The 115041-nt window shown below is 53.1% G+C and carries 108 protein-coding genes and 1 pseudogene (2 of these 109 cut by a window edge); 41 read left to right on the plus strand and 68 right to left on the minus strand.

The window, feature by feature from the left end:
* Positions 1 to 349: the 3' portion of a GNAT family N-acetyltransferase gene (locus LRM19_RS07435; protein WP_115875262.1), read on the plus strand. 170 nt of this gene lie to the left of the window's left edge; 349 of the gene's 519 nt are visible here — the last part of the coding sequence; the start codon falls outside the window, past its left edge; its stop codon occupies positions 347 to 349.
* Complete coding sequence (locus LRM19_RS07440) at positions 346 to 795, plus strand: DMT family transporter (protein WP_032656841.1); 450 nt, start codon at positions 346 to 348, stop codon at positions 793 to 795. Before LRM19_RS07435 ends, LRM19_RS07440 begins: the two co-directional genes overlap by 4 nt.
* Before the next feature lie 3 nt (positions 796 to 798).
* On the opposite strand, the gene LRM19_RS07445 is transcribed toward LRM19_RS07440, so the two are convergent.
* Positions 799 to 1032: a YdcY family protein gene (locus tag LRM19_RS07445; protein WP_271367995.1), complete on the minus strand. Its 234-nt coding sequence runs from the start codon at positions 1030 to 1032 to the stop codon at positions 799 to 801.
* Positions 1033 to 1082: 50 nt separating this feature from the next.
* A complete protein-coding gene (locus LRM19_RS07450) occupies positions 1083 to 2681 on the minus strand; it encodes an ABC transporter substrate-binding protein (RefSeq protein WP_249575973.1) in 1599 nt (532 codons plus the stop codon).
* A gap of 283 nt (positions 2682 to 2964) precedes the next feature.
* Here LRM19_RS07450 and LRM19_RS07455 point away from each other — a divergent pair, with 283 nt between their 5' ends.
* The 3 genes from LRM19_RS07455 to LRM19_RS07465 are packed head-to-tail and all read left to right on the plus strand — an operon-like array spanning position 2965 to position 9471.
* Entirely contained in the window at positions 2965 to 4311 is a 1347-nt protein-coding gene (locus LRM19_RS07455) for an SrfA family protein (RefSeq protein WP_271367996.1), read from the plus strand.
* Positions 4312 to 4315: 4 nt separating this feature from the next.
* A complete protein-coding gene (locus tag LRM19_RS07460; RefSeq protein WP_271367997.1) occupies positions 4316 to 7297 on the plus strand; it encodes a virulence factor SrfB in 2982 nt (993 codons plus the stop codon).
* Positions 7294 to 9471 carry a virulence factor SrfC family protein gene (locus LRM19_RS07465; protein WP_271367998.1) on the plus strand — a complete coding sequence of 726 codons (2178 nt, stop codon included), beginning with the start codon at positions 7294 to 7296 and terminating at the stop codon, positions 9469 to 9471. Before LRM19_RS07460 ends, LRM19_RS07465 begins: the two co-directional genes overlap by 4 nt.
* A gap of 71 nt (positions 9472 to 9542) precedes the next feature.
* Here the strand turns inward: LRM19_RS07465 and LRM19_RS07470 are convergent, their stop codons facing one another.
* The 9 genes from LRM19_RS07470 to ymcF all read right to left on the minus strand — a co-directional run bounded on the left by LRM19_RS07470 (position 9543) and on the right by ymcF (position 18061).
* Positions 9543 to 10298 carry an alpha/beta fold hydrolase gene (locus LRM19_RS07470; protein ID WP_271367999.1) on the minus strand — a complete coding sequence of 252 codons (756 nt, stop codon included), beginning with the start codon at positions 10296 to 10298 and terminating at the stop codon, positions 9543 to 9545.
* An 87-nt stretch (positions 10299 to 10385) separates the two neighbouring features.
* Positions 10386 to 10559 carry a GhoT/OrtT family toxin gene (locus LRM19_RS07475; RefSeq protein ID WP_013096478.1) on the minus strand — a complete coding sequence of 58 codons (174 nt, stop codon included), beginning with the start codon at positions 10557 to 10559 and terminating at the stop codon, positions 10386 to 10388.
* A 182-nt stretch (positions 10560 to 10741) separates the two neighbouring features.
* Positions 10742 to 12166 (minus strand): aminobutyraldehyde dehydrogenase, encoded by a 1425-nt coding sequence (gene patD / locus LRM19_RS07480; RefSeq protein ID WP_271368002.1) that lies wholly within the window; start codon positions 12164 to 12166, stop codon positions 10742 to 10744.
* A gap of 24 nt (positions 12167 to 12190) precedes the next feature.
* On the minus strand, positions 12191 to 12997 hold the full coding sequence (locus LRM19_RS07485) for an ABC transporter permease (RefSeq protein ID WP_271368004.1): 807 nt from the start codon (positions 12995 to 12997) through the stop codon (positions 12191 to 12193).
* Entirely contained in the window at positions 12987 to 13925 is a 939-nt protein-coding gene (locus LRM19_RS07490) for an ABC transporter permease (protein ID WP_442876249.1), read from the minus strand. The genes LRM19_RS07485 and LRM19_RS07490 overlap by 11 nt, the downstream gene beginning before the upstream one ends.
* Before the next feature lie 7 nt (positions 13926 to 13932).
* Positions 13933 to 14946 carry an ABC transporter ATP-binding protein gene (locus LRM19_RS07495; RefSeq protein ID WP_271368006.1) on the minus strand — a complete coding sequence of 338 codons (1014 nt, stop codon included), beginning with the start codon at positions 14944 to 14946 and terminating at the stop codon, positions 13933 to 13935.
* 17 nt (positions 14947 to 14963) lie between these two features.
* Positions 14964 to 16109, minus strand: a complete 1146-nt coding sequence (gene ydcS / locus LRM19_RS07500; protein WP_271368007.1) for a putative ABC transporter substrate-binding protein YdcS — start codon at positions 16107 to 16109, stop codon at positions 14964 to 14966.
* Positions 16110 to 16380: 271 nt separating this feature from the next.
* A complete protein-coding gene (locus LRM19_RS07505) occupies positions 16381 to 17790 on the minus strand; it encodes an aminotransferase-like domain-containing protein (RefSeq protein ID WP_271368008.1) in 1410 nt (469 codons plus the stop codon).
* Positions 17791 to 17872: 82 nt separating this feature from the next.
* The gene (gene ymcF / locus LRM19_RS07510; RefSeq protein WP_028013309.1) at positions 17873 to 18061 is read right to left on the minus strand and encodes a cold shock small protein YmcF; all 189 of its coding nucleotides are present in this window, start codon (positions 18059 to 18061) and stop codon (positions 17873 to 17875) included.
* A gap of 392 nt (positions 18062 to 18453) precedes the next feature.
* Here ymcF and LRM19_RS07515 point away from each other — a divergent pair, with 392 nt between their 5' ends.
* From LRM19_RS07515 to hslJ, 4 genes are all read left to right on the plus strand, one after another.
* Positions 18454 to 19854: a cytochrome ubiquinol oxidase subunit I gene (locus LRM19_RS07515; protein WP_115875297.1), complete on the plus strand. Its 1401-nt coding sequence runs from the start codon at positions 18454 to 18456 to the stop codon at positions 19852 to 19854.
* Positions 19854 to 20864 (plus strand): cytochrome d ubiquinol oxidase subunit II, encoded by a 1011-nt coding sequence (gene cydB, locus LRM19_RS07520; RefSeq protein WP_115875298.1) that lies wholly within the window; start codon positions 19854 to 19856, stop codon positions 20862 to 20864. Before LRM19_RS07515 ends, cydB begins: the two co-directional genes overlap by 1 nt.
* Positions 20864 to 20992 carry a DUF2474 domain-containing protein gene (locus LRM19_RS07525; protein ID WP_008501283.1) on the plus strand — a complete coding sequence of 43 codons (129 nt, stop codon included), beginning with the start codon at positions 20864 to 20866 and terminating at the stop codon, positions 20990 to 20992. The genes cydB and LRM19_RS07525 overlap by 1 nt, the downstream gene beginning before the upstream one ends.
* 124 nt (positions 20993 to 21116) lie before the next feature.
* Complete coding sequence (gene hslJ, locus LRM19_RS07530; RefSeq protein ID WP_115875300.1) at positions 21117 to 21554, plus strand: heat shock protein HslJ; 438 nt, start codon at positions 21117 to 21119, stop codon at positions 21552 to 21554.
* Here hslJ and LRM19_RS07535 read toward each other — a convergent pair whose 3' ends face one another.
* Complete coding sequence (locus LRM19_RS07535) at positions 21555 to 21821, minus strand: putative hemolysin (RefSeq protein ID WP_115876072.1); 267 nt, start codon at positions 21819 to 21821, stop codon at positions 21555 to 21557.
* A gap of 271 nt (positions 21822 to 22092) precedes the next feature.
* Between LRM19_RS07535 and nifJ the strand changes: the two genes are divergently transcribed.
* Both nifJ and ompC read left to right on the plus strand, forming a co-directional pair.
* Entirely contained in the window at positions 22093 to 25617 is a 3525-nt protein-coding gene (nifJ, locus tag LRM19_RS07540) for a pyruvate:ferredoxin (flavodoxin) oxidoreductase (RefSeq protein WP_271368014.1), read from the plus strand.
* A 388-nt stretch (positions 25618 to 26005) separates the two neighbouring features.
* Entirely contained in the window at positions 26006 to 27115 is a 1110-nt protein-coding gene (ompC, locus tag LRM19_RS07545; protein WP_271368016.1) for a porin OmpC, read from the plus strand.
* 335 nt (positions 27116 to 27450) lie between these two features.
* On the opposite strand, the gene LRM19_RS07550 is transcribed toward ompC, so the two are convergent.
* From LRM19_RS07550 to LRM19_RS07580, 7 genes are all read right to left on the minus strand, one after another.
* Complete coding sequence (locus tag LRM19_RS07550) at positions 27451 to 27528, minus strand: hypothetical protein (RefSeq protein WP_223232805.1); 78 nt, start codon at positions 27526 to 27528, stop codon at positions 27451 to 27453.
* Between the two features lie 67 nt (positions 27529 to 27595).
* Entirely contained in the window at positions 27596 to 28018 is a 423-nt protein-coding gene (locus tag LRM19_RS07555) for a GFA family protein (RefSeq protein WP_111963684.1), read from the minus strand.
* 3 nt (positions 28019 to 28021) lie between these two features.
* On the minus strand, positions 28022 to 28219 hold the full coding sequence (locus LRM19_RS07560; RefSeq protein WP_023312007.1) for a hypothetical protein: 198 nt from the start codon (positions 28217 to 28219) through the stop codon (positions 28022 to 28024).
* A 90-nt stretch (positions 28220 to 28309) separates the two neighbouring features.
* Complete coding sequence (locus LRM19_RS07565) at positions 28310 to 29341, minus strand: methyltransferase (RefSeq protein WP_271368018.1); 1032 nt, start codon at positions 29339 to 29341, stop codon at positions 28310 to 28312.
* A 258-nt stretch (positions 29342 to 29599) separates the two neighbouring features.
* Positions 29600 to 30049 (minus strand): hypothetical protein, encoded by a 450-nt coding sequence (locus tag LRM19_RS07570; protein WP_271368020.1) that lies wholly within the window; start codon positions 30047 to 30049, stop codon positions 29600 to 29602.
* 100 nt (positions 30050 to 30149) lie between these two features.
* Positions 30150 to 30497, minus strand: coding sequence for a DUF1294 domain-containing protein (locus tag LRM19_RS07575; protein ID WP_271368021.1), 348 nt, complete (start codon positions 30495 to 30497; stop codon positions 30150 to 30152).
* Between the two features lie 476 nt (positions 30498 to 30973).
* Positions 30974 to 32497 carry an EAL domain-containing protein gene (locus tag LRM19_RS07580; RefSeq protein ID WP_271368022.1) on the minus strand — a complete coding sequence of 508 codons (1524 nt, stop codon included), beginning with the start codon at positions 32495 to 32497 and terminating at the stop codon, positions 30974 to 30976.
* 679 nt (positions 32498 to 33176) lie between these two features.
* On the opposite strand from LRM19_RS07580, the gene LRM19_RS07585 reads away from it, so the two are divergent.
* From LRM19_RS07585 to ttcA, 3 genes and pseudogenes are all read left to right on the plus strand, one after another.
* Positions 33177 to 33587: an ASCH domain-containing protein gene (locus LRM19_RS07585; RefSeq protein ID WP_271368024.1), complete on the plus strand. Its 411-nt coding sequence runs from the start codon at positions 33177 to 33179 to the stop codon at positions 33585 to 33587.
* A gap of 87 nt (positions 33588 to 33674) precedes the next feature.
* Positions 33675 to 33825, plus strand: a pseudogene (locus LRM19_RS21195) (site-specific integrase); the annotation flags it as partial.
* A 35-nt stretch (positions 33826 to 33860) separates the two neighbouring features.
* On the plus strand, positions 33861 to 34796 hold the full coding sequence (gene ttcA / locus LRM19_RS07590) for a tRNA 2-thiocytidine(32) synthetase TtcA (protein WP_127731200.1): 936 nt from the start codon (positions 33861 to 33863) through the stop codon (positions 34794 to 34796).
* 42 nt (positions 34797 to 34838) lie between these two features.
* Here the strand turns inward: ttcA and dbpA are convergent, their stop codons facing one another.
* From dbpA to LRM19_RS07610, 4 genes are all read right to left on the minus strand, one after another.
* Positions 34839 to 36212: an ATP-dependent RNA helicase DbpA gene (gene dbpA, locus LRM19_RS07595; protein ID WP_271368025.1), complete on the minus strand. Its 1374-nt coding sequence runs from the start codon at positions 36210 to 36212 to the stop codon at positions 34839 to 34841.
* Positions 36213 to 36239: 27 nt separating this feature from the next.
* Entirely contained in the window at positions 36240 to 36422 is a 183-nt protein-coding gene (gene ynaL, locus LRM19_RS07600; RefSeq protein WP_115875320.1) for a proline-rich small protein YnaL, read from the minus strand.
* Positions 36423 to 36695: 273 nt separating this feature from the next.
* The gene (gene zntB / locus LRM19_RS07605; RefSeq protein WP_111965070.1) at positions 36696 to 37679 is read right to left on the minus strand and encodes a zinc transporter ZntB; all 984 of its coding nucleotides are present in this window, start codon (positions 37677 to 37679) and stop codon (positions 36696 to 36698) included.
* A gap of 155 nt (positions 37680 to 37834) precedes the next feature.
* On the minus strand, positions 37835 to 38977 hold the full coding sequence (locus LRM19_RS07610) for a methyl-accepting chemotaxis protein (protein WP_127731206.1): 1143 nt from the start codon (positions 38975 to 38977) through the stop codon (positions 37835 to 37837).
* 457 nt (positions 38978 to 39434) lie between these two features.
* On the opposite strand from LRM19_RS07610, the gene LRM19_RS07615 reads away from it, so the two are divergent.
* The 4 genes from LRM19_RS07615 (at position 39435) to LRM19_RS07630 (ending at position 43885) form a co-directional block, all read left to right on the plus strand.
* Positions 39435 to 41564, plus strand: a complete 2130-nt coding sequence (locus LRM19_RS07615; protein ID WP_271368026.1) for a putative bifunctional diguanylate cyclase/phosphodiesterase — start codon at positions 39435 to 39437, stop codon at positions 41562 to 41564.
* 92 nt (positions 41565 to 41656) lie between these two features.
* Positions 41657 to 42889, plus strand: coding sequence for a sensor domain-containing diguanylate cyclase (locus tag LRM19_RS07620; RefSeq protein ID WP_136194955.1), 1233 nt, complete (start codon positions 41657 to 41659; stop codon positions 42887 to 42889).
* A gap of 74 nt (positions 42890 to 42963) precedes the next feature.
* On the plus strand, positions 42964 to 43104 hold the full coding sequence (locus LRM19_RS07625) for an Ecr family regulatory small membrane protein (RefSeq protein WP_143345725.1): 141 nt from the start codon (positions 42964 to 42966) through the stop codon (positions 43102 to 43104).
* A 217-nt stretch (positions 43105 to 43321) separates the two neighbouring features.
* Complete coding sequence (locus LRM19_RS07630; protein ID WP_127732791.1) at positions 43322 to 43885, plus strand: DJ-1/PfpI family protein; 564 nt, start codon at positions 43322 to 43324, stop codon at positions 43883 to 43885.
* A gap of 98 nt (positions 43886 to 43983) precedes the next feature.
* Here LRM19_RS07630 and LRM19_RS07635 read toward each other — a convergent pair whose 3' ends face one another.
* On the minus strand, positions 43984 to 44739 hold the full coding sequence (locus tag LRM19_RS07635; RefSeq protein WP_271368028.1) for a hypothetical protein: 756 nt from the start codon (positions 44737 to 44739) through the stop codon (positions 43984 to 43986).
* Between the two features lie 120 nt (positions 44740 to 44859).
* On the minus strand, positions 44860 to 46476 hold the full coding sequence (locus LRM19_RS07640; RefSeq protein WP_271368030.1) for a peptide ABC transporter substrate-binding protein: 1617 nt from the start codon (positions 46474 to 46476) through the stop codon (positions 44860 to 44862).
* 185 nt (positions 46477 to 46661) lie between these two features.
* Between LRM19_RS07640 and mpaA the strand changes: the two genes are divergently transcribed.
* Complete coding sequence (gene mpaA, locus LRM19_RS07645) at positions 46662 to 47375, plus strand: murein tripeptide amidase MpaA (protein WP_111965078.1); 714 nt, start codon at positions 46662 to 46664, stop codon at positions 47373 to 47375.
* Here the strand turns inward: mpaA and ycjG are convergent.
* On the minus strand, positions 47366 to 48331 hold the full coding sequence (gene ycjG, locus LRM19_RS07650; RefSeq protein WP_271368032.1) for an L-Ala-D/L-Glu epimerase: 966 nt from the start codon (positions 48329 to 48331) through the stop codon (positions 47366 to 47368). The genes mpaA and ycjG overlap by 10 nt on opposite strands.
* A 107-nt stretch (positions 48332 to 48438) precedes the next feature.
* Between ycjG and tpx the strand changes: the two genes are divergently transcribed.
* Together tpx and LRM19_RS07660 are read left to right on the plus strand one after the other, a co-directional pair.
* Positions 48439 to 48945, plus strand: coding sequence for a thiol peroxidase (tpx, locus tag LRM19_RS07655; RefSeq protein ID WP_023335907.1), 507 nt, complete (start codon positions 48439 to 48441; stop codon positions 48943 to 48945).
* A gap of 276 nt (positions 48946 to 49221) precedes the next feature.
* Positions 49222 to 50430 carry an aldose 1-epimerase family protein gene (locus tag LRM19_RS07660; protein ID WP_271368033.1) on the plus strand — a complete coding sequence of 403 codons (1209 nt, stop codon included), beginning with the start codon at positions 49222 to 49224 and terminating at the stop codon, positions 50428 to 50430.
* A gap of 36 nt (positions 50431 to 50466) precedes the next feature.
* Here the strand turns inward: LRM19_RS07660 and tyrR are convergent, their stop codons facing one another.
* From tyrR to LRM19_RS07675, 3 genes are all read right to left on the minus strand, one after another.
* Positions 50467 to 52008, minus strand: coding sequence for a transcriptional regulator TyrR (gene tyrR / locus LRM19_RS07665; protein ID WP_023312028.1), 1542 nt, complete (start codon positions 52006 to 52008; stop codon positions 50467 to 50469).
* A 112-nt stretch (positions 52009 to 52120) separates the two neighbouring features.
* Positions 52121 to 53173 (minus strand): YcjF family protein, encoded by a 1053-nt coding sequence (locus LRM19_RS07670; protein ID WP_271368034.1) that lies wholly within the window; start codon positions 53171 to 53173, stop codon positions 52121 to 52123.
* Positions 53170 to 54567 (minus strand): YcjX family protein, encoded by a 1398-nt coding sequence (locus LRM19_RS07675; RefSeq protein ID WP_271368035.1) that lies wholly within the window; start codon positions 54565 to 54567, stop codon positions 53170 to 53172. The genes LRM19_RS07670 and LRM19_RS07675 overlap by 4 nt, the downstream gene beginning before the upstream one ends.
* Positions 54568 to 54722: 155 nt before the next feature.
* Between LRM19_RS07675 and LRM19_RS07680 the strand changes: the two genes are divergently transcribed.
* Positions 54723 to 55733: a LacI family DNA-binding transcriptional regulator gene (locus LRM19_RS07680; protein WP_271368037.1), complete on the plus strand. Its 1011-nt coding sequence runs from the start codon at positions 54723 to 54725 to the stop codon at positions 55731 to 55733.
* Positions 55734 to 55767: 34 nt separating this feature from the next.
* On the opposite strand, the gene LRM19_RS07685 is transcribed toward LRM19_RS07680, so the two are convergent.
* The 15 genes from LRM19_RS07685 to pspA all read right to left on the minus strand — a co-directional run bounded on the left by LRM19_RS07685 (position 55768) and on the right by pspA (position 70202).
* Positions 55768 to 56682, minus strand: a complete 915-nt coding sequence (locus LRM19_RS07685) for an OmpG family monomeric porin (protein ID WP_143345197.1) — start codon at positions 56680 to 56682, stop codon at positions 55768 to 55770.
* Positions 56683 to 56748: 66 nt separating this feature from the next.
* On the minus strand, positions 56749 to 57831 hold the full coding sequence (locus tag LRM19_RS07690) for an ABC transporter ATP-binding protein (RefSeq protein ID WP_115875346.1): 1083 nt from the start codon (positions 57829 to 57831) through the stop codon (positions 56749 to 56751).
* A gap of 13 nt (positions 57832 to 57844) precedes the next feature.
* Positions 57845 to 58510 (minus strand): beta-phosphoglucomutase, encoded by a 666-nt coding sequence (pgmB, locus tag LRM19_RS07695; protein WP_127731228.1) that lies wholly within the window; start codon positions 58508 to 58510, stop codon positions 57845 to 57847.
* Complete coding sequence (locus tag LRM19_RS07700; protein WP_271368040.1) at positions 58500 to 60779, minus strand: glycoside hydrolase family 65 protein; 2280 nt, start codon at positions 60777 to 60779, stop codon at positions 58500 to 58502. Before LRM19_RS07700 ends, pgmB begins: the two co-directional genes overlap by 11 nt.
* A complete protein-coding gene (locus LRM19_RS07705; RefSeq protein WP_271368041.1) occupies positions 60773 to 61831 on the minus strand; it encodes a Gfo/Idh/MocA family protein in 1059 nt (352 codons plus the stop codon). The genes LRM19_RS07700 and LRM19_RS07705 overlap by 7 nt, the downstream gene beginning before the upstream one ends.
* An 11-nt stretch (positions 61832 to 61842) precedes the next feature.
* On the minus strand, positions 61843 to 62631 hold the full coding sequence (locus tag LRM19_RS07710) for a sugar phosphate isomerase/epimerase family protein (protein WP_271368043.1): 789 nt from the start codon (positions 62629 to 62631) through the stop codon (positions 61843 to 61845).
* Between the two features lie 17 nt (positions 62632 to 62648).
* Positions 62649 to 63701, minus strand: a complete 1053-nt coding sequence (locus LRM19_RS07715) for a zinc-dependent alcohol dehydrogenase (RefSeq protein ID WP_271368045.1) — start codon at positions 63699 to 63701, stop codon at positions 62649 to 62651.
* A 28-nt stretch (positions 63702 to 63729) separates the two neighbouring features.
* On the minus strand, positions 63730 to 64572 hold the full coding sequence (locus LRM19_RS07720; protein WP_271368047.1) for a carbohydrate ABC transporter permease: 843 nt from the start codon (positions 64570 to 64572) through the stop codon (positions 63730 to 63732).
* Positions 64559 to 65440 carry a carbohydrate ABC transporter permease gene (locus tag LRM19_RS07725; protein ID WP_271368048.1) on the minus strand — a complete coding sequence of 294 codons (882 nt, stop codon included), beginning with the start codon at positions 65438 to 65440 and terminating at the stop codon, positions 64559 to 64561. Before LRM19_RS07725 ends, LRM19_RS07720 begins: the two co-directional genes overlap by 14 nt.
* A gap of 22 nt (positions 65441 to 65462) precedes the next feature.
* Positions 65463 to 66755 carry an ABC transporter substrate-binding protein gene (locus tag LRM19_RS07730; RefSeq protein ID WP_133294559.1) on the minus strand — a complete coding sequence of 431 codons (1293 nt, stop codon included), beginning with the start codon at positions 66753 to 66755 and terminating at the stop codon, positions 65463 to 65465.
* 14 nt (positions 66756 to 66769) lie between these two features.
* Positions 66770 to 68467 carry a sugar phosphorylase gene (locus tag LRM19_RS07735; protein WP_271368049.1) on the minus strand — a complete coding sequence of 566 codons (1698 nt, stop codon included), beginning with the start codon at positions 68465 to 68467 and terminating at the stop codon, positions 66770 to 66772.
* A gap of 196 nt (positions 68468 to 68663) precedes the next feature.
* On the minus strand, positions 68664 to 68888 hold the full coding sequence (gene pspD / locus LRM19_RS07740) for a phage shock protein PspD (RefSeq protein ID WP_111965095.1): 225 nt from the start codon (positions 68886 to 68888) through the stop codon (positions 68664 to 68666).
* A gap of 12 nt (positions 68889 to 68900) precedes the next feature.
* Complete coding sequence (gene pspC / locus LRM19_RS07745) at positions 68901 to 69260, minus strand: envelope stress response membrane protein PspC (protein ID WP_008501237.1); 360 nt, start codon at positions 69258 to 69260, stop codon at positions 68901 to 68903.
* Positions 69260 to 69484, minus strand: a complete 225-nt coding sequence (pspB, locus tag LRM19_RS07750) for an envelope stress response membrane protein PspB (protein WP_023312045.1) — start codon at positions 69482 to 69484, stop codon at positions 69260 to 69262. Before pspB ends, pspC begins: the two co-directional genes overlap by 1 nt.
* 49 nt (positions 69485 to 69533) lie before the next feature.
* Positions 69534 to 70202 carry a phage shock protein PspA gene (gene pspA, locus LRM19_RS07755; RefSeq protein ID WP_023617933.1) on the minus strand — a complete coding sequence of 223 codons (669 nt, stop codon included), beginning with the start codon at positions 70200 to 70202 and terminating at the stop codon, positions 69534 to 69536.
* Positions 70203 to 70368: 166 nt separating this feature from the next.
* Here pspA and pspF point away from each other — a divergent pair, with 166 nt between their 5' ends.
* The 7 genes from pspF (at position 70369) to LRM19_RS07790 (ending at position 77816) form a co-directional block, all read left to right on the plus strand.
* Positions 70369 to 71346 carry a phage shock protein operon transcriptional activator gene (pspF, locus tag LRM19_RS07760; protein ID WP_271368056.1) on the plus strand — a complete coding sequence of 326 codons (978 nt, stop codon included), beginning with the start codon at positions 70369 to 70371 and terminating at the stop codon, positions 71344 to 71346.
* 87 nt (positions 71347 to 71433) lie between these two features.
* Positions 71434 to 73074: an ABC transporter substrate-binding protein SapA gene (sapA, locus tag LRM19_RS07765; protein WP_115875366.1), complete on the plus strand. Its 1641-nt coding sequence runs from the start codon at positions 71434 to 71436 to the stop codon at positions 73072 to 73074.
* Positions 73071 to 74036, plus strand: a complete 966-nt coding sequence (gene sapB, locus LRM19_RS07770; protein WP_069719064.1) for a putrescine export ABC transporter permease SapB — start codon at positions 73071 to 73073, stop codon at positions 74034 to 74036. Before sapA ends, sapB begins: the two co-directional genes overlap by 4 nt.
* Positions 74023 to 74913: a putrescine export ABC transporter permease SapC gene (sapC, locus tag LRM19_RS07775; RefSeq protein WP_025913072.1), complete on the plus strand. Its 891-nt coding sequence runs from the start codon at positions 74023 to 74025 to the stop codon at positions 74911 to 74913. The genes sapB and sapC overlap by 14 nt, the downstream gene beginning before the upstream one ends.
* Positions 74913 to 75905 (plus strand): putrescine export ABC transporter ATP-binding protein SapD, encoded by a 993-nt coding sequence (gene sapD / locus LRM19_RS07780; protein ID WP_248174393.1) that lies wholly within the window; start codon positions 74913 to 74915, stop codon positions 75903 to 75905. The genes sapC and sapD overlap by 1 nt, the downstream gene beginning before the upstream one ends.
* Before the next feature lies 1 nt (position 75906).
* Positions 75907 to 76713: a putrescine export ABC transporter ATP-binding protein SapF gene (gene sapF, locus LRM19_RS07785; RefSeq protein WP_115875370.1), complete on the plus strand. Its 807-nt coding sequence runs from the start codon at positions 75907 to 75909 to the stop codon at positions 76711 to 76713.
* 161 nt (positions 76714 to 76874) lie between these two features.
* On the plus strand, positions 76875 to 77816 hold the full coding sequence (locus tag LRM19_RS07790) for an ATP-grasp fold amidoligase family protein (RefSeq protein ID WP_271368061.1): 942 nt from the start codon (positions 76875 to 76877) through the stop codon (positions 77814 to 77816).
* Here LRM19_RS07790 and LRM19_RS07795 read toward each other — a convergent pair.
* Together LRM19_RS07795 and LRM19_RS07800 are read right to left on the minus strand one after the other, a co-directional pair.
* The gene (locus LRM19_RS07795; protein WP_271368063.1) at positions 77797 to 78861 is read right to left on the minus strand and encodes an ATP-binding protein; all 1065 of its coding nucleotides are present in this window, start codon (positions 78859 to 78861) and stop codon (positions 77797 to 77799) included. The genes LRM19_RS07790 and LRM19_RS07795 overlap by 20 nt on opposite strands.
* A complete protein-coding gene (locus LRM19_RS07800; RefSeq protein WP_111965101.1) occupies positions 78858 to 79562 on the minus strand; it encodes a response regulator in 705 nt (234 codons plus the stop codon). Before LRM19_RS07800 ends, LRM19_RS07795 begins: the two co-directional genes overlap by 4 nt.
* Positions 79563 to 79833: 271 nt before the next feature.
* On the opposite strand from LRM19_RS07800, the gene crrC reads away from it, so the two are divergent.
* The 3 genes from crrC (at position 79834) to LRM19_RS07815 (ending at position 84357) form a co-directional block, all read left to right on the plus strand.
* Positions 79834 to 80220 (plus strand): colistin resistant protein CrrC, encoded by a 387-nt coding sequence (gene crrC / locus LRM19_RS07805; RefSeq protein WP_164850628.1) that lies wholly within the window; start codon positions 79834 to 79836, stop codon positions 80218 to 80220.
* A gap of 125 nt (positions 80221 to 80345) precedes the next feature.
* Positions 80346 to 81257, plus strand: coding sequence for an ABC transporter six-transmembrane domain-containing protein (locus tag LRM19_RS07810; RefSeq protein WP_271368065.1), 912 nt, complete (start codon positions 80346 to 80348; stop codon positions 81255 to 81257).
* Between the two features lie 4 nt (positions 81258 to 81261).
* Positions 81262 to 84357 (plus strand): multidrug efflux RND transporter permease subunit, encoded by a 3096-nt coding sequence (locus tag LRM19_RS07815; protein ID WP_271368066.1) that lies wholly within the window; start codon positions 81262 to 81264, stop codon positions 84355 to 84357.
* A 31-nt stretch (positions 84358 to 84388) separates the two neighbouring features.
* Here the strand turns inward: LRM19_RS07815 and LRM19_RS07820 are convergent, their stop codons facing one another.
* The 10 genes from LRM19_RS07820 to LRM19_RS07865 form a co-directional block, all read right to left on the minus strand.
* Positions 84389 to 85300 carry a fimbrial protein gene (locus LRM19_RS07820; protein WP_271368067.1) on the minus strand — a complete coding sequence of 304 codons (912 nt, stop codon included), beginning with the start codon at positions 85298 to 85300 and terminating at the stop codon, positions 84389 to 84391.
* 111 nt (positions 85301 to 85411) lie between these two features.
* Positions 85412 to 86335, minus strand: a complete 924-nt coding sequence (locus LRM19_RS07825; RefSeq protein WP_271368068.1) for a fimbrial protein — start codon at positions 86333 to 86335, stop codon at positions 85412 to 85414.
* An 11-nt stretch (positions 86336 to 86346) separates the two neighbouring features.
* Positions 86347 to 86763, minus strand: a complete 417-nt coding sequence (locus LRM19_RS07830; RefSeq protein ID WP_271368070.1) for a fimbrial protein — start codon at positions 86761 to 86763, stop codon at positions 86347 to 86349.
* A gap of 89 nt (positions 86764 to 86852) precedes the next feature.
* Positions 86853 to 87395 (minus strand): fimbrial protein, encoded by a 543-nt coding sequence (locus LRM19_RS07835; RefSeq protein WP_271368072.1) that lies wholly within the window; start codon positions 87393 to 87395, stop codon positions 86853 to 86855.
* A gap of 11 nt (positions 87396 to 87406) precedes the next feature.
* A complete protein-coding gene (locus LRM19_RS07840) occupies positions 87407 to 87931 on the minus strand; it encodes a fimbrial protein (protein ID WP_271368073.1) in 525 nt (174 codons plus the stop codon).
* Positions 87931 to 88500: a fimbrial protein gene (locus LRM19_RS07845; protein WP_271368075.1), complete on the minus strand. Its 570-nt coding sequence runs from the start codon at positions 88498 to 88500 to the stop codon at positions 87931 to 87933. The genes LRM19_RS07840 and LRM19_RS07845 overlap by 1 nt, the downstream gene beginning before the upstream one ends.
* A gap of 4 nt (positions 88501 to 88504) precedes the next feature.
* Positions 88505 to 89257 (minus strand): fimbria/pilus periplasmic chaperone, encoded by a 753-nt coding sequence (locus LRM19_RS07850; RefSeq protein WP_271368232.1) that lies wholly within the window; start codon positions 89255 to 89257, stop codon positions 88505 to 88507.
* Positions 89258 to 89283: 26 nt separating this feature from the next.
* Positions 89284 to 91809 carry an outer membrane usher protein gene (locus LRM19_RS07855; protein WP_442876247.1) on the minus strand — a complete coding sequence of 842 codons (2526 nt, stop codon included), beginning with the start codon at positions 91807 to 91809 and terminating at the stop codon, positions 89284 to 89286.
* Between the two features lie 13 nt (positions 91810 to 91822).
* Positions 91823 to 92341 (minus strand): fimbrial protein, encoded by a 519-nt coding sequence (locus tag LRM19_RS07860; RefSeq protein ID WP_271368077.1) that lies wholly within the window; start codon positions 92339 to 92341, stop codon positions 91823 to 91825.
* 55 nt (positions 92342 to 92396) lie between these two features.
* On the minus strand, positions 92397 to 92933 hold the full coding sequence (locus LRM19_RS07865) for a fimbrial protein (RefSeq protein WP_271368078.1): 537 nt from the start codon (positions 92931 to 92933) through the stop codon (positions 92397 to 92399).
* A 411-nt stretch (positions 92934 to 93344) separates the two neighbouring features.
* On the opposite strand from LRM19_RS07865, the gene LRM19_RS07870 reads away from it, so the two are divergent.
* Entirely contained in the window at positions 93345 to 94082 is a 738-nt protein-coding gene (locus tag LRM19_RS07870) for a helix-turn-helix domain-containing protein (protein WP_271368079.1), read from the plus strand.
* 32 nt (positions 94083 to 94114) lie between these two features.
* On the opposite strand, the gene LRM19_RS07875 is transcribed toward LRM19_RS07870, so the two are convergent.
* Both LRM19_RS07875 and LRM19_RS07880 read right to left on the minus strand, forming a co-directional pair.
* Complete coding sequence (locus LRM19_RS07875) at positions 94115 to 95773, minus strand: PglL family O-oligosaccharyltransferase (protein WP_271368080.1); 1659 nt, start codon at positions 95771 to 95773, stop codon at positions 94115 to 94117.
* Positions 95774 to 96032: 259 nt separating this feature from the next.
* Positions 96033 to 96563, minus strand: coding sequence for a helix-turn-helix transcriptional regulator (locus LRM19_RS07880; protein ID WP_271368081.1), 531 nt, complete (start codon positions 96561 to 96563; stop codon positions 96033 to 96035).
* Between the two features lie 886 nt (positions 96564 to 97449).
* Here LRM19_RS07880 and fabI point away from each other — a divergent pair.
* The 4 genes from fabI to pdeR all read left to right on the plus strand — a co-directional run bounded on the left by fabI (position 97450) and on the right by pdeR (position 103715).
* Positions 97450 to 98238, plus strand: a complete 789-nt coding sequence (gene fabI, locus LRM19_RS07885) for an enoyl-ACP reductase FabI (protein ID WP_003856831.1) — start codon at positions 97450 to 97452, stop codon at positions 98236 to 98238.
* Between the two features lie 153 nt (positions 98239 to 98391).
* A complete protein-coding gene (locus LRM19_RS07890) occupies positions 98392 to 99378 on the plus strand; it encodes a CMD domain-containing protein (protein ID WP_271368131.1) in 987 nt (328 codons plus the stop codon).
* Positions 99379 to 99466: 88 nt separating this feature from the next.
* Complete coding sequence (locus LRM19_RS07895) at positions 99467 to 101401, plus strand: exoribonuclease II (RefSeq protein WP_136194975.1); 1935 nt, start codon at positions 99467 to 99469, stop codon at positions 101399 to 101401.
* A 322-nt stretch (positions 101402 to 101723) separates the two neighbouring features.
* Complete coding sequence (gene pdeR, locus LRM19_RS07900; RefSeq protein WP_115875422.1) at positions 101724 to 103715, plus strand: cyclic di-GMP phosphodiesterase; 1992 nt, start codon at positions 101724 to 101726, stop codon at positions 103713 to 103715.
* On the opposite strand, the gene LRM19_RS07905 is transcribed toward pdeR, so the two are convergent.
* Complete coding sequence (locus tag LRM19_RS07905) at positions 103712 to 104581, minus strand: crotonase/enoyl-CoA hydratase family protein (RefSeq protein WP_115875424.1); 870 nt, start codon at positions 104579 to 104581, stop codon at positions 103712 to 103714. The genes pdeR and LRM19_RS07905 overlap by 4 nt on opposite strands.
* Positions 104582 to 104774: 193 nt before the next feature.
* Here LRM19_RS07905 and LRM19_RS07910 point away from each other — a divergent pair, with 193 nt between their 5' ends.
* The 3 genes from LRM19_RS07910 (at position 104775) to osmB (ending at position 106235) form a co-directional block, all read left to right on the plus strand.
* Complete coding sequence (locus LRM19_RS07910; RefSeq protein ID WP_111965955.1) at positions 104775 to 104957, plus strand: YciZ family protein; 183 nt, start codon at positions 104775 to 104777, stop codon at positions 104955 to 104957.
* A gap of 43 nt (positions 104958 to 105000) precedes the next feature.
* Positions 105001 to 105753, plus strand: a complete 753-nt coding sequence (yciT, locus tag LRM19_RS07915; RefSeq protein ID WP_115875425.1) for a DNA-binding transcriptional regulator YciT — start codon at positions 105001 to 105003, stop codon at positions 105751 to 105753.
* 263 nt (positions 105754 to 106016) lie between these two features.
* Positions 106017 to 106235: an osmotically-inducible lipoprotein OsmB gene (gene osmB / locus LRM19_RS07920; protein WP_008501216.1), complete on the plus strand. Its 219-nt coding sequence runs from the start codon at positions 106017 to 106019 to the stop codon at positions 106233 to 106235.
* A gap of 105 nt (positions 106236 to 106340) precedes the next feature.
* Here osmB and yciH read toward each other — a convergent pair whose 3' ends face one another.
* The 5 genes from yciH to pgpB form a co-directional block, all read right to left on the minus strand.
* On the minus strand, positions 106341 to 106667 hold the full coding sequence (yciH, locus tag LRM19_RS07925) for a stress response translation initiation inhibitor YciH (RefSeq protein WP_115875427.1): 327 nt from the start codon (positions 106665 to 106667) through the stop codon (positions 106341 to 106343).
* Positions 106667 to 107404 carry an orotidine-5'-phosphate decarboxylase gene (gene pyrF / locus LRM19_RS07930; RefSeq protein WP_115876075.1) on the minus strand — a complete coding sequence of 246 codons (738 nt, stop codon included), beginning with the start codon at positions 107402 to 107404 and terminating at the stop codon, positions 106667 to 106669. Before pyrF ends, yciH begins: the two co-directional genes overlap by 1 nt.
* A 186-nt stretch (positions 107405 to 107590) precedes the next feature.
* The gene (gene lapB, locus LRM19_RS07935; RefSeq protein ID WP_111965952.1) at positions 107591 to 108760 is read right to left on the minus strand and encodes a lipopolysaccharide assembly protein LapB; all 1170 of its coding nucleotides are present in this window, start codon (positions 108758 to 108760) and stop codon (positions 107591 to 107593) included.
* 6 nt (positions 108761 to 108766) lie between these two features.
* Positions 108767 to 109075, minus strand: coding sequence for a LapA family protein (locus LRM19_RS07940; protein WP_023312067.1), 309 nt, complete (start codon positions 109073 to 109075; stop codon positions 108767 to 108769).
* A 148-nt stretch (positions 109076 to 109223) separates the two neighbouring features.
* Positions 109224 to 109991, minus strand: a complete 768-nt coding sequence (pgpB, locus tag LRM19_RS07945) for a phosphatidylglycerophosphatase B (protein WP_115876076.1) — start codon at positions 109989 to 109991, stop codon at positions 109224 to 109226.
* 197 nt (positions 109992 to 110188) lie between these two features.
* Between pgpB and ribA the strand changes: the two genes are divergently transcribed.
* On the plus strand, positions 110189 to 110779 hold the full coding sequence (gene ribA, locus LRM19_RS07950; RefSeq protein WP_008501210.1) for a GTP cyclohydrolase II: 591 nt from the start codon (positions 110189 to 110191) through the stop codon (positions 110777 to 110779).
* A 37-nt stretch (positions 110780 to 110816) separates the two neighbouring features.
* Here the strand turns inward: ribA and acnA are convergent, their stop codons facing one another.
* From acnA to cysB, 4 genes are all read right to left on the minus strand, one after another.
* Positions 110817 to 113492, minus strand: a complete 2676-nt coding sequence (gene acnA, locus LRM19_RS07955) for an aconitate hydratase AcnA (protein WP_271368134.1) — start codon at positions 113490 to 113492, stop codon at positions 110817 to 110819.
* A gap of 161 nt (positions 113493 to 113653) precedes the next feature.
* A complete protein-coding gene (gene ymiC, locus LRM19_RS07960; protein ID WP_032623144.1) occupies positions 113654 to 113752 on the minus strand; it encodes a small membrane protein YmiC in 99 nt (32 codons plus the stop codon).
* Positions 113753 to 114063: 311 nt separating this feature from the next.
* Positions 114064 to 114204, minus strand: a complete 141-nt coding sequence (locus LRM19_RS07970; RefSeq protein ID WP_213327741.1) for a YmiA family putative membrane protein — start codon at positions 114202 to 114204, stop codon at positions 114064 to 114066.
* 338 nt (positions 114205 to 114542) lie between these two features.
* Positions 114543 to 115041: the 3' portion of an HTH-type transcriptional regulator CysB gene (gene cysB, locus LRM19_RS07975; RefSeq protein WP_008502814.1), read on the minus strand. It continues 476 nt past the right edge of the window; only the last 499 of its 975 coding nucleotides appear in the window; its start codon lies off the right edge, out of view; its stop codon occupies positions 114543 to 114545.

Here is a 115041-nt window from a genome sequence, read left to right on the forward strand (position 1 = left end):
AGAAGACGGCGTGATTACCGGCTACGCCTCTTTCGGCGACTGGCGCGCCTTCGACGGTTTTCGTCATACGGTTGAGCACTCGGTCTACGTCCACCCGGAACATCAGGGAAAAGGCATTGGCCGCACGCTGATGATCGCGCTGATAAACGAGGCCCGCGCCATCGGTAAACACGTGATGGTGGCCGGGATTGAAGCGCAAAACCATGCCTCGATTCACCTCCACGAAACGCTCGGCTTTGTCATCACGGGGCAGATGCCGCAGGTGGGAACCAAGTTTGGCCGCTGGCTGGACTTAACCTTTATGCAGCTGCAGCTGGACGAGCGCAGCGAACCGGACGCAATCCCATGAATCAGTCGCTGACGCTGGCGTTTCTGGTGGCGGCGGGAATTGGTCTGGTGGTGCAAAACACCTTGATGGTGCGTATCACCCAGTCCTCCTCCACCATTCTCATCGCGATGCTGCTGAACTCCCTGGTCGGCATTGTGCTGTTTGTCAGCATTCTGCTGCTGAAACAGGGCGTCGCCGGGTTCAGCGAGCTGGCCGCAACGGTTCGCTGGTGGACGCTTATACCGGGGCTGCTGGGGTCGTTTTTCGTGTTTGCCAGCATCAGCGGATATCAGAACGTTGGCGCGGCGACGACCATCGCCGTGCTGGTGGCAAGCCAGCTGATTGGCGGGCTGGTGATGGACGTGCTAAGGAGCAATGGCATTCCGCTGCGCGCCCTGATTGGCCCGGTGTGCGGTGCGGTGATGCTGGTGGTCGGAGCCTGGCTGGTGGCGCGACGCCAGTTTTAAACGTTACAGTATGGTGCCGCCTTTCGTCAGCTGTTCCTCACGCGCGTTCATCTCCTCTTTATGCTGCTTACCGTGGTGCGAAATCGCGGTGCGCAGACGCTGCTGCTGGGTATAGCGATCTTCACGACTGAGCTCAGCATCATCGCTTAATTCGATCAGCAGCTCGTTCATGTGGGTAATCACGCTCTCTTCGATGGCGGCATCGACGCGGGCGATAACTTCATTTAAATGTGACATTGTCACTCCTTGTTATGTGCCCGGTAAGCGCAGCGCCACCGGGCAAACAATCAGTTCAGCTTTGCCTTAGAGAAATCGCTGCCCATCAGGCTCACGCTGTATCCGGTCACGTTGCTGCGGGTCGCGTAGAACGTTTTCCCGTTGGCCAGCGCGATCCACGGCGCCTGCTGGTAGAAAATCTCCTGCGCCTGGCCGTAAAGTTTCGCGCGCTCGGCCGGGTTACTGGTCAGCTTCGCTTTTTGCACCAGCGCATCATACCCCTTATCGCACCAGCGCGCGGCGTTTGAGCCGGTTTTAATGCTGTTGCAGCCCAGCAGCACATCGGCGAAGTTGTCCGGGTCGCCGTTATCGGACATCCAGCCAAACAGCGCGGAGTCATGTTCGCCTTTACGCATTCCGGAGAGATATTCACCCCACTCGTAAGAGACAATTTTGGCTTTAACGCCGACTTTAGCCCAGTCGCTCTGGATCATCTCTGCGATACGACGCGAGTTCGGATTATAAGGACGCTGAACCGGCATTGACCACAGCGTGACTTCCGCGCCCTTCTCCAGACCCGCCTGCTTCAGCAGGGCTTTCGCTTTTTCAGGATCGTAGCTGTAGTCCTTCAGGTCTTTATTGAAGCCCAACATATTTGGCGGGATCGGCGATTTTGCCACCGTGCCCGATCCCATAAAGACCGCATTAACGATGGCCTTCTTGTCGGTCGCGTAGTTAAGCGCCTGGCGCACCAGCACGTTATCAAACGGTTTTTTCTCGGTGTTAAACGCCAGATAGCCGACGTTCAGCGCATCGACCGAGTGCAGCGTCAGGTCTTTGTTGTTCTTAATGGCGTCAAACTGAACCGGGGATGGCGCAGGAATAATCTGGCACTCGTTGGTCTGCAGCTTCGCCAGGCGGGTTTCCACGTTTGGCGTAATGGAGAAGATGAGATGCTTCGTCGGCACTTCGCCTTCCCAGTAGTTCGGGTTTGCGACGTAGCGGATCAGCGAATCCACTTTGTACTGCTGCAGCACGTAAGGCCCGGTACCAATCGGCCAGGTGTCCACGTTCTCAGGCGTGCCTTTTTTCAGCATCGCGTCGGCGTATTCGGCGGAGAGAATGGAGGCGAAATCCATCCCCCAGTCGGCCAGAAACGCGGCGTTGGGTTCGCTGAGGGTGAACTGAACGTGATAATCGTCGACCTTTTTAACGTCCTGGATCAGCTTATCGAGACCCACATCGTTAAAGTATTCGTAGTTGCCCTGCGACACGTTGTGGTACGGGTGTTTAGGGTCTTTCTGACGCATGACCGAGAAAATAACGTCATCGGCGTTAAAGTCGCGCGTCGGTTTGAAGTATTTATTGCTGTTGAACTTCACCCCTTTGCGCAGGGCAAAGGTATAAGTCTTGCCGTCCGGCGAGATCGTCCAGGACTCTGCCAGCGACGGCACCGGGGTGTTTTTCACCGGGTCGAAATTGATCAGGCGGTTGTACAGTACCTGAGAACTCGCCACAAAAGACGGGCCAGAGCTGGCGATTTGCGGGTTGAAGGACTCGGGGGACGCTTCAGAACAGTAAATAAGGGTGTCGTTGTTTGCCGCCCATGCGGCACCGGCTGGTAACAGCGCGCTCAGCGCAAGGGCGAGCAGTGTTTTCCCTGTAGACATGGTTATAACCCTGACAGTTTTATTATATAGGACAGTAATAACAGCACAGGCGTTTTGACCTGGCAAATAACGAAACACTATCAGGTTATTCTAAAGCCGCGTTTTTTGCTGTTTTAACCGCCAGCGCCCAAAAAGATGATTTGCCTTAAGTGCCATTATTCGTCAAGCACAACCGTCACTTTCTATGCCGCAAGAAATCGGCCCTTTTAGCGTCTCTTCCCCCGTTTGGTTGCTTCCTCGTTTCGTTAAAGTAACGGTGTGAAGAAGTATATGGGATCAAATCGTGGCAAAAACTCTTTTACGCAGCGGTAACCTGGATGACTTTCAGGCCGTTGGCGGCGGCGGACAAGCCGTTTTTGAATCAGCGTTACAAATCCGGGAAGCGCTCCGGTTGCGCAAACAACAGGCCATCGTCGACTGTCTGGCGATTCCTCAGGTCAACGACAGCGGTGACCGCGTGGACTGGTATTCCCCCGTTGAAGGGAGCGTAACAAGCTGGAAAGCGGCAGATGAAGATGACCGCTATCGCGCCCTGCGCTATCTGGAAAACACGCTCGCCAGCGTTGAGTCGTTAAGCAAGAAATGCCTCCAGTCCCCCAAAACCGCGCAGCAGCTTTTTGGCTCTCTGCTGTCAAAGGCGTTTCAGTTCCCGGGTGAAAACTTCCTCTTCCTGGTGGACGGAAAGCCTGTCATCAGCTTCTGGGGCTTTGTAAACCTGAACGAAAATGCGCGCGACGATGTTCTCGACTGCCTGCGTGAATCGCTGGTCCCTGAGCCTGCCCCCGTTGTGATTGAAGATCCTGAGCCCGAGCCTGAGCCAGAACCGGTTGTAGCCTTTGAACACGCCGACGAGCCGCTGATCGCCCCTTCCACGGTGGTGCGCATCACGCCGGAAGATCTGTATGAGCCAAAGCCTGCCCCGGCGGTTACGCAACCCGCTCAGGAACCTGCTCTGCCGATCGTCGCGAAAAAACGTCGTGTTCCCCTGTGGACGCTGCCGGTTGCCGTCGCGATCGTTGCCGCCATTGCCGCACCGCTGCTGTGGCCAAAACAGTCGCCTTCCGCTGAGCCCGCACCGGCGCCCGCACCAGAACCCGTCGAGATTGCGCCAAAGCCGATCAAAGCGGTTGAGCCGCTGGCGATGAAACTGCCGCTGCATCAGGCAGAGGTCCTGGCAAACAAAGAAAAAGAGCCTGCTCCGGCGCCTGCGCCACAGCCTGCCCCGGTGGTGATTGTCGCCATCCCGAAAGATGCCATGGTGATGGAAGCGAATCAGGTGAAAGCGGGATCGACGCGTTTCCTGAACGGTACCTGGCGTGCGGTTCTCGACGTGAAAGATCCGGTCACCGGCAAACCGCCGTCAATGCGCTATCAGATCCAGAACAATAAAGGCTTCGCCCGGGTTGTCCATGGCGACAACGTCGTCTGCCGCGCGGAGGTCTTCTCCGGGCTGCACAGCAACGGCGAGCTGATGATTAAAAGTCGCGGTACTGCCCGCTGCACCGACGGTTCCCGCTACCCGATGCCGGAAGTTGCCTGTAAAGCAGGCGCCAGCGATATCGCAGAATGTCGCGCCCGTTATGATGCCAATACCGTCGTTCCACTGACGTTCAAGAAAGCAGGTGCCTGATCCTATGCTGGTAAATCTTTGCGACTATAAACAAAGCGTCACGCTTATTGCCAACAGCGGCGTGCAGTTCCTTGATTTCGGTCTGACGCCGCAGGACACCGCCAGCAACGGGCGCTTCGTACGTAAAACCGCGAACGGCCCGCTTTTGCGACTCGATTTCGACCTGGTTAACGGGCGCTATACCCTGCCGGGAACGAACGGCGGGCAGCCTGAAGTGGTTAAGCCGGAAACCACCATCCCGCTGCATCAGTCCCTGGCGGTGCTGGACGGCGTCTGGCTTCCGGTTCCGTTCCTGCGCTTCAACCCGCCGCGAACCTTCGTTGAGGGGCCGGATAACTGGGCGCGCGTTCAGGTGCGCAGGCTGGATTCACCCGACACGGCAGGCAATACGCACCGCGTCACTCTCGCCCTTGACAGCCAGATTGCTGAACACGCCACCTCCGCCCTTTCCCCGGTTGAAAACGATATTCTGAACGGGACCCGTTTCGCGCTGGCCTGGCGAGACAATGAGGTTGAAAGCTTCCTCGACCAGACGTGGATTGACGGCTGGCTGCGCGAGGCGTTTACCCAATATGCCGACGGTGTCGAAAACCGCTCAGAACGCGATCTCCAGCAGGCGATGCGCGGTTTTGAATATCAGGCCCACTGGCTCAACCTGATGACCATGCTCGGTGAACAACTCACCGTGCCGGAAGTGAAATTTGTTACCCATACGCTCAGCACGCCTGCCATTCCGGTCGATCTGATCCTCGACGTGGGCAATACCCACACCTGTGGCGTCATTATTGAAGACCACGGCGATGCCAACGATGGCCTGCGCCAGACCGCCGAGCTGCAGGTTCGCTCGCTAAGCGAGCCGCAGTTCCTGAATGCGCCGCTGTTCACCAGCCGTCTCGAGTTTTCGGAAGCGCGTTTTGGCAAGCAGCACTTCTCGGTCGAAAGCGGTCGCGAAGATGCCTTTGTCTGGCCGTCCATTGTTCGCGTTGGTGATGAAGCCCGCAAGCTGGCGATGCAGCGTCTGGGGACCGAAGGCAACAGCGGCATCTCGAGCCCGCGTCGCTACCTGTGGGATGAAACCCCGGTCGTGCAGGACTGGCGCTTTAGCCAGATGAACAGCAAGACCCAGCGTGAGCCGCTTGCCACCGCGTTTCCGCTGATGAACCTGATGAACGATGACGGCGAGCCGCTCTTCACGCTGCCGCAGGACGAACGGCTGCCGGTCTTTTCTCCGCAGTACAGCCGCAGCACCCTGATGACCCACATGCTATGCGAGCTACTGGCGCAGGCGCTGGGGCAGATCAACAGCGTCGCCACGCGCTTACGTCTGGGATTCCCGGCGTCGCCGCGCCAGCTGCGCACGCTGATCCTGACGCTGCCCTCCGCCATGCCAAAGCAGGAGCGCGAGATCTTCCGTCGCCGCATGTTTGAAGCCATCGCCATCGTCTGGAAAGCGATGGGATGGCACCCGCAGGATGAGGATTTTGTCACCCGCAAACAGCAGGAAAAAAGCGTGGTGCCGGTACCAGAAATCCAGATGGAGTGGGATGAAGCCAGCTGCGGTCAGCTGGTCTGGCTGTATAACGAAGCCATCTCCCGCTTTGGCGGCCAGACCGAAGCCTTCTTCGCCTCTCTGGCCCGTCCGGACCGCGAACCTGAGCCGGGTAGCCAGCCGGGCCGCGCGCTGCGCGTCGCGTCCATCGACATCGGCGGCGGCACAACGGATATGGCGATCACCCATTATCAGCTGGACGACGGTTCTGGCAATAACGTCAAAATCACCCCTCAGCTGCTGTTCCGTGAAGGATTTAAGGTCGCGGGCGACGATACGCTTCTGGACGTGATGCAGCGCTACGTGTTGCCCGCGCTGCAAACGCAGCTGCAGAAATCCGGTATTGCTGATGCCTCGCTGCTGATGGCCTCGCTGTTCGGCGACTCCGGGCGTATTGATACCCAGGCCGTACTCCGCCAGCAGACGGCGCTGCAGCTCTTTATGCCGATTGGCCATGCCATTCTTGCCGCGTGGGAATCGAGCGACGTTGACGATCCGCTGGCCGGTCTGCATGCCACCTTTGGCGATCTCCTGCCGCAGAAGCCGACGCGCAACGTGATGAACTACCTGCAGCAGGCGATCGATCATGCCCTGCCTGCGGGCTCTGACGCTTTCGACCTGTTCGCCGTGCCGCTGCACGTCAGCTTCCGCGAAATGCAGGATGCGATGCTGGCCGGGCAGTTTACGCTGGCCTCCCCGCTGCACGCGGTGTGTGAGGCGATTTCACATTACAGCTGCGATATTCTGCTGATCACCGGACGCCCCGGCTGCCTGCCCGGTGTGCAGGCGCTCATTCGACATCTGCAGCCGGTGCCGGTCAACCGCATCGTCTGGCTGGATAAATACCAGGTACATGAGTGGTATCCGTTCAGCCAGCAGGGGCGCATTGGCAACCCGAAATCGACAGCTGCAGTCGGGGCCATGCTCTGCAGCCTGGCGCTTGACCTGCGCCTGCCGCGCTTTAACTTTAAAGCTGCGGACATTGGCGCGTATTCCACCGTGCGCTATCTGGGCGTGCTGGATAACACCGTCAATACCCTGCGCGAGGAAAACGTCTGGTACCAGGATATCGACCTGGATAAACCCGGCGCGAAGCTTGACGCGCGTCTGCACTTCCCGCTGCGCGGTAACGTGACTCTCGGCTTCCGCCAGTTGGCGAACGCGCGCTGGCCCGCCACGCCGCTCTACACGCTCAGCATCAACTCGGCTGAACTGGCGAAAGCCATTGCCGGTGACGGCGTGCTGAACGTGCGGCTCAGGCTCTGCGGCGGCAGCAAGCAGGAGGGGCCGGAGGCCTTCGAGCTGAGCGATGCCTGGCTGCAGGACGGCACGCCTGTTGCGCCTGACGCATTAACCTTCAAACTGAACACTTTGGCCGATCGCCGACACAGCGGTAGCCACTACTGGATCGACAGCGGGAGCGTATACCTGAAATGACAGAGACGACGACCACCACTCAGGCCTTAATTGGGTGGATTAATGAGACGCGCCTGAACGCCCCTGTGCTGGATAACGATGCCGACGCCCTGCTTGCCCGCATCAACGCGGCGCAGGCGCGGGAACAGGCTATTGAACGCGCCATGACCCGCCAGAGCAGCGTTGGGCTTTACGGCCATTCGCAGAGCGCGAAAGCGCACCTGCTGTTGTCTCTTTGCGGCAGCGGTAATGGACGCCTGAACGTGACGCCGGGCCAGCGCACCTTTGACTATTTTTCGCATATCAATCCGGGACATGCCCTGACCAACATGGCCGTCCGCTTTACCCGTGAAAACACGGAGGTGGCGGATGAGGCGTTCCCGCTGCGTCTGAGTCTTGTCACCGAGGCCGAGCTGGTACAGCTGTTTATTGCCCGTACGACCCTCCATCCACAGATGCGCGCGGTGGATAAAGCGGTCATTGAGACACGTCTGGAGAAGTGGCGCGGGCTGCGCCAGCCGCAGAGCGTGCCCGGCATCACGGCTCAGGAAGTGGGGACGATTGCCCGCTTCTGGCAAAGCACGGTTCCCGCCGCTAAGCAGCAAATTGATGATGCCCTGTGGCATGAGTTTGCCCAACTGGTACCTTCTCTCGATCTCAGCACGCGAGCCAGCGTCTGGTCGCTGCTCTGGGGCGAGCAGCAGGAGTTGACCCAGCAGTGGTTAAAACTGGCCCATGTGCTGCACCAGACTAGCCATGCCAGCGATCTTGCTGCCCCGCTTAGCCTGCTGGTGGACAGCTTTGGACTGCCGGGTGAAGGGTTCCTGACGCACGACGGCGCGTTAGACCTTCAGGACGCGCAGGAGACGCTGCTTCATCCGCTGAATAGCGGTGAAATGCTTAACGCCATCAGCATCCCGGTCGACGTGCTGGCATTCCTGACCCGCGAGCTGGTGCTGCCGGTTGAGAACGGGGCTCTGGATAACGTCGATATTATTGATATTCCGGTTTTTGAAGATAACCGTGCCGATCCGCTACGCCAGGCAAAATCCCAGTGGCTTCTTGAACATTACCGTCAACAGCTTCAGCCGGATGTGCTGGTGATTTGCAACGCGACGGCACAGCACGAACAGACGGCCAAAAAAGCAAAAGTGTTAATGAACTGGGTGAAGGAGACGCAGCCTGCTGAAGAATCTGCCCTGCCGGGCCTGGTGTGGGCGATCACCCCGCATGACGCCCGCTTTACTACCCGGCAGAATCTCGATGAAGCCGTACAGCATCTGCTCGGAAAGCCGGGTTTACGCTGGGGCACGCTGCAGGCGCTGGACAGCCACAGCATGCAGCGCGTCATCGAATGGCTGTCTCAGGCCACGTTGCCCGCGCAGCGACAGAAACGTCTCGGCACGCTGAAAAACGCGCTGCGTCAGGAGCTGTCGGCCCTGATGCAAAGCTATCTGGCACCGCTGGTTGAAGAACCGGGGACAAGACGCGCTCAGGCGGAAAACATGGTGCGCATGCTGCAAAGCAGCGCCGCCCGCCACGGCGAACTGCTTGAAGGCTTGCTGCCGCCTCTGAAAGCCTTTGAAACGCTGCTCGCCGTTCAGCAGCCTCGCGAGGAGCAGGTGAACGGGCTGTTTACGGACACCATTGACCTGTTTGCCGAGAACGCGCAGGAAAGCACTGGCCTGTTCCAGACAAAAGACAAAGCGCGTCTCGCGCACCGAGTCTGGATAAATCATCTGCGCCAGTGGAGCCGCAACGAGGCGACCGCCGCCCGTCTTGGGCTGGATCCTGAGGTGTTACAGCAAATCGCGGATGTGCTGGTCGTCACCAGCTACCGGCTGAATTTGCCTCAACAGCTTCAGCGCATTGTCGAAGCGGATAAAAGTAGCGCGGCACAGCTGCATGCCGTGATGGGCAATTTCGTTGGCTGGCTGGGTTACGACCAGACGCCCGTGGCAACGCGTCCGGCAAGCCGCATCCGCAAGGGCCAGGCCATCTTCGTCACGCCGGTGGTCAGCAGCGCCGAGCCTCGTTTGACGCGCCTGGGAGAACAGCCTGTACATGCGGCCACCGCGTACGTGTACGACTGGCTGGTCGCACTCTATAGCCGCGCGATAGAGAACATTGATTACCAGCACCCGCATGATGTTCAGCCTGACGCACGTCAGGCACTGCGGGCTTTAATAAAGTAGCCGCCCTTCTTGCCGGGTGGCGCTGCGCTTACCCGGCCTACATTTCGCAACGATGATAAATCGCACAATAATCACATCGTCATACATTCGGCTAAGGCCCGCGCCAGCGCAGAGGGGTTTTCCCACGACATCGAGTGCCCCGCCGCAGGGATAATTTTTACCTCAACGCCCTTTTGCTTTAGATTATCCACATCGTCATCCGGCAGAGAGAGCTCGCCAAAAATCAACGTTACCGGGCAAGGGAGTGACAGGAAATGCGCTTCCCACTCGGGCTCAACGCCCGCCACCAGGCTCGATGCGCCCCGCCAGACGGCATACGGCGCATTACTCTGCAGGCACCCGGCCCACGCCGTTTTTTCTGCGCTAAGCATGGCGTCATAACCCTGCTCCAGAAACTGTTGCTCGGTTTGCGCTGCAATAGACCGGCTGAACATGCCCCCACCCGCGTGGAAATTGGGCTCTGACACCATCAGTCCCTTCACGCGCGACCCCAGCAGCCCCGCCGTTTCGATAGCGATACTACCGCCCATGCTGTGGCCGTATAACCAGAAGGAATCCAGCTCAAGATGGTCAATCAGTTCCGCGACAACGTGCGCCTGGTCAGTGGTTTTATAGCTGTAGTGCTCAGGCTTATCGCTGTAGCCGCTGCCGGGCAAGTCGATGAGAATCGCTCTGCGCGCGCCAAACAGCGGGTCATGTACGACGCGGGGATATTCGTAGGAAGAGGCGCAGCCCAGCCCGTGAATAAACACCACGGGATCGCCGGTGCCGGGCAGGTCATGCCAGCGCACGGTGCAACCGGCCTGCTGCGAGTAAAAACTGTTCATAAGCACTCCTTTTTATGATGCACTGTGTATTTATACAGTCACCACATCAGGAATGCTATGTTCATCTTTTAAAACTGGAAGCGTGCTTCAGAAAAGCGAGACCAGCAGCGCAACGGGAAAGCTCATTGGCCAGGTTGACCCCACCAGAAAAGCGCTGAGCAGGCGGATACGTTTGCGGTCTTTAGAGAGGAACCAGGTAATTAATGCGCAGATGGAAGCCATGATTGCGTAAAAAACCAACATCTTTTGATACAACGTCATTCTGTATACCAGAGCCGAAAAAATAACCGCACGCAATATGCGTCATATGTTGACACAGATCAAGTTTTTTCGTTACAGAATAACCACTTAAAGATTATGGCTAATAACAATTGAGTATCTTTGGTAACACGTGTGGCGGGCAAGGAGAACGCCTGGCCGCGCATGCGGCCAGGCTGGGAGGATTAGTGTTTGATCATGACATGCCGCACGACCGTATAATCCTCAAGTCCGTAGACCGACATATCCTTCCCGTAGCCCGATAGTTTCATGCCGCCGTGCGGCATTTCGCTCACCAGCATAAAATGGGTATTCACCCAGGTGCAGCCATACTGCAGGCGCGCGCTCAGGCGATGGGCGCGGCCGACGTCTTTGGTCCAGACCGAAGACGCCAGGCCATATTGCGAATCGTTCGCCCAGGCCAACACCTGCGCCTCATCATCAAATTCGGTGACGCTCACCACCGGGCCAAACACCTCGCGCTGCACAATGGCATCTTCCTGTTTGGCCCCCGCCAGCAGGGTTGGCTGGAAGTAGTAGCCCGCCCCCTCTTTTTTGCTGCCCCCGGTCACAACGCTGACGTGGCTCAGGGCTTTGGCCTCATCCACCGCTTTGCACACGCGGGATAAATGCGCCGCCGAACTCAGCGGCCCCAGCTCGGTTGATTCGTCCTCGGGTGCGCCCATTTTCAGGCTCGCAACCGCGGCACCCAGTTTTTCCACCAGCGCGGCGTAAATGCCCTTTTGCGCGTAGATACGACAGGCGGCGGTACAGTCCTGCCCGGCGTTGTAGAAGCCAAACGTCCTCACTCCTTCGACGACCGCATCCAGGTCGGCATCATCAAACACGATCACCGGCGCTTTACCGCCCAGCTCCATATGGGTGCGTTTAATGGAGGACGCCGTATGGCCGATGATATGTTCCCCGGTAGCAATTGAACCGGTCAGCGAGACCATACGGACTTTTTCATGTCCGGTAAGCGGATCGCCGACCGTTTTGCCCCGACCAAACAGCACGTTAAGAACGCCCGCCGGGAAGATATCTTTTGCCAGCTCTGCCAGCTTAAGCGCGGTCAGGGGCGTAATCTCAGAGGGCTTAATCACCACGCAGTTCCCTGCCGCCAGCGCGGGTGCCAGTTTCCAGGCTGCCATCATCAGCGGGTAGTTCCACGGTGCAATAGAGGCAACCACGCCCACCGGGTCGCGGCGGATCATCGACGTATGGCCGTCAAGGTACTCTCCGGCGGCCAGCCCGTTAAGGCAGCGGGCGGCCCCGGCAAAGAAACGGAAAACGTCAACCACCGCCGGAATTTCATCACCCAGAGCGCAGTGCAGTGGCTTGCCGCAGTTGAGGGATTCGAGCCGGGCAAACTCCTCGCCGTGGGCTTCAATCGTATCCGCCAGCTTCAGCAGGCTCTCGGCGCGGGTTTTCGGCGTCGTTTGTCCCCACGCCACAAAAGCACGGTCGGCCGCCTGAACCGCCGCGTCGACCTGGGCCGCTGACGCCTCAGCAATCTCCAGCAGCACCTCTCCGGTGGCCGGGTTATAAACCGGCTGTTTCTCACCCTCTCCGGCAACCAGTTCACCGTTTATCAGCAGATGTTTTTGCATAGCATTTTCCTGTTGAATTCACTGTTATTTCCCGCTGCCGGCAATGTTTTCGCCGTCGCGGGTTAGCCACCAGGCTCCCAGAATGGGGATAGTTGTCACCAGCATCACCAGCAGAGCCACGACGTTGGTGACCGGCACGTCGCGCGGACGCCCGAGCTGGTTGAGCAACCACAGCGGTAACGTGCGCTCGTGTCCCGCCGTAAATGTTGTGACGATTATCTCGTCAAACGACAGGGCAAACGCCAGCACACCCCCGGCCAGCAGCGCTGAACCCAGATTGGGCAGCACCACATAGCGGAAGGTTTGCCATCCGTCGGCCCCGAGATCCATCGACGCTTCGACCAGACTCCAGGAGGTGCGCCTGAACCGTGCAATTACGTTGTTAAACACCACCACCACGCAAAAGGTGGCGTGTCCCACCACGATGGTGAAAAAGCCCGGCTCAAGGTCGATCGTTTTGAAGGCCGTCAGCAGCGCCAGGCCGGTGATGATCCCCGGTAACGCAATCGGTAACAGCAGCAGCAGAGAGATCGCATTCTTGCCAAAAAACTCGCTTCGCCACAGCGCCGCTGCAGCAAGCGTGCCAAGCACAAGGGCAATGGCGGTGGAAAGCGCGGCAATTTGAAGTGACAACGTCACGGATTCGATAATATCGCCGCGCCCCGCCGCCACGCTAAACCACTTCAGCGTTAGCCCCTGAGGCGGAAAGCTGAAAGCGGCGTCTTCGGTGTTGAAGGCGTAGGTCGCGATAATCAGCAGCGGGAAGTGCAGGAAGATGACGCCTCCCCACGCTGCCACTTTGAGGAACAGCGGTGCGCGTTCAGAGTGCATCGAATGCTCCCAGACGTTTCACGAACGCCAGATAAAGAGAAATCAGCACGATGGGAACCAGCGTGAACGCGGCAGCCATCGGCATATTGCCAATTGCGCCCTGCTGGGAGTAGACCATGTTACCGATGAAGTAGCCCGGCGGCCCCACCAGCTGCGGAACGATAAAATCCCCCAGCGTCAGGGAGAACGTGAAAATTGATCCCGCCGCAATGCCCGGAATGGCCAGCGGCAGAACGACGTAGCGAAAGGTCTGGCGCGGGCGCGCGCCGAGGTCGGCCGAGGCCTGCAGCAGCGAGGCCGGCAGGCGTTCCAGCGCCGCCTGGACGGGCAGGATCATAAACGGCAGCCAGATGTACACGAAGACCAGAAACCGTCCCAGCCCGGAAGTGGACAAGGTGTTGCCGCCAATCGCCGGGAGCGTAAGGAGTGAAGTCAGGATCGGTTCCAGCCCAAGATGGCTGAGAAACCACTGGGCCACGCCGTCCTTCGCCAGCAGCAGCGTCCAGGCGTAGGCTTTGACGATATAGCTCGCCCACATTGGCAGCATCACGGCGATATAGAAGAAAGCCTTCCACTTGCCGCGGGTGTATCGCGCCATGTACCAGGCCATCGGGAATGCGAGAATGGCGCTGGCAATCGTCACCGCAATCGCCATCGTTAAGGTTCGCAGGATGATGTCGTAGTTAGCCGGGTTGAAGAGCGCCTGAATATTCGCCAGGGTCAGGTCCGGCGTGACCTCCATGGTGAAATCGTCAAAGGTGTAAAACCCTTGCCACAGCAGGGTCAGAAGCGATCCTAAATAGACGATGCCAAACCACATGAGCGGCGCGAGCAGAAGCAGGAACAGGCCGAGCGACGGTTTTCGCCAGAACAGCGCCGTCATGCGGCTGAAGCGGCCGTGCAGGGCGGGAGGATGCGCGACACTCATAGACATTTCACCTCTCCTCGTGCAGGCGAATCATCGCCTCGCGTGACCATGACGCCATCACCGCCTGCCCCGGCGCAATGCCGCTCAGCGGCGAGGTTTCACTGAGATTGGCCTGGCTCACCAGCAGTTTGGCGCCATCGGCAAGCTTCAGCTCCAGCCGCGTGGCCGCCCCCTGATACTGAACGGCCTGCACGATGCCCTGAACCTGAACGTCTCCGCCCTCGTTAAGACGAATATGTTCCGGACGCAGGGAATAGCTGCCTTCCATACCGCAAATTTTCTGCGCTAGTCCGGCATCAAAGACGTTGGAAGTGCCCACAAAACTCGCGACAAACGGCGTGCGCGGACGCATGTAGAGATCGCGCGGGGTGTCCACCTGCTCGATCCGCCCGTTATTAAACACCGCCACCCGGTCTGACATTGAAAGGGCTTCACCCTGATCGTGGGTGACGAAAATGAAGGTGATGCCGAGTTCCTGCTGAAGCTTCTTCAGCTCGAACTGCATCTGTTCACGCAGTTTGAGATCGAGCGCACCTAAGGGCTCATCCAGCAGCAGGACGCGCGGCTCATTGACCAGCGCCCGGGCGATGGCGACACGCTGCCGCTGGCCGCCGGAAAGTTGCGAAGGTTTGCGGGCAATGGCAAAGCTCAGGCCCACTTTTTCGAGGGCATCACGGGCCTGCGCATGGCGTTTTTTCTTGTCGATGCCTTTGACCATCAGCCCGTAGGCAACGTTGTCGAGGATCGACATATGCGGGAACAGCGCGTAATCCTGAAAGACGGTGTTCACATCCCGCTCCCAGGGAGGCAGTTCGCTCGCCTCTATGCCGAAGATAGAGATCGTCCCGCCTGACAGCTGTTCAAAACCGGCAATCAGGCGCAGGCAGGTGGTTTTGCCGGAGCCCGAAGGCCCCAGCATGGAGAAAAACTCTCCGTCACGAATCGCAATGGTGACCCCATCCACCGCCCGTACGTCGCCGTACAGACGGGAAACATTGTTAAACTCTACCGCGTACGTCATGTTCTGCTCCCGGGCAATTAACGACCGCCCATGATGGCGATGTAATCCTGCGTCCAGCGGCTGTAAGGCACAAATTTGCCGCCTTCGGCGATGGGGGTTTTCCAGAACATGATTTTGTCGAACTCGTTATAACCGTTTGTTTCACAGCCTTTATCGCCCAGCAGCGTGCTGGCTTTACACCCTTCCGGCACCACGGGCAGGGAGCCAAACCATGCTGCCAGATCGCCCTGCACTTTCGGCGTCAGCGACCAGTTCATCCACTTGTAGGCGCACATCGGGTGTTTTGCCTGCGCGTGCAGCATGGTGGTATCCGCCCAGCCGGTCACCCCCTCTTTCGGGAAGACGGTTGCAATAGGCTGGTTCTCGGCCTTCAGGGCATTCGCCTGATACGGCCAGGCGCTGGAGGCCACGACGCCCTCGTTTTTGAAATCGCTCATCTGGACGGTAGTGTCGTGCCAGTAGCGGTGAATCAGAGCATGCTGGTCGCGAAGCACCTTAAGCACGGCGGCATACTGTGCTTCGGTGAGCTGGTACGGGTCTTTAATACCCAGCTGCGGCTGCGTGGCTTTGACGAACAGCGCGGCATCCGCGATGTAAATCGGGCCGTCATACGCCTGCACGCGTCCCTGATTGGTTTTCCCGTCCGGCAGATCCTGTTTGGTAAAGACCACGCTCCAGCTGTCCGGCGGCGTCGGGAAGGTTTTGGTGTTGTACATCAGCAGGTTTGGCCCCCACTGGTACGGCGTGCCGTAGACTTTCCCGCCGACGTTAAACCATTCCCCTTTCACAATCCGTTCGTCGAGGGTTTTCCAGTTGGGGATAAGATCGGGGTTAATCGGCTGGACGCGTTTGCCCATGATCAGGCGCAGGGAAGCGTCACCTGAGGCGGTGACCAGGTCATATCCCCCTTTCGCCATCAGGCTGACCATTTCATCCGACGTGGCCGCCGTTTTGACGTTCACCGCACACCCGGTCTCTTTTTCAAACTGGGTGACCCAGTCGTAGTTTTTATCCGTCTGTCCGCGTTCGACGTATCCCGGCCAGGCGATAATATCCAGTCGACCTTCCCCGTCGCCGATGGCCTTTGGTGGTTCTGCGGCTTGCGCTGTCATGATAGTCATGCCGAGCGCGCACAGGCTGCTGCGGGCAAATTTTTTGCTCATAAGGGTTACTCCTGTCGCAATGAAATTTAGCGGCAGCCGTGCCGTAAAAATATCTCCCTTATTAAACGTAGACCGCGCGAATGCGCCGCACCGTTCGGCTTAAGGAAATTTCATCAAGGTGTGACCGAGGGCGCATTCCCCGTTAACTGGATTATAGACAAGGAGTTAGCCGCGAGAGACGGTATGCAGATTTCCTATGACAGGGCACCGCGAAATATTCACAGTGCCGTCATCAGGATAAGAAATGAATATTTAAAAAACGAAAAAAGGATTATTCCAGCATCGTGCTAATTAATTTGCCTAACTGAATGACCGCCTGCTCTTCTCGCTCTCCCCAGGCCCACGACGTATTAAAACGGAAGAACGGCGTCCATGCGTCAGAAGTGGAAAACATCTTTCCGGGGGCAATGCTGATGTGGTGCGTTAAGGCTTTTTCGCTCAGCAGCCCCGCGTCCAGATGCGCCGGAAGCTCCAGCCATAAAAAGTAGCCGCTGTCGTTATGATGGATTTTGACGCCGGCAGGCATATGGCGCAAAAGGGACTGCCAGGCCTGCTGCTTTCGCTCGGCGAGCGTACGCCGCAGGCGGCGCAGATGGGCGTCGTAGCGTTTCGTCGCCAGGTAATCAACCAGCGCCAGCTGCACAGGTGAGCTTGTGGAGAGCGTGCTCATCAGCTGCAGCTGCTGAATACGTCGCGCGTGTTTTCCTGCCGCAACCCAGCCGATGCGAAAACCGGCCACCAGACATTTTGAAAAGGACGAGCAGTGCAGCGTCATATCCTGACGATCCCATGCTTTCGCCGGAAGCGGTTTTTCGCGCCCAAAATAGAGCTCGCTGTAGACGTCGTCTTCAATCAGAGGAACGTTGTGCTGCGTTAACAGGGCGACAAGCTGCGCTTTTTTTTCCGCGCTCAGCGTGAAGCCAAGCGGGTTTTGACTGTTGGTCATTATCCAGCAGGCTTTAACTGGATACTCCTTCAGCGCCTGCTCAAGGGCATTCAGGTCAATCCCTTCACGGACGTCCGTCGCAATCGACAACGCTTTAAGCTTCAGGCGTTCGAGCGCCTGCAGCGCGCCGTAGAAACAGGGGTTTTCGACAATCACCCAGTCGCCCGGCTCGGTCACCGCCTGCAGGCTGAGATTGAGCGCTTCAAGGGCGCCTGCGGTGATCACAATCTCTTCCGGGGAGATGTTCATCCCCTGCTGCGCGTAGCGGCGGGCAATGGCGTGGCGGAGATCGACGTTACCCGGCGGCAGGTTCTCAATCACGCTCATCGCCGTCGCGGTTTTGCTGACGTTCGCCAGCGAGCGGTTGAGCTGCTGCAGCGGGAAAAGCCGTGGGTCGGGAAAGGCGGAGGCAAAAGGGACAACGGACGGGTCGCGGCTGGCCTGTAAGACGTCGAAGATGTAGGTGTTAATATCCACGACTTCGTCACGAATCACCTGGGCAGGTGGAGCAGGCTGATGTGCGGTCGGGCGCGAGGCAACGTAATAGCCCGACTGCGGTCTGGCGACAATGCGCCCCTGACTTTCCAGCATCTGATACGCGTGGCCAACGGTCATAAAACTCATGCCGCTGCTCGCCACCTGCTCTCGCAGAGAAGGCAGCTTATCGCCCGGCAGCCATACGCCGAGCTCTATCTGCGAGATAATTTGTTGCGCCAGACGCTGGTATTTTTTCATCAGATTCTCCTTGTGGCTGACAGTGTATATCAGCAGGAGAAAAAGAGAAGATTTAGCTAACTGTTATAGTTCGGGAAACGAATTACTTGCGGTACTCGGTAACGTGGCTTTGCGCCTGACGCGCAGCGGCCAGGTGATCGAGCGTTATCATCGACGATTTGCAAAAGATGCATTTCGCGCCGAGTGGGTTTTTCTCAGACACATCAAAGACTGAGGTACGGTACTGCGAGCCATGACAGCATGGGCAGCGGAAATGAATATAAGAAGTCATAGGATTCTCCTGTAAACGTAAAAACGTAAATTACTAATGGGCCGATTGGGCATAATGGTTTTAAACAAAACGAATCGGAATGTAGATAAAGACCCAAGAGAGGCTGCGGAGAGGCACAACGTGATGAGAACTGCTTTATAAAACTACGTCAGATATTTATTTGGACTCAAAACCAGAAGACCATTAACGCACGGCGTTGACGACAAAGCAAGCTGTTTTATGCGTAAAATTCATAAAAACAGTGTTTTTATCCCTCATCCGAGAAGTATATCAGATGGCTAAAGCATGAGAATTATGCCAACTGTTATGGTTAAAAATCACTTTTCTGAGTCTGATAGTCAGATCTTCGCCTCTATACCATAACAGCACACCGTTTGACATTGAGGCTGTGCATGTTTGGTTTAGATGCGTTTCACCTTGCACGGATACAGTTTGCCTTTACCGTATCCTTTCACATTATTTTCCCGGCCATTACCATCGGTCTTGCAAGCTATCTTGCCGTGCTCGAAGGGCTGTGGCTGAAAACAAAAAATCCGGTCTGGCGCTCGCTGTACCATTTCTGGTCGAAGATATTTGCCGTCAACTTTGGCATGGGCGTGGTGTCCGGGCTGGTGATGGCCTACCAGTTTGGCACCAACTGGAGCGGCTTTTCGCAGTTTGCGGGCAGTATTACCGGCCCGCTTCTGACCTATGAAGTGCTTACCGCCTTCTTCCTCGAAGCCGGGTTCCTCGGCGTAATGCTGTTCGGCTGGAACAAGGTCGGACCGGGTCTGCACTTCTTCTCCACCTGCATGGTGGCGCTGGGGACCATTATCTCTACCTTCTGGATCCTCTCTTCAAACAGCTGGATGCAGACCCCGCAGGGCTATGAGATCGTCAACGGTCAGGTGGTGCCGGTGGACTGGTTCGCGGTGGTGTTTAACCCCTCCTTCCCTTACCGCCTGCTGCATATGTCGATAGCCGCGTTCCTGAGCAGCGCCCTGTTTGTGGGCGCATCCGCGGCATGGCATCTGCTGCGCGGGAATAATACCCCCGCCATCCGGGCGATGTTTTCGATGGCGCTGTGGATGACGCTGATTGTCGCCCCCATCCAGGCCATGGTTGGCGATATGCACGGGTTGAACACCTTAAAGCACCAGCCCGCCAAGATAGCCGCGATTGAAGGACACTGGGAAAATCCGCCGGGTGAGCCTACCCCGCTGCTGCTGTTTGGCTGGCCGGATATGGAGCAGGAGCGCACCCGCTTTGGGCTGGAGATCCCGGCGCTGGGGAGTCTCATCCTGACGCACAGCCTGGATAAACAGGTTCCGGCGCTGAAAGAGTTTCCAAAGGAAGACCGCCCGAATTCCACCATCGTCTTCTGGTCGTTCCGCATTATGGCGGGTCTGGGCATGCTGATGCTGCTTCTTGGGGTAACGGCACTCTGGCTGCGATATAAAAAGCGCGTTTATTCGTCGCGCCCCTTCCTGTGGTTTGCGCTGTTGATGGGGCCATCGGGGCTGATTGCCATTCTGGCCGGGTGGATCACCACCGAAGTGGGCCGCCAGCCTTGGGTGGTCTATGGGCTCCAGCGAACGAAGGATGCGGTTTCTGCCCATGGTGATTTGCACATGAGCGTGAGCCTGCTGGCCTTCTTCGTCGTCTATACCTCGGTATTCGGCGTGGGTTACAGCTATATGGTGCGCCTCATCCGAAAAGGCCCGCAGCCGCATGAATCTTTCGCCACCGAGTCCGACGGACGTCCGGCGCGCCCGCTTTCTGCCGTCACAACTGAACATAAGGAGCAGCCATAATGGGTATCGATCTTTCCATTATCTGGTTTGTGATCATCGTTTTCGCCACGCTGATGTATATCGTCATGGACGGTTTTGATCTGGGGATTGGCATTCTGTTCCCGGCAACGCAGAACGCCGACGATCGCGACGTAATGGTCAACAGCGTCGCGCCGGTCTGGGACGGAAATGAAACCTGGCTGGTGCTTGGCGGCGCTGCGCTGTTTGGCGCATTCCCACTTGCCTACGCGGTGATCGTGGATGCCCTCACCATTCCACTGACGTTAATGCTGATCGGACTTATTTTCCGCGGGGTGGCATTTGAATTTCGTTTTAAGGCCACCCCGGCGCACCGTCCTTTCTGGGATAAGGCGTTCATAGGTGGTTCCATTCTGGCGACGTTTACCCAGGGCGTGACGGTAGGCGCCGTCATTAACGGCTTTACCGTCACCGGCCGGGCCTATACCGGCGGCCCCTTTGACTGGTTTACCGCGTTTAACCTGTTTTGCGGCGCCGGGCTGGTGGTGGCCTATGCGCTGTTAGGCTCGACCTGGCTGGTGATGAAAAGCGAAAACGCGCTGCAGCAGCGGATGCGCGAGGTATCGAAAACGCTGTTAATCGTGCTGCTGGCGTTTATTGCCGCCATTAGCCTCTGGACGCCGCTGGCACAACCGGCCATCGCCGCGCGCTGGTTTACGCTGCCGAATCTGTTTTATCTGCTGCCGGTTCCTGCTCTGGTGGTGATTTTTAGCCTGTACCAGTGGCGCTGCCTGAATAATCCCGCCAGCCATAGCCGTCCGTTTATTCTGACACTGGGGCTGGTATTCCTCGGCTTTAGCGGGCTTGGGATCAGCATCTGGCCGCATATTATTCCACCGTCGATCACCCTTTGGCAGGCCGCCGCACCGACGCAAAGCCAGGGCTTTATGCTGGTCGGCGCGCTGTTGATCATTCCCGTTATTCTGGTCTACACCTTCTGGAGTTACTACGTATTTCGCGGCAAAGTTCAGCATGGGGAGGGTTATCACTGATGCAACAACCGGTCTGGAAAAGATTACTGTGGCTGGCCATTATCTGGGGCGGCAGCGTACTGGCACTGGCTGCTGTCAGCATGCTCTTCCGTATGCTAATGACGGCTGCAGGGTTTAAATCGCATTAACATCATTCCGGGCAACCGCTGCGTTGCCCTGTTCCCCCGCACTTTCAGATAAACCCCATTAACGCATGGCAGCGTATCGTTACACTGGAAAAAGATTCACAGTGTTTATAGTTTGAGAAGAAAAATGAAAAAGCTCATCGCGTTAAGTGTTATCAGTCTTGTTCTTACCGGCTGCGTTAATCCGGGTAAAGCCTCCGTTCAGCCGGAGCAACTTCAGAATCACCGCTTCGTGCTGGAAAACGTGAACGGTAAGGCCGTGAAGACCGCGACAACGCCACCTGAGCTCAGTTTTAGCGCGCTGCCTGATATCAGCCTGGTGAATAACATCAGCGTTTCCGGCCAGATGTGTAACCGCTTCAACGGACAGGGGAAATTGTCCGAAGGCGAGCTTAAGGTTAAAACGCTGGCCATGACGCGCAAGCTCTGTACTGAACCGCAGCTGAATGAGCTGGATCAGGCCATCGGCGACATGCTGCGCAAAGGGGCGCAGGTCGACCTGACTGAGGACCAGTTAACGCTGGCGACAGCCGATAAAACGCTGATGTTTAAGCGTGTAGAATAATCAGTAGTTACCGCAGCTTCCAACGGCAAGCGACTGTTCGCTACAGCGTTTGCCGTTTGGCAAGGCGCACATCCCAATAGCAGAACCATCAAGCTGGCGAGCGACAGACAGCGAACCGCCAATCATTGCGCAGTTAGCCTGACCAGCGCTGGACATCGCCGCTTTCATTCCCGGCGCCACGTGGGCTGCCGTTGCCTGCTGAACGGGTTCACTGCTACATGCCGACAACAATAATGCGGCACACCCTACCAAAAACGCTGAGCGCATGCTTTCTCCCCCATAAATGATGCGAAACCTATGCATAATAGGCATCACAGCCCGTGTCGTCGAGAGCGAAAGTGCGTATTTATGCGCTCCGGAAACAATTTTTCGCAATTTTTTCGCCAAAAGTTTGATCTACTCATTGATGGCGAGAATACCAAGGACACAAAAGCGAAAATCGTAAAATCACCCGTTTGCTAGAATACACAGATAATATTCAGGGTTTGTTGCCGTAATACAGACCCCTATTTTTTGCGCAATGTAAGGGTGTTGTCCTATGCAAACTATTGACGGTAATGGTGCAGTTGCCTCAGTCGCGTTTCGCACCAGTGAAGTTATCGCCATCTACCCGATTACGCCAAGTTCTACCATGGCCGAGCAGGCGGATGCCTGGGCGGGTAACGGGTTAAAAAACGTCTGGGGCGATGTCCCGAGAGTGGTTGAGATGCAGTCTGAAGCCGGTGCGATTGCCACGGTGCACGGCGCGCTTCAGACCGGCGCGCTTTCCACGTCGTTCACATCTTCTCAGGGATTGTTGTTAATGATCCCGACGCTGTACAAACTCGCCGGGCAACTGACCCCCTTCGTTCTGCACGTTGCTGCGCGGACCGTTGCCACCCACGCGCTCTCTATCTTTGGCGATCACTCAGACGTGATGGCCGTACGCCAGACCGGCTGCGCGATGCTGTGCGCCAGCAGCGTTCAGGAAGCCCAGGACTTTGCCTTAATTTCGCATATCGCCACGCTCAAAAGCCGGGTGCCGTTTATTCATTTCTTTGATGGTTTCCGCACCTCTCACGAAATTAACAAAATCGTCCCGCTGGCTGACGAGACAATCCTGAATCTCCTCCCGCAGGCGGATATCGACGCGCACCGTGCCCGGGCCCTAAATCCGGAACACCCGGTGATTCGCGGCACGTCGGCGAACCCGGATACCTATTTCCAGTCCCGCGAGGCCACGAACCCTTGGTACAACGCGGTTTACGACCATGTTGAACAGGCGATGAATGACTTTGCCGCCGCGACCGGTCGGGAATATAAACCCTTTGAGTACTACGGCCATCCGCAGGCGGAACGGGTCATTGTGCTGATGGGGTCGGCCATTGGCACCTGCGAGGAAGTTGTTGATGAACTGCTGACGCGCGGCGAAAAAGTTGGCGTGCTGAAAGTGCGTCTCTATCGGCCGTTCTCGGCGAAACATCTGCTCTCTGCGCTGCCGGAAAGCGCGCGTACCGTTGCGGTGCTCGATCGCACTAAAGAGCCGGGCGCGCAGGCGGAACCGCTGTATCTGGATGTGATGACGGCCCTGGCAGAAGCCTTTAATCAGGGCGAACGTGAAACGCTGCCGCGCGTGATCGGAGGTCGCTATGGGTTATCGTCCAAGGAATTTGGGCCGGACTGCGTGCTGGCGGTATTCAACGAGCTCAGCGAAGCGAAGCCCAAGCCGCGCTTTACCGTCGGTATTTATGATGATGTGACGAATCTGTCCCTGTCGCTGCCGGAAAACACCCTGCCCTCGACCGCCAAACTTGAGGCGCTGTTCTATGGTCTGGGCAGCGACGGCAGCGTCTCCGCGACCAAAAACAACATCAAAATCATCGGTAACTCCACGCCGTGGTATGCCCAGGGGTACTTCGTTTACGACTCCAAAAAGGCAGGCGGCTTGACCGTTTCCCACCTGCGGGTGAGCGAACAGCCCATCCGCTCTGCGTATCTTATTTCTCAGGCTGATTTTGTTGGCTGTCACCAGCTGCAGTTTATCGATAAATACCAGATGGCCGAGCGCCTGAAGCCTGGCGGTATTTTCCTCCTGAATACGCCATACAGCGCGGATGAAGTCTGGTCTCGCCTGCCGCAGGAAGTGCAGGCGGTGCTGAACCAGAAAAAAGCCCGTTTATTTGTGGTGAATGCGGCGAAAATTGCCCGCGAATGTGGCCTGGCCGCGCGCATCAATACCGTTATGCAGATGGCCTTCTTCCATCTGACCAATATCCTGCCGGGCGACAGCGCGCTGGCGGAACTGCAGGGCGCGATTGCCAAAAGCTACAGCAGCAAAGGACAGGAATTAGTCGAGCGTAACTGGCAGGCGCTAGCGCTGGCGCGCGAGTCGCTGTATGAGGTACCGCTGCAGCCGGTCAATGCCGCAAGCCCGAACCGCCCTCCGGTGGTGTCCGATGCGGCGCCTGATTTCGTTAAGACCGTGACGGCGGCGATGCTGGCCGGTCTGGGTGATGCCCTGCCCGTCTCTGCGCTGCCGCCGGATGGCACCTGGCCGATGGGCACCACGCGCTGGGAAAAACGTAACATCGCCGAAGCGATCCCTATCTGGAAAGAAGAACTGTGTACCCAGTGCAACCACTGCGTAGCGGCCTGCCCGCACTCAGCCATTCGTGCCAAAGTGGTTTCACCGGAAGAGATGGAATCTGCGCCTGCGAGCCTGCATTCACTGGATGTGAAATCCCGCGATATGCGCGGGCAGAAATACGTTCTGCAGGTCGCGCCGGAAGATTGCACCGGCTGTAACCTGTGCGTCGAGGTCTGTCCGGCGAAAGACAGGCAGAATCCGGAGATCAAAGCCATCAATATGATGTCGCGTCTGGAGCATGTTGAAGAGGAGAAGGTCAATTATGACTTCTTCCTGAACCTGCCGGAAATCGACCGCAGCAAACTGGAACGCATTGATATTCGCACTTCGCAGCTGATCACGCCGCTGTTTGAATACTCCGGCGCCTGCTCGGGCTGCGGTGAAACGCCGTATATCAAGCTGCTTACCCAGCTGTACGGTGACCGGATGTTGATTGCCAACGCAACCGGCTGTTCGTCTATTTATGGCGGTAACCTGCCCTCCACGCCGTACACCACCGATGCCAACGGTCGCGGTCCGGCGTGGGCAAACTCGCTATTCGAAGACAACGCCGAATTTGGTCTGGGCTTCCGCCTGACCGTTGACCAGCACCGCGCACGCGTGATGCGCCTGCTGGAGCAGTTTGCCGGGCAGATCCCTGCCGGGCTCAATGACGCGCTTCATGCGGATGCAACGCCAGAAGAACGTCGTGAGCAGGTTGCCGAGCTGCGTCAGGCGCTTCAGGGCGTGGCGGGCGCAGAACAGCTGCTGACCGACGCGGACGCGCTGGTCGAAAAATCGATCTGGCTGATTGGCGGTGACGGCTGGGCTTACGACATCGGCTTTGGCGGGCTGGATCACGTGCTGAGCCTGACCGAAAACGTCAATATCCTGGTTCTGGATACGCAGTGTTATTCCAACACCGGTGGTCAGGCGTCGAAAGCGACGCCGCTTGGCGCAGTGACGAAATTCGGCGAACACGGTAAACGCAAGGCGCGCAAAGATCTCGGTGTAAGCATGATGATGTACGGTCACGTTTACGTCGCGCAAATTTCGCTGGGTGCCCAGCTTAACCAGACGGTGAAAGCAATTCAGGAGGCGGAAGCGTATCCTGGCCCATCGCTGATCGTTGCATACAGCCCTTGCGAAGAGCATGGCTACGATCTGGCGCTCAGCCACGACCAGATGCGCCAGCTGACCGCGACGGGCTTCTGGCCGCTGTACCGGTTCGACCCGCGTCGTGCTGATGAGGGTAAATTACCGCTGGCGCTGGACTCTCGTCCACCGTCAGATGCCCTAGCCGAGACGTTAATGCAGGAACAGCGCTTCCGCCGCCTTAACGCGCAGCAGCCGGAAGTGGCGGAACAGCTCTGGAAAGACGCCGCGGCCGATCTGCAAAAACGTTATGACTTCCTGGCGCAAATGGCGGGTAAAGCCGAAAAACCGACCAGCGACTAGTACCTCTGCCCGGCTTGTCCGGGCATTTTTTTGCCATAAAAAAAGCCCGGCGTATTCACACCGGGCGAATCCAGATAATCATTGAATATCTATTTTGTTTACTTAATAGTATTCATGTTAATTATGAATGAATGATCTTAAAGGCATATAACGCATCAAGGTTACCTTAATTAACGCCCGATTAATAATTTCAATTTAATATGCTTAACTTTAAATCATTCATCAAGTCAATGACCGTTTCAGTTGATTTATTCGGTTTAGATTTTACTTAGTTCGTAACAATTATATTTTATTACTCTCGCAGCGGAGTGATTTAGCATGGGACAACTTTCTCATTCTGAAAGTTCAACAGGTAATTAAATAAAAACAACCACAATGGAATATCAAAATGCAAAGAAAAGTACTGGCCCTGATGATTCCGGCTCTGTTAATGGCTGGCGCAACTCATGCAGCAGAGATTTATAATAAAGACGGCAACAAATTAGATCTGTACGGAAAAGTAGATGGTCTGCACTATTTCTCCGACGATAAAGACGCTGACGGGGATCAAACCTACATGCGTCTGGGCTTCAAAGGCGAAACCCAGATCAACGACATGATGACCGGCTACGCGCAGTGGGAATACAACATTCAGGCAAATAACACCGAAGGGTCTGATAATCAGTCCTGGACGCGTCTGGCCTTCGCGGGCGTCAAAGTGGGTGACTACGGCTCCTTCGATTACGGTCGTAACTACGGCGTGCTGTACGATGTGGAAGGCTGGACCGATATGCTGCCTGAGTTCGGCGGCGACTCCTACTCAAAAGCCGACAACTTTATGACCAGCCGCGCCAACGGTGTGGCAACCTACCGTAACACCGACTTCTATGGTCTGGTGCAGGGCCTGAACTTTGCGCTGCAGTATCAGGGCAAGAATGAAGACGCCAGCAACAACCAGGAAGGCACCAACAACGGTCGCGACACGCGTCACGAGAACGGTGACGGCTTCGGTATCTCTACCACCTATGACTTCGGTATGGGCATTACTGCAGGTGCGGCGTACACCTCTTCAGACCGCACCAACGAACAGGTCATGAATACCACAGCGGGCGGTGATAAAGCGGATGCGTGGACTGCGGGTCTGAAATATGACGCCAATAACATCTATCTGGCGGCAATGTACTCTGAAACCCGCAATATGACCCCGTATGGTGATAAAACCGATTCCGTTGCGAATAAAACCCAGAACTTTGAAGTGACCGCCCAGTACCAGTTCGACTTTGGCCTGCGTCCGTCCCTTTCCTACCTGCAGTCGAAAGGTAAGGACCTGGGCAACGGTCAGGGCGATCGGGATCTGGTTAAATACGCTGACGTAGGCGCGACCTATTACTTCAATAAAAACATGTCCACCTACGTTGATTACAAAATTAACCTGCTGGATGAAGATGACAGCTTCTACAAAAACAACGGCATCGGCACGGATGACGTCGTAGCGTTAGGTCTGGTTTACCAGTTCTGATTGTCAGAGCCCGCACCATGGTGCGGGCTCGCTTGTTTTTGAAGTAAGTCACAAGAGATAGTGTCAGAAAGGGATTGGTTGAGGGAAAGTTGAAAGAAAGCTGGTTAGACTACGGAGATAGCCCTTTTGTCATTAAGGATAACAGCGTTGTTTGGTCGTGTATCTCTTGCCGTCCTTACCCTTTTAGCATTGGTGTGGATGGCGTTAATTTTTGATTTTGGTGATATTGTCGGGCATCTCGGCGCGCTGTTAAACCACCTGGATGGCAGTTGACCGTTTCCCTGGAAACAAAAAGCCACCAGCAGTGCCGGTGGCGGATATACGCATAGGTCGCGTTATTTTTTCACAGGTTGAGGCTTTTTATCGCCTGATTCAGGGGCCTCACGCGGATCGTCTTTTTCAACACTAAGCATAGTTTCTCCTGTATCAGATAACCATTCTCCACTATAGCCAGCTGATTAAAGAGTGGCCAGGCGGCAATCATGCCTGCTGTTCACCTTTCTCGCGAAAAGTGAGATAGCCAAATACGCCACTTTCTCCATCCATGGGATGGTTAACCCCGTCCATCACCTTCACTTCAGGAAAATCAAATGGTGAAACGTTTTCAAAACAGGCGACATTCACGCCATATTCGTTTGGGTTAGAACGCCGCTGATGGAACGTGTAAATCCCGCACACCGAGCAGAAGAAATGCCGTGCCGTTCCCGTGTTAAAGCGGTACTCGGTGAGCTTATCCTCACCTTTGGTCACCGTAATCCCCGACAGCGGCGCAGAAACGACGACAGCGCCTCGCATTCGACAAAAGGAACAGCTGCAGCGCCGCGCGGTGTTGAGGCCATCAGTAAGTTCAACGGTGAATGCCACCGCGCCGCAGTGGCACTTCGCATTTCGTCTTTCAGCCATGGGCTATACCCCTTTTCTCACGAGCTCGGCCGCTTTAACGAAAACCTCGTCTTCTACACCATCGCCTTTTTGCCTGCCGAGTCTGACCAGTTCATCCACTATACTGTTGCGATGGATCGGTTTTTGCGCTGAAACCAGCCCAATAACGGCGGCCCCAATCGCCAGCCCCACTAATCCGGTTTGTTCATCTTTGTTTTTCATATTCATGCTCCTGGTACAACAAACAAGGGTAGCAGGAATATGGTAAAACGGAATGCCAGACACATGATCTGTGAATAATATTTAAACAGTTCAAACAGGTACGACTTCTAAAATCGACAGATACGAACGGGTGTCTATTATTTTGTTTAGCTTCAGACGAGTCTTTTCAAACAAGGTCTGATACTCAGACTCTGTTCTTGCACGTCCTCCATCAAAGCTTGTTAACAAAAGAAGATCAATTTCAAATCGTCCCTGTTCATTATTTTCTTTTTTAATAAGTGGCTCAAAAATTAATAGCCTGGAGTTTTCTTTCATAGCATTTCTGCAGCATTGAAGTATCTGAATGGCCTTTTCATCAGGCCAGTCCATTAAAATGTATTTAAGTAGATAAATGTCTGCTACAGGACAGGCTTCAAAAAAACTGCCCTCTACGGTCTCCCATCGGCGATGATCATTCAACAGATACAGTCGATTCCGCTCAAGCACGTCTGTTTGATCAAAAAGGATCCCCGTCAGGGTCGGGTTTCGACGTAAAACGGCCAGTAATAAATTACCCAGCCCACCGGCGATATCGGCAACGACAGCGCTTTGAGGGAACGAATAGCTATCTGCGATGACTTCATTCTCTACGGATGACATAGAGGCCATACCGGCATGAAAAATGTTGCTATCAGCCCCACTATCGTCATGCTGCCAGTATTCGTAAAAAGGCTTGCCAAACAATTCATTAAAGACAGGTTTGCCTTGCAATATCTCATCCATTTTTGCCGCTGGCTGCCAGAATGTCTGGTCTGTCAGCATGAGCACTGCTGCACGCAAGGAAAATTCATGCTCAGAACAGAGGAATTGTGCTGATTGGCTAAGGCTGTATTCGGCGTCAGATAATTCGTTGAAAACCCCACGAGAGGACAATAAGCGCATGACTCGATGAAGATAGTCAACGTCGACATTCAACTCCTTCGCCAGTTGATTCACGGATTTTTTTCCATCAACCAGACGATCTGCGACCCCTAATACCGCGACAGCCCGAAGTGCTGCCTGCCAGACAAAACCCATGCTTTGCTCTAACAAACACATTCCTTCTTTACGGCTTAGTAAATCCAGACTATTACGTTGTGACATTTTCTGCTCCTTACCAATAAAGATGTGTTGAACAACTAAAAAGTTGCTAACAAGCGTAAGTCTGGCAGTGAGCTTTATCCATAATTTCAGCAAGGTTTACTTATGCTGCTTCGTATTGGTTTGCATACAGTACATATAAACACGTAAAAAAACAGGGCCACTTACTCTTCATTTTGATTAGTAATGCGCAGAAACTATTACTTTATAAATGATTGTCTTACATCCAAAAAATCCTGTGACAACGCAGCCATTCTCTATTTAGAATCTCGGCGTCAGCCCATACTTTGGCGTTTTGATATTTGCAGCCCAAACCTTGATATTGTTTTGCAACAGAATAGTGAAATCTGATTTTAAATGCGTCACCATTCCATTGACGCTGTCCGCATCAACCACAGAAAAATGTTCAATTCTATTTTGCCCTACCTCAACACAATAATATTTTGCGGGCAGCTCCTTACCATTAACATTTAGCGACTGGTTGTTTTCACTACAACGGCCTTCAGTAATAAATGACACCAGCAAGTTAGCGGATTTCCTCCCTGGCTGAGAAACACTCACCATGACCGGGAAACCTTCCGAGGTCTGAGTCATATCATAAAGGACGGCATTTTTCATATACCAGGTATTATATTCCCGCTCCTGAAAAGCAGACCAGGAAGGCGCAGAAAAGACCACCAGCACTGCCAGTATAAGAGATTCTATTTTCATGGGATGTTGTCGTCCGTGTTGTTGCACGTATTATTCAGATTGTGCAAAAAACAGCAACCCCTTAAGAAAAGCCCTACTACTATTGGCAGTAACAGAGGGATTAATACAAAGAAGAATAAGAAGATAAATGGTAAACCACCGCCATCATGGCGATGCTGACCATGACGCTGATGAAAAAGTACGTTTTGAAAGGCTGCTTTTGGGTTTTATGGCGAAAGAGCCGTTGCCCCACAATGGCGCCAGGCCAGCCACCTGTTACGCCAAATACCAGCAAAGTAGCTTCCGGCACCCTGCGCATCCCCTTCCGCGCCGCCATTTTATCGGCGTCGTACATGACTATTGTCAGCAGATTGATCAGCAGAAACCAGATTACCAACGGATTCGGAGCCAACAGGCTAGCAATAGCAGCGAAAATCAGTAGTACATAGCAAAAGCGATTGAGAGTCATTGTTCTGGTCACAGGCTGTTAAACGGTTTTCGACGGCATATGATACCCAAAACAGGTAAAGTTTACTTCTTTAAAACAGGGTGAATGCCTGGCGCTTTACTGATTAACATTTAAACGGCATTAATCAGTCAAGCATCCTTTCATTATAATCGTGCAGTTTACATATTTTTCTTAAAAAAATATTCTGAAACGGCTCACTGCAAAAACACATTGTGCGTGCATCCCTTTAACAAAATAAAAACGAATGCAGTGGCTGTTTAAACAGACGGGTAAGAAATATTGATGGAGATCAATTTATAAAACAAGCAGATAATTTTTAGGCGCGTCGTGTCATGCCCAACGTTTAAAACTATTGTTGCACACAATTAATTTGACCAGATGGTCAATGAATAACAAAATATCACCGTAGTTAAAAAAATTATGTCTGCATTCCTTTAGGGGGGTGATGTCCCCCCATTTTTCCGATGTGATAAACCTCATTCCACCATTATCTTCACTTTTGGTTTCGACAGAAGGACTTTTACCAGTTCCTTAAACGGCGTGGGTTTGTAGAAGAAGAAACCTTGTAAGAACTTGATGTGGTTATGGGTGAGATAATCAAGTTGCTCTTGTGTTTCAACACCTTCCGCCACAATACTGATTGATAATTTTTTTGCCAGTTCCAGTACCGAATCCAGTATAACGGTTGAGTCCTCACTGGCATTAACCCTGGCAACAAAGCTTTGGTCGATTTTAATGTAATCGATATGCAGATCCTGCAGGTAGGACAGACCAGAATACCCCGTACCAAAATCATCAAGAGCAATGGCAAATCCAATCTCATGTAGCGCATTGAGGGTCTTAACGAGATGGTCATCGATATCGAGAGGTTCACGCTCGGTCACCTCAATGACCAGGTTAAGATCCTGTCGAGTAAAGCTGTGCTTGTAATGGAGACACTCTTCAACGAAGGTGGACGCAACGATATGGGACGCGCTGAAGTTAATACCGACGTGGAACCCTTCTGGCAGCAACGTAGAGATCGAATTCATATGCGATGCAACCTGACGCATTAAGCTCTGAGTTAAGGGAATGATTAAGCCTGATTTCTCCGCGAGAGGAATAAATGAAGCCGGAGAAATAAACCCTGACTGTGGATGCTTCCATCTGGCCAGCACTTCCACACCTCGTAGCGCCCCCTCTTTGCCGCTGACAACGGGCTGGTAATACGGAATAATTTCATTTCTGTATATGGCGGTACGCAGTGACTCTTCCGGTGAAACATCCTTAGAAAGATATCGCTGAAGAATATAAGCAGAAAGAGACGATATTATCAGCAGGAATAACACTACGCCTCCGGCTCGATTGAGTAATCTCTTAAGACTAAAAAGAGGTGGAGAATTAAATTGTACCGAGAAAGGAAAAGCTGAGGCCTTGACCGTTAATACCTCTTTCTTCGTATGGTCTACCGTAGTCACATCGCCTGTCAGGCCTAAAAGGGTATTGCCTACTCTTAGAGAATATTCAACGCCGTTTAATGGCATATCCAGCGCATCCCGGATATGGCTATCACTGATACTAACGATGATTCGGCTTCCGGCGTGGGTTGTCTGGTATAAGAGAACCGGAAGACCGTTGACGGTACTCCCCGAAGGAACCAGGAGCAATGATGACTCAGGCAGCACTGAGCTATTGACCAACAATACGCGGTTTCCCGGTAATGAGGAGCACCAGACCGCGTTATTTTTCAGAATAATGATCGTTCTCAGGTGAGGCTGTAATGCTGCCTCGGTACCCAGCCGATATTGCCCTTCTGCATCACACTCATTCTCGGCAAGTTGCATTGCCATCTGAGTCGCATGACGGGCTTCTTTAAGAATAACGTTCATGTTCCGTACGACGTAGCGCGCCTCTGCCAGGCTGTCAGCACGTGCAGAATACCAAACCTGTAAATTGATGATAAAAACGCCGAGCAAAAACATTGTCGTGGCTGCAGCTAAGGGAATAGATGCATGGCGCATTTAGGGTTCTCGATTTGAGTAAAGTTGCCGCTTCAGCGATCCTGAAGTGATTGAATTATCTTCGTCTTAAGCATGGTTGATAAAGAAATAAATACCATATCAGGCGTCAGAAATTTTCTCGCAAGCCAGATGGAGTGGAATCAAAAGGCCGCCGAACGGCAGCCCTGGTGGATAAGTGTTTATTAGTACCGCTTTATTGTATTGATCGGGGTTCTTTCTGACCAGTCAGGTCGCTCGCCAGCCATGATGGCACGCTGTTGCGTTGGCGTCACAGACTGCGTAATTTCTGGCATTGACTTGTATTCGGGTTGCGTAGGTGGATTGAGAACAAGATCGGAGCTACAGCCTGATAACAGCAAAACCGCCAATAGTGATGAATTAAATTTGAACACGTGCCCCTTCCAATGGGATAAAGTTATAAGAAAAAGCATGGTGATTATTGCATCCTGGTGACACGTTAATGATATACAAAGCCACGCGCCTGGCTGAAGACAACAGATTCACCACACAGATAACCCCATAAGGTTATATTTAGTCGGACAATACGCGCAACGCTTTGTTTTCGTACCCACCAGAGCAAAAAGGTGGAAGGGAAGCCTACTACGCTTCTAATATCGAGGGGGGTTATGCTAAAAACGCTACTTCGTTTCTTTTGGTCAAGTGTTAAGAAGGAATTTGAATGGTTAAGGTTGAGGAATTAAAAACGAAGTACCCAGGCGCAGCGGCCTGGCAAATGGGTGACAGCCCGGAACTGGCGAGCAAGCTTGCGGACCTGATTAAAAAAGGAATCAAAACGGCCACCTGCGGATCTTTTGCCTCGTACTCGCAGGATGTGTCTGCAGCGCGGGTGGGGAGCTACAACATAATCCTTGATGGACAAAACGTCCCGGTCTGTGTGATCAGGCTGGTTTCACAGCGGCTGGTGCGTTTTTGCGATGTTACTGAAGAATTCGCTCGCAAAGAGGGTGAAGGTGATTTAAGCCTTGAATACTGGCAGAAAGAGCATCAGCGATTTTTCGTCTGCGAAGGCCATTTTTCTGAAGATATGGAACTGATCGCAGAAGAATTTGAATTGGTTGATGTGCTGTAAGCGGAGATTAAGTGGCCAGGATAGTACCTTCGCTGAATTCGTTCCGGTAAAAGACAACGTAAGTTCTCCTCGCGCTGGTCCTCATGGGAGCATCAAAACCTGCAATTTGTTTTTATGCCCAGGATGCACAGGGGCACACAGAAAGCCTGCTACGCTTTTCGCGTATCGGCTCCGGATTTAATGAGCTGTAAAACGTGCTGGTATTCGTCGCCGGAATCCGTACCATACGCGGCATACAATGTTTGCCCCTGCTGGCTCCGAAGGTAGTACTCAATGCAAGAGAATCAAGAGATTAACAAAAAAGAGCAATACAACCTCAACAAACTGCAAAAGCGACTGCGCCGTAACGTGGGCGAAGCCATTGCAGACTTCAACATGATTGAAGAAGGCGACCGCATCATGGTTTGCCTGTCAGGGGGTAAAGACAGCTATACCATGCTGGAGATCCTGCGTAATCTCCAGCAAAGTGCGCCAGTGAATTTTTCCCTGGTGGCGGTCAACCTTGACCAGAAACAGCCGGGTTTCCCGGAGCACATTCTGCCGGAATACCTCGAAAAGCTGGGCGTTGAGTACAAAATCGTCGAAGAGAATACCTACGGCATTGTGAAAGAGAAAATCCCGGAGGGGAAAACCACCTGCTCACTCTGCTCTCGCCTGCGCCGCGGCATTCTGTATCGTACCGCGACGGAGCTGGGCGCGACTAAAATTGCGCTGGGGCATCACCGCGACGATATCCTGCAAACGCTTTTCCTGAACATGTTCTACGGCGGCAAGATGAAAGGCATGCCGCCTAAGCTGATGAGCGATGACGGCAAGCACATTGTGATCCGCCCTCTCGCCTACTGCCGCGAAAAAGACATTGAACGTTTTTCTCAGGCGAAAGCGTTCCCGATCATTCCATGTAACCTGTGCGGCTCTCAGCCGAACCTGCAGCGTCAGGTAATTGGTGACATGCTGCGCGACTGGGATAAGCGTTATCCGGGTCGTATCGAAACCATGTTCAGCGCGATGCAGAACGTCGTCCCTTCTCATCTCGCGGATGTGGAGCTGTTCGACTTTAAAGGCATCAACCACGAGTCAGAAGTTGTGAACGGCGGGGACCTGGCGTTCGATCGGGAAGATATTCCCATGCAGCCAGCGGGCTGGCAGCCGGAAGAAGATGACAGTCAGTTTGAAGAGCTGCGTCTGAACGTGCTTGAAGTGAAGTAAACGATTAGCGTCTCAGAAAAACCGTCTGAGACGCTTCATTCTTTATTTCAGCAGACGTACGCGACAGGTTTTACCCTTAATTTTCCCGTTTTGCAGCTGCTTCCATGCCTTATGAGCAACCTTCTGGCGAACCGCGACATAGACATGCGCCGGATGGACCGCAATCTTACCGATATCCGCCCCGTCCAGCCCCACATCCCCGGTCAGCGCGCCTAATACGTCACCTGGACGCATCTTGGCTTTTTTACCGCCATCAATGCACAGCGTCGCCATTTCAGCCTCCAGCGGCACAAGGCTAACGCCGGCCGGTGCATTCACCCAGTTCAGCTTAATCTGCAGCATCTCAGAAAGAATATTGGCGCGCTGCGCCTCTTCAGGTGCGCAGAAGCTGATGGCCAGTCCGCTGTTTCCCGCGCGCGCGGTACGGCCAATACGGTGCACGTGTACTTCAGGATCCCATGCCAGCTCAAAGTTCACCACCAGCTCAAGCGATTTGATATCCAGACCGCGTGCAGCGACGTCGGTTGCGACAAGAACTCGGGCGCTGCCGTTAGCGAAACGAACCAGCGTCTGATCGCGATCGCGCTGTTCCAGATCGCCATGCAGCGACAATGCGCTCTGACCGGCGGCTTTCAGAGCATCACAGACCGCCTGACAGTCTTTTTTGGTATTACAGAACACCACGCAGGATGCAGGCTGATGCTGGCTCAGCAATTTCTGCAGGAGCGGGATTTTACCCTGCTGAGAGGTTTCAAAGAACTGCTGCTCGATGGCGGGCAGCGCATCAACGCTGTCGATTTCAATGGTGAGTGGATTTTTCTGCACGCGACCACTGATGGCGGCGATGGCTTCGGGCCAGGTCGCAGAGAACAGCAGCGTCTGACGATCGGACGGTGCGAAACGGATCACCTCGTCAATCGCATCGCTGAAGCCCATATCCAGCATCCGATCGGCCTCATCCATGACCAGCGTTTGTAACGCATCCAGCGAGACGGTGCCTTTTTGCAGGTGATCCAGCAGGCGTCCGGGCGTGGCGACAATAATGTGCGGCGCATGCTGGAGTGAATCACGCTGGGCGCCGAACGGCTGTCCGCCACAGAGGGTTAAAATCTTGGTGTTGGGCAGGAAACGCGCCAGGCGACGCAGTTCACCCGCGACCTGGTCTGCCAGTTCGCGGGTCGGGCACAGTACCAGAGACTGGGTCTGAAAAAGCGCCGCATCGATATGCTGCAACAGGCCAAGGCCAAATGCCGCCGTTTTCCCGCTGCCCGTTTTCGCCTGTACGCGCACGTCACGGCCCTCGAGGATGGCGGGCAACGCGGCCGCCTGAACAGGCGTCATCGTGAGGTATCCCAACTCGTTGAGGTTAGCGAGTTGGGCGTCGGGCAGAACATTCAGGGTAGAAAAAGCGGTCACAATTGTCTCTCGTGGTGATCTTAGCGGTCAGATGGCGCGTATCCTCGCAGATCTCGCGGTCCGATGCGACAATTTAATCGGTTCTTCATCGGGCGGCGGGTCGGGCATTGGCTGCGGACGCGGTATGGGATCGGGCATGGGCACCGGATCGGTGGGGATGGGATCGGATTGACGTGAATGTTGCAGTAGCAGAGCGTAAAGGATGCTCATCATTCCCTCCAGAATTGGCTGTCATCCCTTTTAGGGTAGACGCTGAGAATCAGGAGGCAAAAAAAAGCCGACTATGAAGTCGGCGTCGTACGAATCAATTGTGCTATGCAGTAATTCAAAAAAGGAAGTAAGACAATATGGAGCGCAACGCCCATCGCTTGACGTTGCATTCACCTGCGGGAGTAATATTGCACCTTACGGGGTAGATGTTTATTGACTTCGCTCAATTAAAAGAGCGTTTTAATCCCGGAAAAAGAGGAAAAAAGCGTAAATTTACAGCCATTTACTACGATGCAACCACCATGCAACACCCCCAATCAAAACAACTAACATCACGCAAAAGGCCGTAAAGCCGTAGCGATAAGCGCCCCCCGGAATACCGCCCAGGTTGACGCCAAACAACCCGGTCAGAAACGTGCTCGGTAAAAACACCATCGCCATCAGGGACATCGTATAGGTTCTTCTCGCCAGAGATTCCTGCATTACCTGCGCGATTTCGTCTGCCATCACCGCCGTTCTGGCAATACAGGAATCTATTTCATCCAGCCCGCGGCCCAGCCTGTCGGCAATATCCTGCATTCTGCGTCGCTGATCGTCATTCATCCAGGCGAGCCTTTCGCTGGCAAGGCGCGCATAAACGTCGCGCTGCGGCGTCATATAGCGGCGCATCACAATCAGCTGCTTACGCAGCAAGGCCAGAAAACCGCGCGGCGGGATCTGCTGATCGAGAAGGTTATCTTCCAGGTCGATGATTTTGTCGTGCAGCTCTTCGATGAACTCGCTCGCGTGATCGGTAAGCGCGTCGCACACGTCCACCAGCCAGCTGCCGCAGTCGGTTGGCCCGGTGCCCTCTTTCAGATCGTTGACGATGTCATCCAGCGCCAGAACTTTTCGCTGCCGGGTGGACACAATGAGCCCATCGTCCATGTAGACACGCATCGCAACCAGCTGATCCGGGCGTTCATCCGTGCTGCCGTTAATGCAGCGTAGGGTGATCAGCGTCCCGTCACCCATTCGGCTCACGCGGGGCCGCAGGCTTTCACCCGCCAGCGCATCGCGCACGTTATTAGGCAAGAGCGGGGTCGAGGCCAGCCAGTCAGCGCTGTCCGTATGGGTGTAGTTCAGATGTAACCAGCAGGGATGCGCGCTATCGATCGCATCATTATCTTCCAGCGGCCGGGCACCGCCGCGACCATCCAGCACCCACGCAAAAACTGCGTCAGGAACGTTAAGTTCAGATCCTTTAATGCTTTCCACAGCGCCTCCGCCTTTTTAGCTCTTTCGGTGTCAGTCTAGCCTCCATCAGGGCTTAATCAACAACTATGTTTTCCATCGCGCTGAAATCGCTCAGGAAATGAACATGCTGGCAAGAGGCAAAAAAAAAGCCTGGCACGCCAGGCTTTGAGGTTTAATCAGAGAGAGTGTTCTGGCCGGTGGAGGAAGGATGGCGAGCCGCCAGGTAATGAGGAAGAAGAGTTCTGGTCAAGTCTGAAATTGCGCGTTCTGGCCTGCAGCTCAATCACCTGATTACGCAGTACATCAGAGGAGCCGTTGAGTTCCTCTGCCATTGCCACATTACTTTGCGTGACCCGCTCCAGCTCCGATAGCGCCAGGGTAATCTGAGAAATGCCTTTCTCCTGCTCTGACGTCGACGCGGAAATTTCGTCCATTAAGCGGCTGACATTCCCCGAACCCGTTACGATTTCATGCATATTTTTCTCTGCCTGTGACACAACGCTGGCTCCCTGCGTGACGTTACTGCTGGTGACTTCAATCAGCGTTTTGATATTCTTCGCGGCCTCTGCGCTGCGGTGTGCCAGGTTTCTTACCTCTTCCGCGACCACAGAAAAACCCTTGCCATGATCGCCCGCCCTTGCCGCCTCAACGGCCGCGTTGAGCGCGAGAATATTCGTCTGGAACGCAATGCCGTCAATGAGCGAAATAATCTCCGTCATCTGCTGCGCACATTCGGTAATGGACTGCATATTGCTGGCGACCTGTCCCATCAGCTCACCGCCTTTGCGCGCCTGCAGCGTCGCCACATTTGCCTGCTCGCTCGCCAGACGCGTGTTATCGGCATTGTTTTTGGTGCTCGCGGCCATTTGCTCCATGCTGGCTGCGGTTTGCACTAATGATGCAGACTGCTGCTCGGTTTTCACCGAAAGCTGAGCGCTACGTTGCGAGAGTTGATCCGATAAGGTCATGGCGGTTTGCGATGACGCCCTGATCTCACGTACAAGCGTCGCAATATTACCGGAAAGGCTATTGATCCCGGGGATGAGTCGGCCCGCACAGTTATTGCCAAATTCAGGGATAGATACACCAAGGTTGCCTGCTGTCACCTCTTCAATACTTTTCTTCACCGTATTGATCGGCGTCACAAGATACTTCGTCATGTAGACCCAGAGCAAAAATAGTGCAACGAAATTGATGGCATTAAGCGAAATAAAGAGAGAGGGATTGCTGGAAAATAGAACAACGACACCTGCACTTACCAAAAAAAGAGATAAAAGGAACCCGATAATAAAGGTCCTGACACTAATATTTTTTAGCATGATAATACCCACGTTTTATATTTAAGTCGGCACTTAGACTTATAGCATTGGCCCAGAAGTTTTTCATCGCAAACAACGCTTGTTTTTTGTTTCGCCGTTAGCATCCTGAGATTTACCTTAAGTCAGATTAAAAGAGCGTATTAGTAAAAATGTTCTACTCAGCATGCTGCAATACTGGTTTCCAGCCATGTTAAGCGATAGTATCGCCCGCGGTGAGACGATACGATCGCACTCATATTTAAGGAGCTTTGCTACTGTTATTCGTTCTTGTTTAGCAATGCTTAATACATTAACAAAAAGAATATATTTTATATTCTTGATGAGTTTTAGAGTATTAATATGACTGGTCATTATTCACGATAAATAACTAATATGGTTTGAATGCGCATGTTCGTTGCCCGATAAAGATGTACCCGGCAGGCGAAATCGGTAACCCTCTCAGGCGTGGGATTGCATAATGCTCAATATATCGTGGGACCCTGTGTTAATCGCTATCTCTTATCTGGTGGCGTTTATTGCCTCATTTGTGGCGCTGGACAGCGCCGGAAAGATCCCTCTCTCCAGCCGAAAGGCTGCACTCTTCTGGCGGATTGCCGGTGGGGTCACGCTGGGTATTGGCATCTGGTCGATGCACTTTATCGGCATGCTGTCGATGCAAATGCCCATGATGATGAGCTACGACCTCTGGTTAACCCTTGCGTCACTGGGCGTCGCGGTGGTTGCGTCGACAACGGCGCTTAATATTGCCGTCACGGGTAAAAAACTTTCCCCTTTTCGACTGATCTTTGCCACGACGCTCCTGAGCGCTGGCGTGGTGTCTATGCACTATATCGGTATGGCGGCCCTGATGCTGGATGGCAGCATCATCTGGGATCGCAGCCTCGTAGGGTTGTCCGTGGTTATTGCGGTTGTTGCCTCAGGTACGGCGCTGTGGCTGGCTTTCCGACTGCGCGATAAACATAAAGGCGTCTTTATCGATCGAATTATCGCGGCCTTCGTTATGGCTGCCGCGATTTGTGCGATGCATTATACCGGCATGAGCGCCGCGCAATTTCAGGAAATGGCGCATGCCGTCCCCGGAGGGATCGGTGAGCTGGGTTTATCCATCTGGGTTTCAGTCACCACGCTCTGCCTGCTCGGCGTGATGTTAATCATTTCACTTATCGATTCTCACCGGCGCACCGGCCGGCTGACGGATAATCTGCAGCAGCTCAACCGTCAGCTAGAGCTGCAGGCGCGTTTTGATGCGCTCACCGGGCTCGCAAACCGCCACCAGATGGATCTCCGCATGCAGGACTGTCTGCGCAGCGCGCTGCTGAGCAAGAAGCCATTTGCGGTTATTTTCCTGAACGTCGATCACTTCAAACGCGTTAACGATACGTGGGGTCACAGCGTCGGTGATGAGCTATTGATCGCTGTCGCGCAGCGCATCACGGCAAGGCTCACGCGTGAGATGACCCTGGCAAGACTGGGAGGAGACGCCTTTATCCTGCTGGTGCCTGAATGTGATAACGACAAGCTCAGCGCCCTGCTCACCGCGCTGCTTGAAGATGTACGACGCCCTCTGTCGATATGCGGACATACGTTAAGCACGACGATCAGCGCGGGCGTCAGCCTCTATCCTCAGGATGGCGAAACGCTGCATGAGCTGAAACTCAAGGCGGATGCAGCTTTACACCGCGTCAAGGAAGATGGCCGTAACGGCTGGGCGATTTACCGGGCCGAGATGTCAACAGCGATCCCGGCGAAACCCGGCTTTCTGCAGGAACTCTCGCAGGCGCTTGAACGGGATCAGTTTGAACTATGGTATCAGCCAACCTGGCATGCGGGAGAGAAAACGATTCATGGTTTTGAAGCCCTTCTGCGCTGGCGACATCCAGAGCAAGGCGTTGTATTGCCCAATCTGTTTATCCCCTCGCTGGAACAAACAGGCTTAATTATTCCGGTAGGTAACTGGGCCATTGAAGCGGCATGCCGACAGCTTCATTTCTGGACTGAACAAGGGTTCAGCCAGTGGACGTTGTCGCTCAACCTATCCCCCGTTCAGTTCGAACAGCCGGACATTTTCCAGATCATCTCGTCGATGCTGGAAAAATATAACCTGCCTCCGTCCCGACTGATCCTGGAGGTAACGGAAAGCACCGCGCTTAAAAATCTCGACCGCAGCATTGAGTTGCTTAACGCGTTTAATCATGCGGGGATCGTCGTCTCGATTGATGATTTTGGTACGGGCTATTCCAACCTGCTGATGCTTAGCGTGCTTCCCGCAAAAGAACTCAAGATCGACAGAAGCTTTGTCACATCGATGCTGGGAAATGAAAAAAGCTACAAGCTGGTCGAGACCATAATCAGTATCGCCCGGACCATGGAGATGAATGTGGTGGCAGAAGGGATCGAGACGGAAGAACAGGAGGCGGTTCTCACCCGTCTCGGCTGCGATTACCTGCAGGGGTATCTTTTCTCCCGGCCCTTACCTGCCGAACAGGTACCGTGGCTACTGCTGCAGATAAACTCAGACAAACAGATTATCCCCATTAATAAAATTCAAACGGACCCCGCATTTATTTCACAAAAAAATCATGCCTGACGGGGTTAAGTGGAGTATGTTTCAAAGGAGTACACGCGAGTCAATTCTGGCATGATTGTCAGGCACATGTTGTCGATGAACAGGAAACGCCTATGTCGCAACCTTGTTTTGATGCGTTGAATGTAATTAAAACACCCGTGTGGCTCGTTTCACCCGTGTCGGAAAAGATCATTTTTGCGAATGTGGCAGCAAGGCAGCTCATGGGGGATAAAACCCTCGAGGACCTTCGCAAAGGGATCTATTCTGCCAGGGCGCAAACCCTCCTGACGATGTATGTACCTGAACTGAAAACAGAGCAGGAGATCGTCGAAATCTGGACGGCTAGCCGGGATGGACAGGACACGCCGTTAAGCTGTCGGCTCTCGCTCGCCCACTACGCTCCCTGGGGAGATGTGATTGTTTTCGAAGGCATCTCCCAACAAATGTTCTCAGGATTGAAGGCAAGCCGTTCCGCCACCTATCGACGGAAAAAACAGGGTTTCTATGCGCGCTTTTTTCTGACCAACAGCGCCCCGATGCTGTTAATCGATCCGGCCCGCGACGGGCAAATTGTCGATGCAAATCTGGCCGCACTCAATTTTTATGGTTACTCACATGATGACATGTGCAGTAAGCATACCTGGGAAATCAATACGCTGGGGCGAGATGTGATGCCCATTATGACTGCGATTGCCGCGCTGCCCGGTGGTCATAAGCCGCTCAATTTTATTCACCGCCTTGCCGATGGAACCACCCGCCACGTTCAGACGTATGCCGGGCCCATTGAGATTTACGGCGACAAGCTGATGCTGTGCATCATCCACGATATCACCGAGCAAAAAAGGCTGGAGCAGGAGCTGGAACATGCCGCGTTACGTGACTCCATGACGGGACTACTCAACCGGCGCCAGTTCTACGCAATTACCGATCAAAGCAACCGGAATAAACTTCCTGCGCAGCAGCAATTTAGCCTGCTGCTGGTGGATACCGACCATTTCAAAAACATTAATGACCTGTTCGGTCATCTGAAAGGCGATGAGGTTCTAATCGCCCTTTCCCGAACGCTGGAAGCCTGTAGTCGGGAGGGCGACATGGTGTTCCGCTGGGGTGGCGAAGAGTTCGTTATCCTGCTGCCGCGTACCTCTCTCGATACCGCCCTGCAGATTGCCGAGTTAATCCGTGCAGCCGTTGCACGCATCACGATTCCGGGCTTGCCGCGGTTTACCGTCAGCATTGGGGTGGCGCGGCACAATCAGGGAGAGAGTATTGACGAGCTGTTTAAGCGTGTGGACGATGCCCTGTATCGCGCTAAAAATGACGGACGCAATAAAGTCCTTGCTGCATGAAACTGGAGTATCCGGAAAAGCCCCGCTACAATGCCCACCTCGAATCAATTAGCTTCAGGTGGGTAAAAGCAGCAATGGGAAAAACTGAAATAATACTCACCTTTATTATTTTGCTCCTTATTATATTTGGCTTCTGGTTTATTTTTAGCGGTGAGATCTGGTATCTCGTAGAATTCCTTGAAAATAGCCTTTACCCGACCTTCGACGCACTGTAACGCACGTTTAATCGCTTGTTTCACCTACCGAATATGTCAGGTATCTGCTTGTCTTACTGCCGCGTAAAATATACGGCGTTATCCTCCAACAACGTTGATAACGAATCATTTATTCATTTGCTTATGTTGCCCGTGCTCTGACGGGCTTTTTTATTTCCGGCAATTCAGCCATGCCAGGCTATATCTTAATCATCTTTATTGAAAAAGGTGAGGAATGATGAGCAAGAAGATCCTGATGCTGGTTGGCGATTACGCCGAAGATTACGAAACCATGGTGCCTTTTCAGGCTTTGCAGATGATTGGCCATCAGGTTGATGCGGTCTGCCCCGACAAACCGAAAGGCGACTACATCATGACGGCAATCCATGATTTTGACGGTGCCCAGACCTACAGCGAAAAACCCGGTCACCGCTTTACCCTCAACGCCGATTTTTCAACCGTAAAGGAGCAGGATTACGACGCGCTGCTCATCCCCGGCGGGAGAGCCCCCGAGTATCTGCGGCTAAATGAGGACGTGTTAAAGCTGGTACAGGCATTTGACGCCGCGCGTAAGCCGATTGCTGCGGTGTGCCACGGCCCGCAGCTGCTTGCTGCCGCGGGCATTCTGAAAGGACGAACCTGTAGCGCCTACCCGGCCTGCGCACCTGAAGTACGTCTCGCGGGTGGACACTACGCCACTATCGGCATCGATCAGGCCCATGTAGACGGCAACCTGGTGACGGCTCCCGCCTGGCCTGCGCATCCGCAGTGGCTGGCGAAGTTTAGTGAGTTGTTAGAATAGCCCACCTCTGCTCCCGCCAGCTCCGCCTGGGCGGGAGCGATATCTCAGACGAAGCCAAAAAAATAGTATGTATGGAGCACTGGTTAGCAGGGAATTATTTATTCATTCTGGCGACGCCATTGCGCTTCTCTCTCTCGCTCCTTTCTTCGAGCTTCTTCTTTTTTACGATACAGCGGTGGATAATAAATATTTCCCCAGTCCCATTTGCCGAACCAGACATTCATCAGGGCGCTAAATACAATGATAAGGACGATATAAAATATAACAAAACCCTCATCACCACCCAGATTAAAAAGATCGCTGGCTAAGGAATGCTGAGCGTGACTGAACCAGTGCGGATGGTAATCAAGTATCATGAAAAACAGGATACCAAAAAGTAAATCGCCAACTTTGAATCTTTCAGTGAATTTACTGCGCCAGGCGGAATCATGTTTTTCATAGTAATTAAGTAAAAACTGATTATTCTCTTCCAGTGCTAAATCAAGGACTTCTCTTGAGGGTACCTTACCCGGGTATCTCTCGTAATCGCTCTGCGGGCGAAGAATATCCGGAAAGATGCTGCTGTATATGATCTCATTCAGCACTTGCCTGAAGAGACTGGCGACAAAGGGCATGAGGGTTGTGGCTATCAGCCCCAGAGCCGCCAGTGCGACGCAGAAGAAACCAAGGTGTTCGGTCCAGCTAATGGCCTGTACGGGCCAGGTCAAAATCCCCTGTCCGCTGTAAGCCAGCAGCGCCAGATCGGCGAAAAGGACAATATAGATGAAGCGTATAATCCACTGCCATTCCCAGATTTTATCCATAATACCTAAGCCTGCCGGAAAAGAGGGTTTATCTTTCTTTTCTTCCGTCATAATTTATCCCTGCGATTATATGTGAAACAGACATCTTTTCTGGAATAAAGAAACTGGCGCTAAATGCGCCAGTTCTTAATGTACTCTCATTAACGACAGTTACCGCATAATCCGGGCTCGTCAGTGCTTCTCAATATACATGGTCCGGCTATACGCCACGTCTTCTGGGTTATTAATCGGATATCCTTTCACCCAGGGCTTAATCAGGCGACCGTTGGTGTACTGATAAATTGGCGCGATAGGTGCTTTCTCCATAAGGATTTTCTCCGCCATGTTGTAGTCCGTATTACGCGCTTTCGCCGTGGTTTCCAGCGTCGCCTGGTGAATAATTTTATCGTAGGCCGGATCGTTATAACGCGAGATATTGCCGCTGTGGGTTGAGGTCAGCAGGGACAGGAAGGTCGAAGGCTCGTTGTAATCACCTACCCATGACGCGCGGATCACATCAAAATTGCCGGTGTTGCGGCTGTCGATATAGGTTTTCCACTCCTGGTTTTGCAGTTTGACATCCACACCGAGATTTTTCTTCCACATGGACGCCACCGCAATGGCGATCTTCTGGTGGTTTTCCGACGTGTTGTACAGCAGGTTCAGCTTCAGCGGACGCTGAGGACCGTAGCCTGCGGCCTGGAGCAAGGTTTTCGCCTGAGCGTTCAGCTCCTGCTGGGACATCTGCTCGAACGGTGAAGGGTCAGGGGTGAAACCCGCCGTCACGTCAGGGGTGAAATGCCAGGCCGGCTTCTCGCCGGTACCTAACACCTTCTCTGCCATAATGCGGCGATCGATAGTCATACTCAGCGCAAGACGCACCCGGGCATCGGCCGTCGGGCCCTTTTGCGTGTTAAACGCATAGTAATAGGTCCCGAGCTGGGGCGGCGTATAAACCTGTCCCGGAATGTCCTTCAGGAGCTTCTGATACATGTTTTTCGGGAACGATTCGGTGATATCAATATCACCCGCCAGATAGCGCTTAGTGGCGGACGATTCCTGATTAATCGGAATGAAGGTCACTTTTTGCAGGACGGTGTTCGCATTGTCCCAGTAGTGCGTATTCGGAACGACAACCAGTTTTTCATTCACCACGCGGTCGTTCAGGACGTAGGCGCCGTTACCTACCAGAGCGCCCGGACGCGTCCACTCCTTACCGCTTTCAACGTTCGCTTTTTGCACCGGATAGAAGGCGAAGTTCGCCGTCAGGTTGCTAAACCACGGGAGCGGTTTGTCCAGCTGGACGCGTAAGGTTCTGGCATCCACCGCCGTCACGCCCAGGGTACCTGGCGCCGCTTTGCCATCAATAATGGCCTGCGCGTTGTTGATGCCTGCCAGCGCCGCAAACCAGGCAAACGGAGACGTGGTTTTCGGGTCAACCAGACGCTGCCAGCTGTAGACAAAATCCTGAGCGGTGACGGGCGTACCGTCAGACCATTTCGCGTTATCGCGCAGGGTGAACGTCCAGATACGGTTATCGTTGCTCTGCCAGCGCGTCGCTACCCCTGGGGTCAGTTCCCCTTTCTCGTTCTGATTCACCAGCCCTTCGAAAAGATCGCGAATTACCTGAATCTCGGGTAATCCCACCGCTTTTGCCGGATCGAGCGAAGCGGGTTCGTCTTTAATATGCCTGACCAGCTCCTGTTTTTGCGCCAGTACCGTGCCCTGTGGCACATCAGCAGCGTACGAGAGTGTAGAGAGTCCGCACAGGTACAGTGCAGCACAGAGACGCGAAACAGGATGCTTCATAAGATGCCCTTTAATGAATTCAGGTAACAAGCAGATGCGTAATTATTTGTTTCGAAACAGAGAAATGCAAATACCTTCGTCCGGAATAGTGATTTGAGGCAATTCTCAGCCGTCACGGAAACTATTTGATTAACAGCGGGTTTTGCACAACACTGCCTGTAGAGACTTCTTTATCAGGATTTCGTATGGCAACCACCCGACCGCGAGCGGAGCGCGGCGCCTTTCCGCCGGGCGCCGAGCAATATGGCCGCTCATTTTTAGGCGCATCGCTGATCTGGTTCCCGGCGCCCGATGCCGATCGCAACAGCGGTTTGATCATTGCCGGCACGCACGGAGACGAGAACTCTTCCATCGTCACGCTTTCCTGCGCGCTGAGGACGCTGACGCCTTCGTTGCGACGTCACCATGTGATTCTTGCCGTCAATCCGGACGGCTGTCAGCTGGGATTGCGGGCGAATGCGAGAGGAATCGACCTGAACCGTAATTTCCCGGCGGCAAACTGGCGCGCAGGGGAAACGGTATATCGCTGGAACAGCTCCGCCGAGGAGCGGGACGTGGTGCTGCTAACGGGAGACAAGCCTGGCTCGGAGCCGGAAACGCAGGCGCTGTGCCAGCTTATCCATAAAATCCACCCAGCATGGGTTGTCTCCTTCCACGATCCGCTGGCCTGTATTGAAGATCCGCGCCACTCCGAACTGGGCGAGTGGCTGGCGCAGGCTTTCGCCCTGCCGCTCGTCACCAGCGTGGGCTATGAAACCCCTGGTTCCTTTGGTAGCTGGTGCGCCGATTTGAGCCTGCCCTGCATCACCGCTGAATTCCCGCCGATTTCCTCCGACGAAGCCAGCGAAAAATACCTAAAAGCGATGGTGGAGCTTCTGCGCTGGCAGCCTCAGAGATGAAGCACGCCGCTGGTAAAATGAAGCGACGGTGAAACGTCAACCGCCAGCCACGTCGGACCATCCAGATCGGCGAAACGGACCTGATTGACCAGCGGCAGCGCCGCGCCGATCGCCCGGGAGGTGCAAAGCATGCACCCCAGCATAAGGGCAAACCCCTGCGCCCTGGCGTCCGCCGCCAGTGCCAGGGCTTCTGTCAGTCCGCCTGCCTTGTCGAGCTTGATATTGACCATGTCATAGCGGCCCTTAAGCTCGCTCAAATTTTCGCGGGTATGGCAGCTTTCATCCGCGCAGACGGGCAACGGATGGATAAAATTCTTCAGCGCCGCATCCTCTTTTACCGGCAGAGGCTGCTCCAGCATCGCCACGCCCAGATCGGCCAACAGCTGGCATCGCGCTGCCAGCCCTTCAGGATGCCACGACTCGTTGGCGTCAACAATCAGCGTGGCTGAGGGCACCGCAGAGCGAATGGCAACCATCCGCTCGCTGATCAGACGATCGTCGAGCTTCACTTTTAAGAGCGTGGCCCCGGCGTCATAGAGCGCTTTCGCACTGGCGGCCATCTGCTCAGGCTCACCAATCACGACCGTTTGCGCCGTCACGACGGACTCAGGCAGCATCACACCCAGCAAGGACGTCAGCGATTTTTGCTGCTGAGCGGCTTCAAGGCTCCAGAGCGCACAGTCGATAGCGTTACGCGCCGCCCCGGCGGGCAAACGCTGCTGTAACGACTCACGCGTGAGACCTTTTTGCAGGTCAGGCACAAGGGTCATGATCTGCGCCATCACCGACGCAAGGCTTTCTCCGTAGCGCGGGTAAGGCGTACATTCCCCGACGCCTTTAAACCCCTCTTCTTCGATTTCAACCACGACCACGCTGGCTTCACTTCGGCTGCCGCGGGAGATCACAAACGGGGTATGCAATGGCCAGGCTTCTTCATAGACCTTAACGCTTCTCATCACTGACTCCTTGCGGCCCGGAAAGGCGAAAAATTTGGTTTGCCGTGTTATCCGCTGATGGCATACACTAGCCCCGACGTTAACTATATGTAAACAGGAAGATATCTATGTCACAACTCGTTCATTTCCAGGGCAACCCGGTTGCTGTTGCAGGTTCCATTCCGCAGGCTGGCAGCAAAGCGCAGGCTTTTACTCTGGTGGCTAAAGATCTGTCTGACGTCACACTGGCTCAGTTTGCGGGCAAACGCAAAGTACTGAACATTTTCCCAAGCATTGATACCGGTGTTTGTGCCGCATCCGTGCGTAAATTCAACCAGCTGGCGACTGAAATGGACAACACCGTGGTGCTGTGCATTTCCGCTGACCTGCCGTTTGCCCAGTCCCGTTTCTGCGGCGCAGAAGGCCTGAGCAACGTCATCACCCTCTCCACCCTGCGCAGCGCTGATTTCCTCGAGAAATATGGCGTCAGCATCGCGGAAGGCCCACTGAAAGGTCTGGCAGCTCGAGCTGTACTGGTTCTGGACGAAAACGACACTGTCGTTTTCAGCGAACTGGTTAACGAAATCACCACCGAGCCGGACTACACTGCCGCGCTGGACGTGCTGAAAGCATAATAAGTCCTTAGCATTCTATACAACTTATTCTCAACCTCGCTGCGGCGGGGTTTTTTTATTACTTTAAAGCTGAATCGTTAAAGCTAAAATGCTCGCAAGTCGCATTAATCATGCAATAACATGAGCAATTTGTAACATGAGCGTGATCAACAACGCATAATAATCGTTAAAATTCCCTATTTTTGGCCGCAGTGAAGCACATCACATTTCCCTTTTTGCCTAAACATTAGATTTGCTTACGAAAGAAAATAATCGTTTCAGCAAAAAGGATTAAATATGAAGATTAAATTCGCTTTTACGCTCCTGACGGTACTGATTTCTGGCCATGCAGCGGCCAAAACCTGGGTGCTGACAAGCGCTGAAAGCAGCGTAGAGAAAGGAAACTGGAAGATTTCCAGTGATGAGCTGAAAGTTAAAGATCAGACGTTCAGCATTGAGCAAAAAATCTTACACGGCGGCAAGCAGGAAGGCAGTAAAGTCATCATTATTAGCAGTAAAGATGGCCTGACGATTACCCTGAGCCCGACACGCGGCATGAACCTTCTGCACGTTGAAGGGTTTGGCACCCGACTGGGATGGAACTCCCCCGTCAAAGAGGTCGTCAATCCTGCCTATATCAATCTTGAAAGCCGAAACGGTCTCGGCTGGCTGGATGGATTCAACGAGATGATGGTGCGCTGTGGCTACGAGTGGACAGGTCATCCGGTCACCGCAGATGGGCAAATTTACACCCTTCACGGCAGGGCCGGAAATACACCGGTATCGCAGGTGGAAGTTGAGGTGGCGGATACCGCCCCGCATGAGATCCGCGTTCGGGGTTTAATCAAAGAGAGCACGTTTAAAAAAGCGGATCTGCAAACCATGACCGAGCTGCGCTACGTTCCCGGAACCAACCGGTTCAGCCTGCACGATGTTCTGACAAACCATGCCGATTACCCTCATGATTATCAAATCATCTATCACAGCAACTTCGGCACGCCGATCCTAGAGGAAGGCGCCCGTTTCCTTGCGCCTGCGGCGAGCGTGAGCCCGTTCAATGACTACGCCAAAGCGGGGGTTAACGACTGGCAAACCTACGCCGGGCCGACAAAAGGCTTTGATGAGATGGTCTTTAATATTCAGCCGCTAGCCGACAACAACCACGAAACGCTCGCGGCGGTGGTCAATAAAGCCGGTGATAAAGGCGCGTCAATCCAGTTTGATACCCGCCAGCTGCCCGTGCTGACCTTATGGAAAAACACCGACACGCTGAAGCAGGGCTACGTCACGGGCATCGAACCGGGCACCAGCTACGCCTACCCCGTCACGATTGAACGCGAGCAGAAGCGGGTTAAGCAGCTGCAGCCCGGTGCCAGCGCGCAGTTTGATCTGACCTACACCCTGCTCCACAGCCCGCAGCAGGTGAAAGAGGTTGAAAGCAGGATTGCGTCGATTCAGGGCGAGACAAAAACAGACATCGTTAACACGCCGATGGCGAAGGAATAAACGTAAAGTAAAAAGCCTCTTTACAGAGGCTTTTTGTTATTCGTCGCCTTTCTTATGATTCAAACCGTACTCACGCAGCTTGTTCGCGATCGCGGTGTGCGAGACACCAAGGCGTTTTGCCAGCTTGCGGGTGCTGGGATAGCTGCGGTACAGCTGCGTCAGCACTGAGCGTTCAAAACGGCTGGTAATATCGTCCAGCGAACCTTCCATCGCCTCTTCCCCTACCGATACCGTTCCGGCGTCGTAATCCGGCAGGAGGATATCCTGCGGGCGCAGTTCGTAGCCTTCAAGCTGGGTCAGCGCGCGATAGACGGCGTTTTTAAGCTGACGAATGTTGCCCGGCCAGCCGTAGCGCATCAGCACCGTGCCGAGATCGGCAGACAGCTTCGGACGCGGCACACCCTGCTCGTCGGCAAAGCGGGCGACGAACAGCTCAGTTAGCGGCATGATGTCCTGCGGGCAATCGCGCAGTGGTGGAATGTTCAGCGTCAGGACGTTGAGGCGGTAATAGAGATCCTCGCGGAAGATCCCCTTTTGCACCAGTTCAACCAGGTTTTTCTGGGTGGCGCATATAACGCGCACGTCCACATGCACTTCGTGATCCTCACCGACGCGGCGGAAGGTTCCGTCGTTCAGGAAACGCAGCAGCTTAGCCTGCATACGTGGCGACATTTCGCCGATCTCGTCCAGCAGCACGGAGCCGCCGTTAGCCTGCTCGAAGAACCCTTTCTTACCTTCCGGCGCGTGACCAAACAGCTCGCTTTCAACGGCATCTTCCGGAATAGAGGCGCAGTTAAGTGCCAGATAAGGCTTAGCCGCGCGCGGACTCGCCAGATGCACCGCATGAGCCAGGAGGTCTTTCCCTGTGCCGGTGTCCCCGGTTATCAGCAGCGGCGCGGTCAGGCTTGCGAGCTTGCGCGCCTGATCAACCACATGGCGCATTTTCGGGCTGACGGCAATAATCTGGCTGAACGCGCCAACGTCCTGACTGGAGAGGTTTTGCAGCTGGCGACCCATGCGTAGCGTCGAGCGCAGCATGATCACCGCCCCGGTCAACACGCGAGTATTCCCTTCCCCTTTCAGATAGACCGGCGTGATCTCCATCAGGAAATTCTGCCCGTTAATCACCACATGCTCGCTAAGCGTGTTCTGCGGATTGCTGTCCAGCCAGCGCTGGAAGTTAAAGCCGGGGATCAGCTGCGCGGCGTTATGATTGCTGAGCTTCTCCTGGCTCTGCGCGAAAAGCTGGCAGCTCGCGTGGTTAACGCGCTCAACTTTGCTTTTCAAATCCAGGGAGAGGAACGGTTCAGGCATGGCCTCCAGCAGCGCGCTCAGCGCCAGGTGCTCACGTTCAGAAGGCATCCAGGGAATGGTGCGTACATCCGTAACGCCAGCGATACGGCGGATTTCCGCCATCAGGCTGCTGAATGTATTAAATTCAATTTCGGCAAAATTGAGGTAAATTCGCCCGACAGGATCGATCTCAATGCCACGTAAATCAATGCTACGTAAAACAAGAAGATCGAGTAATTCGCGGGTCAGACCGAGACGGTCTTCACAGAAGACTTCAAGACGCATGGGAAATTCACCGTTTTAAGCCAGTAACAGTAAAATGATATGTCAGAACACGGTGATCGGGAAGATGGCTGTCAACAAATATTGACAGCCAGCACGATTAGTGAACAAAACCTCATGGAGCCGGTTTTTTAATGAGCGTCTCTTTGAGCTGGCCGATCAGCTCGCGCCTGAAATCCCCCAGTCGCGGCTTATCGCCGTCAATCCAGGGCAGCGGACGGCAGACTTCCATCGCTTTAATCCCCAAACGCGCCGTCAATAATCCTGCGCCAATCCCCTGGGCGGCACGAGCAGAAAGACGCGCCGCCAGATCCTGCGACATCCAGTCCATTCCTACTTCGCGCACCAGCTCACTCGCCCCGGCAAACGCGATATTGAGCAGGACCAGCTTAAAAAGCCTGAGCCGACTGTAGTAACCCAGCTCTATGCCGTAGAGATTCGCGATACGGTTGATCAGGCGCAGATTACGCCAGGCGATGAAGGCCATATCGACCAGCGCCAGCGGGCTGACGGCAATCATCAGGGTGGATTCCGCCGCAGAACGGCTAATCTCGCGCCGCGCCTGGGCATCCAGCACCGGCTGAACCATGTGGGAATATAGCGTCACCACTTCCCGATCGTTCTGGGTTTCATGGATGGCGGCGTACCAGCGCTGAAGCGCCGGGTGCGACTGATCGATTCCGGCCTGGCTGGCCAGCTTTTCACAGAAGGCACGACCTTTGCCGGTGCCGTGACTGTGGAGCAGATCCCGCGCTTCATCACGCTCGTGCGCGCGCTGGCGCAAACGCCAGAGCCTACGCCACTCGGTGGTAACCGACCCGATGCCCGCCCCCACAATCAGCGCGCCTGCGGCACATCCGCCCAGCGCGACCCAGTCCTGAGTTTGCCAGGCATTCATCGTCCACTGCACGCCCTGCCCAACCACGCTTACGCCAAACAGCGCCAGACCGGCGGTGACCATCCTGCGCCACAGGCTTCGTTTGGGACGCAGAGCGGCTTCTACAACGGCCTCCGCCGGACCTTCCTCGACGTCAGGCTCCTCTGTCAGGGCCGGGGAAAAGTTATCGGCCTGCGTGCCGCTGAACGTCTGCGCGGTTTTGAACGCCTCCTGAGGGTCTTGCTCAAGCGTTCCGGTAAAGTCTATGCGCGGTTTTAACGGTTCCGTCATCGCAATTTATCTCCAATCAAAAACTCCAGCGCCGCATCCAGACGGATGTGTGGTAATGGCCTGTCGACACTCATTGCCTGCGGGCGGAAGGCTTCAAACTGGAAGCCCTGGTTCTGCCAGAAGGCCTGACCCGGCAGCCGCGCAGGCACTTCGCCCGGATAGACGGTAAGCGGTTCACCGTCGCTGAGCCGGTTCCCGCGTAATGCCGGTATTTTCTCGCCGTTAAGATCAATCAGCCCGCTTTGTGTCGCCTGCACGGACGCGAGCCCAAGGCAATCCATGCCGATCCCTTCGAAGGCGGCGTTTTGCCAGGCGTCCTGCACCAGCTGCTGCAGCAGCGATACCATATTGGCATGCTGGTCGACCGTGACGTGATCGGCCTTCGTGGCCGCAAAGAGCAGTTTGTCGATCACCGGTGAGAATAGACGACGGAACAGCGTCCGCTGCCCGTAGTGAAAACTTTGCATCAGCTGCGTCAGCGCCAGGCGCATATCGTTGAAGGCCTGCGGCCCGCTGTTGAGAGGCTGCAGGCAATCCACCAGCACAATCTGACGATCAAATCGCAAGAAGTGGTTTTTATAGAATCCCTTGACCACTTTTTCACAGTAGTAATTGTAACGCTCGCGCAGCATCCCGGCGTTCGTGTGCTTATCAGCCTGCGCCAGCGTCGACTCACCCACCCCATCCACATCCGGCCAGGGGAAGAACTGAAGCGCAGGTGCGCCCGCTAGATCACCCGGCAGAACAAAGCGACCCGGCTGAATGAAGTGCAATCCTTCCTGTTTACACTGGTGCAAATACGCCGTCCAGGCGTCGGCAATGGCCGCAAGACGGTTTTCATCTGCTGGCGCAAGCGGGTCCAGTCCTTCGCAAAGCTGTCGCCATCTGGCCGACCACCCTGCGCGTTGCCCCTGCAACAAGCCCGTCATCTGGCGGGACCAGCTGAGGTAACCCTGCGACAGCATCGGCAGGTCGAGCAGCCATTCGCCGGGATAATCGACGATTTCAAGGTACAACGTGGAGGTATCCTTGAAGTGGCGCATCAGGGATTCATTCGAGCGAAAACGCAGCGCAAGACGAATTTCACTGACCCCTCGCGTCGGGGTCGGCCACGCGGGCGGATCGCCATACAGCTGCGCCAGCCCTTCGTCATAGGTAAAACGAGGAATACCAAAATCGCGCTGAGGGACGCGCTTCACGCCCAGCAGACGTTCTTCCCGCACCGCGCTGAGCAACGGCAGACGCGCCCCGGCATGCAGGTTCAGGAGCTGGTTTACCATCGCGGTGATAAATGCCGTCTTACCGCTGCGGCTCAGCCCCGTCACGGCCAGACGCAGATGACGGTCAACGCCACGGTTAACCAGTGAATTAATTTCGTTTTTAAGTCGCTTCATCGCCGTCCTTCGTTGCCCGGAAGCCTTGAATGCATGGCTTCAGAATACAATAAATGGGGGCAGATCGTTGATTATCAATTCTTATTTATTGCTATTGCCGTTTTCTCTCCAGTAAGATGAACGGCATTGCTGTCAGTCCGGAGTGAGTAAGGTGTATGTCACCCACCATCTATGATATCGCACGGGTTGCGGGCGTATCGAAATCAACCGTTTCCCGCGTTCTGAATAAACAAACGAATATTTCTCCCGAAGCGCGTGAAAAAGTGCTGAAGGCGATTGACGAATTAAATTATCAGCCCAACAAACTGGCCCGTGCCCTGACCTCTTCAGGCTTTGATGCCATCATGGTTATTTCGACCCGTTCAACCAAAACCACTGCCGGTAACCCCTTTTTCTCCGATATCCTTCATGCCATTACGGCAAAAGCGGAAGAAGAAGGATTTGACGTTATTTTACAAACCTCAAAAAGCAGCGAGGACGATCTGCTGAAATGCGTGAGTAAAATTAAACAAAAGATGATCAAAGGGATCATTATGCTGAGCTCACCGGCAAATGAATCCTTTTTCACCACGCTGGATGAGTATGGCGTACCGGTAGTGGTTATCGGCAAAGTGGAAGGTGAGTATCAAAATATCTATTCCGTCGACACAGATAATTTCCATGACAGCGCCACGCTGACCGAAACCTTTATTAAAAACGGACGCCGTAAAATTGCCTGTCTGCATGCCCCGCTTGATTATCATGTTTCGATCGATCGCCTTGCGGGCTTTAAAGCCAGCCTGGAAAAGCACCATATTGCCCTTAACCCGGACTGGATCAGGGATGGCGGTTATACCCATGAGAGCGCGCTTACTGCGGCTCTGGAGCTGTTGTCTTCATCCACGCCGCCCGATGCGGTATTCGCTACCGACAGCATGAAGTTACTCAGCCTCTATCGTGCGGCGGATGAGTTGAATCTGATGATTCCAGAGCAGGTGGTGATAGCCGGATACAGTGACCCGATGCTGTCTCTCATTTTAACGCCCGCACCTGGCGGGTTTGATATCCCCACCCGAAAGCTGGGGGAAGAGAGCTGCGATCTACTTTTCAGGCGTATTGCAGGTCATCCCGCCCCGCAAAAAGTGCTGGTTGATACCCATTTTATACTGGCGGCCTCGCTGCGCTAAAACCAGGGGCAGTTAGCCCCTGGAAGACACACGATCAGAAAGCGTAATTTACGCCAACGCCCGCATAGTGGAAGCGGTCGTTTTTACCCTCGTCATGATTTTCCCATTCATAGGCGTATTCAAGCGTCATGGATAAACCGTTATTGAAGTCATAGGCGTACTGCATACCCAGGCGGTTGAAATTATGTCCTTCACGCTCGGGATCGTCCCGCCAGTCCCAGTTCGACCAGCGATCGAGCCCCAGTCGTGTGTAAGGCGTTAAGGTGGTCTGGCCTAACGAAATTGGCAGATAGGCACGAATTTCCTGGGTGGAGAATTCTCCGTTATTGCGGGAACCGTCCATGTTGAACCCGCGTTCTAAATAGTAATTCACTTTAGCAGCAAAGGTGTCGTTAATGGTCCAGGTAAAGCCCGTTTCGGTTTCGACGCGGCTGTCTGAATAGCCGGTTTTTTCCAGATCGTTAGCAAACTGATACATGGCAAACCAGCCGCCAAAACGCCAGTCGTCGGTTAATTTTATATCCCAGTCAGGCTGAATTTTGTAGCGCTGCATATTAGCGCTGCCGTCTCTGGCGCCGTGTTCATCCTTAAAGTGATAGCCGTAATTACGGAAGCCTCCGGTCAGACCGAACGTAAAATCATCTGTTCCGATAAAGCGATAGCGTAATTCAAATTCAGGACGATCGAAATAGGTGCCACGGGTCATGCTGCTATAATCAACCGGCCCTTCCTGATACATCGCCAGCGAAATAGTCCAGGCATCCCAGGTCGCATTAAACCACACGGAAGGTTCATATAACCCGTCTTTATCCTCCCCCTGGCCTTCGACGTTTTCTATTTCATACATCGCGCCAATATTAAATTCCCACTTTTTAGCGCTTTCTGTTGCGTGTGCGCAGCTAACCCCTGCGCACAGCACGAGCGCAGCACTTTTTAGTAGAGTACTCATCAAATATTCCCTTTATAAGTAACAAACAAAAAAACCGGAAATGGGTATTTCCGGCGAACACCTTTCTTATCTAATAGCCGCTTCGGTTTCAGCGTCGAAGAAATGGCACTTATTCATATCGAACTGGATGCCGATATTATCCCCAGCGGCATAATCATTCGCAGCGCCAGCACGAACAACCAGCTCATGACCGCCAACGGTGGCGTAGAGCATGAACTCCGCGCCGGTCAGTTCGGCTACGCTGACTTTCGCCTCGATATTTTTACCGCTGCTCTGCAGAGTGAGAATATCTTCCGGGCGGATCCCAAAGACCACGGCTTTGCGCTGATACCCTGCGGCATTCAGTGAAGCGAGCTTGTCTTCCGGGATCGCCAGACGCAGCGTTTCCGTAACGAAATAGCGGTCGTCGATAGCACCGCGAATGAAGTTCATGGCTGGCGATCCAATAAACCCTGCGACAAACATGTTTGCCGGTTCGTTGTAAACCTGCTTAGGTGCACCGACCTGCTGAATAATGCCGTCTTTTAAGATCACGATGCGGGTCGCCATCGTCATGGCTTCCGTCTGATCGTGGGTCACGTAAATCATGGTGGTGTTAAGCTTCTGATGCAGCTTGCTAATTTCAGCCCGCATCTGCACGCGAAGCTTGGCATCGAGGTTTGAGAGCGGTTCATCCATCAGGAACACGCCCGCCTCACGTACGATCGCCCTGCCTAACGCCACGCGCTGGCGCTGGCCGCCGGACAGCGCGCCGGGTTTACGCTTTAGGTATTCACGTAATCCGAGGATCTGTGCCGCCCAGTTAACGCGCTCTTCGATAACCGCAGGCGCAATTTTTTGCATCTTCAGGCCGAACGCCATGTTGTCGTAGACCGTCATATGCGGATAAAGCGCATAGTTCTGGAATACCATGGCGATATCGCGTGACTTGGCGGGCACATCGTTCATACAAACGCCGTCAATCACCAGTTCGCCAGCGGAGATCTCCTCCAGACCGGCGATCATGCGCAGCGTCGTGGATTTACCGCAGCCTGAAGGCCCGACGAAGACGATGAACTCCTTGTCTTCGATTTCGAGATTGAAATCCTTAACCACGTGGACCTGGTTATCATAGATTTTCTGAATGTTTTTCAGAGACAGTTGAGCCATTGTTAATTCCTTATCAATACGTCCGGGATGCCCAAAACTCGGTAAGGCATTTCCAGGTCAGTTCCCGCGTTGAATGAAGCTGTAGTCCCGCATGGTTCAGGCCAGAACCCACCCCAACCGACAGCATGCCCGCCGCGTTGATCGCCGCTACGCCTGCAGGTGCATCTTCGATGCCCATGGCCTCTTCAGGACGCACATTCAGGCCAGCACAGGCTGCAAGGAAGATCTCCGGATCTGGCTTTGAGCGGCGAATACGGGAAGCATCGGCGCAATAATCGAAGGCCTGATAAATGCCCAGCGCGTGCAGGATCCCTGGGGCATTCAGGGAAACGGAGGCGAGTCCAGTTTTGACGTTCGCTTTACGTATATCCGTCAGCACGTCACGAATACCCGGAAGCAGTGAATCTTCCGTCAGCGACGCCAGAGACTGGACATAAAGCGCGTTTTTTTTCGTCGCCAGCGCGAGGCACTGCTCATCGCTAAACATCCCCTCTTTCCCGCCATGCTTCAGGATGCGCTGAAGGGAATCCATGCGGCTAATTCCCTTCAGCTGTTCATTAAACACTTCGTCGAAGGTGATGCCGATTTCGTCAGCCACTGCACGCCAGGCCAGAAAATGGAGGTGTGCGGTATCGGTGATAACACCGTCCAGATCGAATACAACAGCCTTAAGCGTCATGGCGCCCCTGCGTGGTAGCGGTCCCATTTACAGGTGCAAGAAAATCCTTATAAGCGCATACCTTGCGCCCCGCTACGCGTAGCGTCTTGCCCCACAGCGTCAGAGTGACAGGTGTCGTCGTTTCAATGGTTAACACCTCATTTTCATAGGTGACGTGCAGCGTTGCGTTCCGCCAGCGCAGGGGGAAAGCAAGCCTTCGCCAGTGGGCCGGCAGGCTGGGCGCAAGATGTAGTTCCCCTTCCACAATCTGCATACCGGCAAACCCCTGGATGACGCCGGACCAGATAGCGCCGGTCGCCGCGGCATGAATACCGTCATCGCAGCTGTGTGGATCGTCCCCAAGGTCAATAGCGACGCCATCACGCCAGAAGGCGTAGGCACCTTCGGTGTCACCACAGCGGGCGGTCACAATGCCGTGTATGGCCTTGCTCAGCGAAGAGTCATGGATCGTGCGGGGCTCGTAGAAAGCCAGATTGGCGGCACATTGCTGTGGGGTAAACCGCTCCGGCAAGAGGTAGGTAAGCATTACCACATCAGCCTGCTTCAGGATCTGCATGTCGTTGACTTCCGCGCGGGAGTAATCGAGCAGAATGGTCTGCTTCCCTGCTTTTGCTTTATAGCGGCTCAGGTCAATGGCTGGTTTCGCCATGAAGGTATCATCCTGCGGGATCACACCGTCTGAATTGGCCTCCGGCAGCCATAAGCGCGTCAGGAACCGTGTCGCTTTCTGCGTAAAACCGTCATCCTCGCGCCCAAACATCGCCATAAACCGGCGAGCGCAGGCAACGTTATGCCACGCCAGATAATTGGTATAGGCGTTGTTGTTCACATGCTCGGTGTATTCGTCAGGCCCAATCACATCATGAATTTCCAGGCGCCCGTCTACCTCCGTTGCGCGGCCCATCCAGAACGCAGCAGTTTCCATCAGCAGCGTCAGGCCTTCATTTCGCATAAAGGCATCATCGTGTGTCGCCTGCCAGTAAGCGACGACGGCCCAGGCAATATCCGCCACGATGTGGTGTTCAGCCAGCGCGGAGGCCACCTTCTGGCGCATGCCGGTTCGGATGTTGATAGCCGCGAACTCCGGCGTTTCCTCTTTGCCGCTCGAGGCGCTCTCCCACGGGAAAAGTGCGCCCGGCCAGCCGTTGCGGCGGGCTTTTTCCCGGGCCCCGGCCAGGTTAAGCCAGCGATAGCGCAGAAGATTGCGGGCCACCTGCGGACGGGTGAAAAGATGGAAAGGCAGCAGGAATATTTCGGTATCCCAGAAGACGTGTCCTTTATACCCCTCGCCGGTCAATCCCTTAGCGGCAATGCTGCTTCGATCATCATGGGCGGGCGTCATGGTGGTCAGATGCCAGACGGCATAGTCCAGCGCCATCTGATCGTCAGGAGCAGCAGAAGCCACTTCCACCCGGGCGTTACGCCATACGTCTTCCCATGCGCAGGATGAACTCTCCAGCAGCGAGGCATACCCCCTTGCCGCACAAACCTTGAGATCCGCCAGCGCCCTTCGCGCGAACGACTCCTGCGAAAGGGCTTTATCGCTGCGATGGGCAACCCAGACAATCTTATCCAGAGTGACAGTGTCACCTTGCGGTATCGTCAGGCAATAGTGCGCAGAGACCCGACGATTTTTGGCGGTGAAGCAGCTGTCGCTCTTCGCAGAGAGCTGACAAAACGCCGAAACAACAACTTCTGACGCCCGGTTCTGCGTTTCATACACACCCTGCATATAGTGCTGGTCGAACACCCTGACGGAAATTTCATCCAGATGCTGCCGGCCGGTATTGGTTTGTGTCGCATCAATGCCGGTTTTCATCACCACCTGTGAGGCAGCATCAAGCGGGGTGATCGCAAGCTGCATGGCCACCAGCGGCAGCTGATCCAGAGAGACAAAACGGCGACTCTCCAGTCGATAGCGTTTCCCGTCGGGCGAGCGCCAGATGACGCTGCGACGAAGTTCGCCATTAGCAAACGCCAGCTCGCGCTGCCACTCGAGAATGTCCCCCGACAGAAGGGTAAAATTCACCCCGTCCAGCTCAACCTCAATACCGGTGATATCGGGCAAATTGACCAGCTCAGTGGTCTCGTTGCGACCAGCACGATGATACAGACCCGCAAGATACATGCCTCGGGTTTGCTGGGTGTAATCCTCTTCATGCGCAGCGCGGATCCCCATGTAGCCATTACCGCAGGCCATGATGGAGGCGTATTTATTCAGACTGTGCGGACAAAAGCCCGGGTCGGTTAATACAGACACGTTTAGCATAACGTCACGCTTCCCCCTGTTTCTGCTGATTCATACAGCGCGGCGACAAGCTGCTGGATAATCAGCCCCTGCTCCGCATCAGCGATCATAACGGGCTCTCCCTGCACATGGCGCACGAAGGCATCCATACTGCGCAGGTGGCGTTGGTCGTCAGCCTCTTCGCGCTGGGTAAGAGTTTGTAAAACACCAGCTTCGTCGTTGTAGATGTGCGCCGGGAACAGCGTGGCACCCGCCTTTTCACCGCAGAATGCGACATTCATGATCGATTGCTCGCGGATATTGAGCGCAAACGACGTGTCCAGACGCAGAATGCCGCCGTTGCAAAATTCAATCGTGCCAAACAGAGCATCTTCGACGGTAAACTGCGTGGGATCCCACGCGCCAAACTGACCGCTGCTTTTACGGTTGCCCAGCCTCTGATAGCTATGCGCGGTCACCCGTTTTACCGCCGGGAACCCCAGAACATACATTGCTGCATCAAGCATATGGATGCCGATATCAATCAGCGGACCACCGCCCTGTAGCGATTTATTGGTAAAAACGCCCCACCCTGGCACACCGCAGCGACGCAGCGCCTGCGCTGACGTGAAGTAAATTTCTCCGAGCGTTCCGTTCATTACCGCATCGCGCAGCAGCTGAGTATCCAGGGCAAAACGATGGTGAAAATTATACGCCAGCACTTTTCCCGCCTTGCGCGCAGCCAGGCGCATCCGATCGGCCTCCTGCGGCGTCATAGCAGGCGGTTTTTCACACATCACATGGCAGCCTGCTTCCAGCGCTGCCATGACGTGCTCGAAATGAAACCGGTTAGGCGAACAGACGCTCACCGCATCCGGCTTTACCGCCTCGAGCATTTCTCGCGCATCCTTCCATGCCGAGGGAATACCATGACGTTCCGCAAACGCCCGAGCCTGTTCAGGGTGGCTGTCCATGACAGCCACCATCTGAACATCACTGCGCGTGGCGTAATACGAGGCGTGCACTTTATCCGCGACCTGCCCGGCGCCAATGATGGCGACGCGCAGAGGCGAAGGTGTAGAAGCACTCATCACGCTCGTCATCCTTAGCATTTACGCAGATAAGTGAGCGAATCCCGGTATGCCTGAGCCGGATCATCGGCGCGAACACGGCACTCATATACCACGTAACCCTGGTAGTTATCCGCACGCAGCTGATCGAACAGGCTGGCAAAATCGATGCTGCCGCTGCCCGGCTGGTAGCGGTGATTATCGGCGATGTGCACATGGCCAAGCAGATCGCGGTTCCGATGCAGCGCATCCGTCAGCGAGTCTTCTTCGATGTTCATATGATAGAAATCGCCGATGATCTGCATATGCTTCAGGCCGTTCTCTTCGATGTATCGACGCGCGTCTGCCAGGGTATTAATCATATGATCCTGATAGCGGTTCAGCGGCTCCAGATAGACGGTGGTTCCGGTGCGCGCTGCCACCTCATCCAGCCAGCGCAGCGAAGCACTCACCGCTTTGCGGTCGCCTTCAAGGCTGCGTGGAGAGGTCATTGGCGGCAGTCGAAAGGTAAACATCCCCCACGCGGCAGGCACGATAATGCCCTTACCGCCCACCTCAGCCAGCGCTTCCAGAATGCGTTCAATCTGCTGTAATCCGTTCAGACGGCGCTCTTCGATGAAGTCGCCGATCCAGCCATCGTATCCACCGCAGGCCGTCGTCACTGGCAGACCAGTGGCTTTGATGGCCGCTTTCACCTCGGCGAGGTTTTCCACCAGCAGCTTGCCGTCAATTTCGTAGCCATCAAACCCCATCGCTTTGATGTACTCGAATTTCTCCATGATATTGACCGGGAAAAAAGCCTGGTTCTGTGTTGCGATTTTCATGATTTGCTCTCCTTAGCTTAAAAAGTGACGCCCATTTTGATGCTCAGTTCCGGATGCTGGTCCACATATTTCATGTAGCTTTCAGCGCTGGTGGTGAAGGTCACAACCGGGTCGATCAGATCTTCACAATTGATATAACCGTTCATCAGCAGTTCCCAGCAGGTCTCTTCGATACGCTTGCGGCTCCAGCGCGGATAGTCCGGGTTTGGTTCGCTGCAGGCGCGGGAGAAGACAATCTTCGCGTTATTGAAATGCGCCTCGCGGCCGAGGTTAAAGCCTTCAGCGAACGGTTTCGCGAAGGCTACGTAGGAGATGGTGCCGCCGTAGGCGAGCCCGCGCAGCGCGGACTGCAGCGCATCGGCAAAACCACTGGTTTCGATGATCACGTCCGCGCCCTGCTTGCCGGTCAGCTTTTTGATTTCCAGGCCGACATCGGTGCCGATTGGGTTCAGGCAGTGGTCCGCGCCGTGACGACGGGCGATCTCGCAGCGGTGTTCGATTGGATCAACGCCGATAACCACTGACGCACCGGCTTTTTTAGCCAGCTGAATCGCAATCTGCCCGATTGCTCCCAGACCGACCACGACGACAAAGTCGCCCACGCGGACGTTGGCATCACGCACGCCGCTCATGGCGAACTGCGCCGGATCGTAGCAGACGGCGTTCTTCCAGGACGCGCCCTGCGGCATTTTACGCAGCTTATAGTTGTTCACCGCGTTGACGATGACCGTTTCCTGCAACGGGCCGTAGCAGCAGACAAGATCGCCGATCTGGTAATCCGTCACGTCCGCACCGCATTCAATAATGTCGCCAACAACCATGTTACCCAGCTGGAACTTACCGAACTCAATACCGCGCGCTGCGCCCTCTTCACGCGGCGTGAACATCTGCCACTCCGCGTTGAATTCTTCATCAATAAACGGGCTGGCGGCGCGGAAATCCACCACTTCTGTACCGTGTTTTGGCGCGCCAAAACGGGCGCGAATTTTTACTTCATGGACTGCAACCGGACGATCTTCATATTCCACCAGCGCCGCCACGCGTGGCGCTGTCGCAACTAATTTTTTCATGACTGACTCCTTGTTAATATTGGCCGCCTCAGCCCTTCACGCCACCGGCGGTCAAACCACTTTTAATAAACCGTTCAGACAGGGCGTACATGATGACCACCGGAAGCGCCGTCACCAGCGATGCCGCCATCATGCGACCCCAGATATAATCTGGCGTGCTAAAGAGCGTGTTCAGCCCGACCGGCAAGGTGAAATTGCCAGAGCTGGACAGGAAAATTGACGCAAACAGGTAGTCGTTCCACGCCACCATAAAGCAGTAGACAAACACCGATACGAGTCCTGAGATCGCAAGCGGGACGGTGATGCGAAAGATGATTTGCAGGCGGTTGAGGCCGTCCATCATCGCGGCTTCTTCGATTTCGTCCGGGATGGTGTCGAAATAGCTGCGCAGCATGAACACCGCTGTCGGCAATGTCTGGGTCACCATGGTGACGATCAGCGCCAGCTCGGTGTCGTAGATCCCGAGGGCGGTGATGATTTTGAACAGCGGCACCACCAGCAAGATCCCTGAGAACATATATACGGTGTAGAAGCTTGCATTGATCGTCGTGCGTCCTTTAAAACGCAGTTTGGACAAGGCATAAGCACCCAGCGTGCCGAGAAATAGGGCAATCACCGAGGAGGTCAGCGATACCACCATGCTGTTTTTGAAGTAATCCACAAACGGGAAGATCAGCGGGTTAAAGATGTCGATGTAATGCTGCAGCGTCCACTCCTGGGGCAGAATGGTCGGATGGAGCGAGATTGCCTCTTTCGCACTCTTAAACGACGTCATTAGCATCACGAAGAACGGGAACAGCGTGATAACCAGAAACACCGCCAGCCCCAGATAAAAACCAATACGGCTCAGTACGCGTTTATTTGTTGCCATTGAGGTTTACCCTTTTTCTGGTCAGCAGAATCACCGCGAAGATGATCACGAACAGCACGACGGAGATCGCCGCAGCTTTACCCAGGTCATTGAAAGCGAATGCGGTTTTGTAGAGGTAGACGCCCAAAATATCGACCTTAGTAGTCAACAGGTAGACATCCGCAAACATGTAGAACATCCAGATAGTGCGGAGCGTCACCACCGTTGCCAGCACCGGCATAATCGCGGGCAGCGTAACGATTCGAAAACGCTGCCAGGCATTCGCGCCGTCCATTTCCGCCGCTTCATACAGGGATTTATCAATGGTCTGTAAAATCGCCAGGAATGAGATAAACGCGTACGGGAAGTAACGCCAGATGGCGAACAGCACCACCAGTACAAAACTGCTGCCAGGATTGTCGAACCACAGGGGCGTCTGGTCATAAAGATGCAGCAGGTCAACGCCCAGATAGTTCACGATGCCGTAGCCGTTGTTGAACATGTATTTCCATGCAAACACCAGCGAAATGGACGGGGTGACGTAGGATAAAATCACCAGTGAACGTGCCGTTTTCCGCAGACGAAACTCCCGGTTAAAGAAGATGGCGACGGCAAGCCCCAGCCCGGTACTGCCGAGCACGACTAGCGCGGTGTACCAGAACGTCATCCACAGCGAGTGCCAGAAGGCGGCATCGCTGAGGATGCGAATGTAATTATCCAGCCCGACAAACACAGCGCTAATGCGCGGGTTAAGCGGCAGTCGTAAGAAACTGATTTCAATATTGGAAATCATTGGCCAGGCCACCAGGCCCCCCAGCAAAATCAGGCTGGGGGCCAACAGCAGCATGGCGAAAGGCATATCTGAACGACCAGAAAACAACGTCTTCATAATTTCCTTCCGCAGAGCGCTCCTATCGTTGTGAAATAAGATCAGTCAGTCGCTTCTGGCTGCTGCTTAACGTTGTATTAAGGTCCTTCTGCCCCACCGTGACGTTATGCACCATGGAACTGATAATGCCGGAGCCCGTTACATCGCCCATGCGGGTGAAGTTTTTATCCCCAACCGCGCCAAATACCTGCACGTTCGGGAACTGCGCAATCAGTTCATAAGGCAGTTGCCCAAACGCTTTAATCACGTCGTTGTTTTTCCAGGCATCGGTGCCCACCACTAGCTTGTTCACCGGCAGTGCCGCGCCAGGCGACATCATGACCCAGTCCGTCGCGTTTTGAGCCTGTTCCATCCAGGTCACAAACTTCTCGGCCGCTTCGGTCTCCTCTTCAGTTTGTCCGGTGGTGATCGTCAGGGAGGTGATCATGCCGTACACCGCCGATGACTTTTCAGTCGGGACAACGAAGCCCAGGTTAGAGGGGTTTCCGTCCTTGTAGACGGCAGGCAGGATGTAGGTGGAGTAAACCGCCATAGGCGCTGAACCGTTCATGAAGGCGTCTTTGATCTCCATGACATCGTTTGAACCCGGCATGGTGGTCGCGGCCAGCGCTTTATAAAACGCCAGGGCTTTTGCCATTTCCGGGGTATCGATATCGACGTTCCCTTTGGCATCAAACACGTTTGCGCCGCCGGAAAGCGCAAACTGAGAGAACGACTGCTCGGTCATCACGCTTTCAGCTGTCGGCAGCGCGATGCCGTAATGCTTTTTAGCCGGGTCGTTAAGGCGCTGGCTGGCTTGCAGTAGCTGTTCCCAGTTATGTGGCTCCTGAATGCCCGCCGCGGCCAGCACATCTTTGTGATACCAGACGCCGGAAAGCCAGGCGCTGACCGGCACGCCCGTCCAGGCTGAACCGTCTTCCGTACGAACAACACGCAAGATGCCGTCATAGAAAGTGTTTTCGCCCACCGCTTTAATGGCTTCGCCGATAGCTTTGCGATCCAGCAGCTGTTCCTTGTCCATTACTTTTGCGTAGTCATGGCTGACCTCAATCACTTCAGGCAGCGCGCCGGTTCTCGCCAGCGTAATCACCTTGGTGTTGTAGGCATCCTCTTCCACCGGTACCTGTTTTACCGTGATGCCAGGATTCTCTTTCTCGAACTTTTCGATCAGCTTCGTGATAACCGCCTGACGCTCCTGCTCGACTGATGAGTGCATAAACTCAATAGTGACAGCGGACTTTTTGTCATCCTTACAGCCTGATAACAAAGCGCACGAAACCAGTGCTGAAATCAGCACAATTCTGGGCATTTTCATTTTTAAGGTCCTTTTTAGTTTTCTTTAATCCACAACACCTGCCATGGATGTAGGGTCAGCGTTTTATCTGTAATAACTTCTCCTGAAATCAAATCCGTTCCGGATTGAATATCGGAACCCACCGTTTGAATGCCATCACTGAAATTAAACAGCGCCGTTATTTTCTCGCCACAATCCGCCACGCGAACGATTTTTAAAACATGTTCACCTGACGCACTAAAATAAGCCTGACTGTCAGGGTGGAATGCTTTTTCCGCACGTCGCAGCGCGATTAACTGGCTTAACGCACAATAGACCTGATAACGCAGACTGCTTTTATCTTCAAGCGCACTATCAATTTGTCCTGCGGTATATTTCTCGCGATTTATCGCACGGTTATATCCCAGGCGTTTAACACCTGCATAATCATTACGGGAGCCGAGAATACTCTGGATATAAACAGCAGGCACGCCGGGGAAGCTTAAGAGGACGGCATGCGCCAGAATAAACCGGGCAATGCGTTCGCTATCATGACTTTCTCGCGTACTCAAAGCATCCAGATAGGTCACATTAATTTCATACGGGCTTCGTGTGCCATCCGGGTTATTTTTCCAGTTAACCAACGCACCTTCAGCCTGAAGTTTTTCCACAAGCGAGAGGATTTCCGACTCGGGTAAAATTCCGCGTAACGGATTCAGACCAATCCCGTCATGCGAGGCCAGGAAGTTAAACCAGGTCGTTTTCGTGGAAGGCAACGTCAGCGACGTCGCCCACTGGCTCAGCGTACGGACGTCCTGAGAATGCACCGCGTGCAGCACCAGCGGCGGCAAAGAGAATTGATAAACCATCTGCGCTTCATTTTCACCGTCACCGAAGTAAGCAACGTTATCTTTATGCGGAACATTCGTCTCGGTGATAATCACCGTGCCCGGGGCGACAGCCTCGGTAATGGCGCGGAAAAGCTGGATGAGCTGATGGGTTTGCTTAAGATGAATGCAGGTTGTTCCGGGTATTTTCCACATGAAGCCCACAGCATCCAGACGAATGTATCGCGCCCCTTCAATCAGGTAATGCAGCAGCACGTCGACCATCGCAATCAGTACCTGCGGGGAGGCGAAGTTGAGATCAACCTGGTCCTCGCTGAAGGTAGTCCACAGGTATCGCACGCTGCCATCATGCAGTGTGAAAGGCGTAAGAAGCGGTAAGGCACGCGGACGCGTCACCGCGGATAAATCTGTATCAGGATCGACAGAAATAAAGAAATCGTCATACCCTGGCGTTTGCTTCAGGTAATTAGCGAACCATTTGCTTTTGGCTGACATATGGTTGCATACGAAATCAAACATTAAACTGGCTGACTGTTTTAATTCGGCAACGTCTCGCCATGTTCCGGTTTCAGGTGCAACCTCATGATAATCACTAACAGAAAATCCGTCGTCAGAAGACCATGGATAAAAAGGCAAAAGATGGACATGAGAAAAAGAACGAGAAAGCCATTTGTTATAAAAACGTGTAAAAACAGGGAGTGCTTTCTCCCCTTTCGCTGAAAACTGGTCGGCATAGGTTATCAGAACGACATCTTTTTCATCCCAGCCCATTTTACGTTTTTCTGTAATAACAGAGGCGGCCTTTCCGATATTTTCCAGCAGCACATTTAAATGGGCTTCAGAAAACGTTCCCCCGTAAACAAGATTAATGAGTTCTTTAATTTTTGGATTCATTTCATTTTCCATGGTAGCGGTCCCACGAAGTGGCAATCTACTCCCATGAAAAATATCTGTCAACGGACCGGGGAGGTGAAAAAGGTGATTGCAAAGCAGCTCAGCACAATATTGTGAGCTGCCGCAAAGAAAGAACGGGTAAAGAGGAAATGCGGTGAGCTATCGCCAGTCCCTCGCCCGTCAGGGAAAGGACTAGCGCCAGCGGGAATTATTGGGATAAGTAGCGGCGAGAAAGCCGTTTTGCCACCTTTTGCAACAGCGGTTCGAGCGCCACGGCCAGCACCATTCTGATCGGCTTGCGGGCAACGGATTTGATCGCCCAGCCCGCCACGCCTGCCGGGCCGAACCGTAACGCGGTCAGCAGGACCAGTTTACCTGCGATTTTCAGGCCGGGTTTTACCTTCTGACCGGCCTGTTGCCAGTGTTGTTTCATCTCATCTCTCTCTTAAAGCTGACGAAAACGACTTCTCAGCGTAAAGGTATCCGACGTGACATAGCGTTCCATTTCCCGTAACCGCTTCTCACCGGCGGCGAGTTGCGCATCAACCGCATTGAGAAGATCGCTGCTGGTTGGGGCCCCCTCCGCAGCCAGCTCTCCTTCCGGCATCGGGTCAAGAACAAACGACAGCACGATATAAGCTACCAGGGTGATAAATGCCAGACCAAAGAAAATCGACAGCACCGTCACCACGCGTACCAGCTTAACCGGGACGTCAAGATAATGAGCCAGCCCGGCACAGACGCCGCGCACCATGCCCTGCTGTGGAATTCGCCACAGCTTTTTGTTCAGATTCAGTCCAGACATTAACGGTCCCTCCAGTTTGGATGTTCAGCATCCAGGATGGCTTCCAGCGCCTGAATGCGTTCGCGCATTTTGTTCGCCTCATCGGAGAGCTGTACCAGACGCTGTTGTTCACTCTGGGAAAGTTCGCCCCGTGAAGAACGGTTGCTATAGTGCAGCCACAGCCAAATCGGCAAAACGAACAGCACGAAAATTGTCAGGGGAATGGCCAGAAAAAGCGCGCTCATGTGTACTCCTTGTCTTACGATGCGGCACGTTCAGGTGCCGCAGGAATTATTATTGGTTGTCTTGCTTCATTTTGGCTTTCAGTGCCGCCAGCTGCTCGCTGATTTCATCATCAGCCTTCAGGTCGGCGAACTGTTGATCCAGCGACTTCTGCTTACCGATGCCGTGGCTTTCGGCTTCGGCTTCCATCTGATCGATCCGACGTTCAAACGATTCAAAACGGGCCATCGCTTCATCCAGCTTACCGCTGTCCAGCTGACGACGCACGTCGCGGGAGGAGCTCGCAGCCTGGTGACGCAGGGTCAGCGCCTGCTGACGCGCACGGGTCTCGCTCAGCTTGTTTTCCAGCTCGCCAATCTCTTTCTTCATACGGGTGAGCGTGTCGTCCACCAGCGTCACTTCATGCTCAAGCGTCGCGACCATATCAGCCAGCTTCTGTTTTTCGATCAGCGCCGCACGGGCCAGATCTTCTTTGTCTTTGCGCAGCGCCAGTTCCGCTTTTTCCTGCCATTCGTTCAGCTGAGCGGTAGCCTGTTCAATGCGACGCGTAAGCTGTTTTTTCTCCGCCAGCGCGCGGGCGGAGGTTGAACGCACTTCAACCAGCGTGTCTTCCATCTCCTGAATCATCAGACGCACCAGCTTCTGCGGATCTTCCGCTTTCTCAAGCAGTGAGTTGATGTTGGCATTCACGATGTCGGCAAAACGAGAAAAAATACCCATAATCTAATCCTCATAGTTCTGTTATCGGGCTATGCCCTGCTGTACTGATAATACAAACATCATGCCAACTTTTTATCTTATTGATTTAACTGAGCATGATTGATTTTTATGCAATGAAGGATTACTCTTTCCTGGTGAATATCGCTAAGGAGTGGTTAATTTCATCATGCCTGGATACAAAGACAATTTACTCGGCGAAGCAAACAGCTTTCTCGAAGTGCTGGAACAGGTCTCTCGCCTTGCGCCGCTTAACAAACCGGTGCTAATCATCGGCGAGCGCGGTACGGGTAAGGAACTCATCGCCAACCGTCTGCACTATTTATCCGGGCGCTGGGACGGCCCCTTCATTTCCCTGAACTGCGCGGCGCTGAATGAAAACCTGCTCGACACCGAGCTCTTCGGCCATGAAGCGGGTGCATTTACCGGTGCCCAGAAACGCCATCCAGGACGATTTGAGCGCGCCGACGGCGGTACGCTGTTTCTGGATGAACTGGCCACCGCGCCCATGCTGGTGCAGGAAAAACTGCTGCGCGTGATTGAGTACGGCGAGCTGGAGCGCGTCGGCGGTAGCCAGCCGCTGCAGGTGAACGTGCGCCTGGTGTGCGCCACTAACGCCAACCTGCCGGAGATGGTGGCGGAGGAGAAATTCCGCGCCGACCTGCTCGACCGCCTGGCCTTTGACGTCGTTCAGCTTCCTCCGCTGCGCGAGCGCAAAAGCGACATCATGCTGTTGGCAGACCAGTTTGCGATTCAGATGTGCCGCGAGCTCGGACTGCCGCTCTTCCCCGGCTTCAGCGATTATGCTCGGGAGACGCTGCTGGCTTACCACTGGCCGGGAAATATCCGCGAGCTAAAAAACGTCGTGGAGCGTTCCGTCTATCGCCACGGCAGCAGCGAGACCGAGCTGGACAACATCATTATCGATCCTTTTCAGCGCAGCGCGACGCCGCTGCCGGCACCAGCGTCTTCAGGCGATCTCCCCTCTCTGCCTCTCGATTTACGCCAGTTCCAGCACGACCAGGAGAAACAGCTGCTGGAGCACAGCCTTAAGACGGCGAAATATAACCAGAAACGGGCGGCTGAACTGCTGGGTCTGACCTACCATCAGTTAAGAGCGTTGCTTAAAAAGCATCAAATGCGCTGACAATATCAGCACTTACCATAGACATTTTTACGAAGCAGGCGTAAGTGCGATACACTTTGCAGATCGAACCTAAAAACCTTAAAAATTATGCGTCTGGTTTTATCGTCCTTTTTTGCACTTGGTCTGTTTAGCAGCCTGGCCTTTGCCGCGCCCGGGCAAACGCCGCAGCCTGACATTCGTGACAGCGGCTTCGTCTATTGCGTAAGCGGCCAGGTGGATACCTTCAACCCGCAAAAAGCGGGCAGCGGCCTGATTGTGGATACCCTTGCCGCGCAGCTTTACGATCGTCTGCTTGACGTCGACCCGTACACCTACCGTCTGGTGCCCGAGCTTGCGGAAAGCTGGGAAGTGCTGGATAACGGGGCAACCTACCGTTTTCACCTGCGCGATGATGTCGCGTTCCAGCGCACGCCGTGGTTTACCCCCTCGCGCAAGCTGAATGCGGATGACGTGGTCTTTACCTTCCAGCGTATCTTCAACCGCAACCACCCGTGGCATAACGTTAACGGCAGCAACTTCCCTTATTTCGACAGCCTGCAGTTTGCCGACACCGTGAAAAGCGTGCGTAAGCTGGACAACCGTACGGTTGAGTTCACGCTGACGCGCCCGGATGCCTCCTTCCTCTGGCACCTGGCGACCCACTATGCATCCGTCATGTCGGCCGAATACGCGGCTCAACTGACGAAGAAAGATCGTCAGGAACTGCTCGATCGCCAGCCGGTCGGCACCGGTCCGTTCCAGCTGGCCGAATATCGCGCCGGACAGTATATTCGTCTGCAACGCCATGAACACTTCTGGCGCGGTACGCCGCTGATGCCGCAGGTGGTGGTCGATTTGGGTTCTGGCGGGACCGGGCGTCTGTCGAAACTGCTCACCGGGGAATGCGACGTGCTTGCCTGGCCCGCGGCCAGCCAGCTCACGATTTTGCGCGACGATCCGCGCCTGCGCCTGACGTTACGCCCGGGGATGAACATCGCGTATCTGGCCTTTAACACCGATAAGCCACCGTTGAATAACCCTGCAGTTCGACACGCTCTGGCGCTGGCGATTAACAACCAGCGCCTGATGCAGTCGATCTACTACGGCACGGCGGAAACCGCCGCCTCAATTTTACCGCGCGCCTCGTGGGCCTACGACGGTGAGGCTAAAATTACGGAATACAATCCGGCAAAAGCGCGTGAACAGCTGAAAGCGCTGGGGGCGGAAAACCTGACGCTGCAGCTTTGGGTGCCAACCAGTTCCCAGGCGTGGAACCCGAGCCCGCTCAAGACCGCCGAACTGCTGCAGGCGGATATGGCGCAGGTGGGCGTCAAAGTGATCATCGTACCGGTTGAAGGCCGTTTTCAGGAGGCGCGCCTGATGGACATGAATCATGATTTAACCCTGACCGGCTGGGCTACCGACAGTAACGACCCGGACAGCTTCTTCCGGCCGCTGCTAAGCTGTGCGGCGATAAACTCGCAGACCAACTACGCCCACTGGTGTAACCGGGAGTTTGACGCCGTGCTGCAAAAAGCGCTGTCTTCCCAACAGCTGGCCTCGCGCATCGACGCCTATGATGAAGCGCAGAAGATCCTGGCCCAGGAGCTGCCGGTGCTGCCGCTGGCCTCTTCCCTGCGTCTTCAGGCCTATCGTTATGATATTAAGGGCCTGGTGCTGAGCCCGTTCGGCAACGCCTCGTTCGCCGGCGTATCGCGTGAAAAAGACCAAGAGGTGAAAAAACCATGATTATTTTTACCTTGCGTCGTCTCCTTTTGCTGCTGGTGACGCTCTTTTTCCTGAACTTTGTCGGCTTCAGCCTGAGCTATTTCACGCCCCACGCCCCGCTCCAGGGGTCGTCGCTGTGGGATGCCTGGCTGTTCTGGTTTAACGGGCTGCTGCACTGGGATTTCGGCGTATCCAGCATTAACGGGCAGCTTATTTCCGATCAGCTGAAAGAGGTTTTCCCGGCCACGATGGAGCTGTGCATTCTGGCCTTCGGTTTTGCCCTGATGGTCGGGATCCCCGTGGGCATGCTGGCCGGGATTTATCGCAACAAATGGCAGGATAAGTTTATCAGCGCCCTCGCCCTGCTCGGCTTCTCCATCCCGGTCTTCTGGCTGGCGCTGCTGCTGACGCTTTTCTTCTCGCTGACGATGGGCTGGCTTCCGGTTTCTGGCCGTTTTGATCTGCTCTATACGGTTAAAACGGTGACGGGATTTGCCATCATTGACGCGTGGCTGTCCGATTCCGTATGGCGCCACGAGATGATCGTCAGCGCCCTGCGCCATATGGTATTGCCGGTGCTGACGCTGGCGGTTGCGCCAACAACCGAAGTGATCCGCCTGATGCGCCTGAGCACCATCGAGGTGTTTGACCAGAACTATGTCAAAGCCGCCGCCACGCGCGGACTGTCGCGCCTGACCATACTGCGCCGCAACGTCCTGCACAACGCGCTGCCGCCGGTTATTCCGCGCCTGGGATTACAGTTTTCCACCATGCTGACGCTGGCCATGATCACCGAGATGGTCTTTAGCTGGCCAGGCCTGGGGCGATGGCTGATTAACGCCATTCGCCAGCAGGATTATGCCGCTATTTCTGCGGGTGTGATGGTGATTGGTTCGCTGGTCATTATTGTTAACGTGTTGTCCGATATTCTGGGTGCCATGGCTAACCCATTGAAGCATAAGGAATGGTATGCCTTACGATAACGTATACAGTGAAAAGCGCACGCCCGGCGTGCTGCGTACCGTGTGGCGTAAATTCTATGGTGACACCACGGCAATGATCGGCCTTTATGGCTGCGCCGGTCTGGTGTTGCTGTGCGTCTTTGGCTCGTGGTTTGCGCCGTACGGCATTGACCAGCAGTTCCTCGGCTATCAGCTGCTGCCGCCGTCCTGGTCGCGCTACGGAGAGGTCTCCTTCTTCCTGGGAACGGACGACCTCGGACGTGACGTGCTGAGCCGCCTGCTGAGCGGTGCGGCCCCGACGGTGGGCGGCGCGTTTGTGGTGACGCTCGCGGCCACGATCTGCGGGCTGGCGCTCGGTATTTTTGCGGGCTCCACGCATGGCCTGCGCTCGGCGGTGCTTAACCATATTCTGGATACGCTGCTGTCAATTCCGTCCCTGCTGCTGGCGATCGTTGTGGTTGCCTTTGCCGGTCCGCACCTGTCGCATGCCATGTTCGCCGTCTGGCTGGCTATCCTGCCCCGCATCGTGCGCTCGGTTTACAGCATGGTGCATGATGAGCTGGAAAAAGAGTATGTCGTCGCCGCGCGTCTGGACGGCGCGACGACCTTCAACATTCTGTGGTTTGCCGTGCTGCCTAACATCGCCTCAGGGCTGGTCACCGAGATCACCCGCGCCCTGTCGATGGCGATCCTGGACATCGCGGCGCTCGGCTTCCTTGACCTCGGCGCGCAGCTGCCGTCGCCCGAATGGGGGGCGATGCTTGGCGACGCGCTGGAGTTAATTTACGTAGCGCCGTGGACGGTCATGCTGCCGGGTGCGGCCATTATGGTAAGCGTGCTGCTGATCAACCTGCTGGGCGACGGTATTCGCCGTGCAATTAACGCGGGGGTGCAATAATGCCGCTTCTTGATATCCGCAACCTCACCATTGAATTCAAAACCGGTGAAGGCTGGGTTAAAGCCGTCGATCGCATCAGTATCACCCTCGCGGAGGGTGAAATTCGCGGGCTGGTGGGGGAATCCGGCTCAGGAAAAAGCCTGATTGCCAAAGCTATCTGCGGCGTGGCGAAAGACAACTGGCGCGTGACCGCAGACCGTATGCGGTTTGATGATATCGACCTGCTGCGCCTCTCCCCCCGCGAGCGGCGTAAGCTGGTCGGGCACAACGTCTCGATGATTTTCCAGGAGCCGCAGTCCTGTCTCGACCCTTCCGAACGCGTGGGTAAACAGCTGATGCAGAACATTCCCGGCTGGACCTACAAAGGCCGCTGGTGGCAACGCGTTGGCTGGCGCAAGCGTCGCGCCATCGAGCTTTTACACCGCGTCGGGATCAAAGACCACAAAGATGCGATGCGCAGCTTCCCTTACGAGCTGACCGACGGCGAATGTCAGAAAGTGATGATTGCCATCGCGCTGGCCAATCAGCCGCGCCTGCTGATTGCGGATGAACCAACGAACGCGATGGAACCCACCACGCAGGCGCAAATTTTCCGCCTGCTGTCGCGTCTCAACCAGAACAACAACACCACTATTTTGCTGATCAGCCATGACCTGCAAATGCTCAGCAAATGGGCGGATAAAATTGACGTGATGTACTGCGGGCAAACGGTCGAAACCGCGCCGAGTGAAGATCTGATCACCGCGCCGCACCACCCGTATACGCAGGCGCTTATCCGCGCTATTCCGGATTTTGGCAGCGCGATGCCGCATAAAAGCCGCCTGAATACCCTGCCGGGGGCGATTCCACTGCTGGAATCTTTGCCGATAGGCTGTCGTCTGGGGCCGCGTTGCCCTTATGCTCAGCGTAAATGTATCGAGACGCCACGCCTGACCGGGGCAAAAAATCATCTTTACGCCTGTCATTTCCCGCTGAACATGGAGAAAGAGTGAAATGGTCGAAACCTTACTGGAAGTGCGTAACCTGAGTAAGACCTTTCGCTACCGCACGGGGCTGTTTCATCGTCAAACCGTCGACGCGGTGAAGCCGCTGAGCTTTACGCTGCGTGAAAAACAGACCCTGGCGATCATCGGCGAGAACGGTTCCGGGAAATCCACCCTGGCGAAAATGCTCGCCGGCATGGTTGAACCGACTGCAGGCGAAGTGTTGATTGACGATCATCCTCTTACGTTCGGCGATTACTCTTTCCGCAGCCAGCGCATCCGCATGATCTTTCAGGATCCGTCTACCTCGCTTAACCCACGCCAGCGCATTTCGCAGATCCTCGATTTTCCGCTGCGTCTGAACACCGACCTGGAGCCGGAGGCACGCCGTAAGCGCGTATTCGAAACCCTGCGTATGGTTGGGCTGTTACCGGACCACGAAAGCTACTACCCGCACATGCTGGCCCCCGGTCAGAAACAGCGTCTGGGTCTGGCGCGTGCGTTGATTTTGCGGCCAAAAGTGATCGTTGCGGATGAAGCGCTTGCCTCGCTGGATATGTCGATGCGCTCGCAGCTGATTAACCTGATGCTGGAATTGCAGGAAAAACAGGGGATCTCGTATATCTACGTTACCCAGCATCTGGGAATGATGAAGCACATCAGCGATCAGGTGATGGTCATGCACCAGGGTGAAGTGGTTGAGCGCGGCAGCACCGCGGATGTGATGGCCTCCCCGCTTCATGAGCTGACGAAACGACTGATTGCGGGTCACTTTGGTGAAGCATTGACCGCCGATGCATGGAGAAAGGACCGCTAAGCGCGACGGCAAACAAAAATCGTCCCACTAAATTAGGGATTAAATAGACTTCATTCGCTATTTAATCCTTAACTCTTTCGTCTCCATCCCTGCTCCATATTTTATGCAATATCAATCAACAGTTCTTCTCCAGAATACCGGGACATTACGGAGGAGAAGAAATGAACACCACTACCTATGTTCTAAAATATACCGAGTATCTCATCAGAAAATGCCGTTCTTTTTTAATGACGGACCTGCACTTTCATACTATCAGGCTAAAGAAAATATCCGGGCAAAGCCCTGACATTCAATCCCCCACTACGCTGAGTGAAAAAATATGCCATCGTCTGGTCTATGACCATAATAACTTCTACACCATGCTTGCCGATAAACTCGCCGTTCGGGCCTACGTTTCCTCCAGAACAACGCGCGTGAAAACGGTGCCATTAATTGGCGTGTATACCCGGGCGTCGCAGATTGATTTTTCAGTACTCCCTGACAAATTCGTCCTTAAGTGCAATCATGACAGCGGCAGCACAATAATATGTTCAAACAAAGCGCAATTTAACGTCAGGGATGCGTGTAAAAAACTGAGTCTCGCGTTAAAGAAAAATCTCTACTACACCACGCGCGAATGGCAGTACAAAAATATTACGCCCAGTATACTCTGCGAGCCGTTTGTCGATCTCTTCGATGATGCTGACAAAAACACAACGCCGGAAATGCTGAGGATCCATTGCTTTCATGGCGTTGCGCACTATGTTGAAGCGGATTTTACGGATAATAACGGCCAGGGTTTTATCAACGTTTACGACAGGCACTGGAACTTACAACCCTTCCAGATGGAATATCCGAATACACCGTTAGCGCCGGGCGAACCGGTCTTGTTCCGAGAGGCGTTGCTGGCATGCCAGGAGCTGGCGGATGGCATTGACTACTGCCGCGTTGACCTTATGCTAAAAAAAGATGAAATCTATTTCAGTGAAATAACCTTAAGCCCGAGACGCGGTAAACTCTCGATTACCCCGCAGGAATGGGATGCTAAGCTAGGAAAAATATGGCATTTATCGCCGGCAGGCACATTTGACCTGCCGCTCACGCTCACGAGTCGGGCCAGGTGAGCTTAAATATCGAGTGGTTTTGCTTCGATAAGGTATAGGTAACATCGCCACCATGCGCCAGCATGATGGCTTTTACCACCGACAAGCCCAAACCACAGCCTTCCGGGTTCAACTCTCTGGCACCATTATCGCGCTGAAAGGGCTGAAATAAGAAATCATGAAACTCCCCTGGAATACCAGGTCCCCCGTCCTGAATAAGGATATAATTGCCTTTATCAGAAACGCCATTTTTCACGATGAGTGTGCGCGAGGTTGAATAGTGTAAGGCATTATCAAACAAAACGGTCAGACACTGATTGATGCGTAATGGATCGAATACGCATTGCTGATCCCTTAGTTCTGTTTTGATGGTAAATGCCTTACGGTTGAACTCGGGCATGAAGGTATCGAGCGCATTCTGTATTTCCCCTTTAAGATCCGTTCTGGACTGGCATAACGAGTATCCCGCCCCGCCATCCGAACTGATAACCCGGAGATCTTCAATCAGACGGGTTAACCCTTCCGTCTGTTTGAGAAGGTTATTAAACAGAACCGGGTCCGGGGTAAAAACACCGTCAACCAGCCCCTGAAGCCGTCCACGTAAGATCGTGACCGGGGTTCTCAGCTCGTGCGCAATAGCAGCATTCCAGGATTTCCTCTGTATATCCAGCGTCTGTAATTTTTCCGCCATTTCATTGAAATCCGTCACCAGGTGATTGATCTCACCCAGCCGGGAGCTGGCGCAGAATGCCCGTGCGTCAAGATCGCCCTGTGAAATCTTTTTCAGGCTGGATGCTACCGCGTTTAGCGGGGTGAGTATTCGCGATGAAAGTTTGACCGTGAAAAAGAGTGCGGTAATCAGACTGATCGTCGTCGCGGTCCCAATCCACACCCAGTCCCACATCGTCATCTGCTCGTCATCGCCCGCAGCAGGACCGCCCGGGAGGTGATCCAGAATAAAGGAGTAAAAAAACCAGGAGCCCAGTATGGCGATGGCAATTATCGTAAACGTCAGCAACAGCATATACGTTAAGATCTGACGACTCAGGACAGACTCTTTGTTCATTTCTTTTCCCCAAGCCGGTAACCCAAGCCTCTTATGCTCTCGGGAACGCCATAAAGGCCAGCAAGTTCCAGTTTTTTACGTAACTTGCTCATATGGCTGTCGACCGTTCTGTCGAGCGTATCACCTTCCGGCAGGCACGCGTTGAGCAACTCTTCGCGGGAACAGACCTTTCGCGGATATCGTACCAGCCAAGTGAGCAACTTAAATTCGGTCGTCGTTAATACCGGGGAGATAACCTCTTCGCCCACGGTGACTTCCACGTAGAAGTCATCCGGATAGACCGTAATAAAGGGCGTTCTGAGCGGCAGGGAACCCGCCTGCTGAAGCGCGGGTTTTGTCCTGCGCAGCACCGCCTCAACCCGTGCGACAACTTCAGAGGGGTTGAAGGGTTTGATCACGTAATCATCCGCGCCGAGCCTCAGACCCATGAGCTTATCGACATCCTGATCGAGAGCGGAAACCATAATGACGGGCACAGAACTTTCCTGACGGAGCGTGGTAAGTACGCTCCAGCCGTCACATACGGGCAGATGAATATCCAGCAAGATGAGATCCGGTTTATGCAGGCGATTGAGGGTTATCGCCTGCTCGCCCTGCCTGGCCCTGAGCGTTTTCATTCCCGAACGCTCTAAGTAACTCATCAGTATCTCGGCAATTTCGTCTTCATCTTCAACAACAAGGATCAGCGTATTTTTGTGCATGTTATCTCCGCGGGTGAAATCCCTTTAAGCACGCTATCAGATATCTTTAGCACAATAAGACACAGCCTCCGCGAAAAAGTGCCATGGTCACGAGAATTTCCCGGTTGATTTAATTGCCCGGTTATTTCTCCACACAACCTACACATTCAGTCAATAAAGACTCGACAATGTCCGTTCAAAATCGCTATTGAGGCATAAGCCTTTGTGCATTGAGCGTTGCAAATTACCACTGTTTCTTAAAGACTTTATGAAGTTGGCTGAAATAATGAACATGGAACTTTCAAAATATTTCTCCCCGAAAAAACTGGGCATATATTCCCTGTTTCTGCTGCTGTCGTGGGGATTACTTTATACCTGGCTGGTGCTGGTACACAGAATGGATGAGAAAGTCGCCTCGACGCTACCCTCGTCACCCATCATCTATGGCTGTATCGCATTGTCGGTTGTCTCTCTGATAATCCAAAATAAAGCCGGTGCGTTGACTGAGCTGCTTGTCATCGCCTTCTGGCTAATAGTAATTTTTCTTTATCTCATTATTACGTTCACCGTGTTGTTAAACACAATGCCCGACATCGAGGATCTGGTCTTTTACTACGAGTGTTATTTAATCATTTTTTTTGGTGGAGCCCCGCTGTACCTCATTATGAGAATGATTTGAGCCACCGCTCCACACATCCTCCACAAACCGCCCATTTCCGCTAAACAGGCGCGCGGTAGGCTCTCCATCACACTATTTTGCACAAAAATAATTCACTAAAAAAAGTCTGACACGATTTGCCCATAATGATGAACCGTAATAATAATCTTAGTCCTTCTGAGCCTGCCGGAGTGATGCACTCGCTTAAAAAACTCGCGATACAGCACCGGAAAAAATTGGTTGTCACTTTCTTCCTGGTGGTGGCCGAAAACGTAACGTTTCTACTTTACCCCGTTCTGGCAGGTATCGCGATAAATGCCATCCTCGCAGGGAAGACGCTTAACGCCGCGCTATATGGCCTGATGGTGCTTTGTATGTGGTTCATCGGCGCGGCCAGACGAAGCGTCGATACCCGCACGTTTGCACGCATTTATGCCGGCCTCGCGGTATCCGTCGTTCTGGCACAGCGCAAGTATCAGCTAAACCATTCGGCAATCGCCGCCAGGGTAACGCTCTCGCGTGAGTACGTGGATTTCTTTGAAATGCACCTTCCCCTGCTGATTACATCGCTGAGTTCACTGTTTGGCGCCGCAATCATGTTGCTGTTTATTGAATTTTGGGCCGGCGTCATGTGCTTTGCGATTGTATTTGTCCTGCTCGGATTTGTCTCCGGATATGCCCGTAAAAATGAATGGCTATTCATGCGCCTGAATAATCGTCTGGAAAAAGAAGTGGATTATGTTCATAAGGCGAGAACGGCCACTCTTCACCGACATTACTCCACGCTTGCGCGTTTACGTATCGCGTTATCTGACCGCGAGGCGTGGGGATATTTGTGGGTTGGCGTACTTGTTGCCGTGCTTTTTACGCTGACCATCGTCTGGATGACGCGCTCAACCGGCATCACCGCCGGACATATTTATTCCGTGATGACCTACATGTGGATGTTCGCGACAAGCCTCGATGACGCACCGCAGCTTCTAGAGAAGTTTTCTCAGCTCAGGGATATCGGTAAACGCGTATCCACTGATGAAGAAATTCACGTAACTGGACGTTAATTTAATGCCTCATTTTTTTATTGAACGCCCCGTTTTCGCCTGGGTAGTGGCGCTGTTTATCGTGCTGGCAGGACTCCTGTCTATTCCCCGTTTGCCGGTTGCGCAGTATCCGGCGGTGGCACCGCCGGGGATCATTATTTCCGTCAGTTACCCGGGGGCGAGCCCCGATATCATGAATACGTCGGTGGTATCGTTAATCGAGCGCGAAATCTCTGGGGTCGATAATTTGCTCTATTTCGAATCATCCAGCGACACAACCGGTTCGGCATCAATTACCGTCACGTTTAAACCGGGTACGGACATCAAGCTGGCGCAGATGGACCTGCAGAATCAGATTAAGATTGTCGAGCCTCGTCTCCCTCAGGCGGTAAGACAAAACGGTATTAACGTCGAGGCCGCTAATTCCGGGTTTCTGATGATGGTGGGGCTTAAGTCCACGACAGGTCAATTTGAGGAAGCCGACTTAAGCGACTATTTTGCCCGAAACGTCAGTGACGAGCTTCGTCGCGTGCCCGGCGTAGGGAAAGTTCAGCTGTTTGGCGGCGAAAAAGCGCTACGAATCTGGTTGGATCCGATGAAGCTCCACACCTACGGCCTTTCGGTGAGCGATGTGCTTACCGCTGTTGGCCAGCAGAATGCCCTCGTTTCGCCCGGTAAAACGGGAGATGAGCCAGCATCTGAAGGACAAGGGGTAACGTATCCCATCACGGTGAAGGGACAACTCTCCTCGGTAGAGGCGTTCAGGAATATTACTCTGAAGTCTGACGCATCCGGCGCCCGTCTGAAATTGTCCGACATTGCACGCATTGAATCTGGCCTGCAAAGCTACGCTTTCGGTATCCGCGAAAATGGGGTTCCTGCAACGGCAGCGGCTATCCAGCTCTCGCCTGGCGCCAACGCAATGAGTACGGCTTCAGGCGTACGCGCGCGCATCGACGAACTTTCCCAGGTGTTACCCGAAGGAATGGCATTTACGGTTCCCTTCGATACCGCCCCGTTTGTGAAACTTTCTATCATGAAGGTTGTTCAGACATTTGTGGAAGCGATGGTCCTCGTCTTCCTGGTTATGCTGCTTTTTCTGCACAAGATACGCTGCACCCTTATCCCGGCGATTGTTGCCCCCGTTGCACTTCTTGGCACCTTCACGGTAATGCTACTCAGCGGATACTCCATCAATATTCTGACGATGTTCGGCATGGTGCTGGCGATAGGGATTATTGTTGATGATGCCATTGTGGTTGTAGAAAACGTTGAACGACTGATGGAGGAAAAAAGCCTTTCCCCGCGTGACGCTACGCGGCAAGCCATGCAGGAAATCACCCCGGCGATTATCGGGATCACGCTGGTGCTCACTGCCGTCTTTATCCCCATGGGGTTTGCTGAAGGATCCGTCGGGATTATCTACCGACAATTTTGTATTTCCATGGCGGTCTCTATACTGCTTTCCGCGTTTCTTGCCCTGACGCTGACGCCTGCCCTGTGCGCAACGTTACTCAAGCCGCATAAGGCAGGAAAGAGCGGAGGCGGACGGTTCGCGGTCGGGTTTAACGCGCGCTTCCGCTCGCTTACCGCCTGTTACGAAGCCGGGCTGGGTGCCGTTCTGAAGCGAACCGGACGTATGCTGCTCCTGTACGTTGCGCTATGTGCTGCGCTGTTTTTGGGGATGTCTTCCTTACCGTCGTCCTTTCTGCCTGACGAAGATCAGGGCTATTTTATGTCTTCAATCCAGCTGCCTTCTGATGCCACCATGCAGCGTACCCTGAACGTGGTTAAAAAATTTGAAGGGAAAATTGCGGCCCGGCCGGATATTGAAAGCAACATTATGATCCTGGGGTTTGGATTTTCAGGTTCAGGACCGAATTCGGCTATGGCCTTCACCACGCTGAAGGACTGGAAATATCGGCAGGGTTCGACGGCCCAGGATGAAGCCGACCATATACAGGCCAGCATGGCGAACGTCTCTGATGCCGTCACGATGAGCCTGCTCCCGCCGGCCATTTCGGATATGGGCACCTCGTCGGGCTTTACCTGGTACGTGCAGGACAGAGCGGGACTGGGCTACGAGGCTTTAAAGCGAGCTGCCGACGCGCTGGTCCTGCAGGCCAATCAGCGCCCTGAACTGAGTGACGTGTATATAGACGGTCTTCCGGAAGGAACAAGCCTTGCGCTACAGGTGGACAGAGAAAAGGCAGAAGCGATGGGCCTTTCATTTGATGAAATCAACCAGACGCTCTCCGTCACCCTGGGCTCAAATTACGTCAATGACTATACGAACAACGGCCGCGTTCAGCAGGTGATTATTCAGGCCGATGCGCCCTACCGAATGCAGCCTGAGCAGATACTGAAATTATCAGTAAAAAACCGGATGGGTCAGATGGTGCCGGTATCTACATTTGCCACGCTTTCCTGGAACGTTGCGCCGCAGCAGTTGACGCGTTACCAGGGATATTCTGCTATTCGCATTACCGGCAATGCGGCGTCGGGAGAGTCCAGCGGCACCGCAATGAAGGTCATGGAAGGTTTATCCAGGAGCCTGCCTCAGGGTATGGCTGGCGAGTGGGCCGGGAGTTCGCTACAGGAGATAAAATCGGAATCTCAGCTTCCGGGCCTTATCGTCCTGTCGATACTGGTCGTATTTATGGTGCTCGCCGCGCTGTATGAGAGCTGGTCTATCCCATTCGCGGTCATGCTGGTCGTTCCACTGGGTCTTATCGGCGCGGTAGTAGCGGTGTCTGTCGCCGGTATGACGAATGACGTTTTCTTCAAGGTGGGCCTGATTACGCTCATCGGCCTGTCGGCCAAGAACGCCATTCTGATTGTCGAATTTGCCAGGCAGCTCCATCTTCAGGGGCAGCCCCTGCTGGCGGCAACCGTTCATGCCGCCAGCCAGCGCCTGCGCCCCATTCTGATGACATCGTTAGCCTTCACTCTGGGGGTTGTTCCGTTGATGCTGGCCAGCGGTGCGAGCGACAGTACGCAGCATGCCATTGGTACCGGAGTCTTTGGCGGCATGATTAGCGGTACGCTTCTCGCAATCTTCTTCGTACCGGTTTTCTTTATCGTCATCGCGCGTTTCATCGACAACATCAGGAAAGCGTGAATACCTTTGTGGGTTCACGCATCTCTTCAAACTATTGGAGAGTTAATACCATAACTGCGCTTGCTGAAAAGGCACCCGTTGGGATATCACCGATTTTCACCGAGGGATCGCGCACGGGTTCGAATGTTAATTTCTCTGTCTGAGTCCCCGTACTATAGGTTCGGGTATACGTATCCGTTGGGTTGACCAGTTCATCATTCAACGACACAGCCACCGCGAGTCCATTTGCCGATGAGGAAACCATTTCTGTCCCGTCTATATTGATGGCGGTGTATTCAAAACCAATTGTGTAGGTCGCAGAGCCATCCCCCGTACAGGTGATGTTGATATTTTTCTCGGTCCCGGGAAGCGTGCCGGGAACCGCTCCGATTTCAGTTCTGTCCACATCGCCTAATGAAATATTCAGTGTGCTTCCATCGCCAAATGCACACTGAAATGGTGAAGGTAACGGAGTTGATCCTCCCGAACCTTCAGGGCAACTTTGTGGGGTGTTATTAAAAGTAAAGTAATCGCCAAAACGATCTGCAAGCATATAGCAAATATGAATATAATGACCACCGAGTTTTAATTGCGAATGAAATGCCCAGCCGATAACCGATGTACTTAAATCAGATCCCGCATCAATATATGAATCAGCAGTTGTGATTGCCTTATTGTAATTCCCACCAGAGTCAACAACAGCAAGGACAACTCTATAAAAATCACTGCGAGGGACCTGATTCCCCATCCCTATGGTTAACTGGCATCCCGCAATGGCATAATCTTCAGCATTCAAATCCACAAGCGTATCCGGCGTAACAGGACATAGGGTGTTACCTGAACTGTTCTGATGTACTCCCAGAGCACTCCACGAGGCAAAACATGAGAGAGGCAGAAAAAGAAAAGGTAGCACCATTACGAAAATAAACACCAGCATTTCAATAACATATTTAACATTATGCATTCCAATATGTACTCACATTAATGTTGCTGTTTCTGAAAATAGTTCGGCATGTCATCTCACGCCTTCATTTAGCACCACGTCCTGTACTGGTTGTTCGACTTGAACTTCGCACTATTGAATAGTTAATACCATCACTGCGCTAGCTGAAAAGGCACCGGTTGGAATATCACTAACGCTTACCGATGGATTGCGTACTGGTTCAAACTTTAGTGACTCTGACTGCGAACCAACGCCATAAGTCCGTGTGTATGTGCCCGTTGTATTAATTAACTCATCATTGAAGGACATCGCAACTGCTAATCCATTAGCTGATGTCGTAACAAGTTCATCACCTGAAACATCAATCGCAGTATACTGAAAATTAATTGAGTAAGTAGCAGTTCCAGCCCCTGTACACGTCACGTCAAGTTGTTTCTCGACAGCAGGTGTTGAGCCTGGCGCAGTACCAATTTCACTACGTACAACATCCCCTAAAGAAACGTTTAGCGCATTTCCATTATTAAATGAACACTTAAGCATACCGGGTCCGGGTGGTAAATCCGAACTATCTGGTACGACAGTACAACCCATGGGCGTCGAATTAAACTTGTACATTTTTTGAGTGCTAGTATTTCTTAGCGCGTAACAGATATAAGGATATGGAGTACCTGCTCCGTAGAGATTGCCGGTCCAGGCTAGCTGTAAATCTTTCAACTGCACACCGGCATTTATATACTGTGGGTTGTTCACCCATCCTCCTCGAGTGGCATTGCCAATTGTAGGGGTAAAATACCCCACGAGAGAATACTGGCCAGATTCAGGGACTGCATTCCCTTCACCAATATCAAAAGAACAAATAGGTGCAGCAGTCCAGTTGGTATCAATCTTGGAACGAATGTTTTCATCAATTGATGTTGCACAAACAGTTTTTGAATAATACTCATAACCATATGCTCCCGTCCAGGTTGCAAGGCTAGACTGGGACCATAGCCCCATGAACAATATGATAGTAAAAGATACAACTTTAAAGTAACCGTTCAATTGCCTGAGATGCATATTGTTGCCCTTCAAAAAAACTCGGCCATTAACGTTGCTGTTCCTGTAAACGCATCAGCGTGCAGTTCAGAAGCAGGATTTTTTTCAAGCTCTACATCGAGCTTCGGAAGAGCATTAACATCCTCAATACCAAATGGAACATTTAAATCCTGAGGCTCTCCATTATTCATAAACTTCAACCACAACCCCGTCGAGCTTGATTCCATTGCGGCCGAGTCCCCCGAAACTGGGGTTGCCTTGATGGTCATCTGAATGGTATTGCTGCTCGTCGCCCCTGGGCAGTCCAGCGTGTAATTTAACGGCTGAGTTATATGTCCCGTTGCCACCTTGTTAATACTCACGTTACCAAAAGTGATATTAATCACTTCTCCGTTGTTAATCGTACAGGGTTTTCGGTTAATAAGCCTGCCAGTAAAATCAATGGACATGGTATCTCCAGTTTGTGATGCGAGCGCCACGTTCACATGCAAAAGAAACAACACAGACGCAAGTGAAAATAAAAGCAACTTAATACCCCTCATACGAACTCCATTATCAGTGTTGCACTGGCCGTAATAGGTGCACCACCAACCAGGCCGCTTCCGTCACCTATTTGCACCAATTCCACCTGCAGTCCTGGTTGTTGGGAAGCATCCACTGGGAATGCAGCATCAATATCCTGCTCCACGCCATCCACCAGAAGCCTTATTCCTAATTCCTGCCCAGGATTCTTAGCATTAATACTGACGGGTAACAGTTTCTGCCCCTGGTATTCCACAGTCCCTCCCGCCACCGATTTCAGGGTCATTTGAGCACTACCTGCAATGTCACCAGAACAGGTCATCATGGATGACAAAGTTTTTTGATAGGATCCATCAATTTTGGAACTTCCGTTAACGGTCGTAATTTCCACATCACCAAAATCTACCGTCAGCGTCTCACCTTTGTTAAAAGTACAGGAGCCATTTGCTACCACCGTCCCAGTGATATTGATGTTTAGCCTTACAGGATCATCCGCCTTCGCAAAAAATGTAAATGCGAACAATACCGAAGCCACCATGATGTGTAGCCAAAATTTCATTGTATTGCCTCTCATGGATACGCTATTTCGAATGTGGCTGTTGCCGTAAATGCCCCGGCAGTGATGCTGTGAGCGGCAATAGCGGCCGGCTCGGCCTGGACATATCCCTTCAGCGCGATGACATTGTTACCGCTCGTCAAACTGAATACGGGGCTTGGCTTATTCAGCGCCAGCTGCTGTGGGTCTGCGCTATTGGTTTCGATACCGATGGCGATACCCTGCGTATCACCCGCATCTGGCGTTAATAAACCCGGCAAGGCCACGCTCTCACTCCCCTTAAAGGTGACAGTGGCACTGCTGCCCAATGTCGTATCACAGTTAACCAGCGTAATACTGAACGGTTCACCCGGCGTGCGGTTGCTGTTATAGAAAAAGGTGCTTACCAGGTTACCAAAATCAAGTTGAATATCTGATGATGCTTCAGATAGCGTGCAGGGCTCTGAAACCAGCGCACCACTGATTTTGACATTATTATCCCCGGCAAATGCATGAGGTATGAAAATAAGAAAACCCAACAGCCATAAAAAACGCGTCATCAATCGTACTCCAGAGAAAAATTCACCACTGCCTTATAGGGACCCAAAATCAACTGTTCAGGGGTTCTCTCAGGCGTGACGTAAAACACGAGGTCGCTACTACCCGGAGTGAGAAAATGTGGCTTACTGCGTTCCCCTAAATGAATGTCATTCTGCCTGGCATCTGTGATACGTAGACCAATGCCTCGAGCCCCGGTTACCTGCACCAGTTCAGGGTTATAGCTATCAGCAGGAGCCAAAAACGTTAAGGTGGCGATGGGTTGGATAGCATCCCAGGAGCGACTGCCGGTGCGTCTGTCCGTAATTGAGCCCTGCATTCTTACGCAATATTTGAGGTGGAGGACTACAGGTACAGATGCTCCACGGTTACCGACTTTTTTCAGCAGCGATGCAGACACAGTACTGAGTGAAATCTCCTGTGATGCTGACTGCATTTCTAGTATGCATGCCCCCTCAACCATCATTCCTCCAACAATAAAAGGAACATCCCCGCTCACACTCTTTTCACCAGCCAGCGTCGTGGAGCTTACGATCAACAGCAGAGATAACGACATGCATACTTTTTTCATCTGTTTAGCCCGCATGCGCAGATGTAAGATTGCAACTACTGCCACTGCAGCTGAAGACCAGCTTCGGGCGTCCGCCGTAATCATTTATGTAGGTAATAACCGGGTTGTTTCCCAGATTGTGAGTATCACCTTCTAACCGGGCGCTACTTTTAGGGGCGACCAGCAACGGCTTCACGCTTTTAAGCGGCTCACCCTTCAGCGATGGGGCAACCTCAACCACGGAAATGTAATACGGAGTCGGATTATTCACCGTGTAACCTTCTCCCTGGCGCGTCAGCGTCATTTGCTCCTGCCAGGGTTTGCTGTTCTGCTCCACCGCCAGGGATGCCGGACGATAGAAAAGCTTGATGCGGGTTTGCAGCGCAATCTGCAAGGTATTCGGTTTGTCCGTCTTCGGCGGGATTTCACGCAGGTTAAAGAAGAAAAGCGTTTCTTTATCCTGCGCTAACAGATTCATTGCAGGCGTAATCTGAATTTTTATCTGGCTTTTGCTGTTAGGTTCAATACGCTGTACCGGCGGAAGTGCCACCAGTGGATCGCTTATCTTGTTACCCTGAGCATCCTCTACCCACGCTTGTGCCAGATACGGCAGCTCACGGTTTTGGTTAGTCACCCCCAGGCTCACCGATTTATCGCCACCATTAACGACCGCGCGGGTGCGATCCAGCGCAAGTGCAGCATTCGCCTGTTGCGCGATCAAGGTAGTGAATGCCAATGCAAGCAAACAACTATTACGTTTTAACGTATTGCGAATCATGACTCTTTTCTCTTCAACAAATAGGATTATTTGATGCTGTCTGCCGTAGTGCACGGCAACAGCAATTTTTGACTCTCCAGGTCCGGGGGCAGTACTGCCGGGAGGTTAATGTGACACTTTTCTGAACCATCCCAACTCACGCTCATCACCTCACCAGGCTTTATTCCCGTCAGCCAAACGATACCGTCTTCGCTGACCAGCCCGGTCTGTTCCTTATCCTTGTTAGTCACCATGGCGCCGAATGGCGGCACGCTATTATTCGTCAGGCGCAATATCGCCATAGCCTTTTGACCGGCAATAATGCCGAACTTGCGATAGCCGATCGCGCCTTCCGTCAGCGTGCCCTGCACCACTGAACGGCTGGCGTCCACATCATCACCCAGTTCATCCATATCGATATTCATGCTGTTTCGGTAATAGCTACTCACATCTCCGACCACTGCCTTACCAAAAGCATTGGTATGGGTGTTGTTCCCACCTGTTTTAACGGGCACGCCACTTACACCATCGGCGTCCACCATCATGCGCGTGCCACCTGCTACAGACATACGGTGCAGAGCCGCACCGCGCGCTGTTGCCGTCATGCCACCGCGTACTGATAATCCCATCGAACTGTACTTATTGCCCTGCTGCGTCGCTGTGGCCGTTACTTCAGCTGCATCACCATCATGCGTAAGATAGCCGCTCCCCCCTATAACCCCGTTTTGATCGGAGTTGAGGCTTATCTGGTACGAGTTATCCTTGTCGATGCGATCGCTGTAAGATAAGGAATGACTCGCCCCATCCTGGCTGATCTGATTGCCATAATTGAAATAGCCAGATTCGCCCCATGGAACAGACAGACTCATGTAAGCACCACGATCGTCGGTGTCATTATTCGTAGTGCGAAACGCAGATATACTCAGACTAAGATTTTTAAAACTAGCAATATCAAAATAGTGCGAAAGCGACACGTTATACGTTGTGCTAGAGGGATGATCCCAATAGGTTTGACGGCTGTAGTCCAAATAAATACTCATGTTCAACGGCTTTATTTGTTGGTTAAACGTCACCGTATACATTTCTTTGCCGCTGCCACCGTTGTCGTTATCGTGGTAACGCGCATCAAGGTAGTCCGTCATGCTCATAAAACCGCGCTCAGAGAAGCGATACCCGGCAAAGGTCACCTGGCTATCAGTGCTGTCAAATCGCTTGGAGTAGCTTACTTTGTACGACCCACCCTGCCGGGACTCCTGCTGCGGCAGACGAGCTCGAGATTCAGTTGCATCAATAGATATTGCCCCGAGAGCCAATAAATCTCGCCCGATCCCTATCGATATCGCGTTGTAGTCACCGGCAACCAGCGCGCCGCCATAAAGTGACCAACCGTTGTTGACCCCCCAGGAGAATTCTCCTGTACCGAATACAGGACCATCACTGTGATGATCAAAATCTGAAGGTTTCCCTGCTGCTAATTTGTATCGAACCATCCCAGGGCGAGTCAGATAGGGAATCGTCGACGTATTAATCTGATAGGTCTGTACAGAGCCATCCTGTTCAGTAATTTTGACGTCAAGCGTGCCGGACACAGCATTATTCAGATCCTGGATACGAAAAGGGCCGGCTGCCACCGTAGTTTCATTAAGCACACGCCCCTGTTGGCTGATCGTCACTTTGGCGTTTGTTTTCGCCAGCCCCGTAACCTCCGGAGCGTAGCCACGCAGGTTCGGCGGCAACATATTGTCGCTGGACACCAGGCTCACGCCGGTAAAACGGAAGCTGTCAAACATATCGGAGGTGAGGTAGTCTTCACCCAATGTCATTTTTGCCCGCATAGAGGGCACCGCCCGGTATAAGTAATAGCGGTTCCATTCAAAATTTTGCGTATTGCTTGCTACGTTCCCTGAATGTTTATCCATCTGACCTTGCCAGTCTGCGCGAAAACGCCATGCGCCAACGTTCATCCCAGTGGTTCCATTACCGCTGAGAGTCTTGCTTTCTTCAGTATTGCCACTTTCTTTCTGACGTATAGACTGGCCGTTCAAATTATAGTCAAACAGAATGCCTGCAACCCCTTCATCCCAGCGTGAAGGTGGGTCCCAGTTCTCGGCCACGTAATCAAGGTAGGCCTGAGGTAGGTTAATAAAAAGCGTATTGCTGGCCATGTCAGTCCGCATAACCATCCCCTGAAGTGAAGTCGGGTCGAGACATTCACCGTTATGCCACCAGGATAAGTTTTTACTTGCTGCCGTGGTTAGCCCAAACTGAGTAACAATGTCATTAGTCAGGCACGCTTCGCTTCCATTTTTATCATTGTCTGGAACCAAAAATGTGATTTGCTGTTCGGGCAATGAGCTTTTATTAATCTGAATTGATAATGCGTATGTGCCGGGCATAACGTAACCCGCTCGCGAGAACTGGCTTAAATCGATATGGCCACGATCCTGCACATCCAGAACGTCAGTATTAAACTGAATGGTTTTTTCTTCAGCATAGGCGTATCTGGCAAATACGGTAATTAACACGCTGGCGATAATTGACCGACGAGATATCTGTATTTTATACACTAACATCACCTTAAATCAGTCAAAAATAATCAAGGTTCATGCGCACAACGGTGGCATAAAAGCCAGGATGCAGTATTTCCCCATTACCCGTTAATGTAAGGGTGTAGTCCAGGGTATTTATTTTAGCCATCGACTGATTAATATAAGCTGGCTCACCCGGTTTTATACGCACTCCATTTGCATCTGTAATACGTATGCCTACGCCCTGCGTATTTCCCAGAACATGGAATGTTTCACGATCGTCATTGGAACCACTAAAAGTTATGTAAAAACGGTGATCATCTAATTGTGTTGAGCACCCCACCAGATGAATTCTGAGCAACGTGTTTCCGGCTTCACCATTCTGCATTAATTGGCCTACAGACACGGTTTTCATCATGATTATCTGTTTCGTCGATGCCATATCTATTGAGCAAGAGCTCTCATAAATACTGCCTGACACGCTAACACGCCCGAGTTCGGAAGCGTGACATACGACAGAAAACAAAAAAAGCACACCAACAGCAAAACACTGGCGAAGAACTACGGCTGTCAACATAGGCCCTCACAATTCCATGAATAGATGTCTACCCTTTCGGGTAGACAGTATTTACTTACTCGTAGGTCATCATGAAGTTAGCGATCGCGCCAAAGTTTCCTGGGACGACGGCGTCAGAAGCAGTTGACCCCTGTACGTAGGCCAGGAATTGCAGATCATTGTCACCATCATTCATGGCTGCAAGAGCTGATTTGGTACTCGGCTTAATCACTTTGCCACCCATATCAGAAATCACTACACCTACACCGGCTGCCTGACCGGTAACAGCAAAAGCACCGTCCAGGCCATCAGTTTTATCCCCAGCCAGGCCGTTGAAAGTGATGGACGCTTTATTCGCCGTTGCGGAATCACAGTCATGAAGTTGGATATCAAAGCTTACCGGCGTAGATTTACCACCTTCAGAGAGCTGGTTTTTAGAAATTGCACCCAGCTGAATTGTCTGATCGAGGCTTTTTGCATCGATAGAACATGGTGCATCAATGACAGAACCAAGGAATGTAATTTTACCGTGTCCCTGATCGGTTGCCGCATGAGCACCTGCGGCCATTAAGGAGGAGAGTGCCATTGCCAGCAGTATTTTTTTTGCGTTCATTACATAAATCCTGTTTTAAAATTTATATTTTCCAATTACGATGAGTATCAAGTTGATACAAATTCACATTAACAACACGTCTAAATAAACTTCACAACATTGATACTGATACCTTCAAATGACTAACGTCATCAGACGGAAATCATTCTATAAAAAAGCGTGGAGTGTCTGAAGAAGATAAAGCGTACACTTTTGGAATCGTTGTTGTTGGATTGTTAAAAATAAACGATTAAAATATCATTGTTGACGTCCGTTTATATTCAGCCATAATCCCCCCCCTTAAAAAGTACCATCTTGCGGCAAACCCTCGGCCTTCAGCGTTTTCATGAATGCCTGAGCCATTTGCTGCTATCATAAGTACTGATTCTTACTGCTATCGTTAGTACTGCTTCGATACCGAAGGGTGATACAATGTCAACGAAACCAAAATCAATAAATGAGCATACAAAAACCATCGCAACAGAAGGGAACGTATCACCGGTGATTTCGCCTGATGTCCTCCCCTTCCAAAGCTATATGGCGTTAGATGCGATCACGTTTCCAGGCGGGGCATTGCGCAAAATTCATGATGCATTACTGCCGTTTTCAACACCTTACGAGTCAACATCCAACCGGACCAGGATTAAGTCGCAAAAAAATACGAACACACTTTGGCTCGTGAGCAATGGTTCTGTATCCATTCACAGATCCTATGATGACCTGAAAGTATCAGTAACAGCAGGCCCCATTGTTGCAGGCCTTGGAGACTTATTTGAACCCCTTGGCCGTTACTACTTTCGAGCTTCGCGGAGTTCGAAGGTTTCATGCATGCCAGGTGAATATGCCAAATCAATTATTACCGAGCAGCAACTCTGGCAGGATGTCGCAGAAGTACTCGCCTTTACAGTTCATATGATGGTCTACCGGGACGAACATTTGGTGAGTAAAACTTCTTACTCAATAATTCGAGCTAAACTGCTTGAGTACATGAAAAAACAAGAGGTAAGTGATTTAAGTCGAACTGGTATTGTGGCCTATATTCAGGAAACGACGCACCTGTCGCGCAGTTTGATATATAACATCATTTCGCAACTGGCTGAGGGTGGATACATCAAGACCAGAAACGGGAAACTCGTCGAAATCACAAAGCAACTCCCCAAAAACTTCTAACAAAACGAAGGGCCACAATGGCCCCTCATGATTCATTTTACTTTATGAGCACTCTCGACTGACTGGTAGTAATCGTACCATTGCTGCTGCAACCATGTTGTTGTTGCTTGTTGAGGATACACTTTATTTATCTGCACCATATTTTTAAACACTCTTAAATCATTCCTGTGCATAAGATACTTTTTACCCCAATCAACGTAACTTATTAATAATTCAGGTTGATGCGTCTGATAATATTTGAGTAGCATGGATGTATGCGAGTCGTATTGCCAGCGGTCCCATTGAGCCCATGGATTCAATACCATGGATGCTGCTGTAAAATCCTGCATTTTGTTACGCTCAAATTCCGTAAGCGCCATGCCCGTACGAAACCCAGTTAGCATAAAGAGGACACCCATAACGCCAACTGATAGCAATGCTATTCCATATCGATTACTATTTTTCTTCCGTTTGCTACATTTTTCTGATGTTACCAGACGGCAAATCAGCAATAAAAGCATCCAGTGTGGTGTAGAAAGCAGTAATGGATACTCGACCATCATATGAAACGTTATCGGTAAAGCTAACCCCCACAGCGCAATTCGTGATGGCGAGTATCTGCGTAAAAGATAGAAATAGCCCACAATAATAAAAACCATCCCTGTAAGAGCCAGCACCCCGCCCTCTGCCCATTCAAATAAAAATTCATTGTGGGCATTATCGACTCCGTCAAAAAGATAATCAAAATGGTGGAGTGCGAACCTTGAAAGATTAAACTCATAACCTCCATACCCCCAACCACTCAAAGGATGCCGCTGAATCATCGATAAGGTTATAGTAATTATTCTCCACCGTTCAGCGTTCGACCCCATTTTGTCAACCGAGCCAACAAACCGTAAAAAGTGCTCAGCGAACCCTAAATTCTTTAATATATGAATAGTTAATAACGTTCCTATCACTAACATGATATAGACAATAAAGACACCTTTTACTTTTGGGCGATGACGGGCTAGCAAAATCAAGGCTAAATAAAGAATGATGCCATACATTCCAGCTCTGGATTGTAAGATCTCTAAAATTGCCGTAAAAACAACCGTTGCGAACAGAAGTAAAAAGCAAGACCGCTTTGTTTTTGCCTGAAACAATAGCCACAAGGTACACGCATAACCCGTGGCAACAAAACTCGCCAACACATTAACTTGTTGAAAGATACCGTAAGGCCGTGTACCCGGTATGAACTCCATGAAATTATCTGGTGAGGCGACCAGTAACTGCCAAAAACCAAGACACGCCTGAATCAGTGCACTTATGACAAATACGATAATCAATCGGATTTTCATCGAGAATCGGATTGGAATTTGCAGTAGCGCCAGGTAAAAAAGCACACCACCCCAGAGACCAGCAAATCTCGGCAACGCGAATATCATCACATCTTTATCACTCCACAATAATGGAAGCGACATTAAACACGCACCGATAATGAAAAAGGCTAAAGCCTCATTTACCTTTATTTTTTTACGCAGCAATATGCAATAACCAGATGCCAGGGTTATAAATAACATTACTCCCCAGCAAATTATATTATGCGGCAATCTGAGGCCATCTCCTCCCATGTTAGGAACATAAACTAACAGCGCTGCAAGGAAATATACAGCCATAATAAAAAATAGAAAAAATGATGGGTTAATATATTGACGATAAAAGGGCTTCATTTAGCATGGCCAAATTTTATTAAACTGTTTTTATATTTTACACTTGCACCCAGCACTCTTACATCTACTATATCGTCCAAAAATGGAAAATATACCTATGTATATTGTTTTGTAAAATAAAAAATGCCAGACGCAGAGTGCTCCGCGAATTTTGATCTGCCCCGTTCGCAAGTACCCCCTTTTATCGCCATTTTGAGCCGGCGGTTCCCGGCCAGTGCTCAATGACCTCGATTAGCTTGCGAACTGCATTTTTATAGGTTTAACGACCAGGATTATTACTAAACTCTCGGTCCAGGAAAAGCAGAAACTCCTTTCCCGAGCGCAGGTTAAGTTTTGCAGCTGCACTCGCCGTTTGATGATACACCGTTTTTTCACTTAAACCGATTCTACGCGCTATGTTTTTAATCGAGTTTCTCGAGCTGTAGTATTGAGCAAACAAGCGCTCGCCATCAGTCAGTGCAACCAGTCTTCTACACTCGTGAATACGTTCCAGCACGGTCTTCAGGCTATACCCAGTATACATTTGATTTTTCAGCACCGTGAGAGGTGAATCAAGTGAAATGACATTTAAGGGAAATAGTATCTTTGAACCAATATCATCACCTCCCAGCAGAAGAACTCGGCGAAAAGATACTAAATCCCTGGTATATATTTCGTATAAAATATCTATAAGTGCACTGAAAGATTCAGTATCAATCACGCAGGTATTTTCTTTTAAATCAAGCTCATCGTAAATAGAGTGGAGCGCAAGCCGCAGGAAATTATTTTTCGTAAGTACAACCAATGACATAAAGCCTCTCAACACCCGACCAGCACAAAAAAATTTCGGAAACTTGTAAAAGTAAGCGATTCAAAATAAAAAAGAGCCCTTTTCATTTATAAAAAGTCTTTGCGCCGCGCAACATATCAGGTATAAGAATTTATTCTTTACGCTGTTTTTACCGCCAGGTTTCCTCATAGACCCGCCGAGAATATACGTACATAAACGTTAATAACAGGGCGAAATTTGTTTATAAATAGACATTATGTTATTCGCCGACTCAACATCAAAACAAATAGTTAACAAATGCAGGGCGATGTTCCGCAACACTGGCTAACTTTCGAAGAAAGTCTCGATCGGGGAAGCTGCCACGTAAATGAAGAGCTGGGTTGGCTTGAGTCTGGATCCAGGTTTCACGAACGGTCAACGAGTGAGCGATATTAATTCGATGGGATTCAATAAAGGATGGTCTGCTTTTCGTGAAACACACCAGTAATGGTCACTCTTCCCCTCTGGTTGGATGAGGCGAATCAAAGGCTCAATGATATACTGGACGGATGCTGGAAAATATCAAAGGTGCTTACAGCCTTTCTCACTCTCGCAGGCGAGGTTTCCGGCAGTGAATGTTACTACTCACTTTGCCACTGCGCGCAAAGCTACAGGGCTGGTCCGGGAAATGCCCCACCGTCCTTTCAGGAGCTTCGCGTTAGTCTGCCCGGCCAGATGCGAAACAACCTGATTGAGTTCGCCCGGCACCATCTGAGGCATATCTCTCGCGAGAAGTGCGAGAAATATCGTGACACAAGGGGCTGTGAGTGGGCTATAATTTCGAGCTAATTTCGAATGATTTTGAAATACTGCCTGTAACGCTATGAATTACAAGGCAAAATAAGCAATGAATATAAGGATTAAAGCTATGGGTTTTCTTTCCGGTAAGCGCATTCTGGTGACTGGCGTTGCCAGCAAACTGTCCATCGCATACGGCATCGCACAGGCAATGCATCGCGAAGGCGCTGAGCTGGCGTTCACCTATCAGAACGACAAGCTGAAAGGCCGTGTTGAAGAGTTTGCCGCGCAGCTGGGTTCCAGCATCGTTCTGGAATGCGACGTTGCACAAGACGAAAGCATCGACGGGATGTTTGCTGAACTGGCAAAAGCATGGCCGAAATTCGACGGTTTCGTTCACTCCATCGGCTTCGCTCCTGGCGACCAGCTGGACGGCGACTACGTAAACGCGGTTACCCGTGATGGCTTTAAAATCGCTCACGACATCAGCTCCTACAGCTTCGTTGCGATGGCAAAATCCTGCCGCGCGATGCTGAACCCGGGCGCAGCTCTGCTGACCCTGTCCTACCTTGGCGCTGAACGTGCTATCCCTAACTACAACGTTATGGGCCTGGCGAAAGCCTCTCTGGAAGCCAACGTACGCTACATGGCGAACGCAATGGGTCCTGAAGGCGTGCGCGTTAACGCCATCTCTGCAGGCCCTATCCGCACCCTGGCAGCTTCCGGTATTAAAGATTTCCGTAAAATGCTGGCTCACTGCGAAGCGGTTACCCCGATTCGTCGTACCGTTACCATTGAAGATGTGGGTAACTCTGCAGCATTCCTGTGCTCTGACCTTTCCGCGGGTATTTCCGGCGAAGTGGTTCACGTTGACGGCGGCTTCAACATCGCTGCAATGAACGAGCTGGAAATTAAATAAGCTGTGACTCTCTTCCCGCACGGGAAGAGAGGTTTCCCCCCGCCCTATCCCTTCGTTATTCCGTTCTGCTATTTGTTATCACCTAACAATATTTTTCCCTTTATCTGCCTTACGCCAGGATATTGATCGCCATTTTGAGATCAAGGAACGCACATGGAACAACGCCGTTTTTCCGGCAAAGGCCACTGGTATCACGAGACCCAGTCAAACCACGCGCAGACTGATGTTCTGCCCCTGGTGCCCGAAGCCGCTAACGTCGACGATCGTTTTTTGCTCGATTTAGCCTTGCCTGATGAGATTGTCGCCGCCTGTTCTGGCTGGCTTGCTCCTGCCAGAGCCTTATGCCACCAGCTGTTTCCGCTCTCGATTCCCGTGAACCGCCTGCATACGCTCAGCGCCTACGATCGGCTCAGTTCCGCGCTAACCGTCGCACAGGCCTGCGGCGTTCAACGGCTCTGTAACCACTATGCCGCCCTCCTCGCCCCGCTTCCCGGCCCGGACTCCTCGCGCGAAAGCAACCGACGTCTGGCGCAAATTACGCAGTATGCCCGCCAGCTCTCCAGCTCTCCTGATGTGATCGATGATAAAGCCCGCAACCAGCTTGATGAGGTGGGCCTGTCCACGTACGACATCGTTGTAATTAACCAGATTATCGGCTTTATCGGTTTTCAGGCGCGCGTGGTCGCAATTTTCCAGGCCCTGCTGGGACATCCTGTTCGCTGGTTGCCGGGACATCATATTCAGCCGCACACGCTCCCCGCGAGCCACGATTCGTGGACGCCGCTTTTACCTGTCGTTGAGCTGCGCTATGCGAATGCGCATCAGCTTGAGTCCTTGTCCCGCTGGCAGGCTGAACCCGCGCTTGAGGCGTTGACGCCGGTTCTTTGTCATGAACCGACGCTGCTCGATCTGACCGGCGAAATCCTGTTAAAAACTCGCGAAGAGATCCCGATGACGTCTCCCGCACTTTCAGCGGCGCTCGAACTGCTGACACGCTCTCCGGACCGCTTCAGCGCCGCGCAGTTTACCCCGATCACGGATCAAGGGCTCACGGGCGAACAAGCCATCACGCTGCTTACCCGGAGTGCGTTTGATGGCTGGCTTAATCGTCTGAAAGTCGCGTTTGGTAAAGAGGAATAACCACACTCATTACCCAAAGACCGCTTGCTGAGACAGTGAGAATCGCGTAAAACTGTCAGCCGCTCAATGGCTACGAAAATAGAACATTATGTTTCAGGACAACCCGCTGCTAGCGCAGCTTAAACAGCAACTGCATTCCCAGACGCCGCGTGCAGAAGGGGTCGTAAAAGCCACGGAAAAGGGCTTTGGCTTCCTTGAGGTTGACGCGCAGAAAAGCTACTTCATTCCGCCTCCGCAGATGAAGAAAGTGATGCATGGCGATCGCGTCATGGCCGTCATTCATACCGAGAAGGACCGCGAGTCTGCCGAGCCGGAAGAACTGATCGAACCGTTCCTGACCCGTTTTGTGGGTAAGGTACAGAGAAAAGACGATCGTCTTTCTATCGTGCCGGACCATCCCCTGCTGAAAGATGCTATTCCCTGCCGCGCCGCCCGTGGCGTTGAGCATGATTTTAAAGAAGGTGACTGGGCCGTAGCAGAAATGCGCCGTCATCCTCTGAAAGGCGATCGCGGTTTTTATGCTGAACTGACCCAGTTCATCACCTTTGGCGCCGACCATTTCGTGCCATGGTGGGTCACCCTGGCACGCCATAATCTTGAAAAAGAAGCGCCGAACGGCGTAGCGACCGAGATGCAGGATGAGGGTCTGACCCGTCGCGATCTTACCGCGCTGGAGTTTGTCACCATCGACAGCGCCAGCACAGAAGATATGGATGACGCGCTGTACGCTGAAGAGAGCGCCGACGGCAAACTGCATCTGACCGTTGCCATTGCCGATCCCACCGCATGGATTGCCGAGGGCAGCAAGCTGGATGACGCGGCGAAAATCCGTGCGTTCACCAACTACCTGCCGGGCTTCAATATTCCGATGCTGCCGCGCGAATTGTCAGACGATCTCTGCTCGCTGCGTCCAAATGAAGTGCGCCCGGTCCTTGCCTGCCGCATGACTATCGCCGCAGATGGCGCGATTGAAGACGATATCGAGTTCTTCGCCGCCACTATCGAGTCGAAAGCCAAGCTTGCCTACGATAACGTCTCCGACTGGCTGGAAAATACCGGTAGCTGGAAACCTGATTCCGACGCCATTGCCGCGCAGATCCGTCTCCTGCATCGCATCTGCCTGAACCGCGGCGAGTGGCGTAAAACTCACGCGCTGGTGTTCAAGGACCGCCCTGATTATCGCTTTGTTCTGGGCGAGAAAGGCGAAGTGCTGGACATCGTGGCCGAACCGCGACGCATTGCAAACCGCATCGTTGAAGAGGCGATGATTTCCGCCAACATCTGTGCCGCACGCGTACTGCGCGACAAACTGGGCTTTGGCATTTACAACGTTCACACCGGGTTTGACCCGGCGAATACCGAAGCGCTGGCGGCCCTGCTGAAGAATCACGATGTGCACGTTGATCCGGAAGAAGTGCTGACGCTGCCGGGCTTCTGCAAGCTTCGCCGCGAACTGGACGCGCAACCGTCAGGCTTCCTGGACAGCCGCATTCGTCGCTTCCAGTCATTCGCTGAAATCAGCACCGAGCCTGGGCCGCACTTTGGTCTTGGCCTCGAAGCCTACGCCACCTGGACATCGCCGATCCGTAAGTATGGCGATATGGTTAACCACCGTCTGCTGAAAGCGATTATCAAAGGTGAAACCATTGCCCGTCCTCAGGAGGACACCACGCAGCAGATGGCCGATCGTCGCCGTCTGAACCGTATGGCGGAACGTGACGTTGGGGACTGGCTGTACGCACGCTTCCTGCAGGATAAAGCCGGTACGGACACCCGTTTTGCCGCAGAGATCATCGATATTAGCCGCGGGGGGATGCGCGTCCGTCTGGTCGATAACGGCGCCGTCGCGTTTATTCCTGCGCCATTCCTGCATGCGGTTCGCGACGAAATGGTCTGTAGTCAGGAAAACGGTACCGTGCAAATCAAAGGTGAAACAGTTTACAAAGTCACCGACGTGATTGACGTTAATATCGCCGAAGTCCGCATGGAAACCCGCAGTATTATCGCGCGTCCTGTCGCCTGATAACCGCTTCAACTGTCGGTCTTTTCGTTTCGGAAGGGCCGACAATTTTTATTTTTATCCCCGCCACAAAATCATTATTTTTCCTTACTATTTTCAGTATCCCTTCGCCCAAAATCGCCAGAATTATCTACAGTAAAAGAGTGTTGTTATATTCGGTTGCGTGAATTTTTATACGCTCAGTATCCTTTTTAACCTGACTCGTTTTATTATAAGAAAGCAGGGAAAAACAACAGGTTCACTTCGGTTTTGCCGCTGTTTCTCAACGGAAAAGTCGACAACAAATGAATAATTTGTGCGCTAATGAACAGCTGCGGGAGAAAACATGATGGACGATCTGGAGCAGAATTTGCTGTTTCGCTACATGGGGACTCACAGCCCGTGGTGGCGCTTGTCAGCTGACAGCAACGCTCTGCACCTTTCCACCAGCGAAAATGCCGATGTCACTCAGGTCGTGGCGCTGGACGATGAACAGGCCGATCTCATCCGTCATTTAACCGTTATTACCTCCAGCATTTCCATGTCGCTCTCCCTGTACGGAGAAGATGTCCCGGTGCATCTTGTGGGCCGCAAAATTACCCGTAACGAGTGGGCCGGAACCGCTTCCGCCTGGAACGATACGCCCTCCGTGGCGCGCGATCTGGCTCAAGGGCTCTCTTTTGCGGAACAGGTTGTCTCTGAGGCCAACTCCGTGATTGTTATTCTCGATCGGCACGGCAACATCCAGCGTTTTAACCGGCTTAGCGAAGAGTATACCGGCCTGAAAGAGCAGGAAGTGATTGGCCAGAACGTGTTTAAGCTGTTTATGAGCCGCAGCGAAGCGGCCGCTTCAAAGCGCAATATTACCGGTTTTTTTCGCAACGGCAGCTCCTACGAAGTCGAACGCTGGATCAAAACGCGTAAAGGGCAGCGGCTGTTTCTGTTCAGAAACAAATTCGTTCACAGCGGCAGCGGTAAAAATGAAATTTTCCTTATCTGTTCCGGGACCGATATTACCGAGGAGCGCCGCGCTCAGGAGCGGCTGCGCGTGCTGGCCAATACCGATACCATCACCGGCTTGCCAAACCGCAATGCGATCCACGATCTGATTTCTGACGCCATCGCCAACCGCGGCGACACGCAGGTAGGCGTGGTGTATCTCGATCTGGATAACTTTAAAAAGGTCAACGACGCTTACGGGCATATGTTTGGCGATCAGCTGTTACAGGCTGTCGCCCTCGCCATTTTGAGCTGTCTGGATGAGGAACAGGTGCTGGCGCGACTGGGCGGTGATGAGTTTATCGTCATGGCCACCAATACCTCACAGGGCTCTCTGGAGGCGATGGCGTCGCGCATTTTAACCCGTCTGCGCCAGCCGTTCCGAATCGGTCTGATTGAGATTTATACCGGCTGCTCTCTGGGTATCGCCCTCGCCCCACAGCATGGTAGCGACCGGGAAAGCGTCATTCGTAACGCCGATACCGCCATGTACACCGCCAAAGAGAACGGCCGGGGCAAATTCTGCGTCTTCTCGCCCGAGATGAACCAGCGCGTATTTGAGTATCTCTGGCTGGATACCAACCTGCGTAAAGCACTGGATAACGATCAGCTTCTAATCCACTATCAGCCCAAAATAACCTGGCGTGGAGAAGTCAGAAGTCTTGAAGCACTGGTCCGCTGGCAATCACCAGAACGCGGTCTGATCCCGCCGCTGGAGTTTATCTCTTATGCCGAGGAGTCGGGGCTGATTGTGCCGCTGGGGCGCTGGGTGATGCTCGATGTGGTTCGCCAGGTGGCAAAATGGCGCGATAAGGGAATTAACCTGCGCGTGGCGGTGAACGTCTCTGCACGACAGCTGGCCGACCAGACTATCTTCAGCGACTTAAAGCAGGCGCTGAAGGATCTGAATTTTGAATACTGCCCGGTCGACGTCGAGTTGACCGAAAGCTGTCTTATCGAGAACGAAGAGCTGGCGCTCTCCGTGATCCAGCAGTTCAGCAGACTCGGCGCGCAAATTCATCTGGATGATTTTGGCACCGGCTACTCTTCTCTTTCGCAGCTCGCCCGCTTCCCTATCGACGCCATTAAACTCGATCAATCCTTTGTCAGGGACATTCATAAGCAGTCTATTTCCCAGTCACTGGTGCGCGCTATTGTCGCCGTGGCGCAGGCGTTAAATCTGCAGGTAATTGCCGAAGGTGTGGAAAATGCAAAAGAAGACGCCTTTCTGACCAAGAACGGCGTCAACGAGCGGCAGGGTTTTCTGTTTGCTAAGCCGATGCCCGCTGCCGCATTCGAGCGGTGGCTAAAACGATATCAAGCGCGAAATCAACGTTAACTGGCTTTACGCAGACCCGCCGCGTGATGGCGGTTTTGCAGCGTGACCAGGCGCTCCATGTAGGCGATATCTTTCGGCTCCAGGCAGAAAGCAGCATCCACCCAGTCTTCCGTTATGTCCATCAGTTCACTGCGGGGCAATTGCAGAACGCGGGTACGGGCGCGCAGCATCGCCCTTACGCCGTTCAGTTTTGGCCGCAGCGTATCGATGAAGGTTCGGGTGGAGACATAGCTTTGTCCGGGTTCAAACAGGACTTCCACCAGCCCGTGCTGCTCGTACCATTCAGCCGTATGGGATTCCCCTTTGTAGATGAGTTCCTCCGCCAGCTTCATGCCTGAACGGCGTGCAACCAGGGAATATCCTCCCATACCCGGAAACAGGTTGAAGGCTATCTCCGGGAAACCTAAACGGGCATCGCGCTGAGCCAGGACGAAATGGTGCGCCAGAGCGGCCTCAAAACCACCTCCTAACGCACTGCCCTCGACCATTGCCAGAGTGATGGCTCCCGTATCAAACCCTCGTGAGGCCGCATGGACGCAATCAACGCAGGCGCGCGCGTACGCCCGCAACGCTTCCCGACGTCCGTTCTGAATGCACTCGACGAAGAACTGTAAGTCACCGCCCACATTGTACATCTCCGGAACCAGCGATCCGGTTACCCAAAAATCAACCGCAAAGCCAGACTGGCGAACCAGCCATGAAAAGTTCATGATCTCCTCAATTAACGCATGGTTAAAGCAAGGTCGCGGCTGAGCCCGCAGCATCATCCAGACGGTGTGACGCTCCGCCTCGTAATAACCCGACAGCTGCGTGAACCGTTCAGTGTCGGTAAACAGTGTACAGGTAGGCTGATTGATAACTGTCATAGTCTAATTCCTCTTATAAAAAAGCGCCTTGCGCGCAGTTTTAGACTAATCCACTCATTAAGCCTGCTGCATGAGGGGGAATAAATTTATCACTTACGTTTATGTAATTTAGTTATTGCATTTTTTCCCTTCTCTTTTGACCCTAATTTCTGCATCATTGAAAATATTAACTTTTCGCGCCTGGAGTGAGATTATGTCGACTATTGACGCACAAGCTGTAGCACAACGAATTGATACCGTGCTGGATATCCTGGTGGCAGGCGATTATCACTCTGCTATCCGTAATCTCGAGATCCTGAAGTCTGAACTTCTCGCTCAGAATGGCGCTGACAATACGCCTGAAAACGGACAGCCAAAAGCGCCGTGGGAAGTTTAACCCCACCGTCTCCGACCTCGTTTCGCTTTATTAAATGGATGCTATGAATTCCCGACAACAACTCATTTTGCAGATGGTCATCGATCAGGGACGCGTAAGCGTAGTCGATCTCGCTAAAACCACTGGCGTTTCTGAAGTCACCATCCGTCAGGATCTTAATCTGCTGGAAAAACAGAGCTATCTGCGTCGTGCGCACGGATATGCTGTCCCTCTGGACAGTGATGACGTTGAGACGCGCATGATGAACAACTACGCGCTCAAACGTGAACTGGCTGAATTTGCCGCGTCCCTGGTGAACAACGGCGAGACCGTCTTTATTGAAAACGGCAGCAGTAATGCCCTTCTGGCGCGCACGCTTGCCGATCAAAAAGACGTGACCATCATCACCGTCAGCAGCTATATCGCGCATTTGCTCAAAGAGACGCGCTGCGAGGTGATACTGCTCGGCGGAATTTACCAGAAAAAAAGCGAAAGCATGGTAGGCCCGCTGACCCGTCAGTACGTCCAGCAGGTTCATTTCAGCAAGGCCTTTATTGGGATTGACGGCTGGCAGCCGGAGACAGGTTTTACCGGTCGGGATATGATGCGCTCTGACGTAGTGAATGCCGTCCTGGAAAAAGAGTGTGAAGCCATTGTGCTCACAGACAGCTCTAAATTTGGCGCCGTTCACCCTTACACGATGGGCCCCGTTTCACGCTTTAGCCGTGTGATTACCGACGAGCGGTTGAGCGACGCGCACCGTAATAAACTGGAAGACAGTGGTCTGATCGTCAATATTATTAAAACCAGCGCCTGACTCCCCTCCGCGCCCGAACTTCGGGCGCATACGCCTTTCTTTCTCTGAGATGATTCTTAACCCTGCTTTAAGAGTTTTTACCTGTTTAACCTGCATTAAAGTCGTAAAATTACTGTTAGCGATATAACAGGAAGTGACTATCACCTGCGTGATGAAGTAACGCCTGCGCGACCAGCTTTCACGGGAAAAAGAATTAAGTATTCGATTCGTCTATACTTAATGCGTACATCTTTCCGTGAATCGATAATTCAGGAGAAAGTATTATGACCTTAACCAGCAAAAAATTAGCCGCCGCTGTTCTGGCAATCACTGTAGCAATGTCCCTGAGCGCGTGCTCTAACTGGTCTAAACGCGACCGTAACACCGCTATTGGTGCCGGTGCCGGTGCTCTCGGTGGTGCAGTATTAACGGATGGTAGTACGCTGGGTACATTAGGTGGCGCTGCTGTCGGTGGTATTATCGGTCACCAGGTTGGCAAATAATAATTATCCAAGCCTTCCCCGGTAATGCGATATTTAAACGCATTTCAGGTCTGACATACGCACGTATATAACACGAGCCACGGCATTTGCCGTGGCTCATTTATTTTAGCCGCCTGCCAGTTTGACTTTCATACCTTTGGCTTCCAGCAGAGATTTAATTAAATCACGTTTATCACCCTGGATTTCAATAATGCCGTCTTTCACGGCACCGCCGCAGCCACATTTCTTTTTCAGTTCGGCTGCCAGCGCTGTCAGTTCAGCATCATCAAGGTCAATGCCGGAGATAAGACAAACCCCTTTTCCTTTTCGTCCACTGGTCTGGCGCTGGATCCGAACAATGCCGTCCCCCTTTGGACGTTCCACTTTCGCTTTCGGTTCGTCAATACGCCCGCTATCGGTTGAATAGACCAGGCGGCTGTTGGAATCGGTCATTACGCCCCCTTCTTCAGCGATGCGTTAATAGCCTTAAGCGTCTCAGCCGGGTTTGCAGACTGCGTCACCGGACGCCCAATGACCATGTAGTCAACGCCTGCAGCCAGCGCCTGCTCAGGCGTCATAATGCGGCGCTGATCGCCCACGTCGCTGCCTGCAGGACGGATACCCGGCGTGACGAGTTTAAAATCCTTGCCCAGCGCTGATTTGAAACGTACCGCTTCCTGCGCGGAGCAGACGACGCCATCCAGGCCGCAATGCTGGGTCAGACGCGCGAGGCGCTCAGCGTGCTCTGCTGGTGACAACGTCACACCCAGGTCGCGTAAATCGCTTTCGTCCATACTGGTCAGCACGGTGACCGCAATCAGCAACGGTGCATCTTTACCGAACGGCAGGAGCGCCTCACGGGCAGCGGTCATCATTCTTGCCCCACCCGACGCGTGGACATTAACCATCCATACGCCCAACTCTGCGGCTGCGGCAACGGCGTGCGCCGTGGTATTCGGGATATCATGGAATTTCAGATCGAGGAAAACGTCAAAGCCGCGCTGCTGCAGATCGCGAACGATTTGCGGTCCAAACAGCGTGAACATCTCTTTGCCAACTTTCAGACGGCAGTCGCGAGGGTCAATGCCGTCGACAAACGCCAGTGCAGCGTCACGCTTATTGTAATCAAGCGCAACAACAACAGGAGAATCCGTAATAACTCGGGAAGTGGAGGATGTAACAGACGTCATGACCAGCCCTTTTCGTCTATGGGCGCGCAGCGGCGCGGAACAGATAAACGGCCAGCATTCTACCTGCCGTCGTCGCAAATTGACAGAATCCATTTATTTCCCTGACAGGCCAGCAAACCGCACGGTGTTGAGAAACCGTTAAAAGCCATCAGTATGTTGTAACTAAAATGAAGGCTTTTAAAAAAATTACTGCCCGTCCAGGCCACGGATTGGCTTGATAGTGGACCAGGCGCGGCAGGAAGGACAGTGCCAGTAGAGCGTATACGCGGTAAAACCACACTTCTGACAACGATAGCGTGGCTTGCTACGCACCTGCTCGCCAACCATATCGCGCAGCACCATCAGGCTCTCTTTGGCGCGCCCTTCTTCAGCATCGTTCAGGTGGTAATCCATCAGCTTATGGAAGACCCGCATGGTCGGATGACGCTGCAGCTGACGCGTAATGTAAACCTGCGCGGTGTCGCTTCCTTCATACTGTTCAACGACGTCTGAGAGCATCAGTTCAGCGGTGGCACCGGTGTTCTCTTCCACGCAGCGACGCAGGAATGCTACCCACTCTTCCTGCTTATCCAGCTGCTGATAGCAGGTTTGCAGCATTTCCAGCGTTTCACTGACCAGCTCTTTGTCCTGGTCGATCACCCGCAGCAGGCTTTCAACGGCTTTGGCGTAGTCGCCATTCGCCATAAACACGCGCCCCATCATGATGGAGATTCGCGCGCTGTTTCGATCCGCGGCGGCACCTTTCTTCAGTAACGCCATGGCTTTGTCCATGTCGTCATTGCCCATCTGCTGAAGCGCAAGCTCACAGTAGAAATGGGCTATCTCAACGCGCTGCTTATCTTTCCCCAGCTTCACCAGACGTTCAGCCGTATCAATGGCTTTCTGCCAGTCGCTGGTGGCCTGATAAATCTGCAGGAGCTGCTGCAGCGCGCCGATGCGGAAATCTGTTTCATCCACCAGTTGGGAGAACATATCTTCAGCGCGATCGTACAACCCCGCGGCCATGTAATCCCGCCCCAGCTGTTGCACTGCAAGTAGACGTTGATCGTAGGTCAGAGAGGCGCTTTCCATCAGCGTCTGGTGAATACGAATGGCGCGGTCAACCTCGCCGCGAGAGCGGAACAGGTTTCCCAGGGTGAGATGCGCTTCAACCGTCCCGGTATCCTCTTTCAGCATATCGAGGAACAGGTCTACCGCTTTGTCCTGCTGATTGCTCAGGAGGAAGTTTACCCCCGCAACGTAGTCGCGGGAGAGCCGATTGGCCTCATCCTGTTTTGTTTGTTGCGCACTTCTGCGGCCCATATACCAGCCATAGGCTGCGGCTACAGGCAAAAGCAGAAACAACAACTCCAGCATAGTCGATTATTCCTTCACGACCGGCACGCCAGAGCTTTCCGGGATGTCAGACGCAGGGGCAATGTTATTTTCAAGTCGCTTAATTTTACGTTCAGCGCGCGCAAGCGAAACACGGACTTTCAGCCAGAACAGACCGCAAACCAGCCAGCCAATGGCAAAGCCGGCAGCAAATAAGACCGCCAGCAGGCTCGAGACGCGATACTCACCCTGAGCCAGCAGATAGTTAAACGTCACCTGCTGATCGTTTTGTGCACCCAACGTGACTGAAATGACAAAAATCGCCAATACCAGTAAGAAAATGAGTAAATATTTCACATTACTTCCCGTTATGTGGTTCAAGCGAATAAAGTGTGTTCAATTTACCGCAATCAGCCTTATAAACTACCATTTTAGCGACGAGCGCGAAACGGAAAAAGTGACGCGCAGGTCATGGATCTATGGGCAAAATACGGAATATCAACCGTCAGGCGTCGGTTTGGTCCCTTTCGGCTATTTCTTCTTTCTCTTCTGGCGGTGGCGTTAGCGGGCCGCAGAATCGTTCAGTGAGCCAGGTCGCCAGCACGATCAGCAGCCATGAGATGAGCGTGGCGACGACCAGGTCGCGCGGCCAGTGCATCCCCAGCAGCAAGCGGCTTCCCATAACCCCCGTCGCCCAGACCAGTAAAATCGCAATCGTAATCGTTCGACGCCTTGGCCAAAGCAGCCCAACCCCCAGTAACGCCCAGCTGGCCGCAAACATGGTGTGACCCGAAGGAAACGCGAACCCCGTCTCTTTCTGCCAGTGTTTACGCAAGAATTTCGGGATATCCTGCTGTTCCGCAAGCTGTTCTTTTACCAGCGCGCCACGATCTTTACGCTTTAAATTGTAGAACTCATCCACCGGAACATGATGGGTTTTTTCCAGCCAGACGACAAAAGGACGCGGCTCCTGAACGCGATCCTTCACCCAGGACTTCACCCCCTGACCGACAATGATAGCGCCACCGAGGATAGCAAAGAGCATCAGTGCCGCGCGCAGGCGAAAGCGCAGGCACCACAGAAACCAGGCGCACAGGAGTACGTGGGTAATTATTCCCCACGGCTGGGTGACCGTTTCCGTTATCCAGTATAAGGTTTTCAGCCACATGGCATTATGCCCGGGCTGCCACATCCAGCCTGAAAGCCATACGGTCAGAGGCATAATCAGTAAAATGGCCGCACCTGCTGCCGTACGTCTGGCGATTGAAAGCATGTCTTCTCCTTTTTCGCTAAGCGTCACAATCATAACTGAAATTAATCCTTTGGGTGGATATGTCGGATCGTGCGTTTAACGTTCATATAGCATGGTGCCCATTAGGCGAACCTGCTGAGCTTGTGGCAAAATGAACTGATACAGAAAGCAAAACAGGGCAAAGGCACGAAACGTGTCAGCCTACTCTGGAGAATCACATGCAGCTTAAACGTGTGGCAGAAGCCAAACTGCCAACCCCATGGGGCGATTTCCTGATGGTGGGTTTTGAAGAACTGGCAACCGGACAGGATCATGTCGCGCTGGTGTATGGCGACATTTCAGGGCAGACGCCGGTGCTGTCCCGCGTCCATTCAGAGTGTCTCACCGGCGACGCGCTGTTCAGCCTGCGCTGTGATTGTGGTTTCCAGCTGGAAGCCGCCCTGTCTCATATTGCTGAAGAAGGCCGCGGCGTGCTGCTTTATCACCGTCAGGAAGGTCGTAATATTGGCCTGCTAAATAAAATTCGCGCCTACGCGCTTCAGGATCAGGGCTACGATACGGTTGAAGCAAACCATCAGCTCGGCTTTGCCGCTGACGAACGCGACTTCACCTTGTGCGCCGATATGTTCAAGCTGCTGGGCGTGGACGAAGTTCGCCTGCTGACCAATAACCCGAAAAAAGTGGAGATCCTGACCGAAGCGGGGATCAACATCGTCGAGCGTGTACCCCTGATTGTCGGCCGTAACCCGAAAAACGCCCACTATCTCGATACCAAAGCCGCCAAAATGGGCCATCTGCTGAAAGAGTGATGCTAAAAAGCCCGGCACGCGTGCCGGGCTCGTATCATCAATCCAGCATCTTACGAATCACATAATGTAAAATGCCGTCGTTCTGGTAATAGGTCAGCTCGGTTGCCGTATCTATACGGCACCGGCAATCCAGCACCTCGGTTTTCCCGTCTGCACGGGTTAACTTCACCGGCACCGTTTTACCCGGCAGCAGGCTTTGCAGACCGCTAATCTCAATCAGCTCTTCCCCGGTCAGGCCCAGCGTTTTACGCGTCACGCCCTGCGGGAACTCAAGCGGCAGGATCCCCATACCGATCAGATTCGAACGGTGAATACGTTCGAACGATTCGGCGATGACCACGCGAACGCCAAGCAGACGCGGACCTTTCGCCGCCCAGTCGCGGCTGGAGCCGGAACCGTACTCTTTCCCGGCGATCACCGCCAGCGGCGTACCTTCCTGCTGATATTTGACCGCCGCATCATAAATCGACACGACTTCCGTCCCCGGCAGATGACGGGTCATGCCCCCTTCCACGCCTGGTACCATTTCGTTACGAATGCGGATGTTGGCAAAGGTCCCGCGCATCATCACCTCATGGTTGCCGCGACGCGATCCGTAGGAGTTAAAATCGCGACGCTCGACGCCCCGGCTCTGCAGGTAACGGCCCGCCGGGCTATCGGCTTTGATACTCCCCGCCGGAGAGATATGATCCGTCGTGACGGAATCTCCCAGCATCGCCAGGATGCGCGCGCCGTGGATATCCTTAAGCGGTGCCGGCTCGGCCAGCATCTCATCAAAGAACGGCGACAGACGAATATAGGTCGAGTCATCCTGCCAGCCATAGGTATCCGAACCTGCAACGTTGATGGCTTTCCATTCCGGCGTGCCTTCAAAGACTTCCGCGTATTCTTTACGGAACATCTCGGTAGAAACCTTCTCAACGGCCAGCGCGATTTCACGCGATGATGGCCAGATATCTTTCAGGTAGACAGGGTCATTCTTGCGATCGTGACCAATCGGATCGGTCGCAAGGTTGATATTCATGTTCCCTGCCAGGGCATATGCCACAACCAGCGGCGGCGAGGCGAGCCAGTTAGTTTTCACCAGCGGGTGAATACGCCCTTCAAAGTTTCGGTTACCGGACAGGACCGCGCCTACCGTCAGGTCACCCTGCTTGATCGCCGTTTCAATGGGTTCAGGCAGCGGGCCGGAGTTACCAATACAGGTCGTACAGCCGTAGCCCACGAGGTTAAAGCCAAGTTCGTCAAGGTACGGCGTCAGTTTGGCCTGCGCCAGGTAATCCGATACCACTTTGGAACCCGGTGCCAGCGAGGCCTTGACCCATGGCTGAGGTTTTAGCCCAAGCTCTACCGCCTTTTTAGCCAACAAACCAGCCGCCATTAACACGCTGGGGTTCGAAGTGTTGGTGCAGGAGGTAATGGCTGCAATAACTACCGCGCCATCCGGGAGCTGATACTGATGTCCGTTCAGAACATAGTCTACGGGGCGATGGTCTTTCTGCGCCACGTTCACCTCCAGCGCATTGCTGGCGGCAAAGGCTTTTGGCACGTCACTCAGCGCAACCCGATCCTGCGGACGTTTCGGCCCGGCGAGGCTCGCCTCGACGCTTCCCATATCGAGTTCTAGCGTACTGGTGAAGACCGGTTCATCACCCGGGTTTCGCCACATGCCCTGCGCTTTGGTATAGGCCTCCACCAGCGCGACCTGCTCTTCGCTGCGCCCGCTAAGGCGCATGTATTCCAGCGTGACATCATCAATGGGGAAAAAGCCACAGGTTGCACCGTATTCCGGCGCCATATTGGCAATGGTGGCACGGTCGGCCAGTGGCAGCGAATCCAGACCATCACCGTAGAATTCTACAAACTTGCCCACCACACCATGCTTACGCAGCATCTGAGTGACGGTGAGCACCAGATCGGTGGCAGTAATGCCTTCAGACAGCTTACCGGTAAGCTTGAAGCCCACCACGTCAGGAATAAGCATGGACACCGGCTGGCCGAGCATGGCCGCTTCTGCTTCGATACCGCCGACGCCCCAGCCCAACACGCCCAGACCGTTAATCATAGTGGTATGGGAGTCCGTGCCCACCAGCGTGTCCGGATAGGCGACCCACTCTTTATCCTGCAACTCACTCCAGACGGCTTTCCCCAGATATTCAAGGTTAACCTGGTGACAAATACCGGTACCCGGCGGGACCACGCTAAACCGGCTGAACGCCTGCTGCCCCCACTTCAGGAAAACATACCGCTCGTGGTTACGTTCCATCTCGAGACGCACGTTCTCGCCAAAGGCGTCATCATCGCCAAAGCGGTCAACGGTTACGGAGTGGTCAATGACAAGGTCAACAGGGGAAAGCGGATTCACTTTTGCCGTATCTCCGCCGAGACGCTTAACGGCCTCGCGCATCGCGGCTAAATCAACGACGGCAGGGACACCGGTAAAGTCCTGCATCAGCACCCTGGCCGGGCGATAGGCGATTTCTCTGTCGGCATGGGCATTTTCAAGCCACCCTGCCAGCGCCTTGATATCATCGAGGGTGACAGAGTCACCATCCTGCCAGCGCAAAAGATTTTCCAGTAAAACTTTCAATGACTTGGGTAAACGCGAAATGTCCCCAAGCGTTCTGGCAGCCAGCGGCAGGCTGTAGTAATGCCAGGTTTTATTTTCTGCCTGTAATGTGTCCTTACTGGCTTCGCGTAGGGTTAACGACATAAGCTCCTCCTTAATCACAGAGATGCCCCGACAATCATCAGGGCCGTAATTAAAGATAACACAAAGATGTCGTAACGTTTTGATAACAACCCAAATTGATAAATTTAGGATTGGTCCCGAACGGGAAAACAAAAAACCCCGCCGTAGCGAGGTTTTACAATTTAGTGGAGGGCCAACCAGATGAGCTGACTCCAGAACAGAATCGACACGGTAAAAACGCCGATCCATGACCAGTATTTGTGAGACGTCATGTTATTCATCATAGGGACACCAGGCATTATTTATAAAAAGTTCCGAGGTTTGTCCTCAGTGCTATATTGCTGATGTGTATTTATTAAAGAGTACAAAAGTGCAGAGTCGATATTCAGACTATTTGCATCATTACGCAATAAACTAAATTATTGTTTTTTGGGTTCGTCTTCTGCGAACACATCAATAAACGCTTGCTGCTGCGGCGTCAGTTTCCAGGACGCGGGTACAACAGTCGCAGGCGCTTTACGCCCTCTGTGGCCGTTGTCACGATGCTGACACATCTGTTTTACCGTTTCTGTACGTACCGTCACTGCCATATTCAACCCCAATATTTCCAGGCCAGGAGAGCAACCACCACCCAAAACAGGGTAGAGACGAGAAAGACCGCCAGCCAGGCTTTACGCTTGAGCGCAGGATCCCTTTGCGGTTCTTCACTTCCTGAAGGCATTGCTAACCTCATACAATCGACATCGCTTATCATTTAGGACCAAACAATTGGTACAATTAATCATCTGTTGAGATAAATCCTAAAGAAACTTTAGCCGAAAAGCCAGTGAATTTACGCACCGGAAGGTATGAAATATTCATTCTTTTGACCAGAAATAAATAATTGAAAAGAAAAATTTGCGAAGGCGTAAATTAGTTTCTACTTTTGTCGCCAATTCACGACATTATAACCTTACTGATTAAATGGATAATGACATTATATGACAGGGGATACGTAGATGATGATAATTCTAATTTAGCTTTGAGGCGTTATTTCGGTATCTTTCCCTTAGGGAAAGATACCGGGTGTGATTATTTTTCGGGGAGTTTGATGTCTTTAAACATCTCTTCAATATCTTCATTTGAGCGTAATGCAACGGCGGTATCAACAACGTCACGCGTTAAATGAGGGGCAAAGCGCTGAATAAAATCATACATATAGCTGCGCAGGAAGGTGCTACGACGGAAGCCAATCTTAGTGGTGCTATGACTGAAAACATCGTGCGCATCAAGACGCACCAGGTCAGGGTCTGACACCGGGTCCACCGCCATGCTGGCAATAACACCCACCCCCAGACCAAGCCGCACATAGGTCTTAATCACGTCGGCATCCGTCGCGGTAAAGACAATGCGCGGCGTTAACCCTGCCCGGTTAAAGGCCGTATCAAGTTCGGAGCGTCCGGTAAAGCCAAACGTATACGTCACCAGGGGATATTGGGCCAGCTCTTCGATAGTGACCGACCCTTTACCTGCCAGTGGGTGATCGGGGGTCACCACGATAGAACGGTTCCAGTGGTAGCACGGGAGCATC

This window comes from Enterobacter sp. PI-10 (assembly GCF_027947695.1).
In the GTDB taxonomy this organism is placed as follows: domain Bacteria; phylum Pseudomonadota; class Gammaproteobacteria; order Enterobacterales; family Enterobacteriaceae; genus Enterobacter; species Enterobacter vonholyi.

Bases quoted from the DNA above. Each gene is read 5' to 3' on its own strand.
- LRM19_RS07835 (WP_271368072.1), bottom strand. From the start codon at position 87,395: ATGAAATTTTGGCTACACATCATGGTGGCTTCGGTATTGTTCGCATTT.
- LRM19_RS07880 (WP_271368081.1), bottom strand. From the start codon at position 96,563: ATGTCATTGGTTGTACTTACGAAAAATAATTTCCTGCGGCTTGCGCTC.
- LRM19_RS07735 (WP_271368049.1), bottom strand. From the start codon at position 68,467: ATGGAAAATGAAATGAATCCAAAAATTAAAGAACTCATTAATCTTGTT.
- mpaA (WP_111965078.1), top strand. From the start codon at position 46,662: ATGGCAACCACCCGACCGCGAGCGGAGCGCGGCGCCTTTCCGCCGGGC.
- LRM19_RS07610 (WP_127731206.1), bottom strand. From the start codon at position 38,977: ATGCTAAAAAATATTAGTGTCAGGACCTTTATTATCGGGTTCCTTTTA.
- LRM19_RS07855 (WP_442876247.1), bottom strand. From the start codon at position 91,809: ATGTTAGTGTATAAAATACAGATATCTCGTCGGTCAATTATCGCCAGC.
- LRM19_RS07515 (WP_115875297.1), top strand. From the start codon at position 18,454: ATGTTTGGTTTAGATGCGTTTCACCTTGCACGGATACAGTTTGCCTTT.
- tyrR (WP_023312028.1), bottom strand. From the start codon at position 52,008: ATGCGTCTTGAAGTCTTCTGTGAAGACCGTCTCGGTCTGACCCGCGAA.
- ymcF (WP_028013309.1), bottom strand. From the start codon at position 18,061: ATGACTTCTTATATTCATTTCCGCTGCCCATGCTGTCATGGCTCGCAG.
- LRM19_RS07790 (WP_271368061.1), top strand. From the start codon at position 76,875: ATGAACACCACTACCTATGTTCTAAAATATACCGAGTATCTCATCAGA.
- LRM19_RS07640 (WP_271368030.1), bottom strand. From the start codon at position 46,476: ATGAAGCATCCTGTTTCGCGTCTCTGTGCTGCACTGTACCTGTGCGGA.
- LRM19_RS07635 (WP_271368028.1), bottom strand. From the start codon at position 44,739: ATGACGGAAGAAAAGAAAGATAAACCCTCTTTTCCGGCAGGCTTAGGT.
- LRM19_RS07830 (WP_271368070.1), bottom strand. From the start codon at position 86,763: ATGTCCATTGATTTTACTGGCAGGCTTATTAACCGAAAACCCTGTACG.
- LRM19_RS07490 (WP_442876249.1), bottom strand. From the start codon at position 13,925: ATGAGTGTCGCGCATCCTCCCGCCCTGCACGGCCGCTTCAGCCGCATG.
- pspA (WP_023617933.1), bottom strand. From the start codon at position 70,202: ATGGGTATTTTTTCTCGTTTTGCCGACATCGTGAATGCCAACATCAAC.
- osmB (WP_008501216.1), top strand. From the start codon at position 106,017: ATGACCTTAACCAGCAAAAAATTAGCCGCCGCTGTTCTGGCAATCACT.
- LRM19_RS07525 (WP_008501283.1), top strand. From the start codon at position 20,864: ATGCAACAACCGGTCTGGAAAAGATTACTGTGGCTGGCCATTATCTGG.
- LRM19_RS07675 (WP_271368035.1), bottom strand. From the start codon at position 54,567: ATGAAGCGACTTAAAAACGAAATTAATTCACTGGTTAACCGTGGCGTT.
- LRM19_RS07685 (WP_143345197.1), bottom strand. From the start codon at position 56,682: ATGAGTACTCTACTAAAAAGTGCTGCGCTCGTGCTGTGCGCAGGGGTT.
- LRM19_RS07550 (WP_223232805.1), bottom strand. From the start codon at position 27,528: ATGCTTAGTGTTGAAAAAGACGATCCGCGTGAGGCCCCTGAATCAGGC.
- LRM19_RS07715 (WP_271368045.1), bottom strand. From the start codon at position 63,701: ATGAAAAAATTAGTTGCGACAGCGCCACGCGTGGCGGCGCTGGTGGAA.
- LRM19_RS07730 (WP_133294559.1), bottom strand. From the start codon at position 66,755: ATGAAAATGCCCAGAATTGTGCTGATTTCAGCACTGGTTTCGTGCGCT.
- LRM19_RS07560 (WP_023312007.1), bottom strand. From the start codon at position 28,219: ATGAAAAACAAAGATGAACAAACCGGATTAGTGGGGCTGGCGATTGGG.
- LRM19_RS07495 (WP_271368006.1), bottom strand. From the start codon at position 14,946: ATGACGTACGCGGTAGAGTTTAACAATGTTTCCCGTCTGTACGGCGAC.
- LRM19_RS07565 (WP_271368018.1), bottom strand. From the start codon at position 29,341: ATGTCACAACGTAATAGTCTGGATTTACTAAGCCGTAAAGAAGGAATG.
- LRM19_RS07445 (WP_271367995.1), bottom strand. From the start codon at position 1,032: ATGTCACATTTAAATGAAGTTATCGCCCGCGTCGATGCCGCCATCGAA.
- ydcS (WP_271368007.1), bottom strand. From the start codon at position 16,109: ATGAGCAAAAAATTTGCCCGCAGCAGCCTGTGCGCGCTCGGCATGACT.
- pyrF (WP_115876075.1), bottom strand. From the start codon at position 107,404: ATGACGTCTGTTACATCCTCCACTTCCCGAGTTATTACGGATTCTCCT.
- yciT (WP_115875425.1), top strand. From the start codon at position 105,001: ATGAATTCCCGACAACAACTCATTTTGCAGATGGTCATCGATCAGGGA.
- LRM19_RS07870 (WP_271368079.1), top strand. From the start codon at position 93,345: ATGTCAACGAAACCAAAATCAATAAATGAGCATACAAAAACCATCGCA.
- hslJ (WP_115875300.1), top strand. From the start codon at position 21,117: ATGAAAAAGCTCATCGCGTTAAGTGTTATCAGTCTTGTTCTTACCGGC.
- ribA (WP_008501210.1), top strand. From the start codon at position 110,189: ATGCAGCTTAAACGTGTGGCAGAAGCCAAACTGCCAACCCCATGGGGC.
- cydB (WP_115875298.1), top strand. From the start codon at position 19,854: ATGGGTATCGATCTTTCCATTATCTGGTTTGTGATCATCGTTTTCGCC.
- LRM19_RS07625 (WP_143345725.1), top strand. From the start codon at position 42,964: ATGGGAAAAACTGAAATAATACTCACCTTTATTATTTTGCTCCTTATT.
- pgpB (WP_115876076.1), bottom strand. From the start codon at position 109,991: ATGCTTTCAATCGCCAGACGTACGGCAGCAGGTGCGGCCATTTTACTG.
- LRM19_RS07895 (WP_136194975.1), top strand. From the start codon at position 99,467: ATGTTTCAGGACAACCCGCTGCTAGCGCAGCTTAAACAGCAACTGCAT.
- LRM19_RS07865 (WP_271368078.1), bottom strand. From the start codon at position 92,933: ATGAACGCAAAAAAAATACTGCTGGCAATGGCACTCTCCTCCTTAATG.
- ymiC (WP_032623144.1), bottom strand. From the start codon at position 113,752: ATGAATAACATGACGTCTCACAAATACTGGTCATGGATCGGCGTTTTT.
- pspF (WP_271368056.1), top strand. From the start codon at position 70,369: ATGCCTGGATACAAAGACAATTTACTCGGCGAAGCAAACAGCTTTCTC.
- LRM19_RS07890 (WP_271368131.1), top strand. From the start codon at position 98,392: ATGGAACAACGCCGTTTTTCCGGCAAAGGCCACTGGTATCACGAGACC.
- pspB (WP_023312045.1), bottom strand. From the start codon at position 69,484: ATGAGCGCGCTTTTTCTGGCCATTCCCCTGACAATTTTCGTGCTGTTC.
- LRM19_RS07460 (WP_271367997.1), top strand. From the start codon at position 4,316: ATGCTGGTAAATCTTTGCGACTATAAACAAAGCGTCACGCTTATTGCC.
- LRM19_RS07580 (WP_271368022.1), bottom strand. From the start codon at position 32,497: ATGCGCCATGCATCTATTCCCTTAGCTGCAGCCACGACAATGTTTTTG.
- pspC (WP_008501237.1), bottom strand. From the start codon at position 69,260: ATGTCTGGACTGAATCTGAACAAAAAGCTGTGGCGAATTCCACAGCAG.
- LRM19_RS07450 (WP_249575973.1), bottom strand. From the start codon at position 2,681: ATGTCTACAGGGAAAACACTGCTCGCCCTTGCGCTGAGCGCGCTGTTA.
- LRM19_RS07615 (WP_271368026.1), top strand. From the start codon at position 39,435: ATGCTCAATATATCGTGGGACCCTGTGTTAATCGCTATCTCTTATCTG.
- LRM19_RS07905 (WP_115875424.1), bottom strand. From the start codon at position 104,581: ATGACAGTTATCAATCAGCCTACCTGTACACTGTTTACCGACACTGAA.
- ttcA (WP_127731200.1), top strand. From the start codon at position 33,861: ATGCAAGAGAATCAAGAGATTAACAAAAAAGAGCAATACAACCTCAAC.
- pspD (WP_111965095.1), bottom strand. From the start codon at position 68,888: ATGAAACAACACTGGCAACAGGCCGGTCAGAAGGTAAAACCCGGCCTG.
- sapD (WP_248174393.1), top strand. From the start codon at position 74,913: ATGCCGCTTCTTGATATCCGCAACCTCACCATTGAATTCAAAACCGGT.
- lapB (WP_111965952.1), bottom strand. From the start codon at position 108,760: ATGCTGGAGTTGTTGTTTCTGCTTTTGCCTGTAGCCGCAGCCTATGGC.
- LRM19_RS07800 (WP_111965101.1), bottom strand. From the start codon at position 79,562: ATGCACAAAAATACGCTGATCCTTGTTGTTGAAGATGAAGACGAAATT.
- LRM19_RS07815 (WP_271368066.1), top strand. From the start codon at position 81,262: ATGCCTCATTTTTTTATTGAACGCCCCGTTTTCGCCTGGGTAGTGGCG.
- pgmB (WP_127731228.1), bottom strand. From the start codon at position 58,510: ATGACGCTTAAGGCTGTTGTATTCGATCTGGACGGTGTTATCACCGAT.
- LRM19_RS07535 (WP_115876072.1), bottom strand. From the start codon at position 21,821: ATGCGCTCAGCGTTTTTGGTAGGGTGTGCCGCATTATTGTTGTCGGCA.
- LRM19_RS07720 (WP_271368047.1), bottom strand. From the start codon at position 64,572: ATGGCAACAAATAAACGCGTACTGAGCCGTATTGGTTTTTATCTGGGG.
- pdeR (WP_115875422.1), top strand. From the start codon at position 101,724: ATGATGGACGATCTGGAGCAGAATTTGCTGTTTCGCTACATGGGGACT.
- nifJ (WP_271368014.1), top strand. From the start codon at position 22,093: ATGCAAACTATTGACGGTAATGGTGCAGTTGCCTCAGTCGCGTTTCGC.
- LRM19_RS07670 (WP_271368034.1), bottom strand. From the start codon at position 53,173: ATGACGGAACCGTTAAAACCGCGCATAGACTTTACCGGAACGCTTGAG.
- LRM19_RS07710 (WP_271368043.1), bottom strand. From the start codon at position 62,631: ATGAAAATCGCAACACAGAACCAGGCTTTTTTCCCGGTCAATATCATG.
- LRM19_RS07465 (WP_271367998.1), top strand. From the start codon at position 7,294: ATGACAGAGACGACGACCACCACTCAGGCCTTAATTGGGTGGATTAAT.
- LRM19_RS07690 (WP_115875346.1), bottom strand. From the start codon at position 57,831: ATGGCTCAACTGTCTCTGAAAAACATTCAGAAAATCTATGATAACCAG.
- fabI (WP_003856831.1), top strand. From the start codon at position 97,450: ATGGGTTTTCTTTCCGGTAAGCGCATTCTGGTGACTGGCGTTGCCAGC.
- sapA (WP_115875366.1), top strand. From the start codon at position 71,434: ATGCGTCTGGTTTTATCGTCCTTTTTTGCACTTGGTCTGTTTAGCAGC.
- LRM19_RS07795 (WP_271368063.1), bottom strand. From the start codon at position 78,861: ATGAACAAAGAGTCTGTCCTGAGTCGTCAGATCTTAACGTATATGCTG.
- LRM19_RS07575 (WP_271368021.1), bottom strand. From the start codon at position 30,497: ATGACTCTCAATCGCTTTTGCTATGTACTACTGATTTTCGCTGCTATT.
- LRM19_RS07810 (WP_271368065.1), top strand. From the start codon at position 80,346: ATGATGAACCGTAATAATAATCTTAGTCCTTCTGAGCCTGCCGGAGTG.
- LRM19_RS07475 (WP_013096478.1), bottom strand. From the start codon at position 10,559: ATGACGTTGTATCAAAAGATGTTGGTTTTTTACGCAATCATGGCTTCC.
- LRM19_RS07620 (WP_136194955.1), top strand. From the start codon at position 41,657: ATGTCGCAACCTTGTTTTGATGCGTTGAATGTAATTAAAACACCCGTG.
- LRM19_RS07820 (WP_271368067.1), bottom strand. From the start codon at position 85,300: ATGCATAATGTTAAATATGTTATTGAAATGCTGGTGTTTATTTTCGTA.
- LRM19_RS07845 (WP_271368075.1), bottom strand. From the start codon at position 88,500: ATGAAAAAAGTATGCATGTCGTTATCTCTGCTGTTGATCGTAAGCTCC.
- LRM19_RS07585 (WP_271368024.1), top strand. From the start codon at position 33,177: ATGGTTAAGGTTGAGGAATTAAAAACGAAGTACCCAGGCGCAGCGGCC.
- ompC (WP_271368016.1), top strand. From the start codon at position 26,006: ATGCAAAGAAAAGTACTGGCCCTGATGATTCCGGCTCTGTTAATGGCT.
- sapF (WP_115875370.1), top strand. From the start codon at position 75,907: ATGGTCGAAACCTTACTGGAAGTGCGTAACCTGAGTAAGACCTTTCGC.
- LRM19_RS07660 (WP_271368033.1), top strand. From the start codon at position 49,222: ATGAAGATTAAATTCGCTTTTACGCTCCTGACGGTACTGATTTCTGGC.
- LRM19_RS07825 (WP_271368068.1), bottom strand. From the start codon at position 86,335: ATGCATCTCAGGCAATTGAACGGTTACTTTAAAGTTGTATCTTTTACT.
- LRM19_RS07700 (WP_271368040.1), bottom strand. From the start codon at position 60,779: ATGCTAAACGTGTCTGTATTAACCGACCCGGGCTTTTGTCCGCACAGT.
- LRM19_RS07860 (WP_271368077.1), bottom strand. From the start codon at position 92,341: ATGTTGACAGCCGTAGTTCTTCGCCAGTGTTTTGCTGTTGGTGTGCTT.
- LRM19_RS07875 (WP_271368080.1), bottom strand. From the start codon at position 95,773: ATGAAGCCCTTTTATCGTCAATATATTAACCCATCATTTTTTCTATTT.
- LRM19_RS07440 (WP_032656841.1), top strand. From the start codon at position 346: ATGAATCAGTCGCTGACGCTGGCGTTTCTGGTGGCGGCGGGAATTGGT.
- LRM19_RS07485 (WP_271368004.1), bottom strand. From the start codon at position 12,997: ATGCACTCTGAACGCGCACCGCTGTTCCTCAAAGTGGCAGCGTGGGGA.
- crrC (WP_164850628.1), top strand. From the start codon at position 79,834: ATGGAACTTTCAAAATATTTCTCCCCGAAAAAACTGGGCATATATTCC.
- ynaL (WP_115875320.1), bottom strand. From the start codon at position 36,422: ATGAGCATCCTTTACGCTCTGCTACTGCAACATTCACGTCAATCCGAT.
- LRM19_RS07725 (WP_271368048.1), bottom strand. From the start codon at position 65,440: ATGAAGACGTTGTTTTCTGGTCGTTCAGATATGCCTTTCGCCATGCTG.
- LRM19_RS07630 (WP_127732791.1), top strand. From the start codon at position 43,322: ATGAGCAAGAAGATCCTGATGCTGGTTGGCGATTACGCCGAAGATTAC.
- LRM19_RS07505 (WP_271368008.1), bottom strand. From the start codon at position 17,790: ATGAAAAAATACCAGCGTCTGGCGCAACAAATTATCTCGCAGATAGAG.
- LRM19_RS07680 (WP_271368037.1), top strand. From the start codon at position 54,723: ATGTCACCCACCATCTATGATATCGCACGGGTTGCGGGCGTATCGAAA.
- yciH (WP_115875427.1), bottom strand. From the start codon at position 106,667: ATGACCGATTCCAACAGCCGCCTGGTCTATTCAACCGATAGCGGGCGT.
- sapC (WP_025913072.1), top strand. From the start codon at position 74,023: ATGCCTTACGATAACGTATACAGTGAAAAGCGCACGCCCGGCGTGCTG.
- LRM19_RS07570 (WP_271368020.1), bottom strand. From the start codon at position 30,049: ATGAAAATAGAATCTCTTATACTGGCAGTGCTGGTGGTCTTTTCTGCG.
- tpx (WP_023335907.1), top strand. From the start codon at position 48,439: ATGTCACAACTCGTTCATTTCCAGGGCAACCCGGTTGCTGTTGCAGGT.
- LRM19_RS07970 (WP_213327741.1), bottom strand. From the start codon at position 114,204: ATGAGGTTAGCAATGCCTTCAGGAAGTGAAGAACCGCAAAGGGATCCT.
- acnA (WP_271368134.1), bottom strand. From the start codon at position 113,492: ATGTCGTTAACCCTACGCGAAGCCAGTAAGGACACATTACAGGCAGAA.
- ycjG (WP_271368032.1), bottom strand. From the start codon at position 48,331: ATGAGAAGCGTTAAGGTCTATGAAGAAGCCTGGCCATTGCATACCCCG.
- LRM19_RS07910 (WP_111965955.1), top strand. From the start codon at position 104,775: ATGTCGACTATTGACGCACAAGCTGTAGCACAACGAATTGATACCGTG.
- LRM19_RS07850 (WP_271368232.1), bottom strand. From the start codon at position 89,257: ATGATTCGCAATACGTTAAAACGTAATAGTTGTTTGCTTGCATTGGCA.
- patD (WP_271368002.1), bottom strand. From the start codon at position 12,166: ATGCAAAAACATCTGCTGATAAACGGTGAACTGGTTGCCGGAGAGGGT.
- LRM19_RS07840 (WP_271368073.1), bottom strand. From the start codon at position 87,931: ATGACGCGTTTTTTATGGCTGTTGGGTTTTCTTATTTTCATACCTCAT.
- LRM19_RS07555 (WP_111963684.1), bottom strand. From the start codon at position 28,018: ATGGCTGAAAGACGAAATGCGAAGTGCCACTGCGGCGCGGTGGCATTC.
- LRM19_RS07470 (WP_271367999.1), bottom strand. From the start codon at position 10,298: ATGAACAGTTTTTACTCGCAGCAGGCCGGTTGCACCGTGCGCTGGCAT.
- sapB (WP_069719064.1), top strand. From the start codon at position 73,071: ATGATTATTTTTACCTTGCGTCGTCTCCTTTTGCTGCTGGTGACGCTC.